Source organism: Arthrobacter sp. 05L44, assembly GCF_056397605.1.
Genome location: NZ_JBFTNS010000005.1, coordinates 114,125 through 219,615, shown reverse-complemented (window position 1 = coordinate 219,615; position 105,491 = coordinate 114,125). Strand labels below are relative to the sequence as shown.

The window sequence follows — 105,491 nt, the reverse complement described above, 5'->3', positions numbered from 1 at the left end:
ACGTCGTCCCAGTTGTTCACCAGCTGCATGTTCTGGTTCACCAACCACACATTCCCCGAATTCACATCATTAAGCACCACCACATCCCGGTTCACCCGGAACACATACGACGGCGACGCAGACGCCTTCGGGACCTCGACGTTCTTATCATCAACATCACTCACACAATCCCGCACATACTTATTCGCCCCAGCCCACGCAGCATGCACACACCCACCCAACTGCACCGGAGCCGCAGGAACCCCCTGACCCCCAAACGTCACCGTCTTCGCCGTCGAACCATCCAACGGCACCTCCAACAACGCCTTCGGCGTCGCCACAGCCACCGCATCCGCCCCCGGACCAGGCTGCTGCAACCGCGCATCCCGCGCATCCGCCAACCCCAACTCACGCCCGCCYGGCAACAACAACTTCCCCCGGCCAGCATCCAACACCACCGGCCGGTCCCCCACCACGGTCAACTGGATACCGCCGGCACCCTTCAAACCCTCCCAGGTACTCGCCTGCGAATCCGTCGCCCGCCCATCCGCATCCACACTCGTCACCGTCACCCGGCCCGACACCGGATCAGCACTATAAATCCGGTCATCAGCACCCACCACCGACACCGTCCCCTGCGCCCCCGACAGCACCGGCTCCGAACTCTCCTCATCAAAACCATTCACCGTCGAAACCGCCCCACAGCATTCTTCGCCTTCGACACCACCCACACACCACCATCGTTCAAATCCACCTCAGTGGTCTTAAACCCCGGATAAATCACCGCACCCGCCACCAACACCACACCAGCCACCACAAAAGACCCCACCACCACACGACGACGACCCGCACGTGAACGGGCAGCAGAGGGCCGGGCAGCGGAGACGGGCGGGGCAGCACGGAAACCGGGGCGTGTTAGTGCCCGCACGGTATCGAGGATGTTCTTCATGTGCTGCTGTCCCCCAGAGTCACGCCCGGCGGGCGCGGTGAAGTGCCTTGGCGTGGCCGGATAACCACGACTATGACATATTGACCATCGAATAGAGAAACCCCCGGCGCGGGGTTACGGAAGCCCGGGCGCGTGTCCCGTGGGCGCCTAGTCCAGGACCAGGCCCCTTCCGCTGCCGCGCTGCAGCTCGACCGGGTGGATTTCGCCGAATCCCCGGACGTTTTCCGCGTCCCGCGGCAGCAGCACAAAGCGTTCGTCGCGTTCGAGGGCGGCCGCGGTCATGGAGTCCACCAGCACGGTCCCGGGATCGGCCAGCGCGGTGAGCCGGGCGGCGAGATTGACGGTGGGCCCGTAGATATCGCCCAGCCGGGAGAGGATCCGGCCCCACACCATGGCAACGCGGGCCTGGGGCAGGATCTCGTCCTCGTTGAAGGCCTGGGCGAGGGCCAGGGAGATCTCGGCGCCGGCGGCCGGGGTTTCGGCGATGTAGAGGACTTCATCGCCCACGGTCTTGACCAGCCGGCCGCCGCCGACGGAGATGATCTCGGCGCACTTGTTTTCGAAGCGCTGCACCAGCTGGGCGAGGGTTTTCTCGTTCATGCGGCGGGACAGGCTGGTGTAGGAGACCAGGTCCGCGAAACCGACGGCGCGGGCCAGGGGCAGCGGCGCGTCGTCCTCGTCCCCTTCCCGGCCTTCCTCGCTGGAGGCAAGACCGGCTTCGGCGCGCACGGCCAGCCGCTGGACTCCGGCGTTGAGCTGGCGGCGCCAGGAGTAGACCAGCATTTCTTCCAGCGCGTCCACCAGTGATGGCAGTTCGCTGACCAGCCGTTTGCGGGCGACGGCGTCCGTCACCCCCTGCTGGTGGACCATGTCCTCCACCAGCGCCTCGATCTGCCAGACCACCATCCGGTCCGTCATCTGGCCGATGGCGCGGGTCACGGAGATAGCGGCTTCCTCGGTGAGTTTGCCGGTGCGGACCAGGTCCACAATCGTGTTCAGCGCCGTCTGGTCCCGTTCGGTGAACGCGACGTCCTCATCGCCAAGATTGGGGAATCCGAGGGCGCGCCAGAGTTTCCGGGCGGAAAGGAGCGAGAGCCCTGCCCCGGCGGCAATTTCGCGGCGGCGCAGCTTGCGTTCGCCGCCGAGGAGGCGCTGCTCCAGTGCTTTGGCGGCGAGCCGTTCGGCGGACATGGTGCTGGTGGGCGGGGCAACCGGCGGCTCCGCGCCGGCGTCGGCGTCCGAATCGGCGGCGGCTGTGCCCGGATCGGCGTCGGTGTCGGTGTCCAGCTCGGCGTCGGGCCCGGCGTCCGCCGGATCAACGGCGTCCGCCGGGTCAACGGCGTCGGAGGCCGCAACGGAATCGAGGACGGCGGCCTCGAGGGAGGCTGCGTCGAGCACCACGTCGGGGACATCCGAGGGATCGGCGGCCAGGAGTCCGGTGTCAGGGTGCACGTGCTCAGCGTTCATCTCTTCCACCTTCTCTCATGTCCAGGGGCCAATCGTCGGGACCGCGCACCGTGTCGCGGGCGTCAAACACTTCACCCTCCGGAAGTTCATCAAGTGCGTCGAGGATGAAGCTCCGGAACGTCATGACCTCCGGGACGTCCGGAATCACCGTGTTGGCGGGGTACCCGGTATCCAAGGATATATTCCCCGAGCGCAGGGTCCGTTGGAGCAGGGTCTGTTCGATGAACACATTACGCACGGCGGCCAGCGGAATCTGCTGGTCGCGGCGCCGCAGCATCCCGTAACGGGCAATCAGGCGCCGGCTGGTCAGGGTGTAGCGGCTGGCATGCCAGGACACGGTCCTCGGGAGGCAGTACGCCAGCAGCACCCAGGCGGCCAGCGCCAGGCAGAGGCCGATCAGCCACGGCGTCCAGCCCGGGGTGGCCAGCGGGATCAGCCGGACCGGGCCGCCCTTCACAATCCAGGCGCAGGCGAAGGCCGTGAGGGCTGAGACGACGATCAGGACCAGGGCCGGACCAATCAGCGTCCGGGGCTGGGGGCGGGTCACAACAATTACTTGTTCGCCCGGGAGGAGCTCTTTACGCATAGCCGCTTTCGCCGGCGGCCTCGCCGGGCGGGGTCCAGGGGCGCAGGTGTACGACGTCGCCGGCGGTCACCACGTGCTCGTGCCCGGCGGCGTCGACCACCAGCAGGGATCCGTATTCATCCAGCCGGCTGGCATGGCCGATGATCTCGTGGTCGCCGGGGAGCTGGGCGCGCACCTGCTTGCCGAGGGTCGTCAGGACGTGCTCCACGCGCTTGTGCAGCGAGGGGCCGCCGGCCATCCCGGCGGCGGGGTCGCCATCGGCGTTGCAGAAGCTGCGGTACAGCGTGGCGAAGCGGGACAGGTAGCTCTTGAGCAGGACGGTCCGGTCCACGGTGGCGGGGCCCTCGAGCAGCACCGAGGTGGCGGTGGGGACCGGGAGTTCTGCCGCCGTCAGGGTGACGTTCAGGCCGGTGCCAAGGATGACAGGGGGCACGGCGCCGTCGCCCATGGGGCCCAGCTGGGCGAGGATGCCGGCGATCTTCTTGCCGCGGACCAGCACATCATTGGGCCACTTGAGTTCGGCCGGAATCCCGGCGGTCTCCAGCAGCGCCTCCCGCAGCGCGAGGGCCGCGAGCAGCGACAGCCATGAGTACGTCTGGGTGGGCAAGGGCCTGCCCTCGGCGTTGACAGGCCGGAGCACGATCGAGACGGAGATGGAGCTGCGGGCCGGCGCTTCCCACTGCCGGTCCAGACGGCCCCGGGCGGCGGTCTGGAATTCGGCGGTGAGCACGGACAGGTCCGGCCAGGCATTGGGATCGACACTCACGCCGCGCAGCAGGTCCGCGTTGGTGGAGCCGGTGGATTCGACGACGGTCAGTTGCGCAATACCGTTCGCGGACAGGAAGGCGGCATCGCCCAGGGCGCCCTGGTCCAGGGGCGGACGGTCCGGTGACTCCTGTGCGTCTTCCATGCTTGAATCCTACCGAGTAACCGCCTGGAGGGCGCCTGGCCAGGCACCGCAGAGCCTCTTAAAGGTGCGAACCCGCCGGAAACTCAGAGGAAAATGTCAGGTACCAGCCGGTCCTCGGGCGCACCAAGGCTGTACGGCGCGAAGTCGGTGACCCCGGCCGCGGCCAGGACCTCCTCGTCGGTGTAGAAATTCCCGCTCCAGCTCCCGGAGGCCGGAATCGCGTTGCCGGCCGTGAGGATGGCGTGGGCAGCGTCGGCCATGATCTGCGGACCGCGGGCGCCGCGGACGATCTGCTCGCCGCCGGGCATATTGCGGATCGCGGCGGTGTCGATCAGGGTGCACGGCCACAGCGAATTCACGCTGATCCCGTCCACCTTCAACTCCTCGGCCAGGCCCAGGGTGGTCAGGCTCATGCCGTACTTGGCCATGGTGTACGCCAGGTGCAGGCCGGCCCACTTGGGGTCAAGGTTCAGCGGCGGGGACAGGGTGAGGATCTGCCCGGCGGTGGATTCGCGCAGCGCCGGCAGGGCGAGCTTGCAGAGGAGGAACGTGCCGCGGACGTTGATGTCCTGCATCAGGTCATACCGCTTCATGTCCAGGCCGTCGGTTTTGGAGAGGTCGATCGCGGAGGCGTTGTTGATGACAATGTCGATCCCGCCGAAACGCTCGACGGCGGACGCCACCGCGCCGGCGACGTCGGCGTCGTTGCGGACATCGCCCACCAGCGGCAGCGCCTGGCCCCCGGCGGCCTCAATCGCCTCGGCCGCGGAGTACACCGTGCCTTCGAGCTTGGCATGCGGCTGCCCGGTCTTGGCCAGGAGCACAATGTTCGCGCCGTCGCGGGCGGCCCGGGTGGCGATCGCCAGGCCGATTCCCCGGCTGCCGCCGGACATCAGGATGGTGCGGCCCGCCAGGGAGCCGGTGGCCTGGTAGGGTCCCTGCGGGCCCGGGTGCTGGGTGCTGTCCGAAGCGTCGTTGCTTGAAGTCATACGCACACTCTAGCCGATGTTACCGGCCAGTAACATAGTGGATTCCCGGGTGGCCGGGCCACAGTTGGGGCGCCGACGCCGGCGGAAGCGGACCAGCCCGGACTCCCGCGGAATGCGGGGGTGCGGCGGGACGTCGAGGGAAAATTGTAGGTTTTCTACAGCGGCTTGGACCAAAACCGTCATTAGACTTGCCAGCACGGCCAGGTTTTTGTGTGGAATCCACTTAAGCGCGGCCGCCGAGCACCAGCACAGAGTACAACCGCTAGAACAACAGAGCCGGAGACACTTGATGAGCCACGATCTGACCACGACCGCGGGAAAGATTGCCGATTTCCGCGACCGCCAGGCCCGTGCCGAGCAGCCCTCCGGCCCGGAAGCGGTCGCGAAACAGCACGCCCGCGGCAAGAACACTGCCCGCGAGCGCATCGACCTCCTCCTCGACGCCGGTTCCTTCGTGGAACTGGACGCCCTCGCCGTGCACCGCTCCACGGCGTTCGGTATGGAGAAGAAGAAGCCGCTGGGTGACGGCCTCGTGTCTGGCTACGGCACTGTCGATGGCCGGCCCGTGGCGGTCTACAGCCAGGACTTCTCCGTGTACGGCGGCTCCCTGAGCCAGGTCAACGGCGAGAAGATCGTCAAGGTCCAGGAGTTCGCGCTCCGCAACGGCTGCCCCGTGGTGGGCATCCTCGACGGCGGCGGCGCCCGCATCCAGGAAGGCGTGGCATCCCTCGCCATGTTCGCGGACATCTTCCGCAACAACGTCCACGCGTCCGGCGTCGTCCCGCAGATCTCGCTCATCATGGGCCCCTCCGCCGGCGGCGCGGCCTACTCCCCCGCCCTGACCGACTACGTGGTCATGGTGGACAAGACCTCGCACATGTTCATCACCGGTCCGGACGTCATCAAGACCGTCACCGGCGAGGACGTGGACATGGAGACCCTCGGCGGCGCACGGCAGCACAACGCCAACACCGGCACGTCCACCTACCTCGCCGCCGATGAGGCGGACGCCGTCGAGTTCGTCCGCGAACTGCTGGACTTCCTGCCGTCCAACAACCTCGCCGAAGCTCCGGTGCTCGAGCACAGCCAGCAGCCGGAGACCGACGACGACGACCTCGCCCTGGATACCCTCATCCCGGACTCCGCGAACCAGCCCTACGACATGCGCAAGGTGATCGAGCAGATCGTCGACGACGGGCACTTCCTGGAGATGCAGTCGCTGTACGCGCCGAATGTCATGATCGGCTACGGCCGCGTCGAGGGCCACACGGTCGGCATCGTCGCCAACCAGCCCATGCAGTTCGCCGGCACGCTGGACATTGCCGCGTCGGAGAAGGCCGCCCGGTTCGTGCGGCACTGCGACGCGTTCAACATCCCGATCATCACCCTCGTGGACGTTCCGGGCTTCCTGCCGGGCAAGGACCAGGAGTTCCAGGGCATCATCCGCCGCGGCGCCAAGCTCCTCTACGCCTACGCCGAGGCCACGGTTCCCAAGCTGACCGTCATCACGCGCAAGGCCTACGGCGGGGCGTACATCGTGATGGGGTCCAAGAAGCTCGGCGCCGACCTCAACCTGGCCTGGCCCACCGCGCAGATCGGCGTGATGGGCGCCCAGGGCGCGGTGAACATCCTGTACCGCCGCGAGCTGGCCGCCGTCGCCGAGGCCGGCGGCGACGTTGAGGCCAAGCGTGCCGAGGTCATCCAGCAGTACGAGGAGGAACTCCTCAACCCGTACCAGGCCGCCCAGCTCGGCTACGTCGACGCCGTCATCGCGCCGTCGGAAACCCGCCTGCAGATCATCAAAGGCCTGCGCGCCCTGCGCGACAAACGCGCCGGCCTGCCGGCCAAAAAGCACGGGAACATCCCGCTGTGACCGCCCCCGACAGCACCGGCGAACCCGGCCTGACGGCACCGGAGCAGCCGCTGCTCGCCATCGCGAAGGGCGAGCCGACGGCGGAGGAACTTGCGGCGCTGACCGCCGTCGTCCTCGCCCTCGGGAGCGGCGAGGCGGCGGCTGCGGAGAAGCCGACCGCGCGGCACTGGATCCGGCGGCAGCAGCTCCAGCTGGCACCGAAACCGGGCCCGGGTTCGTGGAAGCGCAGCCGCGGCTAAGAAAAGTTCAGTAACCCTTTCATAACTGGCCCGGTGCGGCTAGTCTCGATCGGGTGACTACCGAAACAAACCACAACACCTCCCCCGCCACCCCGGTGCCGTCGCGCCCGCAGACCGCGATCGACGGCGTTGCCGACGCGTTCACGGACACGCTGATCCGGCTTAACCCGAGTTTCGCCACCGAGCTGGGCCTGCCGGGCCACGAGACCGAGTACCCGGACTTCTCCCCGGCCGGACACGAGGAGTTCGCTGCCGCCGCGCGCGAGGCCCTCGCCGCGCTGGACGGCCTGGAGCCCGCGGACGACGTCGACGCCGTTACCCTCGATGCCATGCGGGAACGCCTGGGGCTGCAGCTGGAAATCCACGATTCGGGCTGGGACCTGGCCGACCTGAACAACATCGCCTCCCCCGCGCAGGAAATCCGGGCGATCTTTGACCTGATGCCGATGGACACGGCCGCGCAGTGGGACCACATTGCCGGCCGCGCCCACAACGTTCCGCCCGCGCTGGACGGCTACATCGTGTCCCTGCGTACGGCCCGGGACGCCGGCCGCGTCTCCGCGGCCCGGCAGGTGCGGATCGTCATCGAACAGACCACCAAGCACGCCGCCGACGACGGGTTCTTCGCCAAGCTGGCCGCCGAGGCAACCACCGCCGAGGGCCCGCTCCCCGAGGACGTGCAGGCCAAGCTCGACGCCGGTGCTGCCGCCGCCCGCGCTGCCTACGCCCGGCTCGCCGGCTTCCTGGAAGCCGAACTGCTGCCGGCCGCCCCGGAGAAGGACGCCGTCGGCCGCGAGCGCTACGCCCTGGCCTCGCGGTCCTTCCTCGGCGCCACCGTGGACCTGGAGGAGACGTATGCCTGGGGTGTCCAGGAGCTGGACCGCCTGATCGCCGAACAGGAGCGGGTCGCCAACCAGATCCGGCCGGGCGCCTCCATCGCGGAGGCCAAGGAAATCCTGGACAACGACCCCTCCCGCCAGCTCAAGGGCACCGACGCCCTCCGGGCCTGGATGCAGGAGCTCTCCGACAAGGCCGTCGCGGACCTCGCCGGCGTGCACTTTGACATCCCGGAGGCCATGAAGACCCTCGAGTGCAAGATCGCCCCCACCCAGGAAGGCGGCATCTACTACACCGGACCGTCGGACGACTTCAGCCGTCCGGGCCGCATGTGGTGGTCAGTCCCGCCGGGCGAGGACACCTTCACCACCTGGGCCGAGACCACCACGGTCTACCACGAGGGTGTTCCGGGCCACCACTTGCAGGTGGCCACCGCCACCTACCGCCGCGAGCTGCTGAACAAGTGGCGCCGGAACGTCTGCTGGACGTCCGGCCACGGCGAAGGCTGGGCCCTGTATGCGGAGAAGCTGATGCAGGAGCTTGGCTATTTGAAGGATCCGGGCGACCACATGGGCATGCTGGACATGCAGCGCATGCGGGCCGCCCGGGTGGTGTTCGACATCGGCGTGCACCTGGAGTTGGAGGTGCCCGAGCGTTGGGGGTCGGGCACCTGGACTCCGGACACCGGGTACGAGTTCCTGAAGCAGAACCTCGCCATCAGCGAGGGCCAGCTCAAGTTCGAGTTCACCCGCTACCTCGGCTGGCCGGGGCAGGCGCCGTCGTACAAGGTGGGCCAGCGGCTCTGGGAGCAGATCCGCGCCGAGCTCGAATCCCGTCCGGGCTTCGACCTCAAGGCCTTCCACACCAAGGCGCTCAACATGGGCTCCGTGGGGCTGGACACCCTCAAGCGGGCGCTGCTGGGGTAGGCGTTCTCCCGCCCGCACTCTTGTCCGCGGGCGGGTTTAGCTGAGGCAGAGGCAAAAGGGGTGGCCGGCCGGGTCGAGGAAGACCCGGAAGGTGGTCCCCGGCTGGTGTTCGTGCTTGGCAGCGCCGAGCCCGAGCACCGCCGCCTCTGCGTCGTCCAGGTCATCGACGACCAAGTCGAGGTGCATCTGCTGCGGGACTTCCTGGCCGGGCCACTGCGGCGGCCGGAAGGAGTCCACCTTCTGGAAGCTCATCGAATCGCCGTACTCGGCGCGGACCGAGCTCCAGCCGCCGTCGTCGTCGTGCTCGACCTTCCAGTCGAGCAGGGCGCCATAAAACTCCGCCAGGGCGTTGGGGTCGGGACAATCCAGGACGACGGTCGGGAAGCGTGCGATAGCCATGGCGATCACTCTAGGCGCCGGTTCCGCATCGAGACAGCACTTCGCGGCAACGTTTTTCGGAAAAGTTGCCGCGAAGCGCCACCCCGATGGCGAGACAATCACCACACCCCGGGCTGGAATAACTTCACAAACGCATGGTCTTTCGGCGGARTTCCGGGGGTTTCGGCGCGGGCGACGGAGCGGCAACGCGTAACATTTCTCAACGTTCGTTGGCCGTGCTAAAAGCCACGGTCCTAGCGTAGCCGGGTGACCACTCAGACAAGCACCCCCGCCACCGCAGGCAAGCCCGGTTTCCAGCTGCCCAAATGGGCCGGCTCCTTCGGCTTCCAGATCATCGCCGCCCTGATCGTGGGCCTGGGCCTCGGCCTGCTCGCGAAGTACACGGGCAGCACGAAGACCAACCCCAACGCCCTCGGCGCCACCCTGCAGACCATCGGCTCGAGCTACGTCTCGCTGCTGCAGACCGCCGTTGTGCCGCTGATTTTCACGGCCGTCGTCAGCTCCATTTCCAACCTCCGCGCCGTCTCCAACGCAGCCCGGCTGGCCTGGAACACGCTGCTCTGGTTCGCCATCACCTCGCTGATCGCGGTGCTGATCGGCATCGGTCTGGGCGTCATCCTGCAGCCCGGCGCCAACACCGGCATCTCCGGACAGGGCGAGGCCCCGACCAAGGTCGGCAGCTGGTGGGCCTTCCTGATCGGACTCTTCCCGAAGAACTTCCTGGGCCTGGGTGCGAGCACCACGGTCGCCGACGGCGCCACCACCACCGTCGTGAGCTTCAACGTGCTGCAGATCCTGGTGATCGCGATCGCCGTCGGTGTCGCCGCCCTGAAGGTGGGCAAGGCCGCCGAGCCGTTCCTGAACCTCAACGCCTCGGCCCTGGCCGTGATCCAAAAGGTCCTGTGGTGGATCATCCGGATCGCCCCGCTCGGCACCGTCGGCCTGATCGGCAACGCCGTAGCCGTTTACGGCTGGGACACCATCGGTTCGCTCGGGAAGTTCACGGTCGCCATCTACGCCGGCCTGGCCCTGGTGCTGTTCGTCGTCTACCCCATCCTGGTCCGCAGCCACGGCCTCTCCGTCAAGCAGTACTTCTCCGGCGTCTGGCCCGCCGTGCAGCTGGCCTTCGTCTCCCGCTCCTCGGTGGGCACGCTGCCCCTGACCCAGCGCGTGACCGAACGCTCCCTCGGTGTTCCCCGCGGCTACGCCTCCTTCGCCGTGCCGCTGGGCGCCACCACCAAGATGGACGGCTGCGCCGCGATTTACCCGGCTGTGTCCGCGATCTTCGTGGCCCAGTTCTTCGGCATCCAGCTCGATTTCAGCCAGTACCTGCTGATCGCCCTGGTTTCCGTGCTGGGCTCCGCTGCGACCGCCGGAACCACCGGAGCCGTGGTGATGCTGACCCTGACGCTCTCCACCCTGGGACTGCCGCTGGCCGGCGTCGGGCTCCTGCTGGCCATCGACCCGATCCTGGACATGGGCCGCACCGCCGTCAACGTGGCAGGCCAGGCGCTGGTCCCCACCATCGTTGCCAAGCGCCAGGGCATCCTGGATGAGGCGCTGTACAACGCCCCGCGCAACGGCGACCCGTTCACCGATGACGCTGTTGACGCTGCCGACGACGGCGCCCCGGCACGCGAGCGCGAGCTGGCTGGGACCTCCGCCTAGGCCGCGGGCAGAAACTGCCCTCTCCRCCGCTGCACTCTCCGCCGAACGAACGTAGTCCCCGGGATCTTCTCCCGGGGACTACGTTTGTGTTCAGATTCGGTGCTCAGGCGTGGTTCGCGGGGCCGGAGGTGTTGTGTCAGCGCCCGCCGCCGCCGATGACGCCCTTCTCAACGGCCTTGGTGACCGCATCGGCTTCGGCCTGCGTCAGCTTCCCGTCACTGACGGCCTTGTCCAGCCTGCTCTTCAGGGCCGCGGCGTGGTCGGCCTGCTCAGCGGTGCGGAGTTCGGACAGGGCCGTCTTGACCTTGGCCTCGTCGATGCCCAACGACGACGCGAGGGACTTGGCCAGTTCTGCCTCCAGGGCCGTGCGGTCCGGTCGGGTTCCTTCGGCCGGCCGCTCAGCCGGTTTGTGGGCGTCGCGGAAGGCCTTCAAAGCGTCGGTGAGCTTGGTCTTGTCAACGCCGAGCTTGGTGGCGAGTTCCGTGACGCGCACGCCGCCGAAACCTCCCCGTTCGCCGCCGTGGCCATGGCCACCGCGCATCCCCATCCCGTCGCCCGGCTCCCCGTTCCGCGCATCGGGCGAGGCGCTGGCGCTGGGACTGGGCGCCGGCGTCGTGGTGGCGGAGGCCATCCCGGCGATACCAAGGCCCGCGCCGATGGCGAGGACACCGGCCGAAATGCCCAGCGTGATGCTCTTCGTGCGTGTCATGTGCGCTCTCCTGGATCTGCCGTCCAGCGACGGCTCCGTTGCCTACGTCCTACTCACAAGGTACTTCCAGTCTGGGCCACGAGGTTCTGTGGGAGCTGTTGGGAACCTTTTATGTTCCTGTGAATGTTGGTGCGCATTTCCCGCACCGGCCCCTTGCACAGGGCCGCCGGGTGGCTAGGCTCAGGTCATGCTGATCGTCACATCCAACGAGATCCCCGGCCACCGGATCGACGCCGTCTTCGGCGAAGTTATGGGCCTGACCGTCCGGTCGCGGGACGTCGGCGCTCAGGTGGTCGCGGGCCTCCGGTCCCTGGCCGGCGGTGAATTGCGCGAGCTGACGCAGGTGCTCTACGAGAGCCGGCAGGAGGTCATGGCCCGAATGACCGCCGAGGCCGCCCAGCGGGGCGCCAATGCCATTGTGGCCATGCGGTTCGATACCGCGCATATGGCCAACAACTGGACGGAGATCTGCGCCTACGGGACGGCGGTCTTCGCGATTCCGCTGCGCGAGGGCGAGCCCGGCGCCACGGGCCAGTCCATCCAGCTCAGCAGCTGACGATTTCCGGGGCGTATCCCGTCGCCACAAAGTTGCACGGAGTGCAAACATGCACATAGTGTAAGCGCATGCCTACTCCTCCCCTCGCGGGCCCGCCGGGCACAGCCGCACCGCCGTCGCGCCGTGAACTGAACAAGACCGCCACCCGGCAGGCCATCACGGACGCCGCGCACGGCCTGCTCCGCGACAAAGGTCCCGGCAATTTTACGGTGGAGGACATCGCCGAGACCGCCGGGATCTCCCGTCGGACGTTCTTCAACTACTTCAGCAGCACCGAGGGTGCCATCGCCTCGGTCACGCAGGGGTTCCTGGACACCGCGCTGCAGCAGTTCCGGCTCCGCCCCTCCACCGAGCCCATCCTGGAATCGGCCCGGGCGGCCCTGGTTGCCCTGGCCGACCCCATGACCGTGGCCCCGCTGGCCGAGCTCTACAGCCTCAGCCAGTCCAACCCGCAGCTGAACCGGTCCGAGCTCGAAGCGTGGGACCACTGCGCGGCCGAGATCATCGACGCCGCCAGGGAACGCTTCACCCCGGGCACCGGCGTCGAGGTCGACGAACTGTACCTGCGCGCACTGGCCGGCTCCGTCATCTACTGCGGCAAGGCCGCCATGGACGTCTGGTTCGACCGCTGCGGGGGCTCCCTGTCCGCGGAGTCGCTGTCCACGCTTCGCCAGCTCCTTATCGACTCCATGAGCCTGCTGGGCTCCGGATTCGCCATCCCGGCGGCCCCCGCGGCCTCCAGCCCCGCCCCTTCCCAAGATCGGTCCTGACATGGCTCTGTTGCTCTACCGCCTCGGCAAGTTCTCCTACCGCCACCGCTGGCTGGTCATCTCCCTCTGGCTCGCCGTTATGGTGGCCGTCGGCGGAGCCGCGGCGGCCTTCCACGGCACCCTGTCCAACAACTTCCAGATCCCGGGCACCGAGACCCAGCAGATGGCGGACAAGCTCAAGAAGGAACTCCCGTCCTCCTCCGGCGGATCCGCGAGCATCGTCTTCGAAGCCAATGACGCGCAGTTCTCCCAGGCCGGCAAGGAGGCCGTCTCGGCGGCCCTGGCCAAGCTGAAGACCCTCCCCGACGTGCAGGGCACCGTGGACCCCTTCACTACCCAGGCCCAGCTGGACAAGGCTTCCACCGACCTCACCGCGGGCCAGCAGAAAGCCGCTGCCGGCAAGACCCAGCTGGACAAGGCCGCCGCCGAGCTCGCCGCCGGCAAGGCCCAGCTGGCCGACGCCGAGAAGCAGATGGCCGCCGCGGGCCTGCCGCCCGCTGCCATCGAGGCCCAACTCGGGCAGCAGAAGGCAGCCCTCGCCGCTGGCCAGGCAAAGCTCGACGCCGGGAAGAAGGAACTAGCGTCCGGTGACGCCAAACTGGCCCTGGGCAAACGCCAGCTGGACGCCTCCAAGGGCCTGCGGTTTGTCTCCGAGGACGGCAAGGCCGCGATCGCGCAGGTCCAGTTCAAGACCTCGATCAACGGGCTCAAGCCGGAGGTGCGCCAGAACGTCCAAGACATCGTCAAGGAAGTATCCGCCGCCAACGTGACCGCGCTGCCCAGCAAGGAAATCAGCGAGGACATCTCCGAGATCTTCGGCACCGCGGAGATCATCGGCATCGCCGTGGCGGCCCTGGTCCTGATCGTGATGCTCGGCACCCTGATCGCCGCAGGCCTGCCCCTGCTGATGGCGATCGTCGGTGTAGCCGTCGGCGTCGGCGGCACATTCGCGCTCAGCGGCGCCTTCGACATGAGCTCGATCTCCCCCATGCTGGCCCTGATGCTCGGCCTCGCAGTGGGCATCGACTACTCCCTCTTCATCGTCAACCGGCACCGCGGCCAGCTGCTCGCCGGCATGGACACCGAGGAATCCGTGGCCCTGGCCACCGGCACCTCCGGAAACGCCGTGCTCTTCGCCGGCCTCACGGTGATCATCGCCCTCTCCGCCCTGGTGGTGCCGGGGCTGCCGTTCCTGGCCGTGATGGGCCTGTCCGCCGCCGCCACGGTGGCTGTCGCCGTCGTCGTTGCCCTGACCCTGACGCCGGCCGTCCTGTCGCTGGTGGGCCGCCGGCTGGTTTCCAAGCGCGCCTGGGCGAAGGCTGACCGGCACAACGCCGCGCCGGGCCACGACACCGAGGACCGGGCCCGGGACGAATACCGCAGCAGCCACGGCTGGGGCGGCGTGGTCACGCGGCACCCGTGGTTGTCGCTGCTGGCCGGGGTGCTGCTGCTGGGAGTGGTGGCGCTGCCCGCGAGCCAGCTGCGCCTGGCCCTTCCCGACGCCAGCTCCGAGCCGGTGGCCTCGCAGGCGTTCAAGGCCTATGACGTCACCAAGCGCAGCTTCGGCGAGGGCATGACCGGCCCGATCATCGTGGTGGGCGACTTCCCCGCAGGGCTGACCGCCGCCGAAGCACAAAGCAAACAGCTCGACGTCGCGGACATCCTGCGCGCCACGGACAACGTGGCGGCCGCCATCCCGCTGGCCCTCAGCGAGGACCGCCGGACCGCGGTGTTCCAGGTCCTGCCCACCGAAGGCCCGGCCAGCGCCAGCACCGTGAAGGTGGTCTCCGAGCTGCGCGCCGAGAAGGGCCAGATCAAGGACAGCACCGGCGTCAGCATCGGCCTGACCGGCCAGACCGCCGGCAACGTGGATGTCTCCACCAAACTCGGTGACGCGCTCCCGCCGTACCTGGCGATCGTCGTCGGGCTGTCCCTGATCCTGCTGCTGTTGGTGTTCCGATCCATCGTGGTGCCGCTGCTGGCCACCGGCGGCTTCCTGCTCTCGCTCGCGGCGGCGTTCGGCGGCGTTGTGGCGGTGTACCAGTGGGGCTGGCTGGGCTCCGTGTTCGGCGTCGAGAACCCCGGCGCGGTACTGAGCTTCCTGCCCATCATCCTTATCGGTGTGCTGTTCGGCCTGGCCATGGACTACCAGGTCTTCATCGCCTCCGGCATGCGGGAGTCCTACATGCACGGCGAAACGGCCAAACACGCGGTCCGCACCGGGTTCAGCCACGCCTCGGCCGTGGTCACCGCGGCCGCGATCATTATGGTCAGCGTGTTCTCCGGCTTCATATTCTCGCACCTGAACATGGTGCGGCCGCTGGGCTTCGCGATGGCCTTCGGTGTGCTGGTGGACGCCTTCGTGGTGCGCATGACCATCGTCCCGGCCGTGATGTACCTGCTGGGCAGCAAGGCCTGGTGGCTGCCGAAGTGGCTGGACCGCATCCTGCCGGACGTCGACGTCGAAGGCGCCAAGCTGCGCAAGCCCGCGTCCGCCGCGGAGACTGACGCCGGTGACGCCGAGCCAGCGGCGGCCGCGGCCCGGTAACGGTAGGCGCCCGGGGCCGTTTGGTCCGACCTGGCCGCCCGTCGATCATTGCGATCGGCGGGCGGCTTTGTTGGTGGGCGGGCGAACCGGTTGTTGGCTGGATGTACCCTCAAGCCGCAGCCCGATTCGCCACGCGAGCCTGCAGCAGGGTTTTTGCCCGTCGGTGGCGAGCGCGGCGGCGTTTGCTGATCGGGTCCGCTTCCGGGTCGGGGTCCGATTCCGGATTTCGAACTTCCGCCACGGCACTCCCCCGAATAAACCTGCTAGGTGGTCCGGTCCCCGGCAGCGGGGCTGCTGTGGAGCGGTAGCTGTGGCCGGTGGGGGTGGTGAGCTGGATGGTGTGCCGCCCGGGTCCGGGGCGTTGCTGTGCGGTCCAGCCGGGGGTTTCTTTGGTTTGGTTGCAGGCTTCGCAGAGCCCGGCGCCGTTGGCTGCTGTGGTTTCTCCGCCGCGGTACCAGGGGACGATGTGGTCCAGGTGCCGGATGGGCGCGTCGCAGTAAGGCGTGCGGCAGGTGCTGTCGCGGGTTTCGATGAAACGGCGCAGCCCGGCGGGGAACAGTCGGGCCCGCGAGTCCATGCTGATGAGTTCGCCGGTGCCTGGAGCGGTGTAGAGCCTCCGAACCCAAGTTCCGAACTCGGGGTTTTCACCCTTACTCGCCAGGAGTTTTCTGGCCCATCCGGCAGGGACGATGCCGTAGCCGGGGAGGCGGGCGGGCACATTGCCTCCGGTCAGGAGGGTCCGGTCGGTCATGACGAGTTGGACTTCGATGCCGGTGATCCCTCCCGGGGTGCCGGTAACCCGTTCGACCAGGGTGTCGGCCATTACCTGGCCGCGGGTTCGTGGGTCTCCGGTGGCGCGGGCGCTGTCGGCGTGCCGGCTGAGGGCGGCGTAGGCGGCGACTCCGGCTGCGACGGGGAGCAGGGCCGTGAGGTAGCACATGGTGTCCGGGGCCGGGCGGAGACTGACGCTGCGTTCGGTGTCGGCGTGGGCGGCGCGTTGGGTGACGGAGCGGGGGTCGTGGCGGTAGGCGGCGGATTTGGCTGCGGAGACGATGGCGTGGTCGCCGGCGCCGTCGAACGTGCCGGTGTCGGCGGCGAGTTCTTCGTCGACAGCGGCCCGGTCGGTTGCGTCCAGGCAGGCGGTTTCGCGGACTAGGAGCGTGGCCCGCCACTCGTTCAACTGCCCCGACTCCAAAGCGGCGAGGGTGTGCGGCATCTCGGTTACGAGCGCCCGGGCCAGGCCCAGCAACCTCGAGCCTTTGGCGGGGGATTCGCGCCGCGCGAGGGCGACTTCGGCCCCGACCCCGGCACCGAGTTTGTCCGCCGACATCCCGGCGTCGGCTTGTTCCCGCCGCCGCGCAAGATCCAGCTCCACGGCCAGGCAGGCCTGTCTGGCTGAGATCGCGGACTTGCGATCTTCCAAAGCCCGGAGCTCGTCAATGATCGCCGCCGCGTCTCCCACCACCTGGCCCGAAGCGACAGAATCCCCGAAAAGCTTCCGATCGCCTTCCATGACTCAATTCAATCGGAGGGGTCTGACAATATAAGGCCGCGCCCTATAGAGTCGCGCTCCTGCCATTCGGCCGAGATCCGTCGAGCTCTGCCGCCGACGGCTGCTACCTATCCCGCCACACTGTCACCCCAAGGCACTACGCTGGTGCCGTGACCCGCCTCATCCTTGCCTCCCAGTCCCCCGCCCGCACCAAGCTGCTTGCCAACGCCGGCATCGCCCACGAAGTCCTGGTTTCCGATGTTGACGAGGACGCCGTGCAGGCCCGGTACGGCGTGACCGACCCGCATGACACGGCCCTGTTGCTGGCCCGCGCCAAGGCCGAGGCCGTCGCCTCGCTCCCGGAGGCGCACGGCGCACTGGTGCTCGGCTGCGACTCTGTCTTCGAGTTCGACGGCGAGGCCCACGGCAAGCCCTACACCGCCGACGTCGCCAAGGAGCGGATGCTCCGGATGAGCGGCGGCATGGGGGTGCTGCACACCGGCCACTGGCTGGTGGACTGCCGCGACACCGACGCCGACATCAGCCCCGGCTCCGGAGCGACCCTCGGTGCCGTCTCCTCCGCCGAGGTCCACTTCATGGAGATGAGCGAGGCGGAGATCGACACCTACATCGCCACCGGCGAACCGCTCCAGTGCGCCGGTTCCTTCACCATCGACGGCTACGGCGGGGCCTTCATCCGCAAGGTCGACGGCGACCCGCACGCCGTCGTCGGGCTCTCCGTCTCCACCCTCCGCGGCCTCCTCGGCCAGGCCAAGGTGGGCGTCACGGAGCTCTGGACCGGCGGCGCAGCCAGCCCCGCCGACATCCGCGCCGAGTGAGCCATTTCGCACCACCTTGTAGGAAACCCACAAAGGATCAGCCGTTTACGCGCGGAATCCGCAAGTAATATCGGCGGAACCCACAAAACCGCGCTAGGCTCCCTGAAGGAAAGAAGGAGACGCCTTGTCAGCTAATTCGGAGCAGTCCGCAACGCCAGTGCCCGCCGCCACCACGCCGGGAACCCACCGCCTGAGCAAGGTGCTGATCGCCAACCGCGGTGAAATTGCCGTGCGCATCATCCGCGCCGCCCGCGACGAAGGCATCGGCTCCGTGGCCGTGTACGCGGACCCTGACCGCGACGCGCTGCACGTCAAACTCGCCGACGAGGCCTACGCCCTGGGCGGCAACACCGCCGCGGAGTCCTACCTGGTGATGGACAAGCTGATCGAGGTGGCCCGGCGCTCCGGCGCCGATGCCATCCACCCTGGCTACGGTTTCCTCGCCGAAAACGCAGAATTCGCCGCCAAGGTGATCGCCGCGGGCATCACCTGGATCGGCCCCTCCCCCGAGGCGATCTCCGCCCTCGGCGACAAGGTCCAGGCCCGCCACATCGCCGAAAAGGTGGGCGCGCCGCAGGTCCCCGGCACCGCCGACCCGGTCGAATCCGCCGAGGAAATCCTCGAGTTCGTGGACAAGTTCGGCCTGCCCGTGGCCATCAAGGCGGCTTTCGGCGGCGGCGGACGCGGCATCAAGGTGGCTCGGACCCGGGAGGAAATCCCCGAGCTCTTCGAATCCGCCGTCCGCGAAGCCACGGCCGCGTTCGGCCGCGGCGAATGCTTCATCGAACGCTTCCTGGACGCCCCGCGACACGTGGAAACCCAGTGCCTCGCCGATGCCCACGGCAACGTGGTGGTCGTGTCCACCCGCGACTGCTCCCTGCAGCGCCGCAACCAGAAGCTGGTCGAGGAAGCCCCGGCCCCGTTCCTCACCGCCGAGCAGAACCAGCGGCTCTACGAATCCTCCAAGGCCATCCTGAAGGAAGCCGGCTACCTCGGCGCCGGCACCTGCGAATTCCTCGTGGGCCAGGACGGCACCATCTCCTTCCTTGAGGTCAACACCCGGCTCCAGGTGGAGCACTGCGTATCCGAGGAAGTCACCGGAATCGACCTGGTCCGCGAACAGTTCCGGCTGGCGCGCGGCGAGGAACTTGGCTACGGCGACCCCGAGGTCCGCGGCCACTCGATCGAGTTCCGCATCACCGGCGAGGACCCGGGCAGGAACTTCATGCCCGCCCCCGGCACCATCACCAAGCTGTTGAACCCCACCGGCCCGGGCGTACGGATCGACTCCGGCGTGGAGCAGGGCGACGTGATCAGCGGCAACTTCGACTCCATGCTCTCCAAGCTGGTCATCACCGGCGCCACCCGCGCCCAGGCCCTGCAGCGCTCCCGGCGCGCGCTTGAGGAGATGGTGGTCGAGGGTATCCCCACCGTCATCCCGTTCGACCTCGCCGTGGTCAGCAACCCCGATTTCGCCCCCGCCGAAGGGCCGTTCAAGGTCCACACCCGCTGGATCGAAACCGCTTTCGTCAACGACATCCCGGCATGGACGCCGACCGGCTCCGCCGAGGAGGCGGCCGACGCCGGCGAACGCCAGCGCGTCGTCGTCGAGGTCGGCGGCAAGCGCCTAGAAGTGGTGCTGCCGGCCTCGCTGGGCACCATCAGCGGCGGCAGCAAGCCAGCCAAGGCCAAGAAGCGCTCCCGCAGCGCCGGCACGGCTGCACCGGCCGGCGGCAACGCCCTGACCTCGCCGATGCAGGGCACCATCGTGAAGGTGGCCGTCACCGAAGGCGACCGTGTGTCCGAGGGTGACCTCGTGGTGGTGCTGGAAGCCATGAAGATGGAGCAGCCGCTCACCGCGCACCGCGCCGGCATCGTCATCGGGCTTTCCGCGTCCGCCGGGGAAACGGTGTCCGCGGGCGCTGTCATCGCCATGATCGAGGACGGCGAAACGGCCGAATAGGTCCGGCGCCGGTGGCGGGGGCAGACTTAGCTACGTGAAGCCATTCCTGCTCCTCGCCTCCCGCGCCGAGGACGCCGCCGCCGACGACGAATACCTCGCCTACCTGCGCTACACCGGCCTGGACAAGGCCGATCTGCACAGGATCCGGATGGAGGCGGCCCCGCTCCCCCGCCTGGACCTTGATAAGTACTCCGGCGTGATCGTCGGCGGCAGCCCCTTCACTTCCAGCGACCCCGCGGACGGGAAAAGCGCCGTCCAGCACCGGGTGGAGCGGGAACTAGCTGCTCTTCTGGACCGGATTGTGGCTGAGGACTTTCCCTTCCTGGGCGCCTGCTACGGCGTCGGCACCCTGGGCCTGCACCAGGGCGCTGTGATTGACCGGACATACGGCGAGGGGCTGGGCGGCGTCACCATCAGCCTGACGCAGGAGGGCCGGCAGGACCCGCTCCTGCGCGGCCTGCCGGAACAGTTCACGGCCTTCGTCGGCCACAAGGAAGCGTGCACCGTGCTGCCGCCCGGCGCCGTGCTGCTGGCAGGCTCCGCGGCGTGCCCTGTGCAGATGTTCCGGATCCGCGCCAACCTCTACGCCACCCAGTTCCACCCCGAACTCGACGCCGAGGGCCTGATCACCCGGATCGACATCTACCGGCACGCCGGCTACTTCCCGCGCGACTCGGCCGAGGACCTGATGGACGACGCCCGGCAGTTCAGCGCGACGGAGCCGATGAAGATCCTGCACAACTTCGCGGAGCGGTACGCCCGCTAGGGCCTTCGTGGAGCGGTACGCGCGCTAGGTAGTTAGTCCGGCGTGCCGGGCGCGCCGCCGTCGTACACCCGCACTGGTGTCCCGGCCCGTATCCCCGCGCCTGCCGCGACACGCAAATGCCCGGCGTGTTCAGCGAACACACCGGGCATTTTTCGCCAGCCAAGGCCGGAGCGTCAGGCTACGTTGTTCTCGTAGTCCAGGTCGCGGGTTTCCTTGCTTACGAACAGGGCGACCAGGGTCAGGACGGCCATAACGGTGAGGTAGACGCCCACCAGCACCGAACTGCCCTTGGCAGCTTCCCAGAGCCAGACGGCGATGAACGGTGCCACCGCAGCGCCCAGGATGCTGGAGAAGTTGTAGCTGATGGCCGAACCCGTGTAGCGGACGTTGGTCGGGAACAGTTCCGGCAGCAGCGCACCCATCGGTCCGAACGTCAGGCCCATCAGCGAGAAGCCGATGATCAGCAGGGCCATGGTGCCCACGAAGCCGCCGCTGAAGAGCGGAACGAACAGCAGGCCGAAGACGAAGATGCCGGCGGTGACCGCGATCAGCATCTTGCGTCGGCCGTACTTTTCAGCCAGCGGACCGGAGACGAGGGTGAAGATGCCGAAGAAGACGACGCCGGCAATCAGCATCCAGAGGAAGTCGTTGCGGGTGAACCCCAGGCCCGGGACGAAGGCGGCGGCTGCCGCATCGGTCATCGGCTTGCCGGCCTTCTCCGCGGCGGCCTTAGCGGCATCCAGGCTGGATGCGCGGGTGCCGTAGGTCAGGGTGAACGTGGTCATCAGGTAGAAGAGCACGTAGGTGGCCAGCATGATGAAGGTGCCCAGGATCAGCTGGCGCCAGCTGCTCTTGAAGACCCGGCCCAGGGGCAGCTTGGCGACCTCGTTGGACTCGATGACCTTGGTGAAGGCCGGGGTTTCGATCAGCTTCAGGCGGACGTACAGGCCGATGATGACCATCACGGCGCTGACCAGGAACGGCACACGCCAGCCCCAGGACTCGAAGGCCGCAGGGGTCAGTGTGTAGCTGAAGACCAGGAAGATCACGTTGGCGATGATGAAGCCGATGGGGGCGCCCAGCTGCGGGAACGTGCCGTAGATGGCGCGCTTGTTGGCCGGGGCGTTCTCGGTGGCGAGCAGGGCTGCGCCGCTCCATTCACCGCCGAGGGCCAGGCCCTGGGCGAAGCGCATGACCACCAGCAGGGCCGGGGCCCAGAAGGACCAGCCAGGGACGGTCGCCGTCGGAAGGCAGCCGATCAGGAAGGTGGCGATGCCCATGGTGAGCAGGGACGCCACGAGGGTGCCCTTGCGGCCGAACTTGTCACCAAAGTGGCCGAACACGATCGAGCCGAGCGGGCGGGCGATGAACGCGACGCCGAAGACGGCGAAGGAGCTCAGGAGCTGGGTGGTTTCGTTCTGGCCCGGGAAGAAGAGCTTCGGGAAGACCAGCACGGCGGCCGTGGCGTAGACGTAGAAGTCGTAGAACTCAACGGTGGTGCCGATCAGGCTGGCGACGATCACGCGGCCGCGCGAGTTCACCTTCTTGGCAGGCGCCTGCTCCGTCGAAGTGGCAGTGGATGACATGTAGTGACGCTTTCATCGAGACCGGCTGGCGACCGCACAGGCTGCGCGGGGACGTCCGGCAAGGGAGTGGATATATGTCTGATAATAGTTCCCCCCGTCCAGTCAATGGACAAATGTTCCACTATTTGGACGCGGCGTGTCGTCCCGCGTCATGGACACCCCGACGGCGGCCTGCACTAACGCCTCACACCGTCACAAAAGCGCCGATAGCCAAACGTCACAGCACGTTAACAAAGCGCGAGCGTCCCGGAAACGCGGCCTCCCTAGTTTGGAGGGACACCTGAAGGAGGTCCCCGTGACTGTTGACCGCATTGCAGACGCCGCTACCGGTGTTTCCCCGAACCACAACGCCGGCCCCGACGGCGGCTCCGTACGCACCGCAGCCGGCGCCCCCGCACTGGAGTTCCGCCCGGGCCGCTGGATCGCCAACTGGGACGCCGAGAACAAAGCCCAGTGGGAGTCCGTGGGCCGCGGCATCGCACGCCGGAACCTGAACTGGTCCATCTTCGCCGAGTTCCTGGGCTTCGTGGTCTGGCAGCTCTGGTCCATTGTGGTGGTGCAGCTTCCCGCGGCCGGGTTCCGGTTCTCCACCAACGAGATCTTCTGGCTGATCTCCATGCCCAGCCTGGTGGGCGCCACCCTCCGGATCCCCTACACATTTATGGTCCCGCGCTTCGGCGGCCGGAACTGGACCATCGTCTCGGCCATGCTGCTGCTGGTCCCCTCGACCGGGCTGGCGCTGTGCGTCGCGAACCCCGGCACACCGTTCGGCGTGATGTTGCTGGTGGCCGCCCTGGCCGGGTTCGGCGGCGGCAACTTTGCCAGCTCGATGGCAAACATCACGTTCTTCTATCCGGCCCGCGAAAAAGGCTGGGCGCTGGGACTGAACGCCGCAGGCGGAAACCTGGGCGCCGCCGTCGCACAGCTCGCCGTGCCCGTGGCCATCACGGTCCTGGCCGCCGGGGCCGTGAACCTGCCGGTGGCCGGGCTGATGTGGATCCCGCTGATCCTGCTCGCCGCGTTCGGTGCATGGAAGTACATGGACAACCTGACCAGCGCCAAGGGTGACGTCGCGGGCTCACTGGCGGCGGTCAAGGAACCGCACCTGTGGGTCATGGCGCTGCTTTACATCGGCACCTTCGGTTCCTTCATTGGCTTCGCCGGAGTGTTCCCGAAGCTCATCAAGGACTACTTCCCGGCGTTCTCCACCTTCGGCGTCGGGACCGTGGCCCTGTCCCTGGCTTTCCTCGGCCCGCTGGTGGGATCGCTGGCCCGGCCCTACGGCGGCCGGATGGCGGACCGGCTCGGCGGGGCCCGGATGACCGTGACCGCGTTTGCGGCGATGGCGGTGATCACCCTGACCATGGTCTGGACCCTGCCGCTGGGCAACTTCTGGCTCTTCCTCGTCCTGTTCCTGGCCCTGTTCACCGCCAGCGGCTTCGGCAACGGCGCCACCTACCGGATGATCCCGGTGATCTTCGCCCTCCACAGCCGCGCCGCCCTGTCCGGGGCCAGCACGGTGGCCACACAGCGGCTGGCATCGTCGGCGCTGGGCCTGATCTCCGCGATCGGCGCCTACGGCGGATTTGTGATCCCGCAGGTCCTGAACGCCTCCAACACGGCCAGCGGATCCTACACACCGGCGTTCTACGGCTTCGTCGCCGCCTACGTGGTGATGCTGGCCGTCTGCTGGGCCTGCTACCTGCGCCCGGCCACCCGCCACGGGAAGGACCACGTCTAAATGGCCGACGGCGCCGCGACCCACTGCCCGTACTGCGCGCTCCAGTGCGCCATGACGCTGACCGTTCCGGCCGGAGCCGCCGGGGCTCTAACCCCCGGCGCGCCGGCGGACGCCCCGCCGTCGGACGCTCCACTGGAGGTCGCCGGACGGGACTTCCCCACCAACCGCGGCGGCCTCTGCCGCAAGGGCTGGACGTCGGCGTCGTTGCTGGGCCACGCCGGGCGCGTCACGGAGCCCCTCCTCAAGGGCCCCGACGGCGTGCACCGCCCGGTCAGCTGGGACGCGGCGCTGGAGCTCATCACGGCGGCCGTCACCCGCACCCGCGCCACGTACGGTCCGGACGCCGTCGGGGTGTTTGGCGGCGGCGGACTCACCAACGAGAAGGCGTACCAGCTGGGCAAGTTCGCCCGGCTGGCGCTCGGAACCTCCAGGATCGACTACAACGGCAGGTTCTGCATGTCCTCGGCGGCCGCGGCGGGGATGCGCGCCTTTGGCTTGGACCGGGGCCTGCCGTTCCCGCTGACGGACCTCGATACCGCCAGCACCATCCTGCTGCTGGGCTCGAACGTCGCCGAAACCATGCCGCCGTTCGTCCAGCACCTGCAGGGTGCCCGCGACGCCGGCGGCCTGATCGTCGTCGACCCCCGCCGGTCCGCGACCGCGGCCTTTACGGCCGACGGCGGCGGACTGCACCTGCAGCCGCTGCCGGGCACCGACCTCGCCCTGCTGCTGGGCCTCGCCCACGTGGTCATTCACGAGGGCCTCGCGGATGAGCTCTACGTCGCGTACCGGACCACCGGCTACGCGGCCCTGGCCCGCAGCGTCGCCCCGTTCTGGCCCGAGCGGGTGCAGACCCTGACCGGGATTCCGGCCGGGCTGCTGCGCGACACCGCCCGGCGGCTGGCCGACGGCGCGCGGCGGGGCGGCAGCTACATCCTCACCGGCCGCGGCGTGGAGCAGCACGTGGACGGCACGGACACCGCCACGGCCGCCATCAACCTTGCCCTGCTGCTGGGCCTGCCGGGCTCGGCGCGCAGCGGCTACGGCACCCTCACCGGGCAGGGCAACGGCCAGGGCGGCCGGGAGCACGGCCAGAAGGCGGACCAGCTTCCCGGCTACCGCAAAATCACCGACCCCGCTGTCCGCGCCCACGTGGCCGCAGTCTGGGGGGTGCCGGAGTCCGCCATTCCCGGCCCAGGACTCCCGGCCGTCCAGCTCCTGGCCTCGCTGGGACAGCCTGACGGCGTCCGCTGCCTCTTCGTGCACGGCGCCAACGTTGCGGTCTCCGCCCCGGACGCGAACGCGGTGATCGCAGGTCTGCGCAGTCTGGACTTCCTGGTGGTCTGCGACTTCTTCCTTTCCGAGACGGCCGCCGAGGCGAACCTGGTCCTGCCGGTGACCCAGTGGGCCGAGGAGGAAGGGACCCTGACCAACCTCGAGGGCCGGGTGCTGCGCCGCCGCCGGGCCATCGCTCCCCCGCCGGGCGTCCGCAGCGAGCTCTGGATCATGACCCGCGTCGCAGCGCTCCTGGAGGCGCCCTCAACGTTCAGCGAGGACCCGGAGACGGTGTTCGAGGAGCTCCGGCTCGCCTCGGCCGGCGGGCTGGCCGACTACTCCGGGATGGACTACGCCATGCTGGACCGCGGCGAGGAAGCCTACTGGCCCTATCCGGCCGGCAGTACGGGGACCCCCCGTCTCTTCCGGGACTCGTTCGCGCATCCGGACGGCCGGGCCGTGTTCACTCCGGTGGCGCCCCGCCGTCGCCCGTCATCTGCCGCGGAGTCAGGCACGTCGGGAGCGGCCGGGACGCCCATGACCCTGATCACCGGGCGGCTCCTGGAGCATTACCAGTCCGGCGCCCAGACCCGCCGCGTCCCGGCCCTGGCCGCCGCGCAGCCCGAGGCCCGGCTGCAGATCCATCCCGCCGCCGCCGCGGCCCAGGGCATCGCCGAGGGCGACGTCGTCGCCATAACCAATGGCCGCGGCGAAGTGCTCTGCCGGGCGGAACTGAGCACCACGATCCGGCCCGAAACGGTGTTCCTTCCCTTCCACTTCCCGGAGCTTGGAAGCGCCAACCGGCTCACCGAGGCGGCCACTGATCCCGTCTCCGGAATGCCTGAGTTCAAGACCAGCAACGTATGGGTACGGGCGGCCGCGGCTGGACTGCGCGCCGACGTGCCGCAGATGGAAGGTGCCCTGTGACGGAACGGATTGTGGTGGTGGGCTTCGGCCCGGTCGCGGCACGGCTGATCGACGAGCTGCTGCCGGCAGTGCGGGACGGATCCGTGGAACTGACTGTGGTCGGAGAGGAAACGGCGCCGGCCTACAACCGTGTCCTTGTGGCCGACCTCGGGGTGGGCCGGACCACGGCCGGCGCCCTGGCCCTCGCGGACGCGGCGGCCCTGGTTGCCGACGGTGTGGACGTCCGGCTCGGCGTCCGGGTCCGCCGGGTGGACCGGGCCCGGCAGCGGGTCGTGCTGAGCGATGGCACCTCCCCCGGGTACGAGCGCCTGGTTTTCGCCACCGGTTCCCGCCCCGTGATTCCCAATCTCACCGGGCTGAACCCGGACCCGACAGCCCCGGTGCTCCCCGCTGGCGTCACGGCGCTGCGGGACCTGGCCGACGCGGCAGCGCTGCAGGCCGCGGTGGCCGGCGGCAAGCGCGTGGTGGTGCTCGGCGGCGGAGTGCTCGGCCTGGAAACAGCGCTGGCCGCGGCCGAGGAGGGCGCCACCGTCACCGTGGTGCACAACGGCCCGCACCCCCTGGGCCGCAACATCGACCGCGGCGGCGGGGCCGTCCTTGCGGCGTCCCTGCGGAACTGCGGGGTGCGGGTGGCCGGCAACGCGCGCTCGGTTGCGGTGGAGACCGGGCCCGACGGCGGGTTCTCGGCGCTGCTGCTGGCCGACGGTTCCGCGATCGACGGCGACCTGCTGGTGCTCTCCTGCGGTGTCCGGCCGCGGACCGAACTCGCAGTCGGCTGCGGCCTGTCCACCGCTGCCGGCATCCTGGTGGACCACCGGCTGCGGGCGCACCACGAGCCGCACATCTTCGCGATCGGCGACTGCGCCGAAGTCCGCTGCCCCGACCCCGACTGCCTCCCCTGCCGGACCGCCCGGGGCCCGTCCGGCCTGGTGGGACCGGGCTGGCGGCAGGCCGAATGGCTCGCCGGGTACCTTACTGCCCTGGCCTCCGGCGCCACCGCCGAGGCGGAAACCCTGGCGCCGCTGCCGGCCGAAAGGCCGGGGGTGGTGCTCCTGAAAGCCCGCGGGCTGACCATGGCGGTGGCCGGCGACGTCGCCGCCGAGCCGTGGGACGAGGACGCTTTGACGGCCGGCGCCGTGACCGGCCGGCCCCGGCTGCAGGTAGCCCAGTGGTCCGATCCCGAGCACGGCCGGTACGTCAAGATGACCACCCGCGCCGGGGTGCTGGAGGGCCTGGTGGCAGTGGGCATGCCGCGCACTGCGGCCGAGCTGGTGCAGTTGTTCGAACGCGGAGCGGAACTCCCCGCGGACCGGTCGCTGTTGCTGCGCCTGGACGGGCCGGACCAGGAAACGGCTGCCACGGCCGACCCGGAACGGACCGTGTGCCGGTGCGCCGGGGTGAGCGGCGCGGCCATTGCCGGCGCGGTGACCGGCGGGTGTGGGACGGTGGCCGAGGTCTCCGCGTCCACCCGCGCCGGGACCGGCTGCGGCGGCTGCCATGGGGACATCAAGGGGATTATCGAGAAGCACTTCCAGGGCGCACCCGCCTAGGCGGGCGAACTCGCCTAGGAAGGGCCCGGGCGGAAGTGGTGCCGGCTAGAACGGGTTCAGCAGCCGGTCCACGAACTGCCGGGTGCGTTCCTCGCGCGGGTCGCGGAGCACCGTGTCCGGGTGGCCGCGTTCCACCACAACGCCGCCGTCCATAAAGATGACCTCGTCGGCCACCTCACGGGCGAACGCGAGCTCATGGGTGACCACCACCATGGTCCAGCCCTCGTCCGCGAGTTCCTTGATGACCGTCAGGACGTCGCCCACGAGCTCCGGGTCCAGCGCCGACGTCGGCTCGTCAAAAAGCAGAAGCTGCGGCCGGAGGGCCAGTGCGCGGACGATGCCGACGCGCTGCTGCTGGCCGCCGGAGAGTTCAAAGGGGTAGCTCTTTTCCTTGTCGGCGAGCCCCACCCGGGCCAGCAGCTCGCGCGCCTCCTGGGCGGCCTCGGCTTTGGGCCGCTTCTGCACCTGGACCGGGCCCTCGATGACGTTCTCCAGGACGGTTTTGTGCGGGAACAGGTTGTAGTGCTGGAACACCATCGCGCTGCGGTCCCGCATGGCCGCCAGCTGCTTCTTGGACACGGCCGCGGAAAAGTCCACGGTGAGGTCACCGGTAAACGCGACCACGCCGCCGTCGGGCACTTCGAGTCCGTTCAGGCACCGTAGGACCGTCGTCTTGCCCGAGCCCGAGGGCCCGATCAGGGTGACCACCTCGCCCCGGCGCACGGTGACGTCGATGGATTTGAGGACCTCGTGGTCGCCGAAGGCCTTGCGGAGTCCGCGGACTGAAAGCAGCGGCGCGGAGTCCGGGAGACCGGCGTCGGGCTGGCCGGATTCAGTGGGCGACATAGCGGTCCAATCTCTTCTCGAGGACGGACTGTCCGCCGGCGAGGACCAGGCAGATGATCCAGTAAATGACGGCCGCTTCCAGGTACAACAGCATAAATTCCTGGCTGAAGGCGGCCACCTGCTGGGCCTGGCGGAACAGCTCGGTTACCAGGATCAGCGATGCCAGGGAGGTGTCCTTGACCAGGCTGATGAACGTGTTGGACAGGGGCGGGACCGAGACCCGCGCGGCCTGCGGGAGGATGATCCGGATCAACGACTGGCGCCGGGACATGCCGATGGTGTGCCCGGCCTCCCACTGGCCCTTCGGGACAGACAGGATGGCGGCCCGGATGACCTCGGCCGCGTAACCGCCCACGTTCAGGGAGAAGGCGATGATCGCGCTGGGCCACGGGTTGATGGTGACCCCGATGGACGGCAGCCCGTAGAAAATCACGAACAGCTGCACCAGCAGTGGCGTCCCGCGGATCACCGAGATGTAGACCCGGGCGATCGCGGACAGGACCGGGTTCCGGCTGAGCCGCATCAGGGCGACCATGAGGGCCAACAGCAGCCCCAACGCGAAGGAGGACAGCGCCACGGGGATGGTGCCGGTGATGGCGCCGGAGAGGATGGGGCCCAGGGAGCCCCAGACGAGGTCCCAGTTCACCGTCATGGCGTTGCGCTGCGTTCTTCGGCGGTCTCCATCGGGTTACTTGGAGATGTCGGCGTCGAAGTACTTCTGCGAGATCTTCTTGAGGGTGCCGTCGGCCTGGAGTTCGGTGAGGGCCTTGTCGACGGCGGCGGACAGGCTGGTTGATCCCTTGCGGAAGGCGAAGGCGCTGAGCGACTTGTCGGTGGTTTCGGCGGCGATCTTGATGCTGTCGTCGTGTGCCGTCTTCTGCTGGTCAAGGTAGGTGAGCTTGTCGTTGATGGTGGCGTCCACCCGGCCCTGCTTCAGCAGCGTGATCGCCTGGGCCCAGCCCTCGACGGACTGCACGTTGGCACCGCTCTTCTGGGCCAGCTTGTACCAGTTGCTGGTCAGCGACTGCGCCGTGGTCTTGCCCTTGAGGCTGTCGAACGAGGTGATGTCGGAGTTGTCGGACTTCGTGACGATCACACCCGTGCTCACGGTGTACGGGGTGGAGAATTCGTACTTCGCCTTGCGCTCATCAGTGATGGACACCTGGTTGGCGACGACGTCGAACCGCTTGGCTTCGAGGCCGGCGAAGATGGCGTCGAACTGGGTCTCCTGGAACGACGGCTTCACGCCGAGCTTGCCGGCGACGGCGGTGATGACCTCGACGTCGTAGCCGGTCAGTTCGCCATTGCCGTTGGCGTGGAAAGAGAACGGCTTGTAGGTGCCCTCGGTGCCGACGCGGAGAACGCCGGCGCTCTTGACGTCGCTCAGGGAGGTGTCCGGACCGCCGGCCGGCGCCGAGCTGGCGGGGGTGGTGGACGCCGACCCGCACCCGGCCAGGGCCAGTCCTGCAGCTGCAATCAGGCCGATGACGGAAAGTCGTGTGCGCTTCATGATGGTCCTTCGTCCAGGCGCCCTTACCGGCTCGCCAGCTTAGCCGCAGGGCGGCATTCCTACCTGCGACGATAGCAAGTTCGCCCGTCGATGGAAGACCCTGAATGACGGCATGTGACGCGCGGGCGTGAGACGGAGTTGACGGGGGCCGGGATTCCCGCGTTACCCGCGCGAACGCCCTCCGTCGGGAGGACCTGCTGGCCGATGCCCCGCCGGAGTGAGGGTGCTGGCAACCACGGCGAGGGCGATCTTGGGGCTTTGCAAAGCGCCCAACTCGGCTAGGCCGAAACCCTGTCAAGCACATCTCAAGTAGATGCTCCAGGCCGAGGTCTGACGTCGTAAGTAGCTCGTGCGTGTCGGGTCAAAGGGCACCATCTCCCTCTAATACATTCAATGTATGTATCCGATGGATGGCAGCGCCCCTGACAACTTCTCCGGAGTCGACTATGCGGCTCTCGTGAGCGCCGCTCAGATATACGACGAGCGGAAGCTTGAGGGCCAAGTGGCCAAGGTCGTTGAGGACTTCTTTGAGTCGCGTGGGGTGCCAACCCGCCGCTGCCTCATTGGCGGTTTGGGCGCCGCCGCGGGCGGCCCATGGATGGATGTGTACCTGTGGGTTCAAGAAAATTGGGAAGCCTTGCAGAAGATCGCGTCCGCTGCGATTGGCTTCGCCCTAGGAGTCACCGCCAAGTGGAGGGCGGTCAGGAAGAAGCTCGACAACAAAGTTCTCGACCGACACGTACCTACGGTCGTTCTTGAACTCGGCGCTCGCACGAAAGGCACGGGCCCAGGTTTGGATGGGGAGGCCTCGCGATCCTTCAACAGCCTCTTGAGGCTGGTGCCTGCTCTTGACGAGTCCCTTCGCACTCAGTTTCCCAGCCAGAAGTTCTCCGTGCGCGTTCTTGGCGCTTCGGAGCAGAACGCGGGTCGTGACGCGCTTTTCAAAGCCGGGGGCATAACCGACTCGGACGTTGCTAGGGTTCTGCGCTACTTCGGGAAAATAGAGCGCCAGCCCGATACGGGCACCGTCCTGCTCTATCGACAGTTTGGTTTCATTACTCGGCTGCGGCGTGCGCGAGGCCTCTCCGAGAGCACGAGTCTCATGATGGGAACCAATCCTTGATGGGCCAAGAATCCTTGCACATCCCGGCTCATTATCGGGCTCACTAAAGGAGGTAGTAGGCTCTGCTGGAATCTGACCGAAGGCAGTCGAGCCTGTTCGGCAGGCTGATTAGGCAGGTATTTGGGGATGCTTCGAAGGGCCGACAATGTCACCTACTCGCTGGAGCGAGTCAACTTCCTGACCGGGCGGGGGCGGGCCGTGCTTGCAATTGGTAGGAGCGTCTATGAACTAGGCAAGTGGACCCGTGAAGAATTTGCCGAGCGTCTAGACTTCCAACGGAGACGCCCGCTGAGGATCACCACCATAGGCGGTAGACGCTATTGGATGTTCGCGAACCGGATGTACTGGGAAAATGACGGGCTTACTGCTGACGAAGTACACGCCCTGGCGGTAACTCGACAGCAGCGTTCCAGGCAAACTATCGACCGGGCCCAAGCCACTGTCGCCATGGGGGCCACGCCACGGAGTTCCTCAGTTCGGCGGGCTATTCCCGATGATCTGAAGCAGTACATCTGGACTCGCGATGAGGGTCGATGCCGGTCCTGCGGATCAACAACCGAGCTGCAGTACGACCACATCATTCCGCTCAAGATGGGCGGGAGTAGTAACGCTGAGAATCTCCAGGTACTTTGTGGGCCATGCAACCGTTCAAAGTCTGCTGGGCTTACTACCCGTCGGTGACAGGGACGCCCAGGAGGCGACGCCCTTCAAAGGACAATGTACTCGGCGATCCGGGCGGTCTGGCCCTCCACCGTTCCGTACGGAATGTATACGTTGGCCATGCCCCACTGTCTTCGCGGCCCATGGCGGGGTGCTAGGGCCGAATGTCACGGCCCCGGGCCGCACCGCAACTACATGTGGACGTGCAGGCGCCGGGCGGCCTCGGAGATGGAGCCGCTCAGTGACGGGTACACGGTGAAGGTGCTGGCGACGTCGTCGACGTGCAGCTTCTGCGTGACGGCCAGCGAGATCGCGAAGATCAATTCGGAGGCGTTCGGGCCCACCACAACGCCGCCGATCACTGTTCCGGAGCCCTTCCGGGCGAAGATCTTGATGAAGCCGTCCTTGTGGTTGCGCATCTTGGCGCGGGCGTTGCTCTTCAGCGACAGCTTGACCACGGTGCCCTGGTACTTGCCGGAATCGATCTCGGCTTCAGAGACACCCACGTTGGCGATTTCGGGCGAGGTGAAGATGTTCGACGCCACCTGGTGCAGCTTCAGCGGGGTGACACTGTCGCCCAGGAAGTGCGCGATCGCGATCCGTCCCTGCATGGCCGCGACCGAAGCCAGGGCCAGCACGCCCGTGCAGTCGCCGGCAGCGTAGATGTTCGGGGCTGTGGTGCGGGAGACGCCGTCGACCTTGATATGGCCGCTCTCGGTCAGCGCCACGCCGGCTTCCTCGAGGCCGATGCCCGCGGTGTTCGGGATGGAACCGACGGCAACCAGGCAGTGACTGCCGGTGACCTTGGAGCCGTCGCCGAGGGTGACCACAACGCCGTCGTCCGTGCGCTCCACGGTCTCGGCGCGGGCCCGGGACAGCACCTTCACGCCGCGGCGTTCGAAAACGCCCTCGAGGACCTCGGCGGCGTCCGTGTCCGAGCCGGGCAGCACCCGGTCACGGGAGGAAATCAGGGTGACTTTGGAGCCCAGGCCGTTGTAGGCGGAGGCGAACTCGGCGCCGGTAACGCCGGAGCCCACCACGATCAGTTCCTCGGGAAGCTCGTCCAGGTTGTAGATCTGCGCCCAGTTCAGGATGCGCTCACCGTCGGGGCGGGCCGTGGGCAGCTCGCGCGGGTGGGCGCCGACGGCGAGGAGGACGGCGTCGGCTTCGATCGTCTCGGTACCGTCGGCGGTGAGGACCTCGATGGTGTGGCTGTCCAGCATCCGGCCGGAGCCCAGCAGGATGCGCACACCCTGGCCCTCCAGGCCCTTCTGGATGTCGGAGGACTGCTGCCGGGCCAGGCCGAGGAGGCGGTCGTTGATGTGTTTCAGGTCCGCCCGCATCGTCGGGGTGCAGTCTCCGCCGTCGAGGTCGAACTTGACGCCCAGCTCCCCTGCCTCGCCAACGCGGGTCATGAGGTCCGCCGTCGCGATCAGGGTTTTGGAGGGCACAACGTCGGTCAGCACGGCGGATCCGCCGAGTCCCGCGCGCTCAATGATGGTGACCTGCGCTCCCAGGGAGGCGGCAACGCTGGCGGCTTCATAGCCGCCAGGACCTCCGCCGAGAATTGCGATACGGGGTGCGTTGAAATCGGGATGCGTAGTCACAATCATCCATTCTCCATCATCCGAACCGGCGCCACCAATAAAGGTGCTGGGCAGCGCGGGACCGGCACGGTAGCTTGTACCAGTGAGTAATACAGAATTCCTGAACACGGACCCCTTCGACGCCGCCCGCGCGGCCGCGGACTACATTGCCTCGGAGACCGGCGTTGACAGCCACGACGTAGCACTGGTGCTCGGCTCGGGCTGGGGCGACGCCGCCGAACTGATCGGCGAGACCACCGCCACCCTGTCCGCGGACGAGGTCCCCGGCTTCTCCTCCCCCTCCGTAGTGGGCCACGTGGGCACCATCCGCTCGGTGCTGACCCGCGAAGGCAAGCGCGCCCTCGTCCTGGGCGCCCGCACGCACTACTACGAGGGCAAGGGGGTCCGCGCGGTGGTGCACGGCGTGCGCACCGCAGCGGCTGCCGGCTGCAAGACCCTGGTCCTGACCAACGGCTGCGGCGGCCTGAATGAGGACTGGGCGCCCGGCACCCCCGTGCTGATCAGCGACCACATCAACCTCACCGCCACGTCACCGCTCGAGGGCGCCACGTTCGTGGACCTCACCGACCTCTACTCCTCGCGGATACGCGGACTGGCCCGCGAGGTGGACCCCAGCCTGGACGAGGGCATCTACGCCCAGTTCACCGGCCCGCACTACGAAACCCCCGCCGAGGTGCAGTACGCCAAGCGGATCGGGGCCTCGCTGGTGGGTATGTCCACCGCCCTTGAAGCCATCGCGGGCCGCCACGCCGGTATGGAGGTCTTCGGCATCTCCCTGGTGACCAACCTCGCGGCCGGCATCAGCCCGGTGCCGCTGAGCCACGCGGAGGTCCTCGAGGCCGGCCAGGCCGCCGGCCCGCGGATCTCCAAGCTGCTCGCGGAGATCATCGCCAAGCTCTAGGACACGTCAGCCGGGGGCTGCCGTTCGGGGGCTCCTAATCAGGGGCCCCTGTTCGGGGGCTCCTGTCCGGCGGTTCCTGTCCGGGGGTCAGCCGGCGGCGAGGTGCCGCACAGCCTTGTCCCGGTCCCCGGGCAGCCGGCGGTCCATGGAATCGGCGATCCCGGCGATGGTCTGCCGGGCCAGGGCCTGCCGCCACGCCAGCTCCGCCTGCCGCATGGTCTGCGAGATCAGGCACGTCCGCATAAAATTCTCCTGCCTGTCTGCTTCCGGCGCATCACCCAGGATCGCCTCACAGCGGAACGCCGGCTCCTGGCCCTCGAGCGCCAGGACCACATCCAGCACCGTGATGTTCTCGGGTCTGCGCGCCAGGTGGAATCCGCCGCGCGGGCCGGAGACCGAGGTCAGGATCCCGGCGCGCACCAGGGCCTGGAGCTGCTTGTTCAGATACGCTGCAGGAAGTTTGTAGTAGGCGGCCAGCCGGGCGCTGTTCACGGCCTCCCCGGGCGGAGTCCAGGACATGTTGACGCACGAGTGCACGGCCCATTCCACCCCACGGCCCATTTTCATATTCCAGACGTTACGTGTCCGGAAAATTGGGTGTCAATGACCCGAACCCCCGCCGCCGAACTCCTGCGCGGATCCTTCGCCGGCCCTGCGCCGCGCCGCCCGGGAATCGCTCCGGCGGGGCCAGTGTGATGGAACTGTGAGGCGGGACCGCGCTTGTCGGCGCGCGCCCGCCCCGGGTTTGGCGCTAGTTTGGTACCCATGACGTCTTCCGATGCCGCATTGACCCAACTCCTCAGCGACGCCCGGGCCTGGGCTGCCCAGGATCCGGATCCCGCCACCGCGGCCGCCCTGGCCGAGCTGGTCCGCCTCGCCGACGAGGGGACGGCCGGGGCCCGGCAGGAACTTGCGGACAGCTTCAGCGGCACGCTCCAGTTCGGCACCGCCGGCCTGCGCGCGGCCCTCGGACCGGGACCGAACCGGATGAACCGCGTGGTGGTGCGCCGCGCCGCCGCCGGGCTCGCCGCCTTCCTGGCCGACGCCGTCGCGAAAGCCGCCCCCGGAACCACACCACGCGCCGTCGTCGGCTACGACGCCCGCTACAACTCGGACATCTTCGCCGAGGAAACCGCCGCGATCTTCACGGCCGCCGGGATCGACACGTTCCTGATGCCCGCGGCACTGCCCACTCCCCTGCTCGCCTACGCGGTCCGCGCCCTGGACTGCGACGGCGGCGTTATGGTCACGGCCAGCCACAACCCGCCGCAGGACAACGGCTACAAGGTCTACCTCGGCCGGCACGCCGTGGAGGAAAGCGGACGCGGCGCCCAGATCGTGGCGCCCTACGACGCCCTGATCGCCGCCCGCATCGACGCCGTCGGTGAACTGGACTCGATCACCCTCGCCGGGCAGGGCTGGACGGTCCTCGACCCGTCCATCGCCGACGACTACCAGGCCGCCGTCGCCGCCCTGGCCCTCCCGGAGCCGTTCCCGGCCCGCGACCTCAAAATTGTCCTGACCCCCATGCACGGGGTGGGGGGCGAAACCGCGGTCGCCGTGCTTAATGCCGCCGGCTTCGCCGATGTCACGCTGGTCGCCGAGCAGGCAGACCCGGACCCCGACTTCCCCACCGTCAACTTCCCCAACCCGGAGGAACCGGGCGCCCTGGACCTGGCGCTGGAAACGGCCGGCCGGGTGGACGCCGACATTGTCATCGCCAATGACCCCGACGCCGACCGTGCGGCCGTCGCCGCCAAGGACCCCGACACCGGGACCTGGCGGATGCTCCGCGGCGACGAGGTGGGCGCCCTGCTCGGCGCGCACGTTGTGGCCCGCCTGGCCGCGTCCGGCGAGGGCACCGTGGAGGGCGTCTTCGCCAACTCGATCGTCTCCTCGCGGCTGCTGGCCCAGGTTGCCGGTGCCGCCGGCTACGCCCACGAGGAGACCCTCACCGGGTTCAAGTGGATTGCCCGCGTGCCGGGGCTGCTCTACGGCTACGAGGAAGCGCTGGGTTACTGCGTGGCGCCCTCATTGGTGCGGGACAAGGACGGCATTTCGGCCGCCGTCCTCATCGCCGAACTCGCCGCAGCCGCGAAGGCCGAGGGCAAGACCATCTTCGACACCCTGGACGAGCTCTACCTGGTGCACGGCCTGCACGCGAGCGACCAGCTCAGCATCCGGGTCGCCGACCTGGGCCTGCTGGACGCCATGATGAACCGGCTGCGCGTGAGCCCGCCGGAATCGTTCGGCGGATCCGCCGTCGAGACCGCCGCGGACCTGGCCGAGGGCAGCGAACAGCTGCCGCCCACCGACGGACTGCTCTACCTGACCAGGGACCGCACCCGCGTCATCATCCGCCCGAGCGGCACCGAACCCAAACTCAAGTGCTACCTCGAGGTGATCCGCAGCGTCGGTTCCGCCGCGGAGCTGCCGGAGGCCCGGCTCGAGGCCCGGGCCGCCCTGGACGGGGTCCTGGCCGACGTCCGCGAGGCGCTGGGGCTCTAGAGCTCCACCTCGACGTACCCGTCCGCGATCCGGGCGGGAAACGTGCCAAGCCGCAGTTCCGGGTTGCCGAGGCACTCCCCCGTCGCGAGGTCGTAAACCTCCTTATGCAGCGGTGAGGCCAGCGTCGGGCGGGCGCCGCGGGACCCGGTGATTCCGCGGGCCATCACGTGCGCACCGGTGGCCGGGTCGGCCTGCTCGACGGCGAAAACCTCACCGGCGGCGGTGCGGATCAGGGCCACTTGGCGTCCGGCGATCAGCGCCGCCTCACCCCAGCCGGGCTCGAGGTCCTCGACGGAACAAACGCGGTGCCAGGCCGTCCCGCCGTCGCCCGCGATGCGCTCCACAAAACTGCGGGCAGCGCTTTCCAGTACGGCTGTCATCTGATGCCCCTCTCAAAGGTCCCGGCCACGGCTGCGGCCATGCCTCCACGCTAGGACCGCGGTGTTTCAACGGCGTGCGGCCAATGTGTCCGGCCGGTAAAAGAGACCTCACGCCGCCGGAAATGTATCCGTGATGCAGAAGTTAAGATGACGAAACAAAAGGGAAACTGACGCGAAACTGCGGCTCCCTAGGCTGAACGGACCAGCTGATGGACCCGCTGAACTCACCTGCAGATCAGCACAGCTGGCTTTGAACCGTTGCAGCGCACCGCCTGCGGCCCAACGAAAGGCCACCCGTGACCGGACAGACCGCCAGCCCCGAGAACGAAAGCCCCCGGGCTTCCCGGCAGACCCCCCGCCGCGTCGTCGTCGCCGGCGGCGGCCCCGCCGCGCACCGCTTCGCCGACGCCATGCATGCCCGCGGACTCGACGGCTGGCACGTCACGGTCCTCACCGAGGAAACGCACCTCCCCTACGACCGGGTGGCGCTCAGCAAGGCACTCACGGACTCCACAGTGGACCTCACGCTCGGCAGCGCCTCGATGTGGGACCACGACGCACTGGAGCTGCGCAGCGGCGAGCGCGTCACCGGCATCAACACCACCGCCCGCACCGTGGAAACCGCCGCCGGCACGGTGTACCCGTATGACGAGCTGGTGGTCGCCACCGGCTCGGATGCCGCCCGCCTGCCCATCCCGGGCGCCGAACACACCCACGTCTACCGCACGCTGGAGGACGTCTGGGCCATCAACCAGGCAATCGCCGGCCTCACTGCCAAGCTCGGCCGCAAAGTCAACGCGGTCACCATCGGCGGCGGCCTCCTGGGACTCGAATCGGCGGCCGGCACCGAACAGCTCGGCGCCACCCCGATTGTCATCAACGGCTCCCCGTGGCTGATGAACACCCAGCTGGACGAGGGCGCCGGCCAGGCGCTCGGCCGCCTCATCGAGGCCAAGGGCTTCACCGTCCACGGCGGGGTGTTCCCCTCCGAGGTCCTCGCCGACGACGACGGCCAGGTCACCGGCGTCCTGATGGCCGACGGCCGGATCATCGACGCGGACATCGTGATCGTGGCGATCGGCGTCAAGCCGCGCGACGAGCTGTTCCGCGCCCCCGAAGGCACCGCCGGGCAGTTCCAGCTCGGCCCCCGCGGCGGGGTGGTGATCGCCGAGGACTGCTCCACCGAGGTTCCCGGCATCTGGGCAATCGGTGAGGTCGCCAACTTCGGCGGGATGTGCCTGGGCCTCGTGGCCCCGGCCAACACCATGGCCGAGATCGTGGCGGACCGGCTGCACGGCGGCGACGCGACCTTCCCCGGCTTCGACACCGCCACCAAGCTCAAGCTCTCCGGCGTCGACGTCGCCAGCTTCGGCGACGCGTTCGCCCGGACCGAGCACGCCCTCGAAATCGTCTACGCCGACCCCGCCCGCGGCGTTTACCAGAAGATCGTCACCACGGACGACGCCAAAACCCTCCTCGGCGGCATCTTCGTCGGCGACGCAGGGCCCTACACGTCCCTGCGCCCCATGCTGGGCCGCGAACTGGCCGCCGAACCGGGCGCGTACCTCACCGCGGCCGGCGGCGGAAACGCCCCGGAAACCGAACTGCCGGACGACGCCATCCTGTGCTCCTGCAACAACGTGGCCGCCGGAACCATCCGGGACACCGTCAACGGCTGCGGGAGCTGCGACGGCAACGCCCCGGTCCGGGAACTCGGCGAACTGAAAGGCTGCACCCGCGCCGGCACCAGCTGCGGTTCCTGCGTGCCGATGCTCAAGAAGCTGCTGGAGACCGAGCTGACCAAATCCGGCGTCGAGGTCTCCAAGGCACTCTGCGAACACATTGAACTGTCCCGCCAGGAACTCTTCGAGACCATCCGCGTCCTGGAACTAACCTCCTTCGAGGAGATCATGGCCAAGTACGGCACCGGGGCCGGCTGCGACATCTGCAAACCGACCATCGCCAACATCCTGGCCAGCCAGAACAGCGCCTACGTCCTGGACGCCGGCCGCGGCACCCTGCAGGACACCAACGACCGCGCCCTGGCCAACATGCAAAAGGACGGCACCTACTCGGTGGTCCCGCGGATCGCCGGCGGCGAGATCACCCCGAAGAAACTCGGAGTGATCGCGGCGGTGGCCGAGGAATACGGCCTCTACACCAAGATCACCGGCGGCCAGCGGATCGACATGTTCGGCGCCCGGCTGGAGCAGCTGCCCGAAATCTGGAAGGTGCTGGTGGACGCCGGCTTCGAATCGGGCCAGGCCTACGGCAAGAGCCTGCGCACCGTAAAGTCCTGCGTCGGTTCCACCTGGTGCCGTTTCGGCGTCCAGGACTCGGTGGCCATGGCCATCCGGCTGGAGCTGCGCTACCGCGGCCTCCGCAGCCCGCACAAGCTGAAGATGGGCGTCTCCGGCTGCGCCCGCGAATGCGCGGAGGCCCGCGGCAAGGACGTGGGCGTGATCGCCACCGCCGACGGCTGGAACCTGTACGTGGGCGGCAACGGCGGAGCCACCCCGGCGCACGCCCAGCTGCTGGCCAAGGACCTCGACGACGAGACCCTGATCAAGTACATCGACCGCTACTTTATGTACTACATCCGCACCGCCGACCGCCTGCAGCGCACCGCACGCTGGCAGGAAGAGCTCGACGGCGGGATCAGGCACGTCGAGGACGTGGTGGTACACGACACCCTCGGCATCGCCGAGGACCTTGAGGCCGCCATGGCCAACCACGTGGACACCTACGTCGACGAATGGGCCGACACCCTCAAGGACCCCGAGCGCCTGCGCCGGTTCCGGTCCTTCGTCAACGCCCCGGACCAGAAGGACGACTCCATCACCTTCGTCCCCGACGAACGCGGCCAGATGCGCCCCGCCACGGCCGCGGAAAAGGCACAGCAGCCGGTCCTGATCGGGGCCTCCATTCCCGTCCGCAGCGCCTCCGCGGACCTGCCCGACGAGAACGAGGTATAACCATGCAGCTCAGCATCGACCCCGCCGGACGCGACGTGCTTGTCACCGGCTCCGACGACGCCGCCCGGCAGGCCGTGCGCCGGTACGCCGCGGCCGGCGCGGTGGTCCACCGCCAGCGCACCCCGGAGGGCACGGTCCTCGACGGACCGCCGCCCGCACGCCCGTTCCTGGTCGCCGCCGTCGACGACGGCCGGCCCGGCTGGGAGCCCGTCCTGGACCGGTACCGCGCCGCCGGCGTCCCGGTCGCCGCCGAGTCGGCAGCCGGCCCGGCAGGACACGTCACGCTGGTGGGCGGCGGACCCGGCACCGCCGAGCTGCTGACCGTCGCCGCGGTCGACGCGCTGCGGGACGCCGACGTGGTCTTCTACGACCGGCTGGCCCCCTACCAGGAACTGGCGTCCCTGACCTCCGCGGAACTTGTGGACGTGGGCAAGAAGCCCGGCCACCACAAAGTCAGCCAGGCCGACATTGAAAAGCTCATGGTGGACAGTGCGCTGGCCGGCCACAACGTGGTCCGGCTCAAGGGCGGGGACCCGTACGTGTTCGGCCGCGGCGGCGAGGAGGTCGCGTCCTGCGTGGCCGCCGGGGTTCCGGTCCGTGTGGTGTCGGGGGTGACCAGCGCCATCTCGGTGCCGGCCGCCGCCGGGATCCCGGTCACGCACCGCGAGGTCAGCCACATGTTCACAGTGGTTTCCGGCCACGCCCCGCTGACCGGGGACGAACTGCAGCACCTGGCCGGACTGGGCGGCACCATTGTGGTCCTGATGGGCATCGGCACCCTGCACCACCTCGCAGCGGGCCTCCGGCGAGCAGGGATGCGCGCCGATATGCCCATGGCCGTCGTCGAACGCGGTTACCGGCCCGGGCAGCGCACCACCATCGCCGAACTGGGCACCATCACTGCGGCGGCCGCGGGCTGCAGCAACCCCGCGGTCCTGGTCATCGGCGAGGTCGTAAAGGTGGCCGAGGCCAACCGGAGCTGCGCCGAAGCGGACCTGGGCCGGCTCGCCGCGTCCCTGGTGGGGGCGTGAGCGCCGTGGGTGCGCTGGACGCCCTGGTCGACACCGCAGAGGCACCCGCCGGAAAGGCCGAACTGCCGCTGCAGGGATTCCGGATCGGGGTCACCTCGCACCGCCGCTCCCAGGACCTGATCGAGGCCCTGGAACGGCGCGGCGCGGAGGTCCTGCACGCCCCGGCGCTGAAGATCGCCCCGGTCCAGGAGGACCTCCGGCTGATCGAGGACACCCGCGCCATCATCGAGGCCCGGCCGGAGCTCTGCATCGCCACCACCGCCTACGGCATGCGCCGCTGGTGCGAGGCGGCGGACACCTTCGGCATCGGCGAGCAGCTGCTGGAGACTCTCTCCGCGACCCGGATGTTTGTCCGCGGGCCGAAAGCGCGGGGCGCCGTGCGTGCCGCCGGGCTCGCCGACGTCGGGATCAGCAGCGACGAGACCACGGCCACGCTCGTGGACATGCTGCTGGCCGAGGGGGTGCGCGGCAAGACCGTCGCCGTGCAGCTGCACGGCTACACCGATGTCCGCCAGCTGGAACGCCTCCGGATGTCCGGCGCGCACGTTATGACGGTCACCCCGTACCGCTGGGTCAAACCCGACGGCGCCGACCGGCTGCCGAAGCTGATCGAGGCGGCCTGCAGCGGCAACCTGGACGTGCTGACCTTCACCAGCGCCCCCGCCGTGGACGCGCTGTGGAGCACCGCGCACGAGATGGGCCTCTACAAGCAGCTGGTGGAAAGCCTCAAGTCCACTGTGGCCACCGCCGTCGTCGGCCCCATCACCGCCCAGCCGCTGGTCGACGCCGGCGTGCAGCCGCTCATCCCGGAACGGTTCCGGATGGGTGCCCTCATCCGGCTGGTCAGCGAACATCTGGCCCTGAACCACGTGCGGCGCCTGGACACCAGCAGCGGGGCGGTGGAGCTGCGTGGCCGTTCCCTCCGGATCGACGGCGAGGCCGTGGAACTCGCCCCGGCGCCGCTGCTCCTGCTGCGTGCCCTCCTCGGCGCCGGCGGGGCCGTCCTGTCCCGCGAGGCCCTCTCGGACCTGCTGGAACTGCGCGGGTCCGTCCATGCGCTGGATATGACAGTCAGCCGGCTCAGGTCCTCCCTGCCGGACGGCAGCCTGGTGGAAACAGTGGTGAAACGCGGGTACCGGATCCGCGTGTGACCCACGGCATTACCAGCTGGTAACAACTGGCGAACGGCCGGGCTAAATACTGCAACAGCCCGGTAACCTGCGCGAAAAAACAGCCTCCTACGCTGGGGAACATCAAGAACACGGGCCACAACCAGCGGCCCGCCAGCGAAAGGGCCAGCACATGTCCGTTACCGAAGCCACCGCCACGCCGTCCGCCACTTCCCAGACCCGGCCGCGGATCGTGATCGCCGGCGCCGGGCCCGCGGCGCAGGCACTGGTCCGCCAGCTCACCCGCACACCGTTCGCCGGCGGCATCACGGTTCTCAGCAACCGGGACGACGCCCCTGAAGAACTGCTGGAACTGGCCGCGCTGCCCCAGGTTTCGGTCCGCTTCGGCCAGCCGGCCAGTTTCATCGACGCCGCGGCGCAGCGCGTCACAACGGCGGACGGCATGGAATTCGGCTACGACCAGCTGGTGATCGCAACCGGGTCCGCGCCCGCCCAGGCCCCGATCGAAGGTGAGGGCCGCTGCCTGAGCTACTCCACCATCGATGACGCGACCCGGCTGGGCGACGCCGTCAAGGATGTCACCCGGGTCCTCGGCCGGCGGCCGCTAGGGATCCTGGTGGGGACCGGAACGGCCGCGGGCCAGGCCGAGGCGGTGCTCAGGGCCCGCGGGGTGCGGCCCGTCCGCACCACCCTCCGGCCCTCCGCCGTCGTTCCCACCCTCGCCGGGTCCGCGCTGCCGGCCGCCGGCATCGTGTTCGAGGACGGCTCCAGCATGAGCGCGGACCTGGTGGTCCTCGCCGAGGAGCGCGTTTCGCGCGACGGCCTTGCCCGCACCGCCGGCCTGGCCACCGCGGCCCAGGGCGGGATCGTGGTTGGCAAGGACTTCAGTACCTCCGTGCCCGGGATCTGGGCGATCGGCGACGCCGCGGCGTACGACGGCGTCCGGCTGGGACTGCTGGTGGCCGCCGCTTCCGCGGCCGGGGCCTGCGCCGCCGGCCTGCTCCAGGCAGGCCTGTCCGCGCCCCTGGTCCAGGCCGCCTAGTGCCGACGCGGGCCGCGGCTGTTATGGCAAGATGGTGCACTGAGAAGCCACGACACACGACGTGTCAGCAGGCCGGACCGGGCACCATCCAGGTCCGCCACGAAAGGGACCACCATGAGCAACGAAGCCACCACGGCGGCCGGCGCCGCCAGCACCGGGAACCAGGGCGCCGGAGGCAACATTGCCTCGTACATTGACCACACCCTGCTCAAGCCGGAGGCCAGTGAAGCCGAAGTCCTCAAGGTCTGCGCCGAGGCCGCCGAGTACCAGTTCAAGTCCGTCTGCGTAAACCCGATCTGGGTCAAGTCCGTCAAGACCGCCCTCAAGGGCTCCGGCGTGCTGACCTGCTCCGTCATCGGGTTCCCGCTGGGCGCCACCCCCAGCGACGTCAAGGCCTTCGAGGCCCGCGGTGCGGTGCTGGACGGCGCGGACGAGATCGACATGGTCATCAACATCGCGGCCGCCCGCGCCAACGACAAGGGCGCCCTGGTCGATGACATCCGGGCAGTGGCCGAGGCGGTCCACGCCGGCGGCGCCATCCTGAAGGTCATCATCGAGACCGCGCTTCTTGACGACGCCCAGAAGGTCCTGGCCTGCGAGGCCGCCGTCGAAGCCGGCGCGGACTTCGTCAAGACCTCCACCGGTTTCAACGGCGGCGGCGCCACCGTCGAAGACGTGGCCCTGATGCGCCGCACCGTGGGTGCCGGTCTCGGTGTCAAGGCCTCGGGCGGGGTGCGCTCCCTCGCCGACGCTCAGGCTATGATTGCTGCAGGTGCAACACGTATTGGCGCCAGCTCCGGCATCGCGATCGTCAAGGGTGAACAGGGTTCATCCGCGTACTGACCCGCACGAGCTACTGCCGCTGCCGCCACAGTTTTTGAGCCCCGCGGGGCCGAGGAGGAACGAATGTCCAGCAACACCACCAAGACCCCGCAGGGCGAGAACACCCTGGCATCCAGCGTTGTGATCTTCGTGATCATGATGGCGCTGTTCTTCGGTGCCCTGTACTCCCTGTCCTTCCTCACCCTGGGCAACCCCTGGCCGATGGCCGCCTGCCTGATCCTCTTCGCCCTGGCGTTCTGGATCCCGCAGACCATCACGGGACGCTCCGACTCCGCAGGCGAGAGCTAAGACCACCCCCGGATTTTTCCGCTGAAGCTCCGGTTATCCGGGGCTTCAGCTGTTTAACGGCCGGTCCGACGGCGGTTGGTTGCTTGGGCCCCGGCGTCTTGGGCAGCAGACCCCCTGGGCGGCCTAGCCGGCCCCGACGGCGCTGAGCAGCCGGTTCACCAGGGCGGTGCCCAGGGCCAGGGCGGCCGGGAAGTGGCCCTTGGCCAGGGCGAGGACGGCGGAAAACACCCCGATCATCGCGTAGGCGCTGACCGGGATGAGGACAAACCACTCGCGCCGCGACCCGGCACGGCCCAGCAGCGGGATGGAGAACGCGCCGTTGGCCTTCCAGATGTCCTTGACCAGGGGCAGTTTGCGCAGGAACTTCGGCGGCTTGGCGACCAGCGGCCAGAGCAGCGGCACTCCCCCGGTGGTGATCATGTCGCCCACAATGTGCACGAGGACGCCGGTGAGCATGGATACCGGCAACCAGGACCACTGGTGCGGCGCGAACCAGGTGACCAGCCCGGCCATGGCCAGGGCGAAGATCCAGTTGCTGACCCAGCCGTACTTGGGGAACAGCTTCAGCGCCTTCGCTGCGATGTTGATCATAAACATGCACAACAGCCCCGCGCCCACCGAGAGCAGCCCCCAGTCCGTCTGCAGCTGGAGCTGCCCGGCCATCGCGGCGAGGATCACGAAGAACGCCGCGCCGACGATCGAGTGGGTGCCCTGGCGGTGGCCGCCCGAGGCGTTCTCGATCCCCACGGCGATCAGGTTTGAGACCGGCGGCAGGGCGTGCGCCACAGTGCTGGAGCGGTGGTCCCAGTCGCAGACCAGGGCCGTGCCCGCCGTCGCCATCGCGCCGATCACGATCCCGGTGGCATCCAGCGGGTACCAGCCCAGGGCGTACGGCCCGGTCGAGGCGATAGCCACCCACGCCGCGGCCCCGGACGCGGCGTGGTGTCCTCCCATCACGGCCTATCCCACTGAGAGCGGGACGTCGGAGAAGATCGCCTCGATGACGCTGTTGGCCCAGGCCAGGATTTCGGCGTCCTGCAGGTCGCGGCCGCCGATCCGTGCCGTCTTGGGCTTGGGGATCAGCACCGCGTCCAGGGCCGGCTTGGCCTGGGACCCCGGGTACATCCGGGCGAGCCGCATCAGCTTGGACTCCGGCAGCTGCGCCGGGGAGAACTTGATGAAGTTGCCCTGGAGCGCGACGTCGGTCAGCCCGGCCTCGCGGGCGCCCACCCGGAAGCGGGCCACGGCGACGAGGTTCAGGGCGGGCAGCGGCAGCTCGCCGTAGCGGTCCACGAGTTCGGCCTCGACTTCGTCGATGGCCTCGTGGCTAAGGGCTGCGGCCAGTTTCCGGTACGCCTCCAGGCGGAGCCGCTCGCCGGGAACGTAGTCGTGCGGCAGGTGCGCATTGACCGGCAGCTCGATCTTCATTTCAGCGGCCTTCTCCTCGGCCTCGCCGCGATAGTCCGCCACGGCCTCGCCCACCAGCCGGATGTAGAGATCGAATCCGACGCCCTGGATGTGGCCGGACTGTTCACCGCCGAGCAGGTTGCCGGCGCCGCGGATCTCGAGGTCCTTCATGGCCAGCTGCATGCCGGCGCCGAGCTCGTTGTGCGTGGCCACGGCCTTGAGCCGTTCGAGCGCCACTTCGCCCAAAGGTTTCTCCGACGGGTACAGGAAGTAGGCGTAGGCCCGTTCCCGGCCGCGGCCCACGCGCCCGCGCAGCTGGTGCAGCTGGGAGAGACCGTATTTGTCCGCGCCGTCCACGATCAGGGTGTTGGCGTTGGAGATATCCAGGCCGGTCTCGATGATGGTGGTGCAGACCAGCACGTCGAAGCGCTTCTCCCAGAAGTCCACGATGATCTGCTCCAGCCGGCCCTCGGACATCTTGCCATGCGCCACCTCCACGCGGGCTTCCGGGACCAGTTCGCGGATCTTCGCCGCGGTGCGTTCGATCGTGGAGACCCGGTTGTGGACGAAGAAGACCTGCCCCTCGCGCATCAGTTCGCGGCGGATCGCGGCCGAGGCCTGTTTGTCCGTGTACGGTCCCACGTAGGTCAGCACGGGGTGCCGCTCCTCCGGCGGGGTGGCCAGTGTGGAGGTCTCCCGGATACCGGTCAGGGACATCTCAAGCGTGCGCGGGATCGGGGTGGCGCTCATGGCCAGGACGTCCACGTTGGTGCGCATCTTCTTGAGCGCTTCCTTGTGCTCGACGCCGAAGCGCTGCTCCTCGTCCACGATCACCAGGCCGAGGTCCTTGAACGCGAAGTCCTTGGACAGCAGCCGGTGCGTTCCGATGACAACATCGACGGCCCCCGACTTGACCCCTTCGGCCGTTTCCTTCGCTTCCTTGGCGCCCTGGAAGCGCGAGAGCGGCTTGACCCGCAGCGGGAAGCCGGAGAACCGCTCGGTAAACGTCTCATAGTGCTGCTGGGCCAGCAGGGTGGTGGGCACCAGCACCGCCACCTGCTTGCCGTCCTGGACCGCCTTGAAGGCGGCGCGGACGGCGATCTCGGTCTTGCCGTACCCGACGTCGCCGGAGACCAGCCGGTCCATCGGGATCTCCCGCTCCATGTCGGCCTTGACCTCGTTGATGGTGGTCAGCTGGTCCGGGGTCTCCACGTAGGGGAAGGCCTCTTCGAGCTCCCGCTGCCACGGGGTGTCCGGGCCGAAGGCGTGCCCGCGGGAGGCCATCCGGGCCGAGTACAGCCGGATCAGCTCACCTGCGATTTCCTTGACGGCCTTGCGTGCCTTGGACTTGGTGCTGGCCCAGTCCGAGCCGCCCATCTTGCTCAGGACCGGGGTGTCGCCGCCGACGTAGCGGGTGACCTGGTCCAGCTGGTCGGTGGGCACAAAGAGCCGGTCGCCCGGAGCGCCGCGCTTGGAGGGCGCGTATTCGAGCACAAGGTATTCCCGCACCCCGTCGCCGCCGCCAGCGACCTTGCGCTGGATCAGCTCCACGAACCGGCCGATGCCGTGCTGTTCGTGCACCACAAAGTCTCCGGCCAGCAGCTGCAGCGGGTCTACGGCGTTGCGCCGCTTCGAGGGCATCCGCCGCATGTCCTTCGTTGACCCGGCGGAGGTCCGGCCCAGCAGGTCGGCCTCGGTCAGCAGGCCCACCTTGAGGCTGTCCAGGACAAAGCCGCGTCCGACGGCGGCGGTGGTCACCTCGATCAGGCCCGGCTGCGGCTCGGCGTCGAGGGTGTCCACCCGCGCGCACGGGATGTCGTTGTCGTGGAACAGCTCGGCGAGGCGCTGCGCCGGCCCGGGGCCCTCGGTGGCGACCACGATCCGCCACTGGTTGCGCACATGCGAGCCGATGAATTCCATCATTTCGGCCACGTCGCCCTGGTAGCCGCGGGGTTCGCGGGCGTGCAGGTTCAGCACATCGACGTCGGGCAGCAGTTCCTCGTCGCTGGCGAGCGAAGTGATGGACCACCATGACACCCCGTGGGCCAGCGCGGTGGTGCGCGTCTCGCCCAGCGAACGGAAACTGGCCGAGTGCAGGGCCTCGGAGGCGGCGGAGCTGAGATCCAGTGGTGCCGTTCCGCCGTCGGACGCCGTGGACCAGGCCGCCTCGAGGAACTCCTCGTTGGTGGCGGCGAGGTCATGGGCGCGGGTACGGACCTTTTCGGGCTCGATCACCACCGAGATGGAACCGGCCGGGAACTGGTCCAGGAACGGCACCATGGCATCAACCAGCACCGGGGCCAGGGATTCCATACCTTCAACGGCGATGCCCCCGGCGATCTTCTCCAGCATGTCCGCCGCGGCCGGCAGCTGCGCCTTGAGCGTGGCAGCCCGGGACATGACCGAGGGCGTGATGAGGATTTCGCGGCACGGCGGGGCATGGAGCTCAGTGGGGTGGTGCACGCCCGGGGCGGTCAGCGAGCGCTGGTCCGCGACGGCGAACCAGCGCATCTGCTCGACCTCGTCGCCGAAGAACTCCACCCGGATCGGGTGGTCCTCGGTGGGCGGGAAGACGTCCAGCATGCCGCCGCGGACCGCGAATTCGCCGCGCCGGGTCACCATGTCCACCCGGGCGTAGGCGGCGTCGGCGAGGTTCCTGACGACGTCGCCGAACGGGGCATCCTGCCCCACGTGCAGGGTCACGGGGCCCAGCTCACCCAGTCCGGCCACGATGGGCTGGACCACGGCGCGGACGGGCGCGACGACGACCCGCAGGGCGCCGCCCGCAGTGTCGGGGTGTGCGAGGCGGCGGAGCACGGACAGGCGCCGGCCAACGGTGTCCGAGCGCGGCGAGAGCCGTTCGTGCGGGAGGGTCTCCCAGCTGGGGAACTCGGCAATGGAGTCGGCGGGCAGGAAGGCGCCCAGGGCGGCGGCCAGGTCCTCGGCTTCGCGGCCGGTGGCGGTGACCGCCAGCACCACGGGGGTGCCGCCGTCGTCGGATGCCCCGCCCGCGGCTGCCAGGCCGTCGGCCATCTCCGCGAGCAGCGCCGCGCGCAGGCCCGCGGGGGCGCTGATCTGGTAGTCCTCGGAGCGGGTTGTGAACGGCCGGGAGGCGGCTGCCTGCACCCGGGCAAAGGTTGTGTCCTCGGCGAGGACACGCCGCAGACCGGTGAGGGAAGGGCCGTTGAGGCTCATGGCGAACTCCTGAAGTGATCACGGGCATGCAGGCAACACGAATACCCGAAATTCGCAAGAATCCCGGGTTCTTCCAGCCTACCGCTACCCGGCGGCGGGGCTCGACCCGGGGCTAAGCTGGCGGGACGGGCTATGGTCCGGCAGGCTGCAGTCCGGCCGGGCCGGCGCTCCGAACCACTTATAGGCGCCAGCTGACATCCCCGACGAGAAGGAGCCATCCATGAACGGCACTCCCCAGGTGAACGGCACTCCCCCGGCTTCGGCCGCCAGGACGGTGCTGGTCACCGGAGCCACCGGGTACATCGGCGGCAGGCTGGTTCCCCGGCTGCTCGAGGCCGGGCACCGGGTGAAGGTGCTGGTGCGGACGCCCGCGAAGATCGCCGGGGTTCCGTGGCTGGACCAGGTGGACGTGGTCCAGAGCAGCCTCGATGACGGCGCGGCGCTGGAAGAGGCCCTGGCCGGCGTCGACGTCCTCTACTACCTGGTCCATTCCATGGCCGGCGGCGCGGGCTTCGAGGCCAAGGAGAAGGAGATGGCCGGCACGGCGGCGCGGGCTGCTGCGGCGGCCGGGGTGGGAAGGATTGTCTACCTCGGCGGCCTGCACCCCTCCGGGACCGCCCTGTCCACGCACATGCGCTCCCGGGAGGCCGTGGGCAAGGTCTTCCTCGACGGGCCGGTGGACGCGATCGTGTTCCAGGCCGGCGTGGTGATCGGCTCCGGGTCGGCGTCCTTTGAGATGATCCGGCACCTCTCCGAGACCCTTCCCGTGATGCCTGCCCCCAGCTGGGTGCGGAACAAGATCGAGGCCATCGCCGTGCGGGACGTGCTGCATTACCTGGTCGGCGCGGCCGCACTCGAGGGGCCCATCAACCGCACTTTCGACATCGGCTCCCGGCAGGTGCTCAGCTACGCGGGCATGATGAAGGAGTATGCGGCCGAAACCGGGCTGCCCCTGCGCTGGGTCCTGGCGCTGCCCGTCCCCGCCCCGAAGCTCGCCGGGCTCTGGGTGGCGCTGGTGACGCCGATTCCGCTGTCCATGTCGCTGCCCCTTGTGGAGTCCCTGCAGCACGACGCCGTGTCCCGGGAGCATGACATCGATGCCTACATCCCGGTGCCCGAGGGCGGACTGACCCCCTACCGGCGCGCCGTGGCCCTTGCCCTGGGCCGGGAGCGGGACGGCCAGGTGGAGACGACGTGGGCCAGTGCGGGGGCCGACGCCGATCCGCTGCCGAGTGACCCGGAGTGGTCCGGCCACCGGGTCTACGTCGATGAGCGCAGCTACTCCAGCGCCGTGGACCCGCAGCATGTCTGGACCATCATCGAAGGCATCGGCGGCCGCAACGGCTGGTACTCGCTGCCGCTGGCCTGGAGTGTGCGCGGCTGGCTGGACAAGCTCACGGGCGGCGCCGGCCTGGCCCGCGGCCGGCGGCACCCGCACCTGTTGGCCGAGGGTGAAGTGGTGGACTGGTGGCGGGTGGAGCGGATCGACCGCGGCCGGCTCCTGCGGCTCCGCGCGGAAATGCGGGCACCCGGCCGCGCCTGGCTGGAACTCTCGGTGGAACCTGAGGGCACCGGCAGCCGCTACCTCCAGCGGGCCATTTTCTTCCCGAAGGGCCTGAGCGGGAAGCTCTACTGGCTGGCCGTGCTGCCATTCCACAGCCTCATCTTCCCCGCCATGTCGCGGAACATCGCGGCGGCGGCCCAGCGTCTCGCAGAGACAGGGCCAGCTGCCGAATCGGAACCGGCAGAGCCAACCGCGTAAGATGTTGGGAGCCCAAAACGTCCAGACCCCCCATGGAGGACCCCCAATGGCCCTGAGTGCATCCACCACCCTTCCGCACAGCGTTGAGAGCGTCACGGCAGTTTTTGTCAACGAGGACTTCCTGCGCCACACCAGCGAACTCGTCGGCGGCACCCTCGAATCGTTCACGGTCGACGGCGACCCGGCCGGTGCTTTCAACACCACCACCGTCCGCACCATCCCCACGACGCGGATGCCCGACCTGGCCCGCAAGTTCGTCGGCGAGAGCCTCAAGGTGACCCAGCTGGAAAGCTGGGCGGCCCCCGAGGCCGACGGCTCGCGGCAGAGCACCATCTCCCTGAAGGTCGCCGGCGCTCCGCTGGACGTCAACGCCGTCCAGCGTCTGGTCGCCGACGGCGGCAGCACCCGGATCGAACTGGAGGGCACCGTCACCTCCTCCGTGCCGCTGCTGGGCGGCAAGATCGCCGACGCGGCGGAGCCGATGGTCGGCAAGGCCCTCAACATCCAGTCCACCCAGGCCCAGGCCTGGCTCGAGAGCCACTAGCCGGTGGAGCTTCCCGCCGCCCTCGCCGTTGTCCTGGTCATCGCCGGCATCTGGTCCCTGGTGGTCTGGCCGCAGTTCCTGCGCCGGGTCATGAAGGACCCGCGGGCGCGCGACGCCGGCGGCAAAGCCACCCGCTTCCTGACCGTCCATGTGGTCCTCGTCAGCATTTCGATGCTGCTCGGGGCGGCGACGGCGGCCATCGGGATCGCGGGACTGCTGAGCTGACCGGCCCCGGCCCCGATTACGCTACTGGCCCGCAGCCGTTCGCGTTCTGAATGTTCAGAACGCGAACGGCTGCGGGCCAGTGACGTTAACGCCCGGAAGCCCGGCGCCTAGGCAGTTGTGTCCTGGTGCGCGAGGGCCTGGCCGAGGGCGTCTTCCGCGGCAACCCACGAAAGCATGGCGCATTTAACCCGGGCCGCGTACCGGGACACCCCTTCGAAAGCCGCTGCGTCGCCGAGGACCTCGGGGTCGGCCGCGACCTTGCCGCGCGAGCGCAACACTTCGCGGAAACTGTCGATCACCCGGTGCAGCTCATCGGCGTCCAGGCCTTCGGCGAGCTCGGTCAGCACGGAGGCCGAGGCCATGGAGATCGAGCAGCCCTCCCCGTCCCAGCGCAGCTCATTGACTTTGCCGTCCGCCACCGAGACGCGGAGGGTGATTTCGTCACCGCAGACCGGGTTGAGCTGGTGCGACTGGCCGCTGCTGGCGCCCTCCGGCGTTTCCGCCCCTGCCAGGCCGCTGCCGTGCCGTGCCTTGGAGTGCTCCAGGATGATCTGTTGGTACAGCTGGTCAAGACTCATACGGGGCCGTCCTTAGGCTTGGAAGTACGTGCGGACACCGGCGACGGCGTCGAGGAACGTGTCGACGTCGTCCGTGGTGTTGTACAGGTAGGTGCTGGCCCGGGTGCTGGCCGTGAGCCCGAGCCGGCGGTGCAGCGGCTGGGCGCAGTGGTGCCCCACCCGGACGGCGACCCCGCGGCTGTCGAGGAACTGCCCGACGTCGTGGGCGTGCACCCCGGCGACGTCGAACGCGGCCAGGCCGATCCGTTCCTGGCCTGCAGCGGGGCCCAGCACGCGGATCCCGGGAATCGCTTCGAGGCCTTCCACGAGGCGCTGGCCCAGTACCGCTTCCCACGCGTGGATGCGGGCGACGCCGGTCTCGTTCAGGTAGTTGGCGGCCGCGGCGAGCGCCACCGCCTGGGAGATCTTCTGGGTCCCGGCTTCGAAGCGCTGCGGGCTGGGCAGGAAGCCGGCGCGTTCCATGGTGACGGTGGTGATCATGGAACCGCCGGTCAGGAACGGCGGCATCGCGTTGAGCAGTTCGGAGCGTCCGTAGAGGCCGCCGATTCCGGTGGGGCCGAGCATCTTGTGCCCGGAGAAGACGGCAAAGTCCACGTCCAGGGCCTTGACGTCCAGGACCAGGTGCGGGGCGGACTGGCAGGCGTCCAGCACCACCAGCGCTCCGGCGGCCCGGGCCAGCGCGACCAGCGCGGACACGGGGTTGATGGTTCCCAGCACGTTCGAGGCGTGGGTGAAGGCCAGTACCCGGGTCCGGCTGCCGATCAGGCGGGCGGCGGCCTCGAGGTCCAGGGCCCCGGCGTCGTCCACCGGGATGAACTTCAGCGTGGCGCCGGTCCGTTCGGCCAGCTGCTGCCAGGGAATCAGGTTGGCGTGGTGTTCCATCTCGGTCACCACAATCTCGTCGCCCGCGGCGAGGGCGAACCGGGCGGCTTCGGCCGGGGCGCCGGGCAGGGAGGCGTTGAGGAACGAGTAGCTGAGCAGGTTCAGGCCCTCGGTGGCGTTGGAGGTCCAGATCAGTTCGTCCGGGTCCGCGCCGATGAAGGCAGCCACGGTCTCGCGGGCGTCTTCGAACACTTCGGTGGCCTCCACCGCCAGGTAATGCGCGCCGCGGTGCACGGCGGAGTTCCGCTGCTCGTAGAACTCCTGCTCGGCTTCGAGCACACTGAGCGGGTTCTGCGAGGTGGCACCGGAGTCCAGGTAGACCAGCGGTTGCCCGTTGACGGACCGGTGCAGGATCGGGAAGTCGTTGCGGATCCTCATGACTTCCTCGTTGCCCAGCGCCGTGGCGGAGCGGAGGAGATGGGCTGGTGTGGCAACCATGGGCGGGACTCCTGGATCGGCTTTCGCTGCGGCGCAGCAGGGGTCCCGGCGGGCCAGCCCTATTACGTCACGCAGATTAGACCTAATTATCCCACGTCCGCGCCGTGCCTTGTTGCCGAGGTCCGGACGGGCCTGCCGGAACGCTGGCGCGCCCCGCCTGCGGGTGGTAAGCCCGGGCGGGGCGCCAGTTGCAGCGTTACCGCTTTCCACGTCTTTCAGTGGTGCAGACCGTTGAAGGGAGCCGGCGGCGGCTGGGGGGAGAGCCTCGGTCTCAGAAGGCTCTGACGCCGCCGGCTCCGACTTTGGGGTATGGCTGCCGGTTTCGGCACCATACGGTTCCATTGAAGGAGTGTGAGGTGGTTCTTGGGACTGACTTAAGTCAATCGTGGAGCCATTATCTTCACACGAGTAGCATTTACCCGACTTCTCCCCTGGCGGGTCCGCGGCACTACTTGGCCATACTTGTCCGGTTCCCACGGCTCACTCTGGCCCCGGGAGCGGGGGCCGCGGGCCGGAGCGGCGGGTGTGTGGCTATGGCGGCTGCAGGTCCTTCTGCATGTCCACGAGTTCGCCGCGGCGGCTGACGCCGAGTTTCCCGAAGATCCGGTACAGGTGGCCCTCCACGGTCCGCTGGGACACGGTCAGTTGCTCGGCGATCTCCGCATTCGAGGCCCCGCCGGCCACAAGCTTCAGGATTTCCGATTCCCGGGCGGTCAGTTCCGAGTGGTGCTCGCCGTGGATGATGGTCAGCAGGCCCGACATGCCGGTGGCCAGCATCCGTTGGTGCACCTTGCGCTGGACGGCGGTGAGCTTCCATTTTTCCGGATCGTTTTCCAGCAGGCGTGCTGCCTGCTGGGCGGCTTCAAGGGCCAGCAGCAGGTGACCGGCGGCCATGGCCCGGTCACTGAGGGCGGTCAGCTCCGTTGAGTCCGACGCCGCCACGGCCAGCGCGTAGGCGTGCAGTGCCCTCGCCTCGGCGCCCTCGACGGCGCCGCTGCTCGCGGCCAGGGCCTCCGCGGCCCCGGCGTTCCCCCCGCGCACGGCGATCCGGCGGATGTCCGTCTCCACGGCGCGAAGGCCTTGCCGCTGCGCCTCCGCTGCGAGCCGTGCCAGTTCCGGTCCGACCTCTCCGCCGTCGTCCCCGGCCGCAGCGGCGCCCGCCACCAGGTGGATCGCCGCGCCCGTGGCAACGCCGGTTGCCGCCGGGACGGCAGACCTGGCAGCCGACTCCGCGGCTGCACAGTACGCCTCGGCGAGGAGGCGGAGGGTCTCCGGCTCCCGGTAGTCCGTCTGGCGGTACGCCTCCGCCTGTTCGGCGGCTTCCTCCGTGCGGCCGACGGCGGCGGCCGCGTAGGCCGTGATGGCCCGGGCAAAACCGAGCAGTTCCCAGGGGTCCGAGATCAGGAGTTCTTCCACGCCGAACTGCAGCTCGGCCAGGCACTCCGTGATCCGGCCCTGCCGGAGCCGGGAGTAGCCGCGCATGACGTGCAGCAGGCCGCCGCTGTTCAGCAGGCGGGAGGGAAGACCCGCGGAATAGTCGTCAAGGACCGTGGCGAGTTCCTCCCATTCCCCGGCGCGGATCAGGCACAGGCAGTGCCGGCCCAGCACGTCCTCGTACACCAGGGGAAGGGCCACGCCGTCGTCCCTGACCCCGCGCCAGGCCTCCCGGTGAAGGCTCAGGGCCGCCAGCGTGAACCCCTGGGCGGTCTGGAGGGCGGCGAGGCGGGACTGCGCGGGGACCCGGATTTCGGGATTCCCTGCGGCGGCGGCGATGAGTTCGTGCAACCGGCCCGCGAGCTCGGCCGGACGCCCCGACCACTCCTCCGCCAGCACGGCGCAGGCCAGTCCCGTAGCTGGTGCTGCCCACCCCGGCTGCTCCGGTGGACCGGCGCCGGCGCCGGTCTCCGCCGCCCCGGCCTCCCCGGGGGGTGCTGCGCCGGCCACGGCCGCCCCGAGGGGTGCTGTACCGGTTCCCGCGGAGCCCGCTGCCCCCTGCGGCTGGATGTCGATCTCCGGGACGAGGGCGCCGAGCCGGTGGGCCAGGAGTGCCCCGAGATACGCGGCGCGCCCGTACGGGAACGGCTGCGCGGCCAGGAGGTCTGCGGCCGCGTCTTCGTCCGCGCCGAGAATGTAGTGCGCGTAGGCGAGCTGGACCCCGGTCTCCGGACGGCGTTCCTCCCGGATGGCCCCCGCTGCCCGGAGTGCCGTGGCGGCGTCCAGGCGGATGTTCGCCGCGGATGCGGCGTCCAGCAGCTCGGCATCCGCCGGATCCGTGCCGGCGTCGAGCGCCCAGCGCAACTGGTTCTGGACGGCGTCGGGAACCACTGCCCCGACCCGCGGCAGCGACTGCAGGCTGGACCGGAGGCTGGCGCTCCGGCCGGCGGGCACACGGGTGCGGATGATCTCGCCGATGACGGGGCTGGCCGGGCTGACGATGCGGTCGTGGTCACGTGAGATCCGGATGATTCCGGCCATTTCGAGGGCATCGACGGCCCGGGGGCTGCTGAATCTGAGGAGCTGGCCGAGGGACAGCGGGCCGGCGAGCGCGACGATGGCCGCCGCTGTCCTCTCCTCCGGCGGCATGGACCGGACCTGATGGTCCACGAGGTCCGCGGCCGGAATGTCACCCAGGTCCGGCCGGGCCAGCAGGAACCAGGTTCCGTGCCGCTGGCCGATGGCTCCAGTGGCCCGTGCGTGCTCGACCAGGGATGTCAGCATTGAGGGGCTGCCCTCAGTCAGCTGGGCGAAGAGTTCACTGACCCATGGGGAGACATCCGCCTGGAGCATCTGCTCGCAGAGCTGGTGCACCTCGGCGCGGCTCAGGGCCGGCAGATCGAACTTGGAGATGATGCCGTCCCCCCACAGGGCCAGGAACTCTTCGGGGACCAGCGGACCGGGACGGCAGCTGGCGAGCAGCCGGGCCGCGCCGGTGGCCACAGACTGCGCCACCAGCTGGATGGTCCCCTGGTCCAGGTGCTGGGCGTCGTCAATGACGAACAGCGCCAGGGCCGGTTCGGACCGGAGGCTCGCCGTCACGGCGCCCAGCACGGCCGGGTAGGAGTCCAGGTCATGGGACGGCAGGCCCGCCAGGTACGGTGCCAGGGCCCCGAACGGAACGGCCGCGAGCGCCGGGGTCGCACCGAGCCTGATCACCCGGCCCTGCGGACGAAGCTCGGCCAGCACGGCTTTGACGACGACGGTCTTGCCCGACCCCGCGCTGCCGACAATCAGCGCCCCAGTTCGGCCTTCGTCGCGCAGGCAGTGCACGATCTCCCGGACGATCCCCGAACGGCCGATCAGGGCGGCCGCCTCTGTCAGGCTTTCCATGGCCAGCCTCCCAGGCCATGCTCAAGCGGCCCCGGGGCACCCGGGGTCTTGAGGTCCTGGTCAGCCGATGCGGGCACTGGCCGACGGCGCTGCGATGACATCTTTGAGCTCCGATCGGCTGGCGACGTGGAGTTTCGAGTAGACCTGGTAGAGGTGGCCTTCCACTGTCCGGACCGAGACGTGCATCTGCTCGGCGATCTTACGGTTGGATGTTCCCGCGGCGGCCCGGACCGCCACTTCACACTCCCGGGCTGTCAGGGTGGAGGTGGTCAGTGAGTGCAGCCCGTTGCCGGGGTTGCCGAACCTGTCATCAAGGGACTGCTCGGTGCGCTGGGAGATGCGCAGCGCGATCCGGTTTCCGGCTTCGTTGGCGCAGTACACCGCCCGCCGCGCCACGTCCCGGGCAAAGATGGCGTTCCCTGCGGCGTCCGCGTCTTTAGCCACTGCCAGCAACTGCTCGCCGGAGCCGTCCTTGACCCCGTCGGCCAGGCGCTGGCAGAGCTGGGCAAACTGGCCCGAGACCTGGCCGGCCAGCCCGGACAACCGCTGGCACAGCTGGCGGTCCCCCAGCCTGGCCGCCGCGGACAGGAAGAGCAGTGCGGTAGCCGGCGCGCCGGCGTCGGCCTCGCTGCCTGCCTCGGCGGACAGCGCACGGATGGCAGCGGCACGCTGCCCGAGTTCCGCCATCGCGGAAAGCTCGAAGTAGCGCGTCATCCGGCCGACCAGCCAGGAATTGTGCCGCTGCGGCTGCGCCACTTCCTCGAGCAGCACCATGGCCCGTTCCTCGTCGCCGGACAGCCCGGCCGCGTACGCACACGCGGCCGTCGCCAGGCCGGAGAGCCCGTCCGGGTCCTGGGTCCGGAGCTGCCACATGCCGGCCTCAAGCCACGGAATTGCGCTCTCAAGGCGCCCGGCATGCAGGTCCAGGACACCCTGCCCGATTTCGAACATCCCGCCCAGCCGGGACTGCGGCTCCGCCGAGCCTGACGCGGCCGCAATGAACGCCGCCGCCTCCCGGAACTTCGCGGACAGCAGCAACAGGAGGAGGAACCGGCCCCGGATCTCCCGGGCCGTGCGGTCGGACAGCGGGAGGGTGGCGGCCGCGGCCATGATTTGTTTGCCCAGCGCCATGGCGCCCAGCACGTTGCCGCCGACGGCCATCGTCTCGCAGAGCAGGCTCGCGGTCTGGAGGCCGGTTTCGCTGTCGAGCTCCGGGTCCAGGCCTGCCCGGACCGCCAGGACGTCCTCGTAGCGGCCCTCGAAGACGGCGAGCTTGGCCTCTGCCAGGCGCACCTGCCCGCGGGACCGTTCCAGGGCGGCGGAGCTCTGCACGGGAAGACCGTAGAGCCGTTCCCTGACCCGGCCCAGTGTGGCGAGCGCCCCGGCACCGGCCATCGGACTGCGCTGGTCCAGTTCCACCCGCAGGAGCTGCAGCGCGACCCACTCGTGCAGCGGGTACTCGCCCCCGGCGGGTTCGTCCAGGCTGTGCAGCACCCTTCGCGCCGACTCGTTGTCGTTGGCGGCGATGTGGGCGCGGACCGTTTCGACGGCGGCCCCCGCCAGTCCCCCGCATCCCTCGATTTCCTGGATGAAGCGCAGCGCCGACTCGGGGTCGGAGCCGTTGTTGGCACGGTGCGCGGCGGCCAGGGCAGTCTCGGCGCTGATCCGCTCCCCGCAGTCCAGGGACCAGGCGAGGTTGGTGGCCGCGCCGGCGTCGGCCAGCTCGGCGTCCGTGAGCACGGCAGTGAGCCGGCGCCGGAGCTCCGCGCTGCGGCCGGGCGGAACCACGCTGGCCACGATGGCCCCGGTGACCGCATTGGCGACGCTGACCATGGGCGGATGGTCGTGGCTGACCTGGATGAGGGCGCGCTCCTGGAGGGTGTCCATGTCCTGCGGGTTGAAGATCCTCATGAGGGTCTGCAGCGGGACAGAGCCGGCGAGGGCGAGCAGTTCAAAGACATCGCGCTGGCCCGGGCTGAGCCGGTTCAGCCGCGCCTTGACGACGTCCCGGATCTCTCCGGTCAGGGCGATGGGGCGCCCGTCGAGCACCCACGCCCCTTCCTGCTGGACAATCGTGCCGAGCTTGATCTGTTCCCGTGCCAGGGAATGCAGGAACAGGGCGTTCCCGCCGCTGGCGCTCCACAGCGCACGGGCCGCCGACTGCGAGAAGTGGCCGCCGTATTCCTGGTTGAGTGTCGCCACGGTCTCGCCGAAGTCGAACGCCGCCACGTCCACGCGGCGGAGCATGTCATCCTTCCAGAGGCCCATGATGTCGCTGCCCACATGGTGCAGGTCCACGCAGGCCGCCAGCAGGGTCACGTGGCCGCCCGCGCTGAGCTGGGCCACCATCATGCACGAGAGGTCATCGAGGTCGTGGGCGTTGTCCACGAACAGCATGATGGGGCGTCCCTGCGCCTTGGTCTGGAGCAAATGCGTGAGGCCCCGCAACACCATCAGGGGGTGCTCCAGGTGGGCCGCGTCGAGGTCGTTGAGCAGGACACTCAGTGCCCCGTAGGGCAGCTTCGACGCGATGGAGCTGCCCCGGACCTGGACCACCAGGTAGTCATCGGCCAGCTGTTCCAGGGCACGCTGGGCAATGAAGGACTTTCCGGCCCCGTGCTCCCCGACCAGCACGACGCCGCACCCCGCACCCCCTGTGAGGGTTTCGACGATATCCGAAACTGTCTGCTGCCGGGTGAAGGGCTTTTCCTGCCTCCCCCGGGTTGCCCGTTGCGCTGGAGAGACCACGTCCGATTTACCGCTGCCGGCAGGCACGCCAGCTTCTTGCTGAAACATAGGAGAGACCTTTGCTATCAATGTTTAACCAGTGATAGGTCCACGCTAGAGACCGGCCAATGCCACGGCATCCGTAGGTAGTACTCGAATGCCGGGCGGGTATCGGATGCCTTCCTACCCGGCAGTACTCAGAAATCCCCGGCCGTCCCGGAGTAGAAAACCAAGTAGTCGGCCGGGGCCTTAGAGTGCAGTCGGCGAGGTGCGGGCGCGCAAGGCGGCAAACACCTACTCGGCGGCGATTTGGCGGAGCTCGTCGCGTCCCTTGATGTTCAGTTTGGCGTAGCTGCGGTACAGGTGGCCCTCGACCGTGCGGACCGAAACATGCAGGTCGGCGGCGATTTGGCGGTCGCTCAGCCCCCGGATGGCCAGCGCCACGATGTCACGCTCCCGGCGCGTGAGCAGGCCCAGGCTGTCCCCCTGGCCGGTAGGTTCCCCGCCCGGCAGGCTTTGGGCGTAGTCCTGGCAGCGCTGCCGCTGCGCCGCCGCCATACGTTCCCGGAGGCCGTCCCCGGCCGCGCGGTAGGCGCCTGCTGCGGCCCCGTACGCCTGCGCGGCGAAACCCCACAGCTCGGCGTCCTCGCAACGCTTGGCGGCGTCCATCAGATCCGCGGGCCGCTCCGTCCCCAGTGCCTCCGCGTAGCCGCAGACGGCCGCGGCACGCCGGCCTTCGAGCTGGGGTTTGAGTTCGCGCAGCCGCCCGGCCGCTGACAGGTCCCCGAGGGCCAGCCGGAAGAAGAGGGAGTCGAACTCGAGCCCGGCGGTGTTGCCGGCCCCGTCCGGCCGTCCGAGCCGCTCCAGCTCCTCGGCCGCATGCCCGAGCCCGCCGAGCCGGGCCTTGCCGTAGACCACGGCCATTTCGGACAGCGTCCGCAGGTACCTTGAAACGACCGGCATGGCGGCTTCATAGTCTGCGAGGTGCCCGGCAGCCTTGTCCGGAATACCGGCGTCGGCCGCGGCGGCGAACGCCATCGCGGCCGTGACGGAGAACAACTGCTGGGGATCCGAGAGGCGGAGCGCCTCGATTGCGGCGCGCAGGGTCCGCTTGGCCTCCAGCGATTTCCCCTGGTACAGCAGGACGATGCCGGTAGCGGCATGGACCCCGCCGCCGAAGGAGATCAGGCTGGGGCCAAAAGCCGCCACAAATCCGCCAAGCAGGTTCTCCACGGCGCCCCAGTCCCCGCCATGGATGACTGCCGTAACGGCCCGGACCACCAGGAAGTCCGAGAGGAAGTAGAGCTCGTCGTGTTGGTCGCCGGCCGCTGCCAGCGCGGACCGGGCCGCGGCGTAGGCGCTCTCCGGCTTGCCCTGGACCAGGAGCTGCTCGGCTTCCAGGGCCAGCCGGAAGGCTTTTTCCAGGTTGCTGGCGGGCGGCCGCTCCCCCGTGTGATCCCCGCTCCCGTCCGACGCCGCGGCGCCGCCGTCGAGCGAACCGGCGGCGCCGCCGTCGCCGGCAAGCGCCAGGACCATACTGCGGATGGTACGCACTCGGTCGCGGGTGGCGGCGAGGATGACGTCCGCGGTGGCCGGGTTGGCAGCCGCGAGCCGCTCCCCGGCGTGCACCAGCGCCTGGGCGCGGTCAATGATCTCGGCCGGGCTGTGGCCCAGCGCGGACAGGACCGCGGCCCACAGCAGCGAGCCCGTCAGGAGGCTGGCGACGGTGGTCCCCTTGGCGAAGTCCGCCTCCAGGATGTCCCGTGCCGCCGCATGCTGGGAGCTGTTGTAGTGCGTCCGTGCTATCACCGACCGCGCGGCAATCTGCAGGTCCGGGTCCCGGACCTGGGAGGCTGCCCTGCGGGCCAGGTCGTCTTCGAACAGCCTGCTGGCTAGGAGCGCGGCCCGGAGCAGCTGCCGGTCCTCGACTTCGACGCCGCATTCCAGCGACCAGCTGACATGGCGCAGGAGCCCTTCGGCGGAGGTTGGTTCGCGGTCCATAAGCCGCAGCAGGCTTTGGCGGAGCTCGAGGCTGCGGGCCGGTGAGATCAGGTTCCGGATGGTGTCCCCGTAAACCGAATGCCACAGGCGCAGCTCGTGGTCGGGTGTGTCCGCAACCCGGATGAGCTCCTGCTCGATCAGGTACGCGACGGCCGTTTCATCAACCAACGCCTCGATCAGGCGCCGGGACACGGGCTCGGCGAGCGCCACGAGGTTCAGCGCCTTGCGTTCCTCGGAGGAGCGGCGCAGCAGCTGGCGGCGGACGACGTCGGTCAGCCGCTCGCCGTGGCTGTTGAGCTGGTGGGTCAGGAGCCAAACCCCGTTGCGCTGCAGCAGCGTTCCGTCACTTTTGGCGTCGTCGATCAGGCAGCTGAGCAGCAGCGGGTTGCCCGCGGACGCCTCCCACAGGACATCGGCGGCGTTCGAGACCACCTGCGGGCCGAGCTTCTGGGCCAGGAGTTCGTCCGTTTGTTCCCGGGTCAGGGGCCGGAGGTCGTGCCGTTCGGCGATGCCCTCGAACCAGAGCTGCAGGAGCGGCTCGGGCAGGCCCGGCCGGGTGGCGGCCGCGACGAGGAGTTTCGCCCAGCCGGCCGCGGCCAGCTCCACGAGGACACCTGCGGTGGACTCGTCGAGGTCGTGGGCGTCGTCCACCAGCAACAGGAGCGGCTTCTGGGTGGCCCGCCGCTGCCCCTCAAGATAGCTCCAGAAGGTCCGCAGCACGGCCAGCTGGGAGGTGGCCTCCTCCACGGGCAGGTCCACGATGAACGGCGCGAGGATGCCGTAGGGGACGTGGCTCAGCGCCGGGCTGCCGTGCAGGCGCACGGGGGTCATGTGGCCGCCGAGCTCCGCAGCCACGGTCTCCATGATCGATGACTTGCCGATCCCGTGGTCGCCCAGGAGCAGGACCGCGACGTGCGCTCCCCCCTGCAGGGACTCGACGGCGGATGTCACGTCCTCCGCCCGGCCGGCGAGGGCAGGGCGCTTTGCGGCGGGGTTCTCCCCGCTGGCTCTAGATGAGTCCAAGCAAATCACTCCGCGAGGACACCCCGAGCTTGGTGAAGACCTGGTAAAGGTGCCCCTCCACGGTCCGTATCGAGATGCCCACCTCGAGCGCGATGTCCTTGTTGGAGACCCCGTTTCCGGCGAGGGCCGCGATTTGCCGTTCCCGGTCGGTCAGCAGCGGGCCCTGGGTCCGGGGAACGATTGGAAGCGTCGGAACGGACTCGGACAGGGATTCCAGCATTTTGTGTGCTGCGGTGGCGCTGGTTGCGAGCCCGGCAGCCTTCGCAAAGTCGAAGGCGAGCGCGGCGCACCGGGCCTGGACGGCGTCGAGCTCCATGGTGGCGGAGAGTTCGGCGGCCGCCAGCATGGTGGCGGCGTCCTTCTTGCGGCTCCCGACGGCCACCAGCCTGGACAGTTCGGCGAGCGGTCCCTGCCGGAAGCCGGCGATGTCCTCCATGAAGTGGAAGTCCTTCGCGGTGCCGTTGACGGTGGCCCCCAGCATGCAGATCCCGGCCAGGGTGTACCGGCCGCGGCGGTAGTGCCCTTCGGCGGCGTGCACCAGCCGGTCCTTCGCGTTCGGGTCGCCCAGCCAGCGCGAGGCCATGTCCATGCAGAACTCGGTGGAGCTGCTGACCACAAAGCGGGCCGGGCCGTCGGCGGACCGGGCCCGGTCCAGGTAGACGGTGGCCTGCATGGAGTTGCCCGTCTGGGCGTAGGCGAACGCGGTCGCCGCGTAGGCCTGCCGGAGCGCGTGCAGGCTGGTGCGGACCTCAAGCTGGGCGATGGCGGCCAGCAGCGGGTCCAGGGCCAGGTAGCCCCGGCCCGCGTACACGTAGGCCAGCCCGACGGCGAGGTCGGTCGCGGCGCTCCCGGAGTGGAGGCCGTGGCCGGCCCGGCCGCTGGCATCCTTGAGCATGTCGATGCTCTGGCGCCACTGGCCGGAGAGGAGCAGGACGTTGAAGGCGCGCCAGGCGAAGTTCTCCCGGATCCGGGGAACGTTGGACCATTCACCGAGCCGGCCGCCGATCTCGCGCATCAGCTGCCGGGACTCGACCTCCTTGCCGGTCATGCAGAGGGCTTCCATCAGGATGATCGAGGCCCGCAGCCGGTGGACCGGGTCGAGGGCGTCGGCGTCGGAGGACGCGGCGGCCGCGCTGAGCCGCTCCATCATGGGTTCGTAGTCGCCAACGAAGGAGAGGTAGTTGAACTCGCACAGGTCCAGGCTTAGTCCGGCGCGGGCCAGGGAGTCGGCCGGGGCGGATTCCTGCCCGAAATCCTGGAGCCGGAGCCTTGCCTGCCGGATCAGTTCGGGGACCTTCCCGCAGCGGTCCTCCAGCCAGGCCATGCAATCGGCTTTGGCCGTGATCAGGTCGGCGAACGGTTCCGGTTCCAGCCGGTTGATCTGTTCCTCGGAGATGTCATCAAGGGAGGACATGGCCTGCAGCGGAAGGCCCAGCTGAAGGTAGGCGGCGGCTTTCTGCTGCTGCCCGGCGGACCATTCCTTATCGCTGGGACTGATGTCGCCGGCGCATTTGAGGGCGAACTTGGGGTCGAAAAGCAGGACGGCGGCCTGCGCTGCCGCCAGGGCGTGGGAGGGGGCAAGCTCGGCATGGCAGTCGTGGGTCCACGCGGCGTAGGCCAGGAGGTCCTCCACCGTGAGCTCCGCGAGCTCATGGGCCTGGTGCCCGGGCACCTTGTCCCGCAGTTCCAGCCGGCGTTCCACGGTGAGCCAGTTCCGGACGATGTCCCCCAGGTAGCGGTCCCCCAGCGTCACGTGGTGCTGGTCGGTGCGGTCGACGACGATCTGGCCGGCCTCTTCCATGTCCGCGATCAACCCGGGGCCGTACATCCGGGCCAGCCTGGTCAGGGACATGCTGCGGGCACAGGACAGGACCTCGATCACTTCCCGGGCCTCGGGCGATTCCCGGGCATAGCGCGCCCTGACGATGTCCTCCAGCGCTGTCCTCCCGTCGAGGACAACTTCGTCCACCAGGGTCCATACCTCGCCGGCGAGCACCAGGTTGCCGCGTTCGATTTGTTCGGACACCACAGCCTGCAGCAGGGTGGGGCTGCCGCCGACCAGCTGATGCATCTGGCTCGCCAGGGCGGTGGAAACCCGGTGGCCCAGCGCGGCCTGCAGCACTTCCTGGGTCTCGATCTCCGTCATGGTGGACAGCCGGACCTCCGCCAGCTGCCCGGAGGTGATGAGCCAGTAGAAGTCCGGCGGCAGGTCCGTGGTGCGCTGCGCGGTGGCCACGAGCCGTGCCGTCCCGGTCTGCAGCAGGTTCAGCAGCACACCGGTGCTTTGTTCGTCCAGGGACCCGGCGTTGTCCAGCAGGATCACGCACTTGCGTCCCCCGGCGTCGTTGCGGATCAGCGAGGTCATGCCGTGCAGGATGGCGGTGGGCGAGCCGAGGGCACTCTGCGGCAGCCGCGCGAGCGTAAAGGCGAGGCAGCCGTAAGGCGTCGCCGGGCCGGAGGTCCGCAGCTGCAGGGTGAAGACGTCGGGGCCAAAACCGGCCAGTGCACTGCGGCCGACGAGGGACTTTCCGACGCCCCGGTCGCCGGTGATGACAACGCCCATGCTTCCGGGCGCGGCGAGGTCGTGCCGGACACGGTCGGCGTCAGCGCCGCGTGCCAGCCCGGACCACGCGTGCCTGCTCACCGGCCTCCCAGCCTGATGAACGTCGGCACGTGGCAGTGCAGTGGAAACATTTCCCCAGCCCAGTGAATCCCTCGACATCCAGTTTCCTTCGTACCGCTCTGCGGGCGGCCCCAATACCGTCCGCCTAGAAGTAGCCTAACCCCATCCCCCGACAGGAAAGTAGAGCGATCATAACGGCATAACGGCACTGTTGGTAGGGACATCCGGCCCTGACACGCGGGCTTCGTATCGGGGCCCGGCTACGCGGGTCAGCACGCGGACCGCGCCGGAAGGCGGCCCTCCCCGCTAGGGGGTCTTGGCGGGGTGAAACTTTTGCTGGGCCGGCTGCAGGCCCTCCCGGACCAGCGCCTCCACGGCGTCGGCGGCGGAGTCGATCAGGAAGGGCAGTTCCTTTTTCTCCGGCCCGGAGAAGTCACGAAGCACAAAATCGGCGGTGTCCATCCGGCCGGGCGGACGGCCGACCCCGACGCGTACCCGCAGGTAGTCCTTGGTGGCCAGCGCCTTGGAGATGTCGCGCAGGCCGTTGTGGCCGCCTTCGCCGCCGCCGATCTTGAGCTTGATGGTGTTGAACGGGATGTCGATCTCGTCGTGGACGGCAATGACGTTGGCCGGTCCGATGTCGTAGAACTTCGAAAGCGCGGAGACGGGGCCGCCGGAGACGTTCATGTAGCTCATCGGCTTCGCCAGCACCACCCGGGGACCGCCGATGCCCAGCCTGCCCTCGAGGACCTGGGCCCGGGACTTGTGGGACTTGAAGCCGCCGCCCACCCGGTGTGCGAGTTCGTCGAGCACCATCTGCCCGACGTTATGCCGGTTGTGGGCATACTCGGACCCCGGATTGCCGAGGCCTACGATCAGCCAGGTATCAGTCATTGGATCCATCCTTCGTGGGGGCGTCGGGCCAGGGGCGGGGCAGAGACGACGGTGGCCGGGCCCCACTGGGACCCGGCCACCTGAGAATACGCCGGAATTACTCGGCAGCAGCCTCGGAGTTCTCTTCGCCTTCGGCGGCTTCGGCGGGCGGAGCCTCTTCGCCGGTCTCTTCTTCCTCGACGATTTCGACGGCCTCGGAGACGTTGACCACCAGGGCGTCAGCGTCTGCCAGCAGGACGGTGCCCTTCGGCAGCACGACGTCGGAGGCGTGGATGTGCTCGCCGGCGGCGCGGCCTTCGACGCTGACCTCGACGGCGGTCGGCAGGTGGGTTGCCTCGGCCTCAAGGGAGATGGTGGTCATCTCGAGGTTGTGGACGTTGCCCGGGGCGACCTCGCCGGTGACGTGCACGGGGACGTCGACGGTGACCTTTTCGCCCTTACGGACGGTCAGCAGGTCGATGTGCTCGATGATCTGCTTGATCGGGTTGCGCTGGATGTCCTTGACCAGGGCCAGGCGCTCTTCGCCGTTGATGTCCAGGGACAGCAGGGCGTTGGCGGTGCGGACAGCCAGGGTGGTTGCCTTGGCCGGCAGGGTGATGTGGATCGGCTCGGCGCCGTGGCCGTAGATGACGGCCGGGATCAGGTTGGCCATGCGGGCGCGGCGGGCGAAGCCCTTGCCGAATTCGGTGCGTACTTCTGCTGCGAGCTTCTGCTCAGACATGGAAATCTCCTGTGGGATGAACGGTGTTCAGCAAGGGCGGAGGTCTGTCAGCGACCTTCAACGCGGGGCGGACGGGCCGCCCATCAGAAGGGAGATTCAGACCCAGTCGATAACGGAGACCGGAATTCCGGTGCTCTCCCTCGCCAAGGTATCGAAAAAGAGTTTAGCAGTGCCGGGCCCCGTTTAGCGAAACGGGGCCCGGCACGGGGCTAGGCGTTGCCGTCGAAGAGGCTGGTGACGGAGCCGTCGTCGAACACTTCGCGGATGGCCCGGGCGATCAGCGGCGCGATCGAGAGGACCGTCAGCTGCGGGAAGTGCTTGTTGGCGGAGATCGGCAGGGTGTTGGTGACCACCACTTCGCGGGCGCCGGACTCCGCGAGCCGCTGCGAGGCGGGATCGGAGAACACTGCGTGGGTGGCGGCGATGATGACATCCTTGGCGCCGGCGTTCTTGAGCACCTGGACGGCGCCGGAGATGGTTCCGCCGGTGTCGATCATGTCGTCGATCAGCACGCAGGTGCGGCCCTCGATCTGGCCCACGACGGTCTTGGAGACGGCCTGGTTGGGAACGGTCAGGTCCCGGCTCTTGTGCACAAACGCCAGCGGGGCGCCGCCGAGGCGTTCGGCCCACTGTTCGGCAACGCGGACACGGCCGGTGTCCGGGGAGACGACGGTGATGTTGTCCGAACCGACGCGGGTGCGGATGTAGTCGGCGAGGAGCGGGATGGCCATCAGGTGGTCCACGGGGCCGTCGAAGAAGCCCTGGATCTGCGAGGTGTGCAGGTCAACGCTCATGATCCGGTCGGCGCCCGCGGTTTTGTACAGGTCTGCGACCAGGCGGGCGGAGATCGGCTCGCGGCCGCGGCCCTTCTTGTCCTGGCGGGCGTACGGGTAGAAGGGCGAGACCACGGTGATGCGCTTGGCGGAGGCCCGCTTGAGCGAATCGATCATGATCAGCTGTTCCATGAGCCAGTTGTTCAGCGGGGCCGGGTGCGCCTGGATCACGAAGGCGTCGGTGCCGCGGACACTCTCGCCGGCCCGGACGTAGATCTCGCCGTTCGCGAAGTCGTAGGCGTCCAGGGGCAGCAGTTCGGTGCCCAGCTCCTTGGCGATCTCGCGCGCCAGCTCAGGGTGTGCCCGCCCGGCGGCGAGCACCAGCTTCTTCTCCCCGTGTGCCGTAATTTCGCTCATGTTTGCTAGCCCTCTTCTGTCGATGCCGGAGTACTGGAAGATGTTGGGGTGGTGCCGGCTGCCTCGGCCAGCGCGGCGGAGATGGAGCCCGGACGGTGCGAAACCACCCAGCCCTCGGAGTTCCGCTGCTTGGCCAGGGACACGGCCAGGGCGCCTGCCGGGACGTCGCTGCGGATCACGGCGCCCGCGCCGCTGTAGGCGCCGTCGCCCACCTGGACCGGGGCCACAAATACGGTGTTGGACCCGGTGCGCACCCCGGAACCGATGATCGTGCGGTGCTTCTTCTCGCCGTCGTAGTTGGCGGTGATGTTGCCGCAGCCGATGTTGGTGTCCTCGCCGATTTCCGCGTCACCGGCGTAGCCGAGGTGGGAGAGCTTCGAGCCGCGGCCGATGGTGACGTTCTTCGTCTCGTAGAACGCGCCGATCTTTCCGGTCTCGCCGAGGCGGGTGCCGGGGCGCAGGTACGTGAAGGGGCCGACGCTGGCGTTGGCGCCAATAACGGCGCCGGAACCGTGGGTGCGCGTGACCTTGGCGCCCTCGCCGATCTGGACGTCGGTGAGGGTGCTGTCCGGGCCCACGACGGCGTCACGGGCCACGGTGGTGGCGCCGTGCAGCTGGGTGTTGGGGAGCAGCCGGACGTCCTCGTCGAGGGTCACAGTCGCGTCGATCCAGGTGGTGGCCGGGTCGACGACGGTGACGCCGGCCCGCATCCAGGCCTCCACGATGCGCCGGTTGTGTTCCGCGCCGAGGGCGGAGAGCTGAACCCGGTCGTTGGCGCCCTCGACCTGCCAGCGGTCACCGGTCACGACGGCGGCTACCCGGCCCCCGGCGTCGCGCGCCAGGGAGAGGACGTCGGTGAGGTATTTCTCGCCCTGGACGTTGTCGGTGGTGACGTGGGCCAGCGCGCCTCGCAGCGCGCCGGCGTCGAACGCGTAGATGCCGGAGTTGATCTCGCGGATTTGGCGTTCGGCGTCGCTGGCGTCCTTGTGTTCGCGGATGCCTGTGACGGTGCCGTCCGCGCCGCGGAGGATTCTGCCGTAGCCGGTGGCGTCGTCGAGGACGGCGGTGAGGACGGTGACGGCGTTGCCCGCGGCCTCATGCGCGGCGACCAGTTCGGTCAGCAGCGCACCGGTCAACAGGGGCACGTCGCCATAGGTGACGACGACGGTGCCGCTCAGGCCGCCGTCGGGCTGGCGGGCGTCGAGGGCCTCGAGGGCGGCTTCGACCGCGCGGCCGGTGCCGGGAACGTCGTCCTGGTCAACGATCAGGGCCTGCGGGTCGATTCCGGCGATGTGCGAGGCGACCTGCTCGCGTTCGTGCCGGACAACGATGGCCAGTTCACGCGGGTCGATGGCGCGGGCGGCGTTGAGGGCGTGGCCCACGAGCGAGCGTCCGCCGATTTCGTGGAGGATCTTGGGGGTACGGGACTTCATCCGGGTACCGGCGCCTGCAGCTAGGACAATGACGGCGGCTGGGCCGGTGTTCTCGGGGCTCACGTACGGGCTCTCCTTGCTCAGTGGCCTGACTCAGTGYCGCTGCTCGGTGGATCTGGCGGACCCCTGGACATCAGCCCGGTGGTCCACCTTGTTGCCGGCTCGCTTGTTGCCGGCTCGGCACGGCAGCGCCGGACCACTTTCCGGTCACGGCGTCCCGTTCATCCTACTGGACTGCCGCCGCCCCCGGCCCGCCGGGACCGGTTCCTCCCGGCCGCCGGCGCCCGCGGCAGTTCCGCCCATAGGACTCGAACCTATACTCCACGGCTCCAAAGGCCGGGGTGCTGCCATTACACCAGAGCGGACCATGCCATGGCCGTAAGCCTGTGGCACAAGAGTCAATTCTGCCACGAAGGCTGTTGCCGGTGCGACTTGGGGTTTTGGGGCGGGGGTGGGGTGGGGTGGGGTGGGCCGGTGGCTCCGGTTGGTGGCGGGCTCGGGCTCGGCTCGGGCCGCAGGGCGGTAGGGCATGATGGTGCTGTGAGCAACAGCGCAGGAGCGGCCAGGGGGGCGGACCACCGTACCGACCGGCCCACCGGGGAACCTGAACCAATCCGCAAGCCGAGGATGACCGGGGTCCAACGGCGCTCCCAGCTAATCGGCGTCGGCCGCGGGCTCTTCGCACTCCGGGGCCTGGACGGCACGACGCTGGACGAGATCGCCGCCGCGGCCGGGGTCTCAAAACCTGTCATCTACGAACACTTCGGGTCCAAAGAGGGCCTGTACACCCAAGTGGTCGAGCGCGAATTCCGGATCCTGCTCGGCTCCATCAACGCCGCCCTCGCCGAAGAAGCAAAACCCCGCGTCCTGGTCGAACGGGCCGCCCTGGCACTGCTGGGCTACATCGAGGACCGGACCGACGGTTTCCGCATCCTGATGCGCGATGCCCCGCCGTCGCAGCCCGAGGGCGCGTTTTCGACCCTGCTCTCCCAGGTCACCGCGCGCGTCGAGTACATCCTCGCGGACGAGTTCGCCCGGCGTGGGTTCAGCGCCGCCGACGGTGCGATGTACGCACAAATGCTGGTCGGCATGGTCGCCATGACGGGCCAGTGGTGGCAGGACAGCCGGACCCCTGACAAGCGCGAGGTCGCCGCGCACCTGGTGAATCTCGCCTGGAACGGCCTGACCGGCCTGCGAAAAGAGCCGGAACTCAGGAGCGGGGACGGCAGCGCGGCGGAGTAGGCGGCTGGCTGGTGCGGGGTCCGGTTGGGTGGGACGCCGGTGGGTGGGGCGCTGCGTCGCCCTGGACAGACGGACATGCCCATCGGTCCCGAACCCTCCGAACGGACATGCCCATTCTTCGCACCTCAGACTGGACATAACCATCCGCCGCTTGCACCACGGGACATGCCCCGTCGCCCAGAATCACTTCGGACCGACATGCCCATCCTTCGCCCGACCCGACGGACATGCCCATCCCTGGGCTCGGCCATTGGACATCTACCTAATATGCCCATCCGCCAGGGCTGAGAGTGGGCATGTCCGGACACCCCGAAGAACAGGGACGGGCATGTCCATTCTTCGAAGCTAATAACGGACATGTCCATCCGTCGGCGCCAAGACTGGGCATGCGCGGCGACCCCGAGGCACACGGACGGGCATGTCCATTCTTCGAAGCTGGTAACGGACATGTCCATCCGCCGGGGTAAGGATTGGGCACGTCCGGAAGCTCTGAGAGGCAAGGACGGGCATGTCCATCCTTCGAGGCGCAGGACGGGCATGCCCATCCCCCGCAGCACAGGTGCCCTGCCGCGACCGAGCTCACACTCAGGGTGTCACGACGGCGACCCCGCGCCCGGCGCCCCCGCGGCCGCGACACGGCGCCCCCACCCCAATCGGAGCCCCGACCCCGGCCTACTCGCCGAGGACCTCCAGGGCTTCGAGCCATTCGAGTTCGAGGCCTTCGCGTTCCGCGGCGAGTTGCTGCAGCTTGGCGTTGAGGGCGGCGAGTTCGTCGAACTTGGAGGCGTCCCCGGCCCCGGCGGTCATCTGGGCGTGGATCTTGTCTTCCTGCTGCTTCAGTTTGCCCAGCTGTCGGTCGATCCTGTTCTTGGCCTTGCGGGCGTCGCGCTTCTCGGCTTCGGAGGGCCCCGAGGCGGCAACCCCGGCCGCCCCACCAGCCCCGCCACCGGAGGACGTGACCGGGTTGCCGCCGCCGGTGATCGTGGATCCGGCCAGTGCAGCCTCGCGCAGTTCCAGGTACTGGTCCACGCCGCGCGGCAAGGCACGGATCTTGCCGTCGCCGAGCAGGGCCATCTGGTGGTCCGTGACGCGCTCGAGCAGGTACCGGTCGTGGCTGACCACCACCAGCGTCCCCGGCCAGCCGTCGAGCACGTCTTCGACCGCGGCGAGGGTGTCGGTGTCGAGGTCGTTGGTCGGTTCGTCCAGCATCAGGACGTTGGGCTCCCCCACCAGCAGGCGCAGCAGCTGCAGCCGGCGCCGCTCCCCGCCGGAGAGGTCCTTGACCGGGGTCCACTGCTTCTCGTTGGTGAAGCCGAGCTGCTCCACGAGCTGGCCGGCGGTGAACTCCTTGCCGCCGACGTTGAAGGACCGCTTTTCGCGCTCGATCACTTCGATGACCCGCAGGTCGGAGACGTCGTCGAGCTCCTTGACCTCCTGGCTGAGGACAGCGGTGACCACCGTCTTGCCGCGCTTGACCTGTCCGGAGCTGGGCTGGATCTCGCCGTTGAGGAGCTTCAGCAGGGTGGTCTTGCCGGCGCCGTTGACGCCCACCAGCCCCAGCCGCTCACCGGGCGCGAGGCGCAGCGTGATGTTGTCGAAGAGCTTCTCCCCGGCGGAGCCGCCCAGGAAGTCGAGGGAGACGTTTTCGAGGTCCAGGACGTCCTTGCCCAGCCGGGCGGTGGCCATTTTGCTCAGGGCCGTCGAGTCACGCGGTTCGGGGACGTCGGCGATCAGGGCGTTGGCAGCCTCGATCCGGAACTTCGGCTTCGCGGTCCGGGCCGGGGCGCCGCGGCGGAGCCAGGCGAGTTCCTTCTTGACCAGCTGCTGGCGCTTGCCTTCGACGACGGCGGCCGTGCGGTCGCGCTCGGCGCGGGCCAGCACGTAGGCGGCGTAACCGCCGTCGAACGGGTCCATGATGCCGTCGTGGATTTCCCACGTCCGGTTGCAGACTTCGTCGAGGAACCAGCGGTCGTGGGTGACCACCAGGAATGCACCCTGGTTGGGCCGCCAGCGCGTCTTCAGGTGCCGGGCGAGCCAGGCCACGCCTTCGACGTCGAGGTGGTTGGTGGGCTCGTCAAGCATGATGACGTCATGGTCCTCGATGAGCAGCTTGGCGAGGGCCACCCGGCGCTTCTGGCCGCCGGAGAGCGCGTGGACGTTGGCGTGCCAGTCGACGTCGGACACAAGGCCGCCCATGACCTCGCGGATCTGCGGGTTGCGGGCCCACTCATAGTCGGCCTGGTCGCCGACGATCGCGGAGCCGACGGTCAGGTCGCCGTCGAGCACGTCGCTCTGGTCGAGGTAGCCGATGTTGACCTCGCTGCGCTTCGTGACACGGCCGGAGTCCGGGGTGGACCGCATGGCCAGCAGCCGCATGAGGGTCGACTTGCCGTCGCCGTTGCGGCCCACCATGCCGATCCGGTCGCCCTCTTCGAGTCCGAGGGTGATGCCGTCGAGGACGGTGCGGGTTGCATACGAGACCGTGAGGTTCTCGCCGCCGAGCAGGTGTGCCACTGGGAACTGCTTTCTGAGAGGAAATGATCGGGCTAGAAGGGCCGATTATGCTGCCGTACCCCTGACGTATATACAGTCAAAGCTACTAAAGGAGCGTATCGGAGATGATGCGTGCCCCGTGCACCGGCCCGTGCACCGCCTGGGCGTCGAGGCCGTGATGACGGAGGTCCTCCGCGAGGCCCTCTGCGGCGGCCGGGCTGTGGGCCAGCAGTGCCACCGTGGGGCCGGACCCGGAGACGAGACCGGCGATCGCGCCGCAGGACTCCCCCAGTCCCAGGACATCCCGCAGGCCCGGCGCCAGCTCGATCGAGGCCCGCTGCAGGTCGTTGACCAGGACCCGGCTCAGGGCATCGGCATCGCCGTTGAGCAGCGCGGCCAGGACGCGGGGGTCCACCGACGTGGGTTCCTCGATTTCCACCCCTTCGGCGGCACGGAGCCGGTCGAGGGCGCGGAATACCTCCGGGGTGGACAACCCGAAGTCCGCGGTGACGAGCACCCAGTCGGTCTGCGCCTTGACCAGCGCCGGGGACAGTTCGTCGCCGACGCCGAGGCCGACGGCGGTGCCGCCGAGGAGGGAGAAGGGCACGTCGGCGCCGAGCTCGGCGGCCAGGTGCGCGAGTTCGTCGCGGGAGAGTCCGCTGTTCCAGAGAGCGTCGCAGGCCAGCAGGGTGGCCGCGGCGTCGGCCGACCCGCCGCCCATCCCTCCGGCCACCGGGACGCGTTTGGTGATTTCCAGGTGCACGCCGGTGGAGTGCTCGGACACGTCAGCCATGATGGACGCCGCCTTGTAGGCCAGGTTGCGTTCGTCCAGCGGGATGTCGACGCCGTCGAGGTCCAGGGTGCTGTCCGGGCTGATGCTGACGGTGATCCCGCCGGTGTCGGTGCTGGTGGCCGCGACCTCTTCGTAGAGGGACACCGCGAGGTAGACGCTGGCCACCGAGTGGTAGCCGTCGGGGCGCAGCGGCCCCACATCGAGTGAGACGTTGACTTTTCCGGGCGCCTTGACCCGGACGGTCCTCGCGGAAAAGCGCCCTCTCACTGCGTTCATGGCTCCACGCTATGGCATGGCGGCCCGTGGCTCAAAGCAGGGCCGGCTACTCAGCCACCGGTTACTCAGCCGCAGGCTGGGTACGCGCTTCGGCGATGCGCGCGAATGCGGTGATGTCCAGGACCTCGCCGCGGGCTGTGGGGTCGACGCCGGCGGCACGCAGGCAGCGTTCGGCCTCGGCGGCGCTGCCCGCCCACCCGGCAAGGGCGGCCCGGAGCGTCTTGCGGCGCTGGGCGAAGGCGGCATCGATGACGGCGAACACCTCTTCCCGGCTCGCGGTGGTGGCCGGCGGTTCCCGGCGGGTGAAGGCGACCAGCCCGGAGTGGATCTTCGGTGCCGGCCAGAAGACGTTCATTCCGATCACCCCGGCCTTGCGCATCCCGCTGTACCACGCGGCCTTGACGGAGGGGACGCCATACGTTTTGGAGCCAGGGCCGGCCGCGAGGCGGTCCGCGACCTCGTCCTGGACCATCACCAGGCCGTGACGCAGGCTCGGGAAGTGCTGGAGCAGGTGCAGCACCACGGGCACGGCCACGTTGTACGGCAGGTTCGCAACAAGCGCCGTCGGCTGGACCGGCAGTTCGGTCACCTTCATGGCGTCCGAGAGGACCAGGTGGAAGTTCTCGACGGCGTCCGGCCGCCACGCGGCGACGGTGGCGGGGAGTTTGGCGGCGAGGACGGGGTCGATTTCGACGGCGATGACGGACGCGGCCGCGTCGAGCAGCCCGAGCGTCAGAGAACCGAGTCCGGGGCCGACTTCGAGCACGGCCTCGTCCGGGGCGATGTCCGCAGCAGCGACGATGCGCCGGATGGTGTTGCCGTCAATGACAAAGTTCTGGCCCAGGGTCTTGGTGGGACGAACCCCGATTTCCTCGGCGAGCCGGCGGATGTCGGAGGCGCCCAGCAGCGGCGCCGGGGCACCGGAGGGGAGGCTGCCGGCAGGTTCGACGGGGGCGGCGGGGGTCGGTTCAGTCACCTAGGTATCCTATCCCGCGGCGGGAACGGCAGAGGCCGGTCCCGGGGAATCCGGGACCGGCCTCGAGGGTGCCCCGCGGTGGTGGTCAGCCTGCGCGGGTCTTTATGGTGCCGTGCGGCCCTCGCGGGCCGGGGCGGGGGTTAGCTGGACGCTGCCCAGCCGCAGCCCCAGGGGCTCAGGCCACGCTGTGCGTAGACCCGGTTGGCGACGGCGATCTGCTGGGCCTTGCTGGCCTGGCTGGCGTTCGGGGCGTAGGAACCGCCGCCGGAACCGAGCCAGGTCTGGATGTCGAACTGCAGTCCGCCGTAGTAGCCGTTGCCGGAGTTGATGGACCAGTTGCCGCCGGACTCGCACTGCGCGATCTTGTCCCACATGCCTTCGTTCATCATGGCCGGGGCTGCGGCGCCGGTGTTGGCGGCGGCCTCAACCTTGGGCGCTTCCTTGGTGCCGATGCTGACCTTCTCGGTCACCGGCTCGCGGGTCACGGACTGGGACACCAGGGTCTTGGAGGCGACGCGGCCATCGACGAGGACCAGTTTGAAGTTCTTGCTGATACTGCCGGCCACACCGGCCTGGACGACCTTGTGTTCGCCCTTGGGCATGGCGGAGTCCTCCGCTGTGAGCGTCTCGAACGGGACGTCTTCGGTGGTTGAGGCAGTCTTGGACGTGTCAACGCGCGAGACCTTGACCACCATGTTGTTGACCACGGGGGCGTTGCGCGGCTGGGAGGTCCGGTCGCTGGCGCCGAGCTTAAGGCCGGCGTCGCTGAGGACGGTCCCGACGGTTGCCGCCGTCGTCGTGGTCCTGGTGGCCTTGCCGTCGGCGACGAGGGTCACGGCCTTCGGCGTCGAGATGCTGACGTACGAACCGGAGACGGCCAGCTGGGCGTCCTTCGGGACGGACACCTTCGAGGCGGAGGCGACACCGAGTTCGGTGACGAGGCCTTCCACGGTGGGGGCAGTGGTGGTGATGGTGCGCTCCGCGCCGTCCACGCTGACCTTCACGGCCTTGGCGAGGTTGACGTTGATGACGGAGCCGTCCTGCACATGCGAATCGGTTGAGGGGGACACCTTGTCGGCGGCCTGCAGCTCGACCTTGGCGGCGCTGACCACCTGGCCGACGGTGCCGCCGAACGTCTGGACGGAGCTGACGCGCCCGTCGACGTTGAGGGTGACTGTCTTGTTGTTGCCGACGAAGGCGACGAGGCCCAGCACGAGCGCCATTAGCACCACCAGCTGTGAGCCGACCTTGACGTAACTGATTTTGCCGTCCGATGTGAAGAACTTGACCACGATTGCCCATATCTTTTGGACCATCCGGGCACGGGGAAAAGCGCACGCGTTTCCCCGGCGCAAACACCCCCAAGGGCAGTTCCGGAGCTGGTCCGGATATTTGCGGAAAACGCGGGCACTGCCACACTTCCAAACGAGAGCGCACACGTGGATTCTCTGCCACGATGCGCGCCCTGAGGTAGTGAAATTATCCGAAGGCCTTCCCCGACCCCGGCTAATAGTTGACTACTGTAACCGTAGCGTTATAAACCAACCAAGAAATTATGCATACCGGGTATGTTTCCAGAGTGACGGCCGACGGCGTTTTTAGTCCCAGGATCCGTATGCCTGCAAGGTATTTTCGGCCAGTTGTCCGCACAGCGCGGAGAGGTCACGGCCTGTCAACTCCGCCATCGCCCGGACCGTGTACGGAATCATGTAACTGGCGTTCGGGCGGCCCCGGTGCGGGTGCGGGGTGAGGAACGGGGCGTCGGTTTCCACCAGGATCCGGGCCGGGTCGGCGATCGCCAGCGCTGCACGTAAATTGGCCGCGTTCTTGAACGTCACCGTGCCGGCGAAAGACAGGTACCAGCCCCGGTCATTGCAGGTCCGGGCGAGCTCTTCGTCGCCGGAGAAACAGTGGAAGACGACGCGTTCGGGGGCACCCTCCTCGCGCAGCACCTGCACGACGTCGTCGTGCGCGTCGCGGTCGTGGATCTGCAGCGTCAGGTCGAGCCGTTTGGCGATGTCGATGTGACGGCGGAACGAGTAGCGCTGGTGGGCCAGCCCCTCCCCCTCCGTGCGGAAGAAGTCGAGTCCGGTCTCGCCGATGGCACGGATCCGCAGGTGGGACGCCAGGGCCTCGATTTCGGCGAGCGCCTCCTCCAGCTCACCGCGCGCAGCGTACCCCGGGGCGTCGTTGGGGTGCAGCGCGACGGCGCCGAGCAGCCGGCTGTCCTGCTCCACGGCCTGGACCGTAAACCGGGACGATTCGAGGTCGCAGCCCACCTGCACAGCCCCTTTGACGCCCACTGCCTCGGCGGCGTCGAGGGCGTCCTTGATACCGACCTCCAGCCCGCCGTCCGGGAAGTTCAGGTGCGTGTGGTTGTCCATCACCGGCACGGGCAGCGGTTCCGGCGCCGGCGGGTACGGCTTGCGGCCCGTCGGGCCGCTTCCGGTGCCGGCGGCTTCGTCACTGCCGGTGGCGCGGAAGGGGGCGGGGGTCTGCGGATTGCACATCCATCCAGCCTAGCCTCGGGCCGGCCGGAGAATTACCCGGAACTCTCTGTCTGCTTTGTCAGTTGTGTTAGTACGCTGATACCAAAACAGGCGTGCACCAGTGGCGGGACCGGCATTCCCTGCCGTTCCGCCCGGGCCGCTCCAGGGCTGAAAGGCTGCCGATGGACTACCACCGACGCACCTCCGTAGACGAAGCGATGCCGGATCCGCAAGGCTTCCCGGCGGGACCCGGCGCTGCCGGCCCTGCGCCCCGGACCCAGCCGGCTGCCGCCCCGGCCACGTCGGGAACCGCGCCGATGGAGGCTGCGGCGTTCCACGCGGCCAGCGAGCGCATCCTGCGCGCCATCAACACCGTGATCGACGGCAAAGCCGAAGCCGCAAAACTCGCCCTGACCGTCCTGTTGGCCCAGGGACACCTGCTGCTGGAAGACGTACCGGGGGTCGGCAAGACACTGCTGGCGAAGACCCTGGCCAGGACCATCGACTGTTCGGTCAGCAGGATCCAGTTCACCCCTGACCTGCTGCCGTCGGATGTGACCGGCGTGTCCATCTACAACCAGGCCTCCCGGATGTTCGAGTTCCGGCCCGGCGCGGTCTTCGCCAATATCGTGATCGGCGACGAGATCAACCGGGCTTCCGCGAAAACCCAGTCCGCCCTGCTCGAATGCATGGAGGAGCACCAGGTCACGGTGGACGGGACCTCCTACAAACTGGACGAGCCCTTTATGGTGGTGGCCACCCAGAACCCGATCGAGATGGAAGGCACGTATCCGCTCCCCGAGGCGCAGCGGGACCGCTTTATGGCCAGGATCTCGATGGGCTATCCGGACCGGGACTCCGAGATGGAAATGCTGGAAACCCACCAGGCGACGTCCCCGCTGACCCGGGTGACGGCTGTGGTGAGCGCCGCAGAGGTGGCTTCCATGATCGCGGCCGTGCAGCAGGTCTACGTGTCCCGTTCGATCAAGGAATACACGGTGGCGCTGGGACGCGCCACCCGGGAGAGCCCCCTGCTCCGGCTCGGCGCCAGTCCGCGGTCCATGCTGCAGCTGCTGCGTGCGGCCAAGGCCACCGCCGCCCTGGAGGGCCGGGACTTTGTGCTGCCCGACGACGTCGTCAGTGTGGCCGAATCGGTGCTGGCCCACCGGATCATCCTGGACCGCAAGGCCGCCAGCACCGGCGAGACGCCGCAGAGCGTCATCCAGTCGATCCTGGCAAAGGTACCGGTCGGCCAGGAACCGGCCAGCGCACCCGCCCGGTCCGCCCGCGGCGGCCAGGCGTCCGCCCAGCCCGCCGGACGTTAGGGGCTGACACGGCCGTGGCGTTGCTGGACCGGTTCCCGAGGCACATCTTCAGCTCGCGCGGCTGGGGACTGCTGGCCGCGGGCGTCGGGTCCCTGCTGGCGGCGCAGGTGATGGGCCGCCGTGACCTCCTGGCGCTGGCCCTGCTGCTGCTGGTCCTGCCGTTGTTGTCCCTGGCCGGAACCCGGGTGCTCAAGCCCCGGTTCCGGGTCTACCGGGAGTTCAACCCCTCCCCCGTGGAGGCCTCCGCCACCACCACGGTCCGGCTGGCAGTGGCCCGAACCGGTCCCGGGGCCGGGTACGCCCTGATGGAGGAACACCTGCCGCCGCGCTTCGGGCAGTCTCCGGTGTTCCGGTTCCCGGCCCGGACGGCGCATGCCGGGACCAGCCGCTACGAGTACCAGCTGCGCAGCGGCAAACGCGGCCAATTCCTCATCGGACCCGTCACGGCCGAGTTCAGCGACCCCTTCGGGCTTTCCGTCCACCGCCACGCGATCGACGCCGGAGACGTGCTCACGGTGACTCCGGCCGCCGTCGACCTTCCGGTCACCGGCCTGGCCGGCGCGCGGGGCCACGACGGCGTGACCGCCACCCGGATCCGGGCGAACCCGAGCGATGACGACGTCATGACCCGGGAGTACCGGCACGGCGATCCGATGCGCCGGGTGCACTGGGCGGCCACGGCCCGCCACGGCTCCCTGATGGTCCGGCAGGAGGAGTCCGTCACCACACCCGAGGCCACGATCATCCTTGACCACCGGTTCCTGTCGTACGCCCAGGGCTCCGGCTACACCTCCGGCGCCACCGACGGCCACGAACTTGTGACCAGCGACGCCTTCGAATGGGCCGTCACGGCCGCCATGTCCATCAGCACCCACCTTGGGGAGCGCAATTACGCCCTGCGCTGCCTGGACCCGGCCGGGGACCCGGCGTTCCTGAATTCGCCGTCGGCGCCCGAACCTGAGACGGACGAGTACATCGGCGCCGGCGGACTGCAGTCCATTGCCGAGAGCCTGGCCGCCATCCAGCTCACCGGGCCGCGGCATCCCGGCACCGACGGCGGCCCGCAGCCTTTTGATGACCGGCTGATGGACAAGCTGTCCGCGCACCGGCTGCGCGGACCGGTCCTCGCCATCCTGGGCCGCCTCTCGGAGGCCGAGGCGCGCGCCCTCGCGCCCGCCGCCGGCTTCGGTGCCAATGCCTTCGCCCTCCTGGTGACGGACCGGGCTGCGGACGCGGCGCCGGTCCTGGAGATCCTGCGCCGCGGCGGCTGGCGCGCCGTGTCCGCCACGGCTGCTACCCCGCTGCCGGCTGCGTGGTCCGCCTTCGACCAGGGCGGGGCGGGGGCACCGACGGCAGCCGCCGACGTGCGGCGCGGCGCGGGGGCACGGCGATGACCCTGGCACCGCAGCGCACCACGACGGCCCGGGGAGACTCCGGGCACGACGGCGGACCGCCCGCCACCGGCCCCGGCGGCCTGTTCCGGATGAAGGGCGCCGGCGCCGAACCCTGGGCCATGGGACTGGCCGTTGCCGTGGCCGTCGCGGGGGCCGCACTGGGGCTCAACGGCGTACTGCGCGGCTGGGCCTGGATCCCGGCCGTGCTCACCACCGTCTTCACCGTGGCGCTGGCCATGGCCGCCCTCAGGGCCCTGCGGCTGCGGGGCATCCTGGTTGCCGCGGGGGGCTTTGCGGCGCTGGCCGTCGTTTTGACGTTCACGTTCTTCCGCCAGCACAGCGTCGCCGGGGTCATTCCGTCGGCGGACACCATGGAGCAGGTTCAGCGGTACCTGCGGCGCGCCAGCGAGACGGTGCTGGCCGAGAGCTCCCCGGTGGCGCCCAACGCCGGCATTGTGTTCCTGATCTGTGGTGTGCTCGGCCTGGTGGTGATCCTGACCGACGCGCTGGCGTTCCCGCTGGCGCTCCCGGCCACCAGCGGGCTGGGGCTGGTGGCCATCCTGGTGGTCCCGGCGATGGTGAAGCCGCAGAGCGTGGGGTGGCTGGGCTTTGCCGGCGCCGCCGTCGGATACCTCATGATCCTGGCCTGCAGCCACTGGTTCCATCCCGTGTCCGGGACCCGGACGGATACGGCGCGGATCCCCGGCGCCCTCAAGCGTGCCTCCCTCACCGGGGCCCTGGCCCTTGCCCTGACGCTGGTCCTGCAGCTGGTCATCCCGGGCTTCGACCAGGGCACCTTCCCGCAGGGATCCCGCCTGAATCCCTGGGGGTCGGCGAGCGGCCTGAACCCGATGATCAGCCTGGGCAACAGCCTGCGCGACCCCTCCGGCGACGGCAGGATCACCTACGCCACGAACGCATCCCAGGCGCCATACCTGCGTTCGGTGACGGTGGACAGCTTCGACGGCGACTCGTGGTCACCTGATGACCGGGACTCCGGCCGGCAAGCGGGGACGGGCCGGATCGACCCGGGAATCGGGTCCACGGTGGAGGAACAGCTCCGGGTGGTGACGGCGGTCAACACCAACCAGTTCACCAGCCCGTACCTGCCGGCACCGTATGCGCCGTCGTCCGTCAGCGGGCTGTCCGGCCGGTGGAGCTGGGACCCGGCCACCTTGAGCATCAAAGGCGTCGATACCAACTCCCGCAACCAGCAGTACGTGGTGAATTCGGTGGTTCCGAAGCTCACCGCAGCCGTGCTGGCCGCCGCCCCGGAACGGGTGCAGGGGGTACCGGACACGTTCCTCCGCATCCCGTCCAACGTTCCCGCAATCGTGCGGCAGACCGCCGATACCGTCACCGCAGGGCGCAGCAGCAGCTACGCCAAAGCCATGGCCATCCAGCAATATCTGCGGTCCGCGGAGTTCAGCTACTCCCTGCAGTCCCCGGTCCAGGGCGGCTACGACGGGAACGGCCTGTCGGTGCTGGCGGACTTCCTAGCCCAGAAAAGCGGATATTGCATCCATTTCTCCTCCGCGATGGCGGTGATGGCCAGGCTGGAAGGAATCCCGAGCCGAATCGCCGTCGGCTACGCCCCGGGGCGTGCGACGGGCTCGACGGTGAGCATCGCGGGACTGGGGGCGTTGCCTGAGTACGAGGTGGATGCCCGTGACGCCCATGCCTGGCCCGAGCTCTTCTTCGAGGGCGTGGGCTGGGTGGCCTTCGAACCAACGCCATCGCGCGGTGTGGTGCCGGCCTACGCGACGGAGCAGGCGGCGCGCAGTGGCGCCAGCACCAACGAGAACAATGACGGGCTGCTCCCCGACGCGGGCGACCCGAAGCCCACCGCGGCACCGCTCCCCGTACCTGTGCCGGTGCCCGCACCCGCGGTCCGGGACACGGCGGCGGACAGCCTGGTACCGGCCCTGTACGGCGTAGGCGGGCTGCTGCTGGTGGTGTTGCTGCTGGCCTCACCCGCGCTGGTGCGCGGCGGGGTCCGGCGCCGCCGGCTGAAAGCCTCGGCGTCGGGTATGCCGGGCTCGGCCGTCCCGGCGTGGGCGGAGTTGCGGGATTTGGCGACCGATTACGGGGTGCCTCCCCGGAGCAGTGAGACCCCGCGGCACTTCTCGGCGAGGCTGCGGGATTCGTCGGCGCTGGGCGAAGCGGGCGGCCTGGATGCCGGGGCGCACGCGGCTGTGGCGTCGCTGACCGGGGATTTTGAACGCCAGCAGTATGGCCGGCCTGCGGCGGAGGACTCCGCCGCAGACACGGCGGCGGACAGGATCGTGCTGGTGCGCGGTGTGTTCCGGGCCCATTCATCATGGTGGACGCAGTTCCGGGCCGTCTGGCTGCCGGCCTCCCTCACTGCGCGCTGGCGGCGCCGGGCCTCATCACCGCTGCGTGCCGTGTCCGGGCCGGCCCGGAATGCAGGAAGCGGCGCCGCGGAGTCCTGGTCCAGGATCCGCGACGCCGCCCGCCGGCTGCGCCGGGGTTAGCCGGTGTAGTTAGCCGGCGTAGGGGTCGGCGATGCCGATGTACTGCGTGTAGAGGTATTCCTCGATGCCTTCGAGGCCGCCCTCACGGCCGAGCCCGGACTGCTTGACGCCGCCGAACGGTGCGGCCGCGTTGGACACAACGCCGGCGTTCAGGCCCAGCATGCCGGTCTCCAGGCGTTCGCCCATCCGGATGCCCCGGTTCAGGTCCTTGGTGAAGACGTACGCGACCAGGCCGTACTCGGTGTTGTTCGCGAGCCGGACAGCCTCGTCCTCGGTATCGAAGGTGATGATCGGGGCAACCGGCCCGAAGATTTCCTCGGACAGGATCCGGGTGCCCTCGGTGACACCCTTCAGGATCGTGGGCTGGTAGAAGTACCCCGGACCCTCCACCGCAGCCCCGCCCAGGACCGTCACGGCACCGGCGTTGACCGCGTCGGTGACCAGTTCGTGGACCTTGTCCCGGCTCTTGGCATCAATCAGCGGCCCCACCTTGGACTCGGCCTCGGTACCCCGGGCCGTGGTCATCTCCGCCATCTTCGCGGCGAACTTCTCCGCGAACTCATCGGCCACGGACCCGTGCACAATGAACCGGTTGGCCGCGGTGCACGCCTCGCCCATGTTCCGCAGCTTCGCCAGCATCGCCCCGGCCACGGCGGCGTCGACGTCGGCGTCCTCGAACACCACAAACGGGGCGTTCCCGCCCAGTTCCATCGAGGTCCGCAGGACCGTCTCCGACGCGTCCGCCAGCAACCGCCGGCCCACCTCGGTGGACCCGGTGAAGGACAGCTTCCGGAGCCGGGAATCCTTGATCAGCGGCCCGGTCGTGGCACCCGCGGTCGAGGTCGGAATAACGTTCAGCACACCGGCCGGCAGGCCGGCCTCCAGCATCACGGCCGCGAACAGCTGGGACGTCAGCGGCGTCAGGTTCGCGGACTTCAGCACCATCGTGCAGCCGGCCGCCACCGCCGGGGCGATCTTCCGGGTGGCCATGGCCAGCGGGAAGTTCCACGGCGTGATCAGCAGGCACGGACCCACCGGCTTCTTCGTCACCAGCAGCCGGGACTTCCCGTCCGGGGACACCGAATACCGGCCGAACGCCCGCACCGCTTCCTCGGAGAACCAGCGCAGGAACTCGGCACCGTAGGTCACCTCACCGCGGGCCTCGGCCAGCGGCTTGCCCATCTCCAGGGTCATCAGCAACGCGAAGTCCTCGGCCCGCTCCGTGACCATGTCAAACGCCCGGCGCAGGATCTCCCCGCGCTCCCGCGGTGGGACCTTGGCCCAGGACTCCTGCGCCGCGGCGGCGGCGTCCAACGCGGCAGCACCGTCCTCGGGGCCGGCGTCGGCCAGGCTCAACAACACCTTGCCGGTGGCGGGATCCTCGACATCAAACGTCTTCCCGGACGCGGCCGGACGCCACTGCCCGTCAATCAACAGACCGGTCGGCACGGACGCCAGCAGAGCAGCCTCACGCTCCGCGGTAACGGTGGGCTGGGCAGTTACAGTCACAATGACTCCCTCGTCAGCAATGGGTTTGGAAAGGTGGATCGGCCCGGCGTCTGGCCGCCGGCCCGGACTACTGCCACGGTACTGCCGGTCTCTCCGGGGTGTCTACGCATGCGCGCACTAGGACCGGGCGATTCCGCTGTGCAGCTGCACAAGCGGTGGAGCAGGACAGGCGCTGGCCGCGCCTGCCAGTGCCTGGCCCCGGGGGCCTGGATCAGCGGGCGGCGAGGACCGCGGAATACAGTTCGCGTTTGCTGACCCTGGCGTCCTCGGCGACCGCGGCCACGGCCTCCTTGAGCCGGATGCCCTGGGCGATCAGTGAGTTGACGGCGGCGACGTGGTCCTCGGGTTTGCCGGGCTCCCGCTCGGGGGCACCGCCCACCACGACGGCGATCTCGCCGCGGACCTCGTTGGTTTCCGTCCACTGCAGGAGTTCGCGCAGGGTGCCGCGGATGACTTCCTCGTACGTTTTGGTCAGTTCCCGGCAGACGGCGGCGCGCCGGTCGGCGCCGAAACGCTCGTGCAGGGCACGGAGCATGGGTTCCAGCCGGTGCGGCGCCTCGAAGAAGACCATGGTGCGGCGTTCGGCGTCGAGGTCGGCGAGCCGTGAGGTGCGCTCCCCCGCCTTCCGCGGCAGGAAACCCTCGAAGCAGAAGCGGTCCGTCGGCAGGCCGGAGAGGGCCAGGGCGGTCAGGACCGCCGACGGCCCGGGCACGGCCGTGACGGTGAGTCCTGCCGCGACGGCGCCCTCCACCAGCCGGAAGCCGGGGTCCGAGACGGCCGGCATCCCCGCGTCGGTCACCATCACCAGGGTTTTTCCCGAGCGGACCTGGTCCAGGAGTTCACCGGTCTTGGCGGCCTCGTTGTGCTCGTGATAGCTGATCACCCGGCCGGCCACGGTGATGCCGAGGCTTTGCACGAGGCGGTGCAGCCTCCGGGTGTCCTCGGCGGCGACGATGTCCGCGGTCTCCAGCAGTCCGATCAGCCGGGCGGAGGCGTCTCCGACGTTGCCGATCGGGGTGGCTGCCAGCACGATCCTGCCCGGCCCGGCGGCCGTTCCCGCCGCCGGCACGGCGTCGTCGGCGGCAAGGGCGGGTGCAGTGCTTGGCTGGGTGCTCAGTTCGGGATCCACCCCACCAGACTACTGCCGGCGGGCGCGCGGGACCGCCGTTCCCGGCCGCGAAAGGTAGCATGGGCAACGTGACGCAGACCCCCATGCGGCCTGCCGAGGCCGGTTCAGCCGCATCATTGCCCGCCGACCAAACCCCGGACAGCACCCGCCACGCCGCAGGCAGGCGGGACCAGGCCCGCACCGGGCGGAACCTGGAGGGGCACCGCTGGATCGGCCGGCCGGCCGAGGCGTTCGGCGTCGAAGCCCTCAAGGAGCGGCTGATCGGCGATATCCGCAGCTGGCGGGACTACCCGCCCACCCTGCGGCTCTGGTTCTGGCTGATTCCCGCCCTCACCGCCGTGCTGGGCGGGATCCTGCGTTTTGTCCGGCTCGACACCCCGCGCAACCTCGTCTTCGACGAGACCTATTACGTCAAGGACGGCTACTCGCTCCTGGTCAGCGGGTACGAGCGCGCCTGGCCGGAAAAGGCCAACGACTCCTTTATCGCCGGCAACCCCGGGGTCCTCCTGAACACCCCCGAATACGTGGTCCACCCGCCGGTGGGTAAATGGATGATCGCCGCCGGTATGTGGCTCTTCGGCCCGGACAACCCCTTCGGGTGGCGTTTCTCGGCCGCCCTGACCGGCACCCTGTCCATCTTCCTGCTCGCCCTGATCGCCCAGAAACTCTTCCGCTCGCTCACCCTGGGCGCCGTGGCCGGGGTGCTGCTGGCCGTGGACGGCCACCACCTCGTGATGTCCCGCACCTCGCTGCTGGACATCTTCTTGATGTTCTGGATCCTCGCCGCTTTCGGGGCGCTGCTGATGGACCGCGACGACGGTCGCCGCCGCCTCGCCGAACGACTGGCCCGGCAGGCATCCGCCTCAGCCGGCGGCGTTCCCTCGCGGCCGCAGCTGGCCGCCGGCCCCTGGCTGGGGATCCGCTGGTGGCGGCTCGCCGCCGGGGTCTGCCTTGGCCTGGCGGTCGGCACCAAATGGTCTGCCCTGTTCTTTATGGCTGGCTTCGGCCTGCTGACCGTCCTGTGGGACCTCAGCGCGCGCCGGATCGCCGGGGTCCACGGCTGGATCACCGGCGGCATCCTCAAGGACGGCATCGCGGCGTTCCTGAGCATCGTCCCGGTCGCCAGCCTGGTCTACCTGGCCACCTGGACCGGCTGGTTCCGCTCCAGCAACGCCTATTTCCGGCACTGGGCCGAGACCAACCCCTCGGCGCAGTGGGGCTGGCTGCCGGATTCGCTCCGCTCCCTGGCCCACTACCACCTCGAGGCGTACAAGTTCCATCAGGGCCTGAGCGCGGAACACCCGTATGAGGCGAGCGCCTGGAGCTGGCTGGTGATGGGACGGCCGACGTCGTTCTTCTATGAGTCGTCCAAGCAGGGGGCGGCGGACTGCGGCGGGCCGAACTGCACCTCCGCCATCCTCTCGGTCGGCAACCCGCTGATCTGGTGGAGCGCCGCGGTATGCCTGGGGATCCTGCTGTTCTGGTGGGCCGGCCGGCGTGACTGGCGGGCCGGGGCCATCCTGGCAGCCGTGGGCGCAGGCTACCTGCCCTGGTTCATGTACCCGGAACGGACCATGTTCTTCTTCTACGCGGTGTCCTTCGAACCGTTCCTGGTGCTCGCGCTGGTGTACTGCCTGGGGCTGGTGCTCGGCCGGCGTTCGGACCCGCTCTGGCGGCGCCGCTCCGGCCTCTACCTGGTGGCACTCTTCGTCGTCGCGGCCGTGCTGCTCTCGGCGTTCTTCTACCCGATCTGGACGGCGGAGCTGATTACCTACCAGGACTGGCGGATGCGGATGTGGATGCCGTCCTGGATCTAAGGCAGGATTACTAGCGGAGCCCCGCGTCCGCCGGGACGCAGAACGGAACGGGAGACACGTGTTGTGAGAGAAGCCAGCACCGGACTGCTCGTCGAGCTGGATCCGGAAAGCAATGTGACGGACCTGCTGCTCGAACAGCACGCCAAGGACCCCGTGCACGCCCTCTACTCCCGCAAAGGTCCCTCCGGCTGGGCGGACATCCCGGCCCAGCAGTTCCTCGACCAGGTGACGGCCCTCGCGAAGGGGCTGATCGCCGGCGGGCTGGCTCCCGGGGAAACCGTGGCCGTGATGTCCGCGACGCGCTACGAATGGACTGTGGCGGACTTCGCGATCTGGTTCGCCGGCGGCGTCACCGTCCCCATCTACGAAACCTCCTCGGCCAGCCAGGTGGAGTGGATCCTGCACGACTCGGGCGCCCGCCGCATCTTCGTTGAAGACCAGGCGAAGGCTGCGCTGGTCCAGCAGGTCCTGGACGGTTCAGCGCTGCTGGCCGGCCGGGTCCTCGGCGTCGTCCGGATGGATTACGACGGCGCCGCGCCGAACCTTGCCAGCCTCGCTGCCGCCGGCAGCGGCGTCAGCGACGCCGAGCTGGAGCGGCACCGTTCAACAGCGGCCCTCGCCGACGTCGCCTCCCTGGTCTACACCTCCGGCACCACCGGCCGGCCGAAGGGCTGCGAGATCACGCACGGCAACTTCGCCCTGGTTGCGAAGAACATCGTCCTGTTCCTGCCGGAAATCCTGCTGCAGCCGCACGCACGGAGCCTGATGTTCCTCCCGCTGGCCCATGTCCTGGCCCGGGCCGTCCAGGTCATCTGCCTCAGCGCGGGCGCCACACTCGGCCACACCGCCAGCGCCAAGGAACTCCTGGAGGACCTTGGGACGTTCAAGCCGACGTTCCTGCTGGTGGTGCCCCGCATCTTCGAAAAGGTCTACGCCGGGGCCGCGCACAAGGCGGCGCTGGCCGGCAAGGACCGGCTCTTCGGTGCGGCCGCCGCGGTCGCCATCGAGTATTCGACGGCCCTGGACGCCGCGGGTCGGGGCACTGGCGCGGGCCCCGGCTGGGTGCTGCGGACCAAGCACGCCGTGTTCGACCGGCTGCTGTACCCGAAACTCCGGGACGCGTTCGGCGGACGCCTGGGCTACACCGTCTCCGGGGCGAGCCCGCTCAGCGCCAACGATGCCCACTTCTTCCGCGGTGCCGGTGTGCCGGTCCTGGAGGGCTACGGCCTGACCGAGACGACCGCCCCGTGCACCGCCAATACGCCGTCCCGCACCAAGGTGGGAACCGTCGGGATCCCGGTTCCCGGCACCACCATCCGGATCGCCGACGACGGGGAAATCCTGGTCAAGGGCATTGGGGTGTTCAAGGGCTACCGCGCCAACGAGGCCGCCAACGCCGAGGCGTTCGTGGACGGGTTCTTCCGCACCGGTGACCTTGGGTCGCTGGACGCCGACGGATTCCTGACCATCACCGGGCGGAAGAAGGACCTGCTGGTGACCGCCGGGGGTAAAAATGTGGCGCCGGGGCCGCTGGAGGAAAAGATCCGTGAGCACCCGCTGGTGGCCCAGGCGGTGGTGGTCGGGGACGGGCGGCCGTTTGTGTCGGCGCTGGTCAACCTGGATCCCGAGGGCCTGGAGAACTGGTGTGCGGCGCAGCGTGTGCCCCTGATGGGCGTCGCGGAGGCCACAGCCAATGAGCAGGTCCGCGCCGCGATCCAGGCGGCCGTCGACGCGGCGAACACCCTGGTGTCAAAGGCCGAGTCGATCCGCACGTTCGTTGTGCTGGACACCGATTTCACGGTCGAGTCCGGGCACCTGACGCCGTCCCTGAAACTCAAGCGCTCCGCCGTCGTCAAAGATTTCCAGGCGCAGATCGACCGCATCTACGGGTAGGCTCCGGCCACTCCCCTGCGCACACAAAAGCGGCCGGCACTGAGGCGCCGGCCGCTTTGCTGTGTGTGAACCGTTTAGGACTTGGCCTCGCGGCCGGACGCCTGGGCGGCGTCGGTATCGACGCCGCCGACGGTGGGTTCGGTCGCCGGTGCGGCGGTGGCGCCGGAGCCGGTGCGTGCCCGCTTGAAGCGGCGGCCCTTGAGTTCCGTGGCGTCCACGCTGCCGGTTCCGTCCGCCGTGGCGGTTTCCCGGACCCGGGGCGCCAGGCCCCGGCGCCTCCGGGTGGGCCAGGTCAGGATCAGGGTGACGAGGGAAGCCAGGAACACCAGCGCGCCGATCACAATCCCGGCGTCCACCCAGAACTGGCCCGGGAACAGCCGGATCAGGGTGTCCTGCAGGGAGAACGTCCACGTACCGTTGGCGAAGAAGATCCGGTGGAACTCGGTGAAGAACTGCTCCCAGCCGAGCACCGCGAGGGCGCCAAGGCCGAGGATGATCACGAGGGTGGCGATCGAGCCGGCGAAGAGGCCGCGCCGGACACCGCCGGTGCTGCGGCGGCGCAGGTAGAGGATGGCGATGATGCTGAGCAGGGCCAGCAGGACGCCGCCGCCGAAGGAGGACAGCATCACTAGCTTGACGTCGGCCATGTGGCTGACTTCGCCGTCCTYGAAGAGCGGATCCCCGGCACGGTTGACGAGTTCGCCGAGGTAGCGCGGGCCGGACCAGTTGCTCAGGTAGTCAACGGCGTACGAACCGTAGGTCATGCGGTCGTCGGTGTTGAAGCCGTAGCCGTCGCCGGGGAAGCCGGGGCGGTTGTACTCCACCCAGAGGAAGAGCGGGCTGGTCACGGCGCGGACGGCCAGGACCAGCAGGATCACGGGGTAGCAGATGGCGAGCAGGACCTGCATCACGCGGGGTGCGACCGGCTTGGCGTTGGCGGCCTGTTCGCGTTCGGCGTTGCGGCGTTCCACCTCTTCCGCGGGCGGCCGGACCTGCAGCGCGGACGTTGGGAGTGCTTCCTTGAATTCCCCGGACCCGGTCCGGCCCGCGGGCCTGGTCGGTTCGGCCGCGGGCCTGGACGGGTCGGTGGCGGCGCCGGTGGCAGTGGCGCCAGCAGCAGTCCCGGCGGCGGCGGCGGATGCGGCGCCGGCGGCCCGCCGGTCCGCGCGGCGGCCCTGCCGTTCGCCGGCGGCCGGGGTGCGGTCCTCCGGGTCAGCAGGGGCGGCTGTTGCTACGGGTCCGGATGCTGCGGTTTCCCGCGCGGGCTCCGGTGCGGGTGCGTCCGCCGGTGCCTCCCCGCGGGCGCCCGCGGCCGTGGTTTCCTGCCGGGCCTGCGGGGTTCCCGCGGCGGCGTCGGTCCGCTTGCCCGCGGCGGCCGGCTTCATCCATTCGAAGGCGGGTTCGTCGGCGTCGTCGGCGGGGTCCAGATCCGGATCCTGTCGATTCGGAGGGGTGGGACTTTTTTCCGTCACTGCTGCTTCGCTTCCGTAGGCTTCCGCGCTGCCGGGCCCGGGGACCGGCGGCGCCACATATCTGACTCCGAGCCTACCGTCAGGGCCTCAGCCCCGGCGAGGTGCCACCCCGGGACGGCGCCGATTCAGGCCGAAATTTCGGTGTAACCGGCGTCCCGGCTGTCGAGGTCGCCGCTGGCGCCCGCACGGTTGGCCCTGCCGCCCAGGCTCAGCACGTACACCCAGTAGCCGGCCAGCACCGCAGCGCCGATGGTGATCTTGGCCCAGACGGGCAGGGCGCTGGGCGTGACGAAGCCCTCCACCATGCCGGAGACCAGGAGCACCAGGACCAGCCCGAGGGCAACCGTGACCAGGGACCGGCCTTCCTCCGCGAGGGCCTGCGAGCGGCGGCGCGGCCCGGGCGCCACCACGGCCCAGAAGATCCGCAGTCCGGCCGCGCTGGCCACAAACACCGCCGTCAGCTCCATCAGGCCGTGCGGCAGGATGTAGCTGAAGAACACGTCCAGCTTCCCGGCGCCGGCGAAGACCCCGGCGGCAACCCCCACGCCCTGGGCGTTGCCGATCAGCATCATGGGGACCCAGAAGCCGGTGATGCCCAGCGCCACGGCCTGCGCGGCGATCCAGGCGTTGTTGGTCCACACCATGCCCGCGAACGACGCCGCGGGATTCTCGGAGTAGTAGTTGATGAAATCCTGCTCCACATAGCGGCGGACCGCGTCGTCCGAGCCGAGGGCACGGAGCGCATCCGGGGAATTCCCGATCCAGAGGCCGTACGCGGTGGCGACCAGGCAGAACGCCAGCCCGCACCAGAGCGTCAGCCAGCGGATCCGGTACAGGGCCGCCGGCAGCGCGATGACGAAGAACCGGGCCAGGTCCTCCATGAAGTTCGAACGGGCGCCCGTGAACCGGGTGCGGGCCTGGGCCAGCGTGGCTGACAACGCCGCGGACAGCCCGCTCTCGGGCGCCACGGAGCGCAGCAGCGAGAGGTCGGCCGACGCGCCCTGGTAGAGCCGCAGCAGTTCGTCGGCATCGGCGCCGCTGAGCCGGCGCTGGTGCGCCAGGGCGTGCAGCCGCGCCCACTTGTCCCCGTTCACCAGGGAGAACGCCTCGATGTCCACGGCACCACCCTAGCGCCCGGGGCCGCGATCCGTCCGGCATCTGCGCGGGATGATGTGGCCGGGGTGATTAGACTGTGCGTGACTGGCAGACGAGTGGGGGTCCGGGTTGAGTTCCATCATCACAGGCGAGGCCGTGGTCCTTGAGCTGCGGCCGGCGTCCTTCGCGGCGCGGGCGCTGGGGCTGTTGCTGGACGTCCTGGCCCACGGCGCCCTGCTGTTCGGCCTGCTGACGGTGCTCGGCGCCGCGGCACCCCGGCTGGACAGCGCCGCCACAGGAGCCATTGTCACGTCGATCGTGGTCTTCTGCTTTGTGGTGCTGCCAGTCACCGTGGAGACCCTTAGCCGCGGCCTGTCGCTGGGCAAGCTGGCCACGGGGCTGCGGATCGTACGGGACGACGGCGGTTCCATCCGGTTCCGGCATGCCCTGATCCGCGGGCTGATCGGGTTCCTGGAGATCTATGCCACGGTCGGCGGCCTGGCGGTCGCCGTCGCGCTCTTCAACGGCCGGTCCAAGCGGCTGGGTGATTTCGTGGCCGGAACGTATGCGCTGCGGCGCCGGGTCCGCGCCGAGGCGCCGGTCCTGCACGGTGTGCCGTTCCAGCTCCAGCCGTGGGCGTCACTGGCCGATATTGGCCGGATTCCGGATGCGGCCGCGCGCCGCGCGTCCCTTTTCATCCGCCAGGCCGGCCGGATGTCGCCCGCATCCCGGATGGCGATGGCGCAATCCCTGGCCACCGAGTTGGCCACGCACGTCGCTCCCCCGCCGCCGCCGGGCACCGGGCCCGAGGAGTATCTGACGGCGGTCCTTGGCGAGCGGAGCCGGCGCGAACTGGACCGCCTGCGCCTCACCGGGGAGCGGAACGCCCGGCTCGGTGCCCGGCTGGGCCGGCTGCCGTACCAGCGCGTTCGCTAGCCGCCTCGGCCTTAGCGTTTGGCGTACTGCGCCCAGGGGATGTTCCAGTCGCCGAAGCCTTCGAGCGGTTCCACGGGCGCAGCCCCCGTGTTCAGGGTCTGCACAACGTCGCCGGTCTTCATGTTGGTGAAGAACCACGCCGCGTCGGCCGGTAGCAGGCCCACGCAGCCGTGCGAGACGTTGGCCCGGCCCACTGCGCCCCACGCGGATTCGAGGGCCTGGTGGACGTAGACGCCCGACGTCGTCAGCCGGTTCGCGTACTCCACGGTCAGCGGCGGGTAGTAACCCTTGTCGCCGGGTTTGAGCCCGATGCTCCCGGCGTTGAACTTGGAGCGGCGCTCCTGTTCCATAATGACCGCGTAGCCGGAGGGCGAGAGCCAGTCCTTGTCGCCGAGGGTGACCGGCGCCGTCCGGACCAGCCGGCCGTCGAAATAGACCTTCATGGTTTTGGTGATGTCGTCCACGACGGCGAGGCGCTGCTGGCCCACGGCGAAGGAGACTGGCACGTTGGAGTTGCCGACCATGCCGTTGCCGAAGTCCACGCCAAACAGCTTCAGATCCACGGTGATCCTGCTGTTGGCGGCCCAGAAGTTTTGTGGCCGGAGCCGGGCACGCCGGTCCGAGTACCAACGCCAGGCCACCGCCTGCCGGGAGGAGACCGTGACTTTGACGGCTTTCTCCACTGCGGCTTTGTTCAGGACGGGCTCACTGAAAACGATCTCGATCGGCTGGCCGGCGCCGATGGTGCTGCCGTTGGCCGGGTAGACGGCGGCGTCAGCCTCGTTGGCGGTGGCGACCGTGGCGAAGGTCTGGTTCTTGTGCGTTTCCCGGCCGGCGGCGTCGACGATCGTGTAGCTGTACCGGTAGCGGGTGTCGAATTCCAGCGGTTCGCCGGCGGTCCAGGTGGAACCGTCGGCGCTGGTGGTCCCGGGCACGGGGGTACCGCCGGTTTCGGACTGCAGCACCACACCTTTGACCGTCCCGTTGACGGCCTTCACCGACGGCAGCGCGGCCGGGTTGACGTCCGCGGCCCCGTCGAGCGGCGTGACCCCAAGTTCGACGGGCGTCACCACGGGGGCGGCCAGGCCGGAGACGTTGCGCATCGGCGAGGCTGCCTCCGAGGGCAGCTCGGCGTCCGCCCAGACCGGGACCGCGGCGACGCCGGTCCCGCCGGCTCCGATGGCCAGGCAGATCGCGGCGACCGCCAGCATCTTGCCGCGGCTTCGCGAGCCCGCGCGTGTTTTCTTCATTCGTGCATCCCCCACTGCATACCCCCGGATTCAGGCCTAGTTCGCGTAGTTAGTCCACGGAATGTTCCAGTCGCCGAAGCCGTCGGTGTGGGCGGCGTAGTCGCCGTCGGTGTTGACCACCTGCACGACGTCGCCGGTGGTCATGTTGTCGAAGACCCATTTGGCCGCGGCCGGGCCGAGGCCGACGCAGCCGTGGGAGAGGTTCACCTTGCCGAGGTAGGGCATGGCCGAGTCCGTGGCCTGGTGGATGAACTCGCCGCTGGGCGTCAGCCGGGTGGCGTAGTTGACGTCGATTTGGCCGTAGTAGGCCGGGTCGCCGGGTTTGAGCCCGATGGTGCGGGCGTCCATGTGCTCCACCCGGTACTTTTCCATCAGCACGAGGTAGCCGCGGGCGGACGGGAAGCGGGTGTCGCCGAGGGTGGCCGGCCACCGGCCGACCTGCCGGCCGTTGATCGAGGCCGTGAAGGTGTGGGCCTTGGCGTCGGCCACCGCGACCCTCTTGTCGCCGATGTGGACGGTCACCTTCTTGTTGAAGTTGCCCACCTGGCCCTTGCCGAGGTTGACGCCGAAGAGTTTGATGTCCATGGTGACGGTGCTGTTGGCGGCCCAGAACGCCTTCGGCCGGTACCGGACCATGGTGTTGCTGTACCAGTGGAAGTCACCCACCTGGCCGGAGGTGGAGCTAATCCTGATCGCCTTTTCGACGGCGGCACGGTTCAGGACCGGTTCGCTGAACGTCAGCTGCAGCGGCTGCGCGACGCCTACCTTCATGCCGTCCAGCGGGTAGATGGCGGCGTCGGCCTCGTTGGCGGTGGTCACCGTCGTGAAGCTGCGGGTGGTGTTGGTGCTCCGTCCGGCGCCGTCGGTCACGGAGTAGCTGTAGGTGTAGCGGGTGTTGAATTCCAGCGGACCGGCGGCGGACCAGCTCGAACCGTCTGCGCTGATTGCGCCGTCCACGGACTGGCCGGTCTCGCTGGTCAGGGCGGCGCGCTCAATGCGGCCGTTGCCGACTTTGAGGGTGACGGGCGCGGCCGGGTTGACCTGCACCGCGGCGTTGGCGGGGGCAGCGGTGAGCTCGAGCGGGGGCACCACGGGGAATGCCAGGCCCTGGGTGGATCGCTCCGGCGAGGCGGCTTCGGAGGCAAAGGAGGCGTGGGCCAGCGGTCCGGCCGCGGCGAACACGCCGCCGCCTGCGGCGAGGGCGCACACAGCTGCCAGCACGGCCACTTTCCGGCCGGTACTCCAGCTTTTTGGGGCGATCACTATACTCGGGTCCTTCCAGACGTTACATGCAAAGCATAAGTGAATTTCCGGGGCGGCCCGCCGTCACGCGCGCCACGATACGGTCACAAAAAAGGGCCCCGGACGGCGAGTCCGGAGCCCTTTCCTATGGTGCGCTGGCCGTCCTAGTAGCGGTAGTGCTCCGGCTTGAACGGTCCGGCGACGTCGAGGTCGAGGTAGGCGGCCTGTTCCTTGGTCAGTTCGGTCAGTTCCGCGCCGAGGGCGTCCAGGTGCAGGCGTGCGACCTTCTCGTCGAGGATCTTCGGCAGCACGTAGACCTGCTTTTCGTACTCGCGCTCACCCTCCGGCTGGCCGGCCTTGGTGAAGAGTTCGATCTGCGCGATGGTCTGGTTGGCGAAGGAGTTGCTCATCACGAACGAGGGGTGGCCGGTGGCGTTGCCCAGGTTCAGGAGGCGCCCCTCGGACAGGACGATGATGGAGTGGCTGTCCTGGCCGGTCGCGGCGTCGGCCTCGAAGACCCATTCGTGCACCTGGGGCTTGATTTCGACCTTCTTGATGCCCGGGATCCGGCCCAGTCCGGCCATGTCGATCTCGTTGTCGAAGTGGCCGATGTTGCCCACAATCGCCTTGTCACGCATGCCGGCCATGTGCTCGGCCATGATGACGTCCTTGTTGCCCGTGGTGGTGATGAAGATGTGGCCTTCGGCCAGCACGCTCTCCAGGGTCGCCACCTGGTAGCCGTCCATCGCCGCCTGCAGCGCGCAGATGGGGTCGATTTCGGTGACGATCACGCGCGATCCCTGGCCGCGGAACGCCTCCGCGGCGCCCTTGCCGACGTCGCCGTAGCCGCAGACGACGGCGACCTTGCCGCCCATAAGGACGTCCGTGGCGCGGTTGATGCCGTCCGGCAGGGAGTGGCGGATGCCGTACTTGTTGTCGAACTTGCTCTTGGTGACGGAGTCGTTGACGTTGATCGCCGGGAACAGGAGCTTGCCCTGCTCGGCGAGCTGGTAGAGGCGGTGCACACCGGTGGTGGTTTCCTCGGTGACGCCCAGCAGGCGTGAGCCGATCCGGGTCCACTTCTGCGGGTCCTTCTGCAGCGAGGCGCGCAGCACGTCAAGGAATACACGGCCCTCTTCGGACTCGTCGTCCGCGGTGGCCGGGACGGCGCCGAGGGCTTCGAATTCGGCACCCTTGTGCACCAGCATGGTGGCGTCGCCGCCGTCGTCGAGGATCATGTTGGGGCCCAGGTCCGGGTTGCCGTCGGCGCCCGGCCAGGTCAGGATCTGCTCGGCGGTCCACCAGTATTCCTCGAGAGTTTCGCCCTTCCAAGCGAACACCGGGACGCCCTGGGGGTCCTCGACGGTGCCGGGGCCGACGACGACGGCGGCCGCGGCCTCGTTCTGGGTGGAGAAGATGTTGCAGGATGCCCAGCGGACCTCGGCGCCCAGGGCGGTGAGGGTCTCGATGAGCACGGCCGTCTGGACGGTCATGTGCAGGGAGCCGGCGATCCGGGCGCCCTTGAGCGGCTGGCTGGCGCCGAATTCCTCGCGCAGGGACATCAGGCCCGGCATCTCGTGCTCGGCGAGCCGGATCTGGTGGCGGCCTGCCTCGGCCAGGGAAATGTCGGCGATTTTATAGTCGAACGTCATGGGGTTCCTTTGTGGTAGCCGGAATGTAGCTGAAGGGACTGGAAGTGGTTCGGCGCCGCAGCGCCCGGCGATGGGCCCGCGGCGGAAACTACTCTGCGGCGTGCCGGGGTGCGCCCTCGCGCCGGCCGCCGTCGGGCTGGCCGCCGTCGTGCTGATCCGACGGCGCCGCGGTGGCCGCAGCCAGCAGTTCCGGCGGGAGCAGCAGCGGGATGCCGTCCTCGATCGCGTAACGCGGCGTCACGCCGTCGGCGGCAGGGGATGTGGCGACGAGCTCGTCACCCTCCTGGACCAGCGCCGATCCCGTCACCGGGCAACGCAGGACAGACAGCAGTTCGGGACTGATCTTTGGCATGGTGAGGGCTCCCTGGGGGCGGCGCCGCTGGCGCCGGTGGCGTACGGAAATATCTGTTCCCAGCCTACCGCCATGTCCGCGGTTCAGGAGGGTTCGCGCAGGACGCGCAGGTGTCCCCGGCGGGTTCCCTCGGCAGCGGCGGGGGCCTCAAGCGCCGGATGCGCGGCACGCTGGCCCTGGCCCGGTTCGGGCGCTGCGGGCCGTGCGGCGGCTTCCCGAACGGCATGCGCGAGGGCCAGCAAGTCATCGGGTCCGGGGCCGGCCGGCGTGGCGGGCATGGCCAGGCGCAGGACTTCCCAGCCCCGCGGCACTGTCAGGGTCCCGGCATGTTGTTCGCAGAGGTCGTAGCAGTGCGGTTCGGCGTAGGTCGCCAGGGGGCCGAGGACGGCCGTGGAATCGGCGTAGACGTACGTCAAGGTTGCCACCGCCGAATTGCGGCAGGCTGACCTTGAACATTGACGAATTGCACCCACGACATCACAGACTACTCCCCCGCGGCCCTGCCCGGGCGCATCGACGCGCGGTGCAGCCCCAGCCGGCGGCCCGACCGCTGCAACGGCAGGGCATCCGCGGGCTGCACACGCGTCGGCGGGCAGCCGGGCGGCGCGTCCGGAGGGCGCCATATCGCAGAAATCAGACGCCGGGTTTAGAGTCGAGTTATGCAGTCATCGCACCATGATTCCGGCTTTACGGTCCGGTTGGCTGACCCCGGCACCGGCGGCACCGCCCTGGGGAAGGGCTTCCGGCAACGCCGCAGGAACCGGCACGGCCGGGGCCTCCGCGGCGAGCTGATGCTTCCAACACTGCCCGGCTACCGGACACGATCGGACCGTTTTGACGACTTCGTCCTTGATTCGGCCCAGCGCCTGCACGACATCTGGGGTAAGCCGCTGGACGGTGTCCGCTTCGCAGTGGATGAGATCCCGCCAGGGCTCGAGCAGCTGGTGGCCGAGGGCACGCCGGCGCCGATGGGCGCGTATGCTCCGGCGACCGCCGAGGAAGGCCCGGTAATCACCCTGTACCGCCGGGTGGTGGAGCAGGCCTGCGGCAGCCGCGAGGAGCTCCAGGACCTGGTGCACGACGTCGTCGTGGAGCGCACGGCCGAGATGCTCGGCGTGCCGCCCGAGTCACTGGACCCGGTGTACCGGCGCCGCTACTAACGGGCCGTTTAGTACCCCAGGGTGACGGGGACCTGTTCCTGGCCTGCCGCCCCGGGCGTGACCGGGATGCTCGAAATGTCCGAGCCGCCATCCTTCTGCAGCAGCACGGCCCCGTAGGCCGCCTCCCCCGACGCTGAGACCAGGTAGCCCACGAGCGGTGCGCCGTCGACGTCTCCGGGGATCCGGACCGAGGCAGTGGTTCCGCCGGCGATGTCGGCGGAGGCCGCCGGGTGGATGGTGCCGTCGGCCGTGATCGGCGCGTAGGAGATCGCCGCCCTGCCATCCGGTGCACCGAAGACGAGGAACCGCTGGCCGGACCGCGGCACTGGGACCACGTGCTGGCTGGCGAGCCGGGCGGATGAGGGCGCCCAGGCAAAGTCAAGCGCGTCCTCGGCTTTGAGCCCGCGGGTGACCCGGGCTGCTGCGGCGAACGAGACGTCCGAGCTGGCCGAAACCGTGTAATGCCCCGCCGGAACGCCGGCGAGTGAAACCTGGGTCACGGCACCGGCTTTCGCCGTCACCACACCGCCGCCGGGCAGCGGTTTCTGGCCGTCGCGTCCGAAGAGTTTGACTTCCACGACGGCGTCCGCGGCGCCGGGCACGGTGATCTGCAGGGCGGGTGTGGCGTCGGCAAAGCCGGATTTTCCTGCGAGGTCGGCCAGCCCGGCCGGGCTTTGGATGTCGATCCCGGAGATGACCTGCCGGGTTGCCGGGGCTGTTCCGGGGGTGATGAAGTCCACGCCGCCCGGGGTCAGCCCGCGGAGGACGCTTTGCTGGACGACGGCGGCCACGGGGCCGCCGGTGCTGCGGACCCGCAGGCTCAGCTGCTCCTGTCCTGGCGCCAGGCCGGCGAGGATGATCGAGCGGGTACTGCCGGGGGCGACCAGGAGTCCGCGGCTGCCGGGGGCGTGGATGGGGCCCTTGGCGCCGAAGAGATCGATGCTGACGGTGGCGGGCGTGCCGGAGGCGTTGCTGAGGCTGAGGACGGCGGTGCGGCCGAGGGCCGTGTTGGCGCCGACCAGCCAGAGGTCGTTGGCCGGGCGCTGGCAGGCGGCTGCCGCCGTGCCCCGGAGATCGCCGTCGGTGGCCGTGTAGCTCAGGACGGCTCCGGCGGAGGGCTGCTGGTTGCCCTGCGCGTCGGCGCTGAGGACACTGGGGGCGTCGACACTGCGGTCCGGCACCACACCGGCCTTGGGCGTGGGCGCGGAGGCTGCGGGGGCAGGGCTGGGGGCCGGGGCAGCCGACGCCGACGGGACGGGTTTGGCGAGTTCCACCAGGGGGTTCCCGGTGAGCGCGGCGAGCCGGCTTCCGGGCAGGTTGCCGGTGCCGGTGCTGAGCACCATGGCGCTGACTGCCGTCCTGGCGGTGGCCGATTCGGGGCTGAATTGCGGGTCGGTGCCGACCGGTGAGCCCTGGATGAGGCGTGCCGGTCCGGGGCAGATATCAACACTGCTGCCGGCGGGGACGGCGGCTAGCGGCGGGTTCAGTTGCCGGGTGCCGGGGCCCTGCGGGGCAAGGGCGGCTGCAGCGACCAGGCCGCCGCCGGCGCCTGCGAGGACGACGGCGGAGAGTATCCCGCCGACTGTCCGCGAAACGCCGCGCAGCCGGGCGACTCCGGTCAGTCCTGACGCGGGACGCTGGGCGGTGCGGCCGCTGCGGTCCCGCTTGGTGTCGGCGGGCCCGGACAGGTCGGCCGGCTTGGCCGGCTCCGCCGGCGTGGCCGGGTTCTGGTCGTCATGCATGCTGATGTTCCTTACGCAGCGAGCCTTCGTCCCTGGAGAGCCCGGTGTTGGGTCGGCGCGCGGGCATCGGGACGGCGAGCAGGACGGTCAGGCCGATCACGATGGACTGGGCAATGCCGGTCCACAGGGCCCACGGGTTCTCGTACCGGATACTGAGCCGGCCGCCCTGGGCGGGGAGGGTGAAGGCCTGGGCCCAGTCGGAGGTGGTGGAGGTCAGGCGCTTGCCATCCAGCCAGGCGCTCCAGCCCGGGTCGGCGCGGTCGGCCAAGACCACCAGACGGCCCTCCGGTCCGGACGGAACGGTGGCGTCGGAGGCGACGGCGCCGGCCGGCAGGAGCCCCACCGTGGTACCGGCGCGGTTGATGATCCGGACCCGGTGGGCGACGTCGGCGGCCTTGGTTGCCTTGCCGTCCAGGGGGCTGATCCGCCAGAGCCAGCCGGAATCGGTCTGGCCCACGGCGACGAGTCCGGGGACGGCGTCCATCCGGCTCGCGGTCAGCTCTGCGGAGGTGTCGCTGGCTTCCAGCACCACAAAACCGACGCCGAGCTGTTCGAGCTTGCGGCGCGGGTCGACGCCCTGGCCGGCGGCGATCGTGGCGACGACGCTGCGGATCGAGGCCGCAACGGCGTCGTCCTCGCGGACCGTTTCCTCTCCCGGTGCGCCGATGACAGGACGGGCGGAGGCGATTGTGGAGAGGTCATCCAGCCGTGTGCCGGCCCCCCGCATCAGGGCGGCCGCGAAGGTGCCGTTTTCCTGCGCGGAGATGACCAGGGTCCGGGTCTGCTCCGGCCCCTCGCCACGATCAATGGCCGTCGCCGGGAGGGTGCGGGCCTTGCCCGCCTGCACCAGCCGGCGGGAGCCGAGCGCGGCGCTGGCGTCCGGATCGGTGCCGGTGCCCGCAGTGGCACCGGCAATGCTGCCGGCGTCGGCGGTGTCCGCTGTGGTGCCGGCGGCGGGGTCCCCGCCGGCTGCCGTGGCGAGGGCCGGCGGGTCGGACTGCAGCACGTTGTGCGCCGCCCACGCGGCCAGGCCCGCCAGCGGGGCGGCGAGCAGGAGCGCGGTGGCCGCGATGGCGGTGCCGCGGATCAGGATGGTGCGGGCCAGGGCGGCGTCGCCGGTGCCGTCCGCGGCGTCGAGCAGGGCTTCGGCGCCGAGCAGCGCCGCGCCCAGCAGCGCAAAGACCGCTGCGGAGACGGTGGGCCCGGTAAAGGGGGTGACGAGGACGTCGGCGCTGGCGCCTGTGGCAACGTGCCCGGCCAGCCAGCCGCCGGCCAGCATCACCAGGGCGCCTGCCCAGAGGCTGCGGGCAAGCCGCGGCCGCCGGCTGGTGCCGTGCCGGCCGGGAAGGAAGAGGGCGGCGAGGGCCAGGAGCAGGACAGGCAGTCCCAGCAGCAGTGCCAGCAGGAGCGCCCATGGGACGGGCCCGGGGCCGAAGGCCGCCAGACCGGCGAGTCCGGCGCCGGACTCAAAGCGCAGCGGCTGTCCCAGTGCCTGCTGCCAGAGTGGCGCCGCGTCGAAGCCGAGCGGCAGGCCGGGATCGGCCAGCAGCGCGCGCGGCCGGTCGACGGCCGAGATGGCGAAGGGAAGGAACAGGGCGAGGCTGGGCAGTAGGGACCACCAGATGGTGCGTCCGCGGCGCCGCAGCAGTACACCGCACAGCGTCACAACGACGACGGCGGGGAGGAGCAGCGATGGCGCCGCGGCGGTGACCACGGCCAGTGCCAGGCCCGCGGCCGCAGCCGCGGTCCAGGACGGGGTGCCGTTGATACCGGGTTTGGCGGGCGGGGCCTCGGTGAAGCGCCGCTCCCCCGGGGCCGGAACGGCAAAACGTCCGCGGCCGGGAGCGGACCCGGTGGCGCGCAGCAGGGCCAGGACCAGGAGGGGCATCATCACATGGGCCACCAGCGCACCCAGGCGCCCCTGGTTGAGGGCGACCTGAAGGGCGGGGGCGCCGGCCCAGACGAGGGCTGCGGCGAGGCGCAGACGGCGGCGGGCGGTCAGGGCGCCGGCGGCGAACCAGGCCCCCAGCGCGGACAACGGCATCGCCAGGAGCAGCAGCCACGCCACGGCGCCGCTGGCATTGCCGCCGCCAAGTACGCCGAGCACCCACAGGACGTAGCCAAAGGGGTCACCGTGGCCGGGCAGCCCGGCGCCGAGGGCGATCCACCAGCTCGAGGCGTGGTTCCAGATCTCGTCCAGGCGGGCTGAGACGGGAATCAGGGCGCCGCCGGTCACGGCTTCGGCCCGGAAAAGGCTCAGGAGGCCGACGAGTGAGGCCGCCGCGGTGACCAGCAGGGCCAGCAGGGCGCCGTTGCCCACCCAGCCGCGTTCGGTGGTGCCGAGGGCCGCGAAGTCGTCCGCGGAGTCACCGCTGGGCTGCTCGCCCAGCGCGTCGTGCCGGGCGGAGTCGCTGGAATCATCGGACCCCAGGGCCTCCATGAGTGAGCGGCGGTGGGCCCAGACCTCGCGCCGGGGTGTCTGCAGGCCCTTGATGACGGACCGGCGGATGCGCCGGGTGCGGGCGGCGTTGCGGCGGCCGCGGAACACCGCGGCGGGCCGGGCCAGTGCACCCAGGGTTGCCAGGAGTTGCGAGAATCCGTGGCCGGGGTCCTTGACGGCGATGCTGAGGACAAGCTTGAAGAGACTGCCAAAGAGGGCGCCGACGGCGTGCAGCGGGACCTTCCATGCGGGGGCGTGCTTGAGCCGCAGGTGGACCTGAGCCTTGCGGGCCGCCGTCGCGTTCCCCAGGGCCTGCGGCCGGTGCGATACGTGGAACATCCGGGCGCTCGGTACCACCACCACCCGGTGGCCGGCGAGCCGGTTGCGCCAGCAGAAGTCGACGTCGTCGCCGCTGCCGGGCAGGGCCGGGTCGAAGCCGCGGAGGTCTTCCCAGACGTCACGGCGGACCAGCATGCCCGCCGAGTTGACGGCGAAGGTGTCGCTGCGGCCGTCGTACTGGCCCTGGTCGAGCTCGTCGGCTTCGATCAGGGTGAGGCGTTCGGCCCAGCGGCTGGTGGAAAGTCCGACGTCGATCAGCCGCCGTCCGGCGTGCCAGTCCAGCTGCTTGCAGCCGGCCACGGTCACAGAGGGTGCCCGTTCGACGGCGTGCAACAGTTCGGCGAGGGCCTCGGGGTCCGGCGCTGAGTCGTCGTGCAGCAGCCAGATCCACTCGGCACTGGCCGGTCCGGCGTCGCCGTGCCAAGGGGCAAGGGCCTTCAGCCCGGCCTGGACCGCGCCGCCCATGCCGCTGCGGGTCTGGTCGTAGACGGTGACGTTGGACTGTCCGAGGGCCTGCCCCAGCAGTGCGGCCGAGTGGTCTCGGGATCCGGTGTCAATGCCGATGACCGCATCCGCCGGGCGCGTTTGCCCCGCCACTGCCGCCAGGGTCCTGGGGAGATAGTCACCACCGTTGTGGGCTACCACAACGGCGGTGACCCGTACTTCCTGAAGAATTAGACTGCTCGCTTCCTAAGCCGGCGGCGTTCCCGCTCGGAGAGGCCGCCCCAGATGCCGAAGCGCTCGTCGTTGGACAAGGCGTACTCCAGGCACTGCGAGCGCACGTTGCACGCACCGCACACCTTTTTGGCGTCGCGGGTGGATCCGCCCTTTTCCGGGAAAAAGGCCTCCGGGTCGGTCTGCGCACACAGCGCGTCCGTCTGCCATCCCAGTTCGCCTTCATCGTCGAAGTCCTGCTGGGAGGGAAGTCCGATCCACACCGGCTGGGCGGTGGTGCCGGAATGCAGGGTCTGCAATTCCATTGGCGGATCGAGCGGATCATGGTCCGACTCCGGGTTTCCCGCCAGAAGAGCTTCGTGGGCTGCGAGGAAGGCCGTGGCCTGGTCCTGCAGTGAATCCTGGGTGTGTTCGTTGTACCGCTCCGCCGCATCCGGATCGGCCGGGTCTACGTACCAGTCGCTCGGCACCCCGCGTGAACGGTATTTTGCCGTCGCCTGGCCGGCGACAACTTCGTCTTCATGGATACGCGCTGCAAGCCCCATCGGCGTTCCCTCTCTGATTTTTACAGCCCTTGCCTGACCCTCGGACACTCGGTTGTGTGCCGCCTGATGCGCATGGGCTTTCGATACCTAATTACACGTGTGTAAGTATCCGGGAGTCAAGCCGCAGCGGAGATAATAATCAAGTTCCGGGGAATTGCCGGGGCACGCCACGCCCGGGAGTTTTGCGGGCTGTCCCGCGGGATGACGCGAAATTGACAGCCTACTGAGTACTTTTTGGAGGCTTTTTCGCCGTTTCGCTTGCAATTACGCCAACTTTTCCGGCCGGGCGCTCCACCGCCGCTGGCGGGTCCGCGGCCGCGGGGGTCATAGCTGTGACCGAGATCACGCCCGCGGCCCCGTGGCAAGATGATCGGATGAACATCCCTGCATTGAACCTCATGGCAGACCTTCGTTCCGGACAGTCGACCTCACCCCGGCTGACCTGGTACGGCCCCGACGCGGAGCGGGTGGAACTTTCCGGCAGGGTCCTCGACAACTGGGTGGCCAAGACCAGCAACCTGCTGCAGGACGAGCTCGATGCCGAACCCGGCACCCGGTTGCGGCTGGACCTGCCGGCGCACTGGAAATCGGTGGTCCTCGCGCTGGCGGCATGGCAGCTTGGCATGGAGGTGGTGCTGGACGCCGCGGAGGCCGATCTGCTGGCCACCGCGGAACCCGGTCCGGCGGCCGCAGAGGGCGGGTTCGACGCCGTTGTGGCAGTGGCGCTGCCGGCCTTGGCGATGCGGTGGTCCGGCGGGTTGCCGTCCGGGGTGCTGGACTATGCCGCCGAGGTGCGCAGCCACGGGGACGTCTTTATGGCCCACGTTGACCCGGAGGCCGGCCGCAGGGCTGTCTGCGGCGCGTCCGGGACCCTTTACACCCACGCCGAACTGCTGGACGGGTTCGCCGCGTCAGCGTCCGCGCCTGCCGGGGACGGGGAACGCCTGCTGGTCCGGGCGGCGGAGGGGCTGGAGTCAGTCCTGGCGCAGGCCCTCGGGGCGTGGCAGCGCGACGGGTCCGTCGTGCTGGTCCACCCGGACGTCGCCGTGACGGACCGGCTGCTGGGCGACGAGCGCGTCAGCCGGAGCTGACGGCCGCCGGATCAGCGGTTCTCGGGTGTGCCGGACGGGTCGGCTTCGTGGACCGGTTGCCCCGGTACCTTGACGCCGGCCTGGCCGTGCTGGTGCCGTTCGATGATCTCGTGGTCGTGGGAGAACTCCGGCTCATCATCGAGTTCCTTGTTGAAGACCAGGAAGCGGTAGGCGAAGAAGCGCACCACGGTGGCGACGAGGATGCCGACCACACCGGCGAGGAACAGCATGTTCTTGTCGGTGATGCCCATGCCGTACTTGGCCAGGGCGGTGAGGCCGGTGGATATCCCGATGCCGATGCCGTTGATGAG

79 protein-coding genes, 1 tRNA gene and 1 pseudogene (1 of these 81 cut by a window edge) are annotated in these 105,491 nt (G+C 69.3%); 35 read left to right on the top strand and 46 right to left on the bottom strand.

Annotated elements, in window-relative coordinates; all coding sequences use genetic code 11:
* The 5 genes and pseudogenes from AC1DHY_RS12375 to AC1DHY_RS12355 form a co-directional block, all read right to left on the bottom strand.
* Positions 1 to 928: pseudogene (locus AC1DHY_RS12375) on the bottom strand (hypothetical protein); the annotation flags it as partial.
* A 147-nt stretch (positions 929 to 1,075) separates the two neighbouring features.
* On the bottom strand, positions 1,076 to 2,119 hold the full coding sequence (locus AC1DHY_RS12370; RefSeq protein ID WP_476903704.1) for an adenylate/guanylate cyclase domain-containing protein: 1,044 nt from the start codon (positions 2,117 to 2,119) through the stop codon (positions 1,076 to 1,078).
* Between the two features lie 265 nt (positions 2,120 to 2,384).
* Positions 2,385 to 2,981: a PH domain-containing protein gene (locus tag AC1DHY_RS12365; RefSeq protein ID WP_476903699.1), complete on the bottom strand. Its 597-nt coding sequence runs from the start codon at positions 2,979 to 2,981 to the stop codon at positions 2,385 to 2,387.
* Positions 2,974 to 3,891 (bottom strand): biotin--[acetyl-CoA-carboxylase] ligase, encoded by a 918-nt coding sequence (locus tag AC1DHY_RS12360; protein WP_476880232.1) that lies wholly within the window; start codon positions 3,889 to 3,891, stop codon positions 2,974 to 2,976. Before AC1DHY_RS12360 ends, AC1DHY_RS12365 begins: the two co-directional genes overlap by 8 nt.
* A gap of 83 nt (positions 3,892 to 3,974) precedes the next feature.
* Positions 3,975 to 4,880 carry an SDR family oxidoreductase gene (locus AC1DHY_RS12355; protein ID WP_476880233.1) on the bottom strand — a complete coding sequence of 302 codons (906 nt, stop codon included), beginning with the start codon at positions 4,878 to 4,880 and terminating at the stop codon, positions 3,975 to 3,977.
* A 289-nt stretch (positions 4,881 to 5,169) separates the two neighbouring features.
* Between AC1DHY_RS12355 and AC1DHY_RS12350 the strand changes: the two genes are divergently transcribed.
* From AC1DHY_RS12350 to AC1DHY_RS12340, 3 genes are read left to right on the top strand one after another with little or no spacing between them, the layout of a single operon-like run.
* Entirely contained in the window at positions 5,170 to 6,753 is a 1,584-nt protein-coding gene (locus tag AC1DHY_RS12350; protein WP_476880234.1) for an acyl-CoA carboxylase subunit beta, read from the top strand.
* Entirely contained in the window at positions 6,750 to 6,992 is a 243-nt protein-coding gene (locus tag AC1DHY_RS12345) for an acyl-CoA carboxylase subunit epsilon (RefSeq protein WP_476880235.1), read from the top strand. The genes AC1DHY_RS12350 and AC1DHY_RS12345 overlap by 4 nt, the downstream gene beginning before the upstream one ends.
* A 53-nt stretch (positions 6,993 to 7,045) precedes the next feature.
* A complete protein-coding gene (locus AC1DHY_RS12340; RefSeq protein WP_476903698.1) occupies positions 7,046 to 8,755 on the top strand; it encodes a DUF885 domain-containing protein in 1,710 nt (569 codons plus the stop codon).
* 36 nt (positions 8,756 to 8,791) lie between these two features.
* Here the strand turns inward: AC1DHY_RS12340 and AC1DHY_RS12335 are convergent, their stop codons facing one another.
* Complete coding sequence (locus AC1DHY_RS12335; RefSeq protein ID WP_476880604.1) at positions 8,792 to 9,154, bottom strand: VOC family protein; 363 nt, start codon at positions 9,152 to 9,154, stop codon at positions 8,792 to 8,794.
* 246 nt (positions 9,155 to 9,400) lie between these two features.
* On the opposite strand from AC1DHY_RS12335, the gene AC1DHY_RS12330 reads away from it, so the two are divergent.
* Positions 9,401 to 10,822, top strand: a complete 1,422-nt coding sequence (locus AC1DHY_RS12330) for a dicarboxylate/amino acid:cation symporter (RefSeq protein WP_476880605.1) — start codon at positions 9,401 to 9,403, stop codon at positions 10,820 to 10,822.
* A gap of 136 nt (positions 10,823 to 10,958) precedes the next feature.
* Here AC1DHY_RS12330 and AC1DHY_RS12325 read toward each other — a convergent pair whose 3' ends face one another.
* Entirely contained in the window at positions 10,959 to 11,531 is a 573-nt protein-coding gene (locus AC1DHY_RS12325) for a hypothetical protein (protein ID WP_476903697.1), read from the bottom strand.
* A 187-nt stretch (positions 11,532 to 11,718) separates the two neighbouring features.
* Between AC1DHY_RS12325 and AC1DHY_RS12320 the strand changes: the two genes are divergently transcribed.
* From AC1DHY_RS12320 to AC1DHY_RS12310, 3 genes are all read left to right on the top strand, one after another.
* Positions 11,719 to 12,087, top strand: a complete 369-nt coding sequence (locus AC1DHY_RS12320; RefSeq protein ID WP_476880492.1) for a YbjQ family protein — start codon at positions 11,719 to 11,721, stop codon at positions 12,085 to 12,087.
* A 68-nt stretch (positions 12,088 to 12,155) separates the two neighbouring features.
* A complete protein-coding gene (locus AC1DHY_RS12315; RefSeq protein WP_476880493.1) occupies positions 12,156 to 12,857 on the top strand; it encodes a TetR/AcrR family transcriptional regulator in 702 nt (233 codons plus the stop codon).
* Between the two features lies 1 nt (position 12,858).
* Positions 12,859 to 15,405, top strand: a complete 2,547-nt coding sequence (locus tag AC1DHY_RS12310; RefSeq protein ID WP_476903696.1) for an MMPL family transporter — start codon at positions 12,859 to 12,861, stop codon at positions 15,403 to 15,405.
* Positions 15,406 to 15,514: 109 nt separating this feature from the next.
* On the opposite strand, the gene AC1DHY_RS12305 is transcribed toward AC1DHY_RS12310, so the two are convergent.
* Entirely contained in the window at positions 15,515 to 16,918 is a 1,404-nt protein-coding gene (locus tag AC1DHY_RS12305) for an HNH endonuclease (RefSeq protein ID WP_476880348.1), read from the bottom strand.
* 149 nt (positions 16,919 to 17,067) lie between these two features.
* Between AC1DHY_RS12305 and AC1DHY_RS12300 the strand changes: the two genes are divergently transcribed.
* From AC1DHY_RS12300 to AC1DHY_RS12290, 3 genes are all read left to right on the top strand, one after another.
* The gene (locus tag AC1DHY_RS12300; RefSeq protein WP_476903695.1) at positions 17,068 to 17,736 is read left to right on the top strand and encodes a Maf family protein; all 669 of its coding nucleotides are present in this window, start codon (positions 17,068 to 17,070) and stop codon (positions 17,734 to 17,736) included.
* Positions 17,737 to 17,860: 124 nt separating this feature from the next.
* A complete protein-coding gene (locus AC1DHY_RS12295) occupies positions 17,861 to 19,699 on the top strand; it encodes an acetyl/propionyl/methylcrotonyl-CoA carboxylase subunit alpha (RefSeq protein ID WP_476903694.1) in 1,839 nt (612 codons plus the stop codon).
* Positions 19,700 to 19,733: 34 nt separating this feature from the next.
* Positions 19,734 to 20,465, top strand: a complete 732-nt coding sequence (locus tag AC1DHY_RS12290; protein ID WP_476903693.1) for a glutamine amidotransferase — start codon at positions 19,734 to 19,736, stop codon at positions 20,463 to 20,465.
* A gap of 173 nt (positions 20,466 to 20,638) precedes the next feature.
* On the opposite strand, the gene AC1DHY_RS12285 is transcribed toward AC1DHY_RS12290, so the two are convergent.
* Positions 20,639 to 22,051, bottom strand: coding sequence for an MFS transporter (locus AC1DHY_RS12285; RefSeq protein WP_476903692.1), 1,413 nt, complete (start codon positions 22,049 to 22,051; stop codon positions 20,639 to 20,641).
* Between the two features lie 295 nt (positions 22,052 to 22,346).
* On the opposite strand from AC1DHY_RS12285, the gene AC1DHY_RS12280 reads away from it, so the two are divergent.
* From AC1DHY_RS12280 to AC1DHY_RS12270, 3 genes are read left to right on the top strand one after another with little or no spacing between them, the layout of a single operon-like run.
* Entirely contained in the window at positions 22,347 to 23,792 is a 1,446-nt protein-coding gene (locus tag AC1DHY_RS12280; RefSeq protein ID WP_476878833.1) for an MFS transporter, read from the top strand.
* Positions 23,793 to 25,994: a molybdopterin oxidoreductase family protein gene (locus tag AC1DHY_RS12275; RefSeq protein WP_476903691.1), complete on the top strand. Its 2,202-nt coding sequence runs from the start codon at positions 23,793 to 23,795 to the stop codon at positions 25,992 to 25,994. It begins immediately after the preceding gene.
* Positions 25,991 to 27,544 (top strand): FAD-dependent oxidoreductase, encoded by a 1,554-nt coding sequence (locus tag AC1DHY_RS12270; RefSeq protein WP_476903690.1) that lies wholly within the window; start codon positions 25,991 to 25,993, stop codon positions 27,542 to 27,544. The genes AC1DHY_RS12275 and AC1DHY_RS12270 overlap by 4 nt, the downstream gene beginning before the upstream one ends.
* 45 nt (positions 27,545 to 27,589) lie before the next feature.
* Here the strand turns inward: AC1DHY_RS12270 and AC1DHY_RS12265 are convergent, their stop codons facing one another.
* The 3 genes from AC1DHY_RS12265 to AC1DHY_RS12255 are packed head-to-tail and all read right to left on the bottom strand — an operon-like array spanning position 27,590 to position 29,900.
* Entirely contained in the window at positions 27,590 to 28,390 is an 801-nt protein-coding gene (locus AC1DHY_RS12265) for an amino acid ABC transporter ATP-binding protein (RefSeq protein ID WP_476903689.1), read from the bottom strand.
* Entirely contained in the window at positions 28,377 to 29,042 is a 666-nt protein-coding gene (locus AC1DHY_RS12260) for an amino acid ABC transporter permease (RefSeq protein WP_476878837.1), read from the bottom strand. Before AC1DHY_RS12260 ends, AC1DHY_RS12265 begins: the two co-directional genes overlap by 14 nt.
* 36 nt (positions 29,043 to 29,078) lie before the next feature.
* Positions 29,079 to 29,900, bottom strand: coding sequence for an amino acid ABC transporter substrate-binding protein (locus AC1DHY_RS12255; protein ID WP_476878838.1), 822 nt, complete (start codon positions 29,898 to 29,900; stop codon positions 29,079 to 29,081).
* 397 nt (positions 29,901 to 30,297) lie between these two features.
* On the opposite strand from AC1DHY_RS12255, the gene AC1DHY_RS12250 reads away from it, so the two are divergent.
* Complete coding sequence (locus tag AC1DHY_RS12250; protein ID WP_476878839.1) at positions 30,298 to 31,023, top strand: hypothetical protein; 726 nt, start codon at positions 30,298 to 30,300, stop codon at positions 31,021 to 31,023.
* A gap of 126 nt (positions 31,024 to 31,149) precedes the next feature.
* Positions 31,150 to 31,704 carry an HNH endonuclease gene (locus tag AC1DHY_RS12245; RefSeq protein ID WP_476903688.1) on the top strand — a complete coding sequence of 185 codons (555 nt, stop codon included), beginning with the start codon at positions 31,150 to 31,152 and terminating at the stop codon, positions 31,702 to 31,704.
* A 170-nt stretch (positions 31,705 to 31,874) separates the two neighbouring features.
* On the opposite strand, the gene AC1DHY_RS12240 is transcribed toward AC1DHY_RS12245, so the two are convergent.
* On the bottom strand, positions 31,875 to 33,290 hold the full coding sequence (locus AC1DHY_RS12240) for an NAD(P)H-quinone dehydrogenase (protein ID WP_476878840.1): 1,416 nt from the start codon (positions 33,288 to 33,290) through the stop codon (positions 31,875 to 31,877).
* Positions 33,291 to 33,372: 82 nt separating this feature from the next.
* On the opposite strand from AC1DHY_RS12240, the gene AC1DHY_RS12235 reads away from it, so the two are divergent.
* Entirely contained in the window at positions 33,373 to 34,191 is an 819-nt protein-coding gene (locus AC1DHY_RS12235) for a purine-nucleoside phosphorylase (protein ID WP_476878841.1), read from the top strand.
* Between the two features lie 87 nt (positions 34,192 to 34,278).
* On the opposite strand, the gene AC1DHY_RS12230 is transcribed toward AC1DHY_RS12235, so the two are convergent.
* Complete coding sequence (locus AC1DHY_RS12230) at positions 34,279 to 34,752, bottom strand: RrF2 family transcriptional regulator (RefSeq protein ID WP_476878842.1); 474 nt, start codon at positions 34,750 to 34,752, stop codon at positions 34,279 to 34,281.
* Between the two features lie 204 nt (positions 34,753 to 34,956).
* Between AC1DHY_RS12230 and AC1DHY_RS12225 the strand changes: the two genes are divergently transcribed.
* Positions 34,957 to 36,699: a phospho-sugar mutase gene (locus AC1DHY_RS12225; RefSeq protein WP_476903687.1), complete on the top strand. Its 1,743-nt coding sequence runs from the start codon at positions 34,957 to 34,959 to the stop codon at positions 36,697 to 36,699.
* Here the strand turns inward: AC1DHY_RS12225 and nirD are convergent.
* A complete protein-coding gene (gene nirD / locus AC1DHY_RS12220; protein WP_476878843.1) occupies positions 36,696 to 37,079 on the bottom strand; it encodes a nitrite reductase small subunit NirD in 384 nt (127 codons plus the stop codon). The genes AC1DHY_RS12225 and nirD overlap by 4 nt on opposite strands.
* Positions 37,080 to 37,375: 296 nt before the next feature.
* Between nirD and nirB the strand changes: the two genes are divergently transcribed.
* The 6 genes from nirB (at position 37,376) to AC1DHY_RS12190 (ending at position 44,388) form a co-directional block, all read left to right on the top strand.
* Positions 37,376 to 40,054 carry a nitrite reductase large subunit NirB gene (nirB, locus tag AC1DHY_RS12215; RefSeq protein ID WP_476903686.1) on the top strand — a complete coding sequence of 893 codons (2,679 nt, stop codon included), beginning with the start codon at positions 37,376 to 37,378 and terminating at the stop codon, positions 40,052 to 40,054.
* Between the two features lie 2 nt (positions 40,055 to 40,056).
* Positions 40,057 to 41,085, top strand: a complete 1,029-nt coding sequence (gene cobA, locus AC1DHY_RS12210) for a uroporphyrinogen-III C-methyltransferase (protein ID WP_476878845.1) — start codon at positions 40,057 to 40,059, stop codon at positions 41,083 to 41,085.
* Positions 41,082 to 42,236: a uroporphyrinogen-III synthase gene (locus AC1DHY_RS12205; protein WP_476878846.1), complete on the top strand. Its 1,155-nt coding sequence runs from the start codon at positions 41,082 to 41,084 to the stop codon at positions 42,234 to 42,236. Before cobA ends, AC1DHY_RS12205 begins: the two co-directional genes overlap by 4 nt.
* A gap of 151 nt (positions 42,237 to 42,387) precedes the next feature.
* Complete coding sequence (locus AC1DHY_RS12200; protein ID WP_476878847.1) at positions 42,388 to 43,257, top strand: FAD-dependent oxidoreductase; 870 nt, start codon at positions 42,388 to 42,390, stop codon at positions 43,255 to 43,257.
* Positions 43,258 to 43,371: 114 nt separating this feature from the next.
* Positions 43,372 to 44,100 (top strand): deoxyribose-phosphate aldolase, encoded by a 729-nt coding sequence (gene deoC, locus AC1DHY_RS12195; protein ID WP_476878848.1) that lies wholly within the window; start codon positions 43,372 to 43,374, stop codon positions 44,098 to 44,100.
* Between the two features lie 63 nt (positions 44,101 to 44,163).
* Positions 44,164 to 44,388 carry a hypothetical protein gene (locus tag AC1DHY_RS12190; RefSeq protein ID WP_476878849.1) on the top strand — a complete coding sequence of 75 codons (225 nt, stop codon included), beginning with the start codon at positions 44,164 to 44,166 and terminating at the stop codon, positions 44,386 to 44,388.
* A gap of 123 nt (positions 44,389 to 44,511) precedes the next feature.
* Here AC1DHY_RS12190 and AC1DHY_RS12185 read toward each other — a convergent pair whose 3' ends face one another.
* Both AC1DHY_RS12185 and mfd read right to left on the bottom strand, forming a co-directional pair.
* Positions 44,512 to 45,342 (bottom strand): metal-dependent hydrolase, encoded by an 831-nt coding sequence (locus AC1DHY_RS12185; protein ID WP_476878860.1) that lies wholly within the window; start codon positions 45,340 to 45,342, stop codon positions 44,512 to 44,514.
* 6 nt (positions 45,343 to 45,348) lie between these two features.
* Positions 45,349 to 48,990, bottom strand: a complete 3,642-nt coding sequence (gene mfd, locus AC1DHY_RS12180; RefSeq protein ID WP_476903685.1) for a transcription-repair coupling factor — start codon at positions 48,988 to 48,990, stop codon at positions 45,349 to 45,351.
* A gap of 220 nt (positions 48,991 to 49,210) precedes the next feature.
* Here mfd and AC1DHY_RS12175 point away from each other — a divergent pair, with 220 nt between their 5' ends.
* Genes AC1DHY_RS12175 through AC1DHY_RS12165 form a run of 3 tightly spaced genes read left to right on the top strand, consistent with a single transcriptional unit; the run spans position 49,211 to position 51,521 of the window.
* On the top strand, positions 49,211 to 50,752 hold the full coding sequence (locus AC1DHY_RS12175) for an SDR family oxidoreductase (RefSeq protein WP_476878851.1): 1,542 nt from the start codon (positions 49,211 to 49,213) through the stop codon (positions 50,750 to 50,752).
* 46 nt (positions 50,753 to 50,798) lie between these two features.
* Positions 50,799 to 51,296 carry a DUF2505 domain-containing protein gene (locus AC1DHY_RS12170; RefSeq protein WP_476878852.1) on the top strand — a complete coding sequence of 166 codons (498 nt, stop codon included), beginning with the start codon at positions 50,799 to 50,801 and terminating at the stop codon, positions 51,294 to 51,296.
* A 3-nt stretch (positions 51,297 to 51,299) separates the two neighbouring features.
* On the top strand, positions 51,300 to 51,521 hold the full coding sequence (locus tag AC1DHY_RS12165) for an SCO4848 family membrane protein (protein ID WP_476878853.1): 222 nt from the start codon (positions 51,300 to 51,302) through the stop codon (positions 51,519 to 51,521).
* A gap of 107 nt (positions 51,522 to 51,628) precedes the next feature.
* On the opposite strand, the gene sufU is transcribed toward AC1DHY_RS12165, so the two are convergent.
* From sufU to AC1DHY_RS12110, 11 genes are all read right to left on the bottom strand, one after another.
* A complete protein-coding gene (sufU, locus tag AC1DHY_RS12160; RefSeq protein ID WP_476903684.1) occupies positions 51,629 to 52,099 on the bottom strand; it encodes a Fe-S cluster assembly sulfur transfer protein SufU in 471 nt (156 codons plus the stop codon).
* A gap of 12 nt (positions 52,100 to 52,111) precedes the next feature.
* Positions 52,112 to 53,419 carry a SufS family cysteine desulfurase gene (locus AC1DHY_RS12155; protein WP_476878855.1) on the bottom strand — a complete coding sequence of 436 codons (1,308 nt, stop codon included), beginning with the start codon at positions 53,417 to 53,419 and terminating at the stop codon, positions 52,112 to 52,114.
* A gap of 531 nt (positions 53,420 to 53,950) precedes the next feature.
* Positions 53,951 to 56,746, bottom strand: a complete 2,796-nt coding sequence (locus tag AC1DHY_RS12150; RefSeq protein WP_476878856.1) for a LuxR C-terminal-related transcriptional regulator — start codon at positions 56,744 to 56,746, stop codon at positions 53,951 to 53,953.
* A gap of 60 nt (positions 56,747 to 56,806) precedes the next feature.
* Positions 56,807 to 59,521 carry a helix-turn-helix transcriptional regulator gene (locus AC1DHY_RS12145; RefSeq protein ID WP_476878857.1) on the bottom strand — a complete coding sequence of 905 codons (2,715 nt, stop codon included), beginning with the start codon at positions 59,519 to 59,521 and terminating at the stop codon, positions 56,807 to 56,809.
* 246 nt (positions 59,522 to 59,767) lie between these two features.
* The gene (locus AC1DHY_RS12140) at positions 59,768 to 62,497 is read right to left on the bottom strand and encodes a helix-turn-helix transcriptional regulator (RefSeq protein WP_476903683.1); all 2,730 of its coding nucleotides are present in this window, start codon (positions 62,495 to 62,497) and stop codon (positions 59,768 to 59,770) included.
* Positions 62,484 to 65,141: a helix-turn-helix transcriptional regulator gene (locus tag AC1DHY_RS12135; RefSeq protein WP_476903682.1), complete on the bottom strand. Its 2,658-nt coding sequence runs from the start codon at positions 65,139 to 65,141 to the stop codon at positions 62,484 to 62,486. Before AC1DHY_RS12135 ends, AC1DHY_RS12140 begins: the two co-directional genes overlap by 14 nt.
* Positions 65,142 to 65,426: 285 nt before the next feature.
* Complete coding sequence (pth, locus tag AC1DHY_RS12130) at positions 65,427 to 66,014, bottom strand: aminoacyl-tRNA hydrolase (RefSeq protein ID WP_476903681.1); 588 nt, start codon at positions 66,012 to 66,014, stop codon at positions 65,427 to 65,429.
* Between the two features lie 97 nt (positions 66,015 to 66,111).
* On the bottom strand, positions 66,112 to 66,735 hold the full coding sequence (locus tag AC1DHY_RS12125) for a 50S ribosomal protein L25/general stress protein Ctc (protein WP_476880555.1): 624 nt from the start codon (positions 66,733 to 66,735) through the stop codon (positions 66,112 to 66,114).
* Between the two features lie 209 nt (positions 66,736 to 66,944).
* Entirely contained in the window at positions 66,945 to 67,925 is a 981-nt protein-coding gene (locus AC1DHY_RS12120; RefSeq protein WP_138769945.1) for a ribose-phosphate diphosphokinase, read from the bottom strand.
* 5 nt (positions 67,926 to 67,930) lie between these two features.
* Positions 67,931 to 69,421 (bottom strand): bifunctional UDP-N-acetylglucosamine diphosphorylase/glucosamine-1-phosphate N-acetyltransferase GlmU, encoded by a 1,491-nt coding sequence (glmU, locus tag AC1DHY_RS12115; RefSeq protein WP_476879004.1) that lies wholly within the window; start codon positions 69,419 to 69,421, stop codon positions 67,931 to 67,933.
* 230 nt (positions 69,422 to 69,651) lie between these two features.
* Positions 69,652 to 69,723 (bottom strand) — tRNA-Gln (locus AC1DHY_RS12110).
* A 262-nt stretch (positions 69,724 to 69,985) separates the two neighbouring features.
* On the opposite strand from AC1DHY_RS12110, the gene AC1DHY_RS12105 reads away from it, so the two are divergent.
* The gene (locus AC1DHY_RS12105) at positions 69,986 to 70,600 is read left to right on the top strand and encodes a TetR/AcrR family transcriptional regulator (RefSeq protein WP_476879012.1); all 615 of its coding nucleotides are present in this window, start codon (positions 69,986 to 69,988) and stop codon (positions 70,598 to 70,600) included.
* Between the two features lie 672 nt (positions 70,601 to 71,272).
* Here the strand turns inward: AC1DHY_RS12105 and AC1DHY_RS12100 are convergent.
* From AC1DHY_RS12100 to AC1DHY_RS12080, 5 genes are all read right to left on the bottom strand, one after another.
* Positions 71,273 to 73,114 (bottom strand): ABC-F family ATP-binding cassette domain-containing protein, encoded by a 1,842-nt coding sequence (locus tag AC1DHY_RS12100; RefSeq protein WP_476879005.1) that lies wholly within the window; start codon positions 73,112 to 73,114, stop codon positions 71,273 to 71,275.
* An 85-nt stretch (positions 73,115 to 73,199) separates the two neighbouring features.
* Positions 73,200 to 74,162, bottom strand: coding sequence for a 4-(cytidine 5'-diphospho)-2-C-methyl-D-erythritol kinase (locus AC1DHY_RS12095; RefSeq protein WP_476903680.1), 963 nt, complete (start codon positions 74,160 to 74,162; stop codon positions 73,200 to 73,202).
* Positions 74,163 to 74,223: 61 nt separating this feature from the next.
* The gene (gene rsmA, locus AC1DHY_RS12090) at positions 74,224 to 75,138 is read right to left on the bottom strand and encodes a 16S rRNA (adenine(1518)-N(6)/adenine(1519)-N(6))-dimethyltransferase RsmA (RefSeq protein ID WP_476879007.1); all 915 of its coding nucleotides are present in this window, start codon (positions 75,136 to 75,138) and stop codon (positions 74,224 to 74,226) included.
* A gap of 140 nt (positions 75,139 to 75,278) precedes the next feature.
* Entirely contained in the window at positions 75,279 to 76,454 is a 1,176-nt protein-coding gene (locus AC1DHY_RS12085) for a ubiquitin-like domain-containing protein (RefSeq protein WP_476879008.1), read from the bottom strand.
* Positions 76,455 to 76,736: 282 nt separating this feature from the next.
* On the bottom strand, positions 76,737 to 77,648 hold the full coding sequence (locus AC1DHY_RS12080; RefSeq protein ID WP_476903679.1) for a TatD family hydrolase: 912 nt from the start codon (positions 77,646 to 77,648) through the stop codon (positions 76,737 to 76,739).
* Between the two features lie 161 nt (positions 77,649 to 77,809).
* Between AC1DHY_RS12080 and AC1DHY_RS12075 the strand changes: the two genes are divergently transcribed.
* The 3 genes from AC1DHY_RS12075 to AC1DHY_RS12065 are packed head-to-tail and all read left to right on the top strand — an operon-like array spanning position 77,810 to position 82,841.
* Positions 77,810 to 78,952 (top strand): AAA family ATPase, encoded by a 1,143-nt coding sequence (locus AC1DHY_RS12075; protein ID WP_476903678.1) that lies wholly within the window; start codon positions 77,810 to 77,812, stop codon positions 78,950 to 78,952.
* Positions 78,953 to 78,966: 14 nt separating this feature from the next.
* Complete coding sequence (locus tag AC1DHY_RS12070; protein ID WP_476879010.1) at positions 78,967 to 80,346, top strand: DUF58 domain-containing protein; 1,380 nt, start codon at positions 78,967 to 78,969, stop codon at positions 80,344 to 80,346.
* Complete coding sequence (locus tag AC1DHY_RS12065; protein WP_476903677.1) at positions 80,343 to 82,841, top strand: transglutaminase TgpA family protein; 2,499 nt, start codon at positions 80,343 to 80,345, stop codon at positions 82,839 to 82,841. The genes AC1DHY_RS12070 and AC1DHY_RS12065 overlap by 4 nt, the downstream gene beginning before the upstream one ends.
* 9 nt (positions 82,842 to 82,850) lie before the next feature.
* Here AC1DHY_RS12065 and AC1DHY_RS12060 read toward each other — a convergent pair whose 3' ends face one another.
* Positions 82,851 to 84,350 carry an NAD-dependent succinate-semialdehyde dehydrogenase gene (locus tag AC1DHY_RS12060; protein WP_476903676.1) on the bottom strand — a complete coding sequence of 500 codons (1,500 nt, stop codon included), beginning with the start codon at positions 84,348 to 84,350 and terminating at the stop codon, positions 82,851 to 82,853.
* A 211-nt stretch (positions 84,351 to 84,561) separates the two neighbouring features.
* Entirely contained in the window at positions 84,562 to 85,419 is an 858-nt protein-coding gene (gene rsmI, locus AC1DHY_RS12055) for a 16S rRNA (cytidine(1402)-2'-O)-methyltransferase (RefSeq protein ID WP_476880088.1), read from the bottom strand.
* Between the two features lie 119 nt (positions 85,420 to 85,538).
* Between rsmI and AC1DHY_RS12050 the strand changes: the two genes are divergently transcribed.
* Positions 85,539 to 87,296 (top strand): dolichyl-phosphate-mannose--protein mannosyltransferase, encoded by a 1,758-nt coding sequence (locus AC1DHY_RS12050; protein ID WP_476903675.1) that lies wholly within the window; start codon positions 85,539 to 85,541, stop codon positions 87,294 to 87,296.
* 63 nt (positions 87,297 to 87,359) lie between these two features.
* Positions 87,360 to 89,189, top strand: coding sequence for an AMP-dependent synthetase/ligase (locus AC1DHY_RS12045; RefSeq protein ID WP_476903674.1), 1,830 nt, complete (start codon positions 87,360 to 87,362; stop codon positions 89,187 to 89,189).
* 74 nt (positions 89,190 to 89,263) lie between these two features.
* On the opposite strand, the gene AC1DHY_RS12040 is transcribed toward AC1DHY_RS12045, so the two are convergent.
* Together AC1DHY_RS12040 and AC1DHY_RS12035 are read right to left on the bottom strand one after the other, a co-directional pair.
* Positions 89,264 to 90,661 (bottom strand): TIGR01906 family membrane protein, encoded by a 1,398-nt coding sequence (locus AC1DHY_RS12040; protein ID WP_476903673.1) that lies wholly within the window; start codon positions 90,659 to 90,661, stop codon positions 89,264 to 89,266.
* Positions 90,662 to 90,786: 125 nt separating this feature from the next.
* On the bottom strand, positions 90,787 to 91,779 hold the full coding sequence (locus tag AC1DHY_RS12035; protein WP_476880676.1) for a stage II sporulation protein M: 993 nt from the start codon (positions 91,777 to 91,779) through the stop codon (positions 90,787 to 90,789).
* A 106-nt stretch (positions 91,780 to 91,885) separates the two neighbouring features.
* Between AC1DHY_RS12035 and AC1DHY_RS12030 the strand changes: the two genes are divergently transcribed.
* Positions 91,886 to 92,692 (top strand): RDD family protein, encoded by an 807-nt coding sequence (locus AC1DHY_RS12030; RefSeq protein ID WP_476903672.1) that lies wholly within the window; start codon positions 91,886 to 91,888, stop codon positions 92,690 to 92,692.
* 11 nt (positions 92,693 to 92,703) lie between these two features.
* Here the strand turns inward: AC1DHY_RS12030 and AC1DHY_RS12025 are convergent, their stop codons facing one another.
* From AC1DHY_RS12025 to AC1DHY_RS12005, 5 genes are all read right to left on the bottom strand, one after another.
* Positions 92,704 to 93,942, bottom strand: a complete 1,239-nt coding sequence (locus AC1DHY_RS12025) for a L,D-transpeptidase (RefSeq protein WP_476879294.1) — start codon at positions 93,940 to 93,942, stop codon at positions 92,704 to 92,706.
* A gap of 36 nt (positions 93,943 to 93,978) precedes the next feature.
* Entirely contained in the window at positions 93,979 to 95,202 is a 1,224-nt protein-coding gene (locus AC1DHY_RS12020; protein ID WP_476903703.1) for a L,D-transpeptidase, read from the bottom strand.
* Positions 95,203 to 95,348: 146 nt separating this feature from the next.
* Positions 95,349 to 96,836: an adenosylhomocysteinase gene (gene ahcY, locus AC1DHY_RS12015; RefSeq protein WP_476903671.1), complete on the bottom strand. Its 1,488-nt coding sequence runs from the start codon at positions 96,834 to 96,836 to the stop codon at positions 95,349 to 95,351.
* 88 nt (positions 96,837 to 96,924) lie between these two features.
* Positions 96,925 to 97,188: a hypothetical protein gene (locus tag AC1DHY_RS12010; protein WP_476879297.1), complete on the bottom strand. Its 264-nt coding sequence runs from the start codon at positions 97,186 to 97,188 to the stop codon at positions 96,925 to 96,927.
* A gap of 83 nt (positions 97,189 to 97,271) precedes the next feature.
* A complete protein-coding gene (locus AC1DHY_RS12005) occupies positions 97,272 to 97,661 on the bottom strand; it encodes a DUF3499 domain-containing protein (protein WP_476879298.1) in 390 nt (129 codons plus the stop codon).
* A gap of 186 nt (positions 97,662 to 97,847) precedes the next feature.
* On the opposite strand from AC1DHY_RS12005, the gene AC1DHY_RS12000 reads away from it, so the two are divergent.
* The gene (locus AC1DHY_RS12000; RefSeq protein ID WP_476879299.1) at positions 97,848 to 98,348 is read left to right on the top strand and encodes a metallopeptidase family protein; all 501 of its coding nucleotides are present in this window, start codon (positions 97,848 to 97,850) and stop codon (positions 98,346 to 98,348) included.
* An 8-nt stretch (positions 98,349 to 98,356) separates the two neighbouring features.
* Here AC1DHY_RS12000 and AC1DHY_RS11995 read toward each other — a convergent pair whose 3' ends face one another.
* The 3 genes from AC1DHY_RS11995 to AC1DHY_RS11985 are packed head-to-tail and all read right to left on the bottom strand — an operon-like array spanning position 98,357 to position 104,089.
* On the bottom strand, positions 98,357 to 100,090 hold the full coding sequence (locus AC1DHY_RS11995) for a DUF5719 family protein (protein ID WP_476879300.1): 1,734 nt from the start codon (positions 100,088 to 100,090) through the stop codon (positions 98,357 to 98,359).
* The gene (locus tag AC1DHY_RS11990; RefSeq protein WP_476903670.1) at positions 100,083 to 103,514 is read right to left on the bottom strand and encodes a glycosyltransferase; all 3,432 of its coding nucleotides are present in this window, start codon (positions 103,512 to 103,514) and stop codon (positions 100,083 to 100,085) included. Before AC1DHY_RS11990 ends, AC1DHY_RS11995 begins: the two co-directional genes overlap by 8 nt.
* A gap of 29 nt (positions 103,515 to 103,543) precedes the next feature.
* Positions 103,544 to 104,089 carry a WhiB family transcriptional regulator gene (locus AC1DHY_RS11985; RefSeq protein WP_476903669.1) on the bottom strand — a complete coding sequence of 182 codons (546 nt, stop codon included), beginning with the start codon at positions 104,087 to 104,089 and terminating at the stop codon, positions 103,544 to 103,546.
* A 374-nt stretch (positions 104,090 to 104,463) separates the two neighbouring features.
* Between AC1DHY_RS11985 and AC1DHY_RS11980 the strand changes: the two genes are divergently transcribed.
* Positions 104,464 to 105,180 carry a TIGR03089 family protein gene (locus AC1DHY_RS11980; protein ID WP_476879303.1) on the top strand — a complete coding sequence of 239 codons (717 nt, stop codon included), beginning with the start codon at positions 104,464 to 104,466 and terminating at the stop codon, positions 105,178 to 105,180.
* Positions 105,181 to 105,191: 11 nt separating this feature from the next.
* On the opposite strand, the gene AC1DHY_RS11975 is transcribed toward AC1DHY_RS11980, so the two are convergent.
* Positions 105,192 to 105,491: the 3' portion of a GtrA family protein gene (locus AC1DHY_RS11975; RefSeq protein WP_476879304.1), read on the bottom strand. 270 nt of this gene lie beyond the right edge of the window; the window shows 300 of its 570 coding nt (coding positions 271-570); the start codon falls outside the window, past its right edge; the stop codon is at positions 105,192 to 105,194.

What these genes read in the sequence shown, in the direction of transcription:
- AC1DHY_RS12370 (WP_476903704.1), bottom strand. Translation starts at nt 2,119, where the DNA reads ATGTCCGCCGAACGGCTCGCCGCCAAAGCACTGGAGCAGCGCCTCCTC.
- AC1DHY_RS12365 (WP_476903699.1), bottom strand. Translation starts at nt 2,981, where the DNA reads ATGCGTAAAGAGCTCCTCCCGGGCGAACAAGTAATTGTTGTGACCCGC.
- AC1DHY_RS12360 (WP_476880232.1), bottom strand. Translation starts at nt 3,891, where the DNA reads ATGGAAGACGCACAGGAGTCACCGGACCGTCCGCCCCTGGACCAGGGC.
- AC1DHY_RS12355 (WP_476880233.1), bottom strand. Translation starts at nt 4,880, where the DNA reads ATGACTTCAAGCAACGACGCTTCGGACAGCACCCAGCACCCGGGCCCG.
- AC1DHY_RS12350 (WP_476880234.1), top strand. Translation starts at nt 5,170, where the DNA reads ATGAGCCACGATCTGACCACGACCGCGGGAAAGATTGCCGATTTCCGC.
- AC1DHY_RS12335 (WP_476880604.1), bottom strand. Translation starts at nt 9,154, where the DNA reads ATGGCTATCGCACGCTTCCCGACCGTCGTCCTGGATTGTCCCGACCCC.
- AC1DHY_RS12325 (WP_476903697.1), bottom strand. Translation starts at nt 11,531, where the DNA reads ATGACACGCACGAAGAGCATCACGCTGGGCATTTCGGCCGGTGTCCTC.
- AC1DHY_RS12320 (WP_476880492.1), top strand. Translation starts at nt 11,719, where the DNA reads ATGCTGATCGTCACATCCAACGAGATCCCCGGCCACCGGATCGACGCC.
- AC1DHY_RS12315 (WP_476880493.1), top strand. Translation starts at nt 12,156, where the DNA reads ATGCCTACTCCTCCCCTCGCGGGCCCGCCGGGCACAGCCGCACCGCCG.
- AC1DHY_RS12310 (WP_476903696.1), top strand. Translation starts at nt 12,859, where the DNA reads ATGGCTCTGTTGCTCTACCGCCTCGGCAAGTTCTCCTACCGCCACCGC.
- AC1DHY_RS12305 (WP_476880348.1), bottom strand. Translation starts at nt 16,918, where the DNA reads ATGGAAGGCGATCGGAAGCTTTTCGGGGATTCTGTCGCTTCGGGCCAG.
- AC1DHY_RS12285 (WP_476903692.1), bottom strand. Translation starts at nt 22,051, where the DNA reads ATGTCATCCACTGCCACTTCGACGGAGCAGGCGCCTGCCAAGAAGGTG.
- AC1DHY_RS12275 (WP_476903691.1), top strand. Translation starts at nt 23,793, where the DNA reads ATGGCCGACGGCGCCGCGACCCACTGCCCGTACTGCGCGCTCCAGTGC.
- AC1DHY_RS12265 (WP_476903689.1), bottom strand. Translation starts at nt 28,390, where the DNA reads ATGTCGCCCACTGAATCCGGCCAGCCCGACGCCGGTCTCCCGGACTCC.
- AC1DHY_RS12260 (WP_476878837.1), bottom strand. Translation starts at nt 29,042, where the DNA reads ATGACGGTGAACTGGGACCTCGTCTGGGGCTCCCTGGGCCCCATCCTC.
- AC1DHY_RS12255 (WP_476878838.1), bottom strand. Translation starts at nt 29,900, where the DNA reads ATGAAGCGCACACGACTTTCCGTCATCGGCCTGATTGCAGCTGCAGGA.
- AC1DHY_RS12250 (WP_476878839.1), top strand. Translation starts at nt 30,298, where the DNA reads ATGTATCCGATGGATGGCAGCGCCCCTGACAACTTCTCCGGAGTCGAC.
- AC1DHY_RS12245 (WP_476903688.1), top strand. Translation starts at nt 31,150, where the DNA reads ATGCTTCGAAGGGCCGACAATGTCACCTACTCGCTGGAGCGAGTCAAC.
- AC1DHY_RS12230 (WP_476878842.1), bottom strand. Translation starts at nt 34,752, where the DNA reads ATGGGCCGTGGGGTGGAATGGGCCGTGCACTCGTGCGTCAACATGTCC.
- AC1DHY_RS12225 (WP_476903687.1), top strand. Translation starts at nt 34,957, where the DNA reads ATGACGTCTTCCGATGCCGCATTGACCCAACTCCTCAGCGACGCCCGG.
- nirD (WP_476878843.1), bottom strand. Translation starts at nt 37,079, where the DNA reads ATGACAGCCGTACTGGAAAGCGCTGCCCGCAGTTTTGTGGAGCGCATC.
- cobA (WP_476878845.1), top strand. Translation starts at nt 40,057, where the DNA reads ATGCAGCTCAGCATCGACCCCGCCGGACGCGACGTGCTTGTCACCGGC.
- AC1DHY_RS12200 (WP_476878847.1), top strand. Translation starts at nt 42,388, where the DNA reads ATGTCCGTTACCGAAGCCACCGCCACGCCGTCCGCCACTTCCCAGACC.
- deoC (WP_476878848.1), top strand. Translation starts at nt 43,372, where the DNA reads ATGAGCAACGAAGCCACCACGGCGGCCGGCGCCGCCAGCACCGGGAAC.
- AC1DHY_RS12190 (WP_476878849.1), top strand. Translation starts at nt 44,164, where the DNA reads ATGTCCAGCAACACCACCAAGACCCCGCAGGGCGAGAACACCCTGGCA.
- AC1DHY_RS12185 (WP_476878860.1), bottom strand. Translation starts at nt 45,342, where the DNA reads ATGGGAGGACACCACGCCGCGTCCGGGGCCGCGGCGTGGGTGGCTATC.
- mfd (WP_476903685.1), bottom strand. Translation starts at nt 48,990, where the DNA reads ATGAGCCTCAACGGCCCTTCCCTCACCGGTCTGCGGCGTGTCCTCGCC.
- AC1DHY_RS12175 (WP_476878851.1), top strand. Translation starts at nt 49,211, where the DNA reads ATGAACGGCACTCCCCAGGTGAACGGCACTCCCCCGGCTTCGGCCGCC.
- AC1DHY_RS12170 (WP_476878852.1), top strand. Translation starts at nt 50,799, where the DNA reads ATGGCCCTGAGTGCATCCACCACCCTTCCGCACAGCGTTGAGAGCGTC.
- sufU (WP_476903684.1), bottom strand. Translation starts at nt 52,099, where the DNA reads ATGAGTCTTGACCAGCTGTACCAACAGATCATCCTGGAGCACTCCAAG.
- AC1DHY_RS12155 (WP_476878855.1), bottom strand. Translation starts at nt 53,419, where the DNA reads ATGGTTGCCACACCAGCCCATCTCCTCCGCTCCGCCACGGCGCTGGGC.
- AC1DHY_RS12150 (WP_476878856.1), bottom strand. Translation starts at nt 56,746, where the DNA reads ATGGAAAGCCTGACAGAGGCGGCCGCCCTGATCGGCCGTTCGGGGATC.
- pth (WP_476903681.1), bottom strand. Translation starts at nt 66,014, where the DNA reads ATGACTGATACCTGGCTGATCGTAGGCCTCGGCAATCCGGGGTCCGAG.
- AC1DHY_RS12125 (WP_476880555.1), bottom strand. Translation starts at nt 66,735, where the DNA reads ATGTCTGAGCAGAAGCTCGCAGCAGAAGTACGCACCGAATTCGGCAAG.
- AC1DHY_RS12120 (WP_138769945.1), bottom strand. Translation starts at nt 67,925, where the DNA reads ATGAGCGAAATTACGGCACACGGGGAGAAGAAGCTGGTGCTCGCCGCC.
- AC1DHY_RS12105 (WP_476879012.1), top strand. Translation starts at nt 69,986, where the DNA reads ATGACCGGGGTCCAACGGCGCTCCCAGCTAATCGGCGTCGGCCGCGGG.
- AC1DHY_RS12095 (WP_476903680.1), bottom strand. Translation starts at nt 74,162, where the DNA reads ATGAACGCAGTGAGAGGGCGCTTTTCCGCGAGGACCGTCCGGGTCAAG.
- AC1DHY_RS12085 (WP_476879008.1), bottom strand. Translation starts at nt 76,454, where the DNA reads ATGGTCCAAAAGATATGGGCAATCGTGGTCAAGTTCTTCACATCGGAC.
- AC1DHY_RS12080 (WP_476903679.1), bottom strand. Translation starts at nt 77,648, where the DNA reads ATGTGCAATCCGCAGACCCCCGCCCCCTTCCGCGCCACCGGCAGTGAC.
- AC1DHY_RS12075 (WP_476903678.1), top strand. Translation starts at nt 77,810, where the DNA reads ATGGACTACCACCGACGCACCTCCGTAGACGAAGCGATGCCGGATCCG.
- AC1DHY_RS12065 (WP_476903677.1), top strand. Translation starts at nt 80,343, where the DNA reads ATGACCCTGGCACCGCAGCGCACCACGACGGCCCGGGGAGACTCCGGG.
- AC1DHY_RS12050 (WP_476903675.1), top strand. Translation starts at nt 85,539, where the DNA reads ATGGGCAACGTGACGCAGACCCCCATGCGGCCTGCCGAGGCCGGTTCA.
- AC1DHY_RS12025 (WP_476879294.1), bottom strand. Translation starts at nt 93,942, where the DNA reads ATGAAGAAAACACGCGCGGGCTCGCGAAGCCGCGGCAAGATGCTGGCG.
- ahcY (WP_476903671.1), bottom strand. Translation starts at nt 96,836, where the DNA reads ATGACGTTCGACTATAAAATCGCCGACATTTCCCTGGCCGAGGCAGGC.
- AC1DHY_RS12010 (WP_476879297.1), bottom strand. Translation starts at nt 97,188, where the DNA reads ATGCCAAAGATCAGTCCCGAACTGCTGTCTGTCCTGCGTTGCCCGGTG.
- AC1DHY_RS12000 (WP_476879299.1), top strand. Translation starts at nt 97,848, where the DNA reads ATGCAGTCATCGCACCATGATTCCGGCTTTACGGTCCGGTTGGCTGAC.
- AC1DHY_RS11995 (WP_476879300.1), bottom strand. Translation starts at nt 100,090, where the DNA reads ATGCATGACGACCAGAACCCGGCCACGCCGGCGGAGCCGGCCAAGCCG.
- AC1DHY_RS11985 (WP_476903669.1), bottom strand. Translation starts at nt 104,089, where the DNA reads ATGGGGCTTGCAGCGCGTATCCATGAAGACGAAGTTGTCGCCGGCCAG.
- AC1DHY_RS11980 (WP_476879303.1), top strand. Translation starts at nt 104,464, where the DNA reads ATGAACATCCCTGCATTGAACCTCATGGCAGACCTTCGTTCCGGACAG.